We start from the raw sequence: 115,343 nt of genomic DNA, 5'->3' as shown, positions 1-115,343 counted from the left end.
ATGGAAAAATGAATAATTTGTTATTTGAAAAAATATGGTAAGATATCGCATTTATATCTATTTAATCAGACCGTTGTATATAAAAATCTGAATGTTCACGAAAAACAGAAAAGCAAATTACTTCACATTGTTTCATTGTGCAATGTACCATATCTGTTGTTTATTCCGAACATAATATAGTGAAATTTAAGCATAGAAAAAGCCATCGTTTTCTGATGGCTTTTTCTCATTTGATTTTAAAATATTCAGACAGTTCAACGGATGAGTCTACGGTGTCAAATCTTGAATTGGTTTTGCCGCCTTTTTTGATACCAAAACCGTAGATGACACCAAGAAAATCAACTCTGGCAATTTCTGCACCGTTTTTGTCATACACAGAATCTCCGACAAGCACAGCATTTTTTGAAAGACATTTTTGTTCAAACAATACTTTTATTTACTTTACATAATCATGGGTGAATACTGCTAAAAACAAGCCGAAATATTTGTCATATTTTCCGAAAATAATGACAAGACAATAACCTATATTGCTTTTGCAGATTGTTATATTTATACTTAAGTAAGTATTTATAGAATTGAGGTTCAGACTATGGAAGGAATAATGGTTGAGTTCATTCTTTGGACAGATAATCCCAAAACCGATATTGATAAAATTAGTCATTATATTGGTATCCAACCAATTGAAAAAAAGAGAATTGGCGAGATAAGATATATAGGTCCGAATAAAAATATAGAAAAAATTAATGAAGAATCAAGTTTATTGTATTCAACTGACTACATAAAAACAGTTGAGGTTGAGCATGCAATGCCCAAGATGATTGATATGCTCAAACCAAATTTGAAAAATATTATCAGCGTAATAAACCAATATAAACTGCATGCTAAATTTTGTGTTGTTGTAGATTTACCCGAAAAACCGATTATATATTTTTCATCGGATGTTATTAAAGCAATGGCACAATTATCGGCTGAAATTGAATTTGATATGTACATAGGGTGAGATGAGATATTTATTATGATAGATTACAGCAAGTTTAATTTGAAAAAGCTTAACGGCAACAAGCTGAAATGACATAGAAATTAAAAATGCGTAAGGTGATTAGATGAATAAAAAGAAATATGCTGTTCTTACTATGATAGTTGTAGGCATTTTTGATTTGATAATGCTTATCATAACTTTGGTTAATAGAAATTCCGGAAAGATATCTGAAAATACAGTAACATTAGATTCTTCTCTTAAAATAATTGTTTTAGCTTTATTAGTAGTATTTACTCCAATTTATTTTGTGATTAAACATATATTTGAAAACAAAGAAAAATTCCTGTATTTTAATAACATTGGTGAAGAAACATTTTATTCTCAAAACAATAAGTTTGTTAGAAATCATTATGTCTATGGTACTTTATTAGATTTAGCAAATAGCAAATTTGTTCTAGTGCTTGACGAAAATTCAAAAATAATCTCTCCTGCAGTTTATACAAAACGAAAAGATAAAATTTCTATAATTAACAGGGATACCGAATATATATTATTTGAACATATAGAATTTTCTGATGATGCTGAATATGATTACGCTTTTATCAGAACTTGTACACTGAAAAATAAAAAGACAGGAGAACAGGTTCTTTTGGTGGCAGTACCAAATCGTGAAACAGATATTCTCGCATATTCCGATTCTGCACATAAAGCCGACAAAACCGTAACTTTCGGCAAATTCAGAATATTCTGTTTTATTGAAACTGACAATAGCACATACACTGATTTGCTCGTAGATTACGAAAAGATTCATCTTGAAAAATCTAAAAGAAAAGGTATGTATTTTATCGGTTTGGATGAAGTTACAAAAGAAAAGTAATGCGTTATAAGCGATTCGAGGTGATTGTATGGAAATGCTGTATTTGATGCTTTTTTTATTGCATTGTTGGCAGTAAGCTTTATTCGTCTGCTCATTACAAACTCTGCCATATTATGCAGTCAAAGTGCGAAAATTCACCGATAAAAAACGATTTATATTAAAAGCAAGCGTGATGCTAAATTTTGTGTTAAGGATAACCACTATGAGAATAGCTTTGCTGCATCTTTTCAGTGGCTTCACGCCACGCATTTGAAATATACTGGCTGCCACGATCTGAATGGATAACTAGATTGTTATATTTATACTTAAGTAAGTATTTATAGAATTGAGGTTCAGACTATGGAAGGAATAATGGTTGAGTTCATTCTTTGGACAGATAATCCCAAAACCGATATTGATAAAATTAGTCATTATATTGGTATCCAACCAACTGAAAAAAAGAGAATGGGCGAGATGAGGTGTTTGACATGACGGAAAACAATAAAATAGACTTTGAAACTATAGATTACAGTAAAGTCAATCCGAAAAAGTTAAATGGCAACAAACGTATTGTAAAGTCATATTTGATATATTTTGCTTTTGATGTTGTACTGACAGTTGCTATATTCTTGCTCACATTATTTAAACTGATTGATAGTTCTGATAACACGGTAAATACTGTGATATTTATATTAAGCGGAATATTGTGTTTGTGCCTTTATGCTAATAATTATTATAAATCGAAAGATTGGCGATTCTATGAGAGCCTTCGTTCTGATACGCTTACAAAACTGATTGCACTATTCTTTGTCATAAATGGTGTGTTGCTGCTTTTGACATTTAATTTAGCGGGTGTACATATTTCAATAGTAGCATCATGGGGCGGCGCATCATTATCTATTCTAATTAATAATATAGTTGCTTATTTAGATGACTTAAACAAAATGTACACAACATCGAAATATGATACGGCTATAAAATTTTTGAAATTTTGGTCAGTATTTATATTGTTTGCTATGTTTGCATATGGTTATTCAAGCATTGGCAGATATGAATATATGACTTTTAGATAAAGAAAATATTAATAAGTATTGCTTTTAGAACGCTTATGTTCATTGTATTAGAAGGACAGGAGGCAATAGTTATGAAAAAAGATGCGACTAAAAAATAAAAACGAATCAAAATTACAATCGTTATTGCAATCGTGTTATTGTTTTTTGCATTGCTTATTTCTGCTTTTATCATTCAGTATCATTTCATAAAATTACTCTCAAATCTACCAAAGTGAATTACAGCTATCAGAATTAAAAGGTGAATATAGCTTCAAAATTAGTTCAAATAGGCGACAGATAGTATTACAATTACATTGATAATGGAAACCATCCTTGGGAGATTTTTAAAATAAATTGCAGAAAAGGAATAAAATTGGCTGTTTTTTTAATATTTTTAAAAAAATTTGCAGGAATCTCACAAAAGATATTGCAAATTCGTTCAAAGTATAGTATTATTAGTATGTTGATTGCAGCACTTTACTGTGCTACAGCATAATCGGAACTAATTTCCGTATAATTTATGCGAATTTTATTAAGGAGGACTTACTTATGTCATATGTAAGTGAACAGCTTGAAAAGCTGAAAGCAAAAAATGCAAACGAGCCTGAATTTATTCAGGCTGCTACCGAAGTTCTTACTTCACTTGAACCTGTTTTCGAACAGAACCCAAAGTATGAGGAGAATGGCATTCTTGAGAGAATTACAGAGCCTGAAAGAGTTATTATGTTCAGAGTACCTTGGGTTGATGACAACGGCAAGGTTCAGGTAAACCGCGGTTTCCGTGTTCAGTTCAACAGTGCTATCGGACCTTACAAGGGTGGTTTAAGACTTCATCCGTCAGTAAACCTCGGTGTTATTAAGTTCCTTGGTTTTGAGCAGATTTTTAAGAACTCACTTACAGGTCTTCCTATCGGCGGCGGTAAGGGCGGCTCTGACTTTGACCCTAAGGGCAAGAGCGACAGAGAAGTTATGGCATTCTGCCAGAGCTTTATGACAGAGCTTTGCAAGCACATCGGTGCTGACACAGATGTTCCTGCCGGTGATATCGGTACAGGTGCTCGTGAGATCGGTTATATGTTCGGTCAGTATAAGAGAATCAGAAATGTATATGAAGGCGTTCTTACAGGTAAGGGTCTCAACTGGGGCGGTTCACTCGCAAGAACAGAGGCTACAGGTTACGGTCTTCTTTATCTTACAGAGGCTATGCTTAAGGATAACGGCAAGGACATCAAGGGTGCTACTGTTTGCGTATCAGGTGCAGGTAATGTTGCTATCTACGCTACAGAAAAGGCTACAGAGCTTGGTGCTAAGGTAGTTACAATGGCTGATTCAACAGGTTGGATTTATGATGCTGAAGGTATCGACCTTGATGCTATTAAGGAAATCAAGGAAGTTAAAAGACAGCGTCTTACAGAGTATAAGAACTATCGTCCTAACTCAGAGTATCACGAAGGCAAATTCGATTGGTCAGTTAAGTGTGATGTTGCACTTCCGTGTGCTACACAGAACGAGCTTAACGAGGAAGATGCTAAAAGACTTATCGCTAACGGTTGCTATGCTGTTGCCGAAGGCGCTAACATGCCTACAACTCTTGAGGCTACAAAGCTTCTCCAGAAATCCGGCATTCTCTTTGCACCGGGTAAGGCTGCTAATGCAGGCGGTGTTGCTACATCAGCTCTTGAGATGAGCCAGAACTCACAGCGTCTTTCATGGACATTTGAAGAAGTTGACGCTAAGCTCAAGAACATTATGGTTAACATCTATAAGAACATTTCTGCTGCAGCTAAGAAGTATGGTCATGAAGGTGACTATGTAGTAGGTGCTAATATTGCAGGTTTTGAGAAGGTTGCTGATTCAATGATTCAGCAGGGCGTTTGCTAATTTAAAAGTTAAATTCCTTTAAAATTTACAGCCGTACAGATTCGTTTGGGTCTGTACGGCTGTTGTAATTTAAATGCTGTAAATTAGCATTAGCAATATGTTTCGGATTTATCTTATTTTACCTGTTCCCCGAATTATACAAAATAATCATTTTGTATAATTTTCGTAATTGGAATATACACCGCCCTTTTTTGCGTTATAATAGCATTGTAATTCTTTTAATACAGATTTTAGTTCAACTTTTCTGAGTTATCCATTATAAGAAATAAATTTACGGTGGTGTGTTTATGGCAGTTGATTTTCGTGATGAAGCTCCTGCAATTTTAAAGGACTATTTAATTTACAAGCAGACAATCAAAAATATGTCGAAGAAAACCGTTGACGAATATTTTATTGATCTCAGAACTTTTTTTAGATTTTTAAAAGTAATGCGTGGTCTTGTGCCTGACGGTACTGAGTTTGATGAAATTAAAATTGACGATGTTGACCTTGATTTAATTAAAACTGTTAAGCTTGAACTTGCATATGATTATATGAATTTTCTTTATCGTGACCGCAACAATAAGAGTGCGTCCCGTGCAAGAAAATGTTCCAGTCTGAAAGGCTTTTTTAAGTACATAACCAATAATAAACATTTGCTTGATACAAATCCCGTGGAACAGCTTGAATCACCAAAAAATAAAAAAACTTTGCCAAAGTATCTTACTCTTGAACAAAGCATTGAACTTCTTAATGCAGTTGACGGAAATAACAAACAGCGTGATTATTGTATTTTGACTCTCTTCCTCAATTGCGGACTGCGTGTGTCTGAAATGGCAGGTCTTAACTATAATGATATTCATAGTGACGGTACAATGCGTGTTGTCGGTAAAGGCAATAAAGAACGCATTGTTTATCTAAACTCTGCTTGCATTGACGCTTATAATGAGTATATGAAGGTGCGTCCGATTGAAGAAGTTAAGGATAAAAAAGCGTTGTTTATTAGCCGTAATCACCGCAGAATGTCTGTGAAAACAATTCAGGCTATGGTATATAAATATCTTGAGAAAATCGGACTTGATTCTCAGGGATATTCCTGTCATAAGCTTAGGCATACCGCCGCTACGCTTATGTATCAGCAAGGCGGAGTTGATGTCAGAGTGCTTAAAGAGGTTCTCGGACACGAAAATCTCGGTACGACTGAGATTTATACGCATTTGAGTTCGGAACAAATGAAAAATGCCGCTGATTCAAATCCGCTTGCAAAAATAAAACCTAAGAAGAAAGATTAGACAATTCTTACTATGCCGCCCACATCTGTGAGTGGCATATTTTTGCATAATATTTTAATTTCAATTTTATTTTTAGAACATAATTCTCTTATAGAAGAATAGTAGGGATGCATTTCAGCATTTCCAAAAAACACTACGGTATTATCAGAGATTTTTCCGCTTGCACCGCCTATAAATCCATAGTCATATCCTTCAAGTTTTATATCACCCGAGGATATTAATAACACCTCTGCACCATCTTTTTCAAGAGCATTTTTTATGGAAATATCAGCTGTTACGGCAGTGCGATTATTGAGTATTAGAGTTGAGCATCTTGCGTATCCTTGATTTATGTTTACGATTTCAATGTCGTTTTTTACACAATATTTGTAAAGAGTCGGATCTATTGCAGATGCTTTACCGTAAAGCTTATTATTAAAGAAAAGAAAATTCAGCAATATATTTTCGGGATACTTCTTCCCTGCTTTATTTTTACATATAATCAAATTTTCTTTATATGGTAAAGTTTTTAGCTTTTCGCACTCTTTAAGTACAAAAACAGTATTATTTATCGTCAAAATCTGCATATCGGCATGAGCTTGTTCAGGTTGCGGAAATGCTTTGACAGTGTCCGAAAATATAACATTATGCCCCATTTTTGAAAGCTCATCGGCAAAACATGGATATTTGTTTGATATTACAAAACTGCTCATTGTCCTACCGCTTCAAATGCCTGACGAATGTTTTTTACTCCGATCAATTCAGCATCATCACATGAAACACCTTTTAGATTATGATACGGCAGAATGATTTTTGTAAAGCCGAGTCTTACCGCCTCGTTAATTCTCATCTGAGCGTTTGATACAGCACGAATTTCACCTGCAAGACCGATTTCACCGAATACAACAGCGTTTTCGTCAATCGGAGTATCTTTCAGACTGCTTATAAGAGCCATGGCAATTGAAAGGTCAATCGCAGGTTCGTCAACTCGCAATCCGCCTACGATATTTATGTAAGTGTCGCAGTTTGAAAAATAGTATCCTGCTCTTTTTTCAAGAACGGCAAGTACCATTGACAGTCTGTTATAGTCATATCCTGTAACCATTCTGCGAGCGTTGCCGTATCCGCTTTGTGTGGCAAGTCCCTGTGTTTCGGCAAGAATTGGTCTTGATCCTTCAATTGTACAGGTGACGCAAGTTCCCGAAACATTTTTCGGACGCCCTGAAAGCAACATAACAGACGGATTTGCAACTTCGTTAAGCCCTTTATCAGTCATTTCAAAAACGCCGATTTCATTTGTTGAGCCGTACCTGTTTTTTACGGCACGAAGAATACGGCAGCTCATCTGTTTGTCACCTTCAAAATGCAGTACGGTGTCAACAATATGTTCAAGTACCTTTGGTCCTGCAATTGAACCCTCTTTATTGACATGACCTACGATAAACATAGGAATATCAAGTCCTTTTGCGGTTCTCATCAGCATATTGGCAGATTCTCGTACCTGTGTAATGCTGCCAGGGGACGAGCTTAATTCTGAAAGATTCATCGTCTGAATTGAGTCAATCATAACAAGGTCAGGCTTGAGATTTTTTATCTGTTCGCAAATAACCTCAACATCGGTTTCGGTCATTACATACAGATTCGGCGAAGTTACACCCAGCCTTATTGCTCGGAGCTTGAGCTGTCTTTTTGACTCCTCTCCCGATATGTAGAGAATTTTCAGAGTATCACCGAGGTACTGACAAATCTGCATAAGAACGGTCGATTTGCCTATGCCCGGATCACCGCCCAGAAGTATAAGACTGCCCTTTACAATTCCTCCGCCGAGTACACGGTTGAGTTCTCCGCAGCCTGTGTCATATCTGTGCTCATCCTCGGTTGAAATATCCGATATGGCGTATGGTTTTGAGTAGGTTGCAAAAGAGCGTGTTTTTGCAGTTGCTGACTGTTTTGATGTATCTTTAATTTCTTCATTCATTGTGTTCCATTCGCCGCATGATGGGCATTTTCCGTACCATTTAGGCGATTCGTATCCACATTCCGAACATATGTAAACACTTTTGATTTTTGAAGCCATTTATTTCACTTCCTGTATTTATTGATGAGTATAATCTAAAAATCCTGTTATGATTGCAGTTGCCATTTCTTTTTGATATTCGTCACTTTGCAGCTTAGCAAGTTCATCCGGATTTGAAATAAATCCGCATTCCACAATAACGGACGGGTTTTCAGCCTTTTTTAAAAGATAGATTGAGCCGTCTGCCTTTTTGCATTGCCGTTCGTTATCAGGCTGTAAGCATTTTTTTACGGAATTTCTGATGCATTCCGCAAGATTTTGACTTTGACTGTTATTCGGGGAATAAAAAATTTGAGTTCCGTAATATTTGCTTTGAGAAAATTTGTTTTGATGAATACTGATTACAATATTGTTTTTGTCTGAATTGAAAATTTCGAGCCGTTTTTTTAAATCGGCAACTTTCCTTGAATGAACCGAATCTTCTCCGTTATCAAGGGATACATCATCTGTTCTTGTTTGAACAACCTTATATCCGAAAATTTTTAATAAATCAGCTGAATTATTTGCTATAGAAAGATTGATGTCCTTTTCAAGCACACCGCTTTCGCTTACTGCTCCCCCGTCTTCGCCACCGTGACCTGCGTCAATTACGATTATCGGCTCTGTTTTGTTTTCGGTTATAACAGATTTTGTCGGATTAAGTCTGAAAAAAACAGATACCATAATAATGCAGAATATTGCAAACAGTATAAAGCAGAGAGCATAAAATGTAGGGATTTTTTTATTCATACAAACACCTCTGCATAAAAATATGCCGAGTGTGAGATTATATATTACTTATTCAGTATATACTACAAAACTTTTTCTGACAAGATTTTTCTTTTGGATTTTTGCATATGACAAAGATGTTGTAATAAAATTTGTTTGGTGGTATAATTATCAAAGATTATGAATTGGAAAAATGAAAGGAAGTTAGTAAAATGGAAAAACCTGGCAGAAATGATCCTTGCTGGTGTGGCAGCGGAAAAAAGTATAAAAAATGTCATATAGATTTTGATGAAAAAATTGAGGAATTTGAGGTTGCGGGTCACATTGTTCCCTCCCATGAAATCTTGAAAAATGCTGAGCAGATTGAAAAAATCAAGGAGAGTGCGAAGATTAATATTGCTGTTCTTGATTATGTTGCAGAACATATTAAGGCGGGTATCAGCACAGCTGAAATTGATAAGTGGGTGTATGATATCACAACCAAAATGGGCGGTGTTCCGGCTCCCCTTAATTTTGAGGGATTCCCCAAGAGCGTATGTACTTCAATAAACAACGAAGTTTGTCACGGTATTCCGTCGGAAGATGTAATAATCAAAGATGGCGATATAATCAATGTTGATGTTTCAACTAATTTGAACGGATATTTCTCCGATTCTTCAAGAATGTTTTGTATCGGTAATGTAAGCGAGGAAAACAGAAAGCTTGTTGAAGAAACAAAAAATGCAGTTTATGAAGGACTCAAACAGGTTAAGCCTTGGGGCTTTCTCGGAGATATGGGTCAGGCTGTCAATGATTATGTAAAGAGTAAAGGTTACTCTGTTGTTCGTGAAGTAGGAGGTCATGGAATCGGTCTTGAATTTCACGAAGATCCATGGGTAAGTTACATTTCTAAAAAAGGTACGGAAATGCTTATGGTACCCGGTATGATTTTTACTATTGAACCTATGGTAAACGCAGGAAAACCTGATATTTTCGTTGATGAGGATAACGGCTGGACTATCTATACAGAAGATAACTCAATGTCTGCTCAGTGGGAAATTCAGGTTCTTGTAACTGAGGATGGCTACGAAATTATTGCATACTAAGTAAAAACAAAAGGCATTTGCTTTGAGAACTCTCATTGCAAATGCCTTATTTTTATAAATAAAATTTAATTATTCCTTACCGTCCCAACAATAAGTACAGAGTTTGCATTTGTCAATTCCGCAGGAATCAAGCATATCGTCAAGCCTGTTAAAACGCAAGGATGTGAACTTGAGTTCTTTACAGATTTCATCAACCATCTGCTCGTATTTTTCAGAATCGGGATTTGTGTATTCCTGAAGAATTTCGTCTGTAACATTGCCGTTCTCAAGTCTTTCAATAACTCGTCTTGTGATGAGATCCATTTCAGAAGATGATCTTGAGAAGTTAAGATACTTACAGCCGTATACAAGCGGAGGACACGCAGGTCTGATATGAACCTCTTTTGCACCGCTTTCAAAAAGATATTCCGTTGTTTCACGAAGCTGTGTGCCTCTTACAATTGAGTCATCAATAAGGAGAAGGCTCTTTCCTCTGATTAAATCCTCAACTGCGAGAAGCTTCATTTTTGCAATAAGATTACGCTGACTCTGTATTGTCGGCATAAATGATCTCGGCCAAGTAGGTGTATATTTAATAAACGGTCTTGAGAACGGGATTCCCGATGCATTTGCATAGCCTACTGCGTGAGCAATGCCTGAATCGGGTACACCTGCAACGATATCGGGCTTTACGGAATCTCTTTCAGCCATTTTTGCACCGCAGTTGTAACGCATTTGCTCAACACTTGTACCCTCATATGAGCTTGCAGGATAGCCGTAGTAAACCCACAGAAAAGTACAGATTTTCATTTTATCGCCGGGCTTTTTGAGTGTAATGCAGTTTTGGTCTGTAATTACCGTAATCTCACCCGGTCCGAGTTCTTTATAATCATTGTAGCCGAGGTTTTTGTATGAGAAACATTCAAACGCCACACAAAATGCATCTTCTTTTTTGCCGATAACAACAGGAGTTCTGCCGTACTTATCTCTTGCGCAATAGATGCCGTTTTTATTCATCAACAGGAGCGAAACAGAGCCGTCAACTTTTTCAAGAGCATAGCTTATGCCGTCAACAAGGTTTTCTTTTTGATTGATTAGAGTTGCAATAAGCTCGGTTGCGTTGATTTCACCGCCGCTCATTTCAAGAAAATGCGAACCGCCTCTTTCAAAAATTTCTTCAACAAGTTCATCTGTATTATTGATTTTGCTTACGGTGGTAATTGCGTATGTACCGTGATGTGAACGAACAATAAGAGGCTGAGGTTCGTAGTCGGAAATACAGCCGATACCGAATTTGCCTTTCATACTCTGCATATCTTTATCAAATTTAGTTCTGAAAGGTGCATTTTCAATATTGTGGATTGATCTGTCAAATCCTTTTTCTTTGTCATAAACAACCATACCGCCTCTTCTTGTACCAAGGTGTGAATGATAGTCAATTCCAAAGTATAAGTCGAATACGCAGTCCTGTTTTGCTGCAACACCCATAAATCCGCCCATGTTTTTTCTCCTTTAACCTTTTTAATTCTGAATTAAAAGTATTTACAGTTTGCCGTTTTAGATTGTAAATACTGTTTGATTAAAATCAGACACACCAAAATTATAATATTATTTTCGGATTATGTCCATACTTTTGCCGAAAATTTTTGAATTACAGCACAAAAAAACAGCAGAAATTTTATCTGCTGTTTAGGTTTATTCGATAAGTCCGTACTTAACTTTAATTCTGTCAAGCTTTTCAAGCATAGGTTCTGCTCCGAAAAACAGAAATATAACAGTCGAAACTGCGTGAACAATATCCATCGGAAAGCCCTGAACATAAAAAGTTATGAGCATATTTAGATTAAATGCGGAATGTGATGTGAGTGCCGAATAAAGGTTCATAAGTCCGCCGTAAATGACCATTGTGGCAATGAAACCGTATATACAGAGCGAAGTCCTTGTTCTGCCCAAAAGACCTTTCTTAAAGAGAATACCGCCAATGAAGCCTATTATCCCTGCCGCAAACATTTGCCACGGCGTCCAAGGTCCTTGACCGAACATAAGATTTGAAACAAGCATACTTACAGCACCGACAAGAAATCCCGATTCACCGCCGAATGCTACTCCCGAAATTATCACAATTGCCACAACGGGCTTGAACTGAGGCAACATTGTAAATGCAAGTCGTCCTGCAACTGCTATTGCACATAGAACGGAAATTATGACAAGCTCTCTCGCTTTTGGGTGCCTGCCTTCAAAAACAAGAAAAAACGGAACCATACATTCAATCATAACAAGAAGTGAAATAAAAAGATATTTCTGATCCTGAAGATATGTCATTCCTACAAAAATTGTAACAGGAATCGCAAGCAAAACCATAATTGCCATACTGACGGTTCTTTTACTCAGTTTTGAACTTTTTCTCGGCAGGTCAATCGGTCGTTTTGATTTTGTTCCGAAAGCAATCATAAGCAACGCAACAGATACTCCGATAATTCCCCAGTTGAACCAGGTAGGCAAAGTTTTGGCTGAAAAACTCGGAATATATTCCAGATTTACAATCAGACCGAGTATGAACAGTACTGCACCAAAAAATCCGCAGATTTTTTTTAAAAAAGAAAGCTTTTTATTTTCAGCTTTGTTTTTTGGGCGAGGAATATTTTCCGTGTCGTTTTTAAAAAGGTCAATATCAGGCGTGTTCCTGTCAATTTGAATATCTCTGTTTTGACCTGTGCATGCATATATGACATCATTTGATGATACTGCGTTATCTATTATGCCTTTTGACATCCGGCTTGCAGAGGTGGAATAAAAGCTGTTTGACGAAAAGAAAGTTCTCGGTGTACCTTCCGACACAACTTCACCGTTAAAAAACATCAGACAGCGGCTTGGATATACAGCGCAGAACTCTACATCGTGACTTACCATGAGAACGGTTATGCCGGCTTTATTGAGGTCGTATATAATCTGAGCAAACTCAATCTTGAATTCGGCATCAAGTCCCTTTGTAGGTTCATCAAGCAAAAGAATTTGAGGTCTTATGAGAAGAATTTTTGCAAGAGCCGCTCTCTGCTGTTCACCGCCGGATAAATCATAAGGATGGCGATTGCAGAGACTTTCAAGTCTGCACAGCTTTACCGCTGCGGTAACCCGTTTTTCTTTTTCCTCCTTGCTGATTTTTCTGCCGTCAAATACTTCGTATAAATCTTCAAGTACAGTTTTTTTCAAAAACAGTGTCTGCGGATTTTGGGGTAATGCTGCTACGAGCGTGTCAAAAGAATTTTTGTTAAGCGGAGAGATTTCAACTTTGCCTCTGTATGGCTTGTTAAGTGAACAGATAATTGACAAAGCGGTTGATTTTCCCATTCCGTTACCGCCGAGTATAGCCGCAAATTCCCCCTGATATATTTTTAGCGAAAGACCTTTTAGTACATCTGCACCCGACTTTTCGTACCTGAACCAAATATCATTAAGACTTACTGCTTCTTTATCAGAATGTTTCTGAATGTTTTCGGGCGTGAGCTCATACATTTTATGATTTTGGGCATATTCCGAAAGCCACTTTTTGCCGCTTGGAACAGTTACGGGACAGTCGGTATTGTCATTTTCTGTAACAGCCTGCCATATCTGCATCGGAGCAGGCATAGAAAGAAATGTTTTACTGTCTTTTTCTTTAAGAATTTTTCCGACCTTTTGAGGAGAGTCAAAAGCTGAAATTCCGTTGTTTTCGATGACAAGCACCCTGTCTGAAAGCGGAAGTACCTCATCAAGTCTGTGTTCCGTTATTATTACCGTTGTCCCCAGTTCGTGATTTATGCGTGAAACGCAGTGCAAAAATTCGCTTGCCGCAATCGGATCGAGTTGGCTTGTCGGTTCATCCAAAATGAGAACGGACGGTTGCATTGCCATAATTGAAGCAAGGTTTAAAATTTGCTTTTGTCCGCCCGAAAGTTCGAGAACACTTTTTTCAAAATAATTTTGGATTCCGAAAAATGAAGCTGTTTCGGCAACTCTTTTTCGGATTGTATTGTTGTCATAACCAAGACTTTCAAGTCCGAAAGCAAGTTCGTGCCATACCTTATCGGTAACAATCTGATTTTCAGGTGATTGCATAACAAAGCCGATTTTACTGCTTTGCTCCCTGTGAGAAAGGTCTGATATAGGTTTTTCTTCAAAGAATATTTCTCCCGAAAGAACACCGTGCGGTGAAAGATCGGGTTTCAGATGTCTGAGAAGTGTGCTTTTTCCGCAGCCTGACGGACCGCAGACTGTGATAAACTCGCCCTCATTTACGCTGAAAGTAATATCTTTAAGTACATCAATACCGGTTTCGGGGTATCGAAAACTCAGATTTTTGATTGCATATGTTTCCATTTTAACCCCTCCCCAACATTTACAGATAACGGAATCAGCATTAAAAATGTGTAGAATATATAAAAAATAATACTTTGCACCGTAAACAAATCGCCCTTGATTGACGGATAGTATCTGAATTTTATTGCGTTTGTAAAAAGCAAAATCATAAGTACCAATCCGGTAAAAAGGATTGTGCAAAGCATAAATGCGTCTCTTTTGTCAAATTTATAAAGTGAATAGGATGTTCTGCCTTTAAGACCGTGGCCTCTGCTTTTCATTGAATCGGCTGTTTCAATTGCGTTTTCAAGTGACCATGTTATCATAATCGAAAGAATTTTTACCGCATTTCTTATTCTTTGAAACAATGTTCCTTCGTCTATATCTCTCCCGATTGTGTGTTGTGCATTACGCACAAGTTTCATTTGTGCCGAAAACCTTGGAACAAAACGCAATGCCATTGAAATCACCAGACTCAATGACGGCATTATTCTGCCAAACAGGAAAACTACCTTGTCGGAAGTGATTACTGCATTGAATGAAGAAAACCACAAAACTGTGGATGACAGCAAAAATGCACTTGCAATACCGTAAACGATTGATTCGAGGGTTAGTGGGTTATCCCACGGAAAATATGTGAGTATAGTCATTCCTTCATGATTAAAAACAGGATTTATGAGAACTATCAAGAGTATCATAGGCAAAAGAAAAACAAGTGACAATCTCACAGCTTTTTTGCCGTTAAGGTATAAAGCGGTTACAAGCGCGCATGAAAAACTGACAGCAAGACAAACAGGGTTCATGATGAACATCGTGAACCCTATTGTAAGTGCAAAAAATATAAAATTGATAAAGGGATGCATATTTGAAAAGGTATCCTTCATCGTTACTCTCCTGTTGCGTATCCTCCGCCTACATCATAACCCAAATCACATGTATAACACCAGACTACATCATCGCCGTTTTTTAGCTCATATCGTGAACAGCCGTAGTTTGGAAACCATTCGTTGACCTTGTACATCCAACCCGAAAGAGAACCGCAGTCAAATTCGTAGAGGTTGTTAATTCCTTCAATATAAGCGGAATTATACATAGGAGTCCAGCTTGATTCCATATGAATATTGTTATCCATACAAACCCTTTTGAGAACATCAAAAACTGATTCGCCCTCTTTGAATTGAATCTTCTGTTTTTTGAAGATTATACCGTCCTTTGGAACGAGTTCAATTTTTTCGGGATCAAGGTCATCTATATTGTTAAGAATTGTTGAACAGGTTATTGTAAAGGTACAATAAAGGTTTGTATCCTTTGTTTCCTGCTCCTGCGGCTCAACCGGCTTTGGTTTTCCCGACGGCACGGGATCGGTTTTGTACTTATCCTGTGTCGTAGGCTGAACATCATTCTTTTTGTTCGGTTTTGAAGAACTGTTTGATGAAGAAGACGGCTTTTTCTTATCCGAAGTACTGTTGCCTGAAACCTGCTCGGTTTTTTCACTTTTTTCAACAGAAGAACTGCTGCTGTTCTGCGAACTGACCTTGCTGTTCTTTTTGTCTTCGGAATTTTTATTGTCTTTTTTATCCTTTTTATTTTTGTTGTCTTTGTTCGATTTTGTAGAATCGGTGGGGCTTTGAGTGATTTTCTCTGTTGCAGACACAGAAGTTGTTTCTGTGTCTGCACTTGTTGTCGATATTGAGGAAGCTGTTGACGCTGTTTGAACTTTACTGTCAGAAAGGTTGCCGCCTGCAAAAAATGTTGCAGTAAGTGCGGCAATACAAACGCAAACAGCAATTAAGAGTACTTGATTTTTCTTAACGAATTTTTTCAGCTTTTCCATATTTACAATTAAGCTAATCAAGCATTTACAACAATTTTCTGAATAAGTGTTGCGTCAACTATATTGATAACGCCGTCACCGTTTACATCAGCTTTTATGTTAGAAACCTTTGAAAGTATCTCCAGACTGAGAACTGCCTTCTGAACAAGTGTTGCATCAACAACCGAAACTGTACCGTCAAGGTTAACATCGCCTACGGTATAATTTTCTGCAAGTCGGTCTGTCATATCATAGAGTGAAGTTTTGCCGTTTACAAGACGGTCAAATGAAACAAAAGCATAGAAACCCTGTTCAGTTGCCATCTGATTGTATGTTGTATCTGTATGACCGAATCCGTTTTCAGCGGAGAAATTCATCATAGCGTCAATGAGTGTGTTGCCGTTTTTGATGAATCTTTCATCATTTGTAGGATCAATTCCAAGGCTTGTAAGTGCAACGAGTACCTGTGCACAGCTTTCGCTGTTTACAGAACCCCATGATGCAAATCCACCGTTTTCATTCTGTGCGTTTGACATTACTGTGAGTGCTTTATCAATTGCTTCTTTAACATCACTGTTTGATGAATAGTAAGGAGCAAGTGCCTGAATTGCCATACCTGTCATATCAGGATCTGCAGTTGTACCGAAGAATGTCCAGCCACCGTTTGCTACCTGTGCGTCAAGAATTGTCTGTACGAGTTTTTCTCTTGTTGTGGGATTTGCGGCGTCAGTCTGCGGAATTTCATAATCGCCCGTATCAAGTGCGATGAGTGCAAAGACAGGACCGTTGATACCCTGCTTCTTAACATAATCCATATCTGCAAGCGGTTCAAGAAGGTTATATGATGCAACATCCGTAACATCCTTACCGATTGCCGTAAGTGCAAGGATTACTCTTGAATTGTCTGTTGATTTAGTATTGTGAAGCTTTGCAGAACCCTTTTCTTCAACATACTTAACTGCATTCTGATAGTAACTGTCTGCAATTTCGTCTGTGATTTTACCTGCTCTTGCAAGACCGAGGACTGTCCACTCGCCGCCTACCGAAGAAACTGTGGGGGCATCCTGTGATGCGAGATATTTTGCAACCTCGTCAATCTTGTTTGAAACTGTGTCAGCTGCGGAAGGAGCATATTTCACTGTGAATGTATATACAGTACCGCCTTCACTTGTGTTCATTGACGGCCATGCAGTATCACCGCAGCCGATGATAATTTTGTCACCGTCAGAAACATTAACCGTCTGACTTCTCTTGTAAAACGCACTGTCGTCAGAAGGAAGATATTCATTCTTATATTTTCTTGTCTGGAAGTTTTTGTTAGTTGCAGTAGGAACTACATTTACATCAGCTGACGGTGTGCCGATTGTGAGTGTGTAGTCTGTAACTGACGGATCAAATTCGCCTGTAAGCTCAGCACCTGTGATTTCAACCGATTTAACAGTTGTATCGTTATTTGCCCATGTACCGCCGATATCCTCGCCGTAACCGTTTGAAGTATACATAATAGCGATTTCGTCACCGCTCTCAAGGTTGCCGCTTGCAACGGTAATATCAGCGAAACCGTAGTTTGTAAACCAATCGTTGAGTGTTCCCATCCAACCGCTCATTGCACCACCGTCAGATGCAGCAAGACCGTTTATTGATGAGAAGTAATTACTCTCAGCACCCTCCTGTGTGTAACCGTGATTGTTGAGTGCGTCAACAACCGCTGACATCATAGTAGAGTCATTATCAATGCTTACCCACTCGTCAACGAGAACACCGTCCCACGGAGCACCGTTTTCTACTGAGTATGTATCATTTCTGACAATTACTCTTACTTTTCCGTCTTCAACTGCGCTTACTGAAAGTGAAACCGTCATAAGTGACGAAATCATCATTACAGAAAGTACAATTGAGAGGATTTTTTTAAAAGATTTGTTCATAGTGTTTTCCTCCATATTGTATTATGTATATCGAAAGGCAAAATAAAAAGCCTTCCGTTTTGGAAGGCACAACAAACAAAACCATACAGGCCAAAAGTCTGTATAGATATGGTCGGCTGCACCTCTTCCCTGTCCAAGATTTGCAAAATCCGAGGCATACGGACAGCGACCTGACTTATGGCAATGCCAAATACAGTAATGACTGTTGCTTCGGATTCTCACCGAATTCTCTGTTATCTACTCTGCAAGATGCATTTTGAACCGTAAACCCATATTAAGTTATATACATTTGAAATCTGCATTTAATTATAACACCTGTTTATAGTCGTGTCAATTCCTTAAAATTTTTCTGATATCAGAGTTTATTCAGGTACGATATAAGTTTAGTTTATGGCCGGCTTTTTGTGTAACTCAGTTGTATGAATTGAATATCCTGTTAATAAAAAGTTGAAATCGGTGAATCAGATGAAAGAAAAATGTTCGCTTGACAAGTTACCGCTTGGAGTTACGGGGATTGTCTATCGTGTGAACTGTAATGAAAATATCAAAAACAGAATATTTGATTTTGGTATTATGGAGAACAGTCCTGTTATCCCCTTGTTTACAAGTCCGTTCGGTGATCCGTCTGCGTATCTTGTTAAAAATGCCGTTGTGGCACTGAGAAATAACGATTGCAAAGATATCATTGTTACTCCTGAATAAAAGGAGGCTTTTTTATTGTTTTCTACGGATAAATCATCTTTTAATAAAAAGGATGTATCGGATTGTGATTACAAAATTTCACTTGCCGGTAATCCTAATGTAGGCAAGAGTACAATTTTTAACGAACTGACGGGATTAAGACAGCACACGGGAAACTGGACGGGTAAAACAGTTGAGTTTGCCAGAGGTTGTTGCAAAATCAAAGACGCAAGATTTTGTATTACGGACTTACCGGGATGCTATTCCCTGCTTTCATTTTCGGGCGAAGAGGCGGTAACAAGGGATTGTCTTATACAAAATCAAAATGACTGTGTTGTAATAGTAGTTGACTGCGGAGTTATTGAAAGAAATCTTTCGTTTGCATTGCAGGTATTATCTGTCACAAAGAATGCTGTTCTTTGTCTTAATCTTTGTGATGAGGCTGAAAAGAACGGCATAAAAATCGACTGCGACGAGTTATCGCTAAACCTTGGAATACCTGTTGTGAAAACCTGTGCAACAGACAAAAAAGGTCTGGATGAATTAAAAGAAGCAATCTATAATGTATGCAGCGGAAAGACAAAATGTTTTAGGGTAAAAAGGAATTTTGAAGGTGTTGATATACTATCCGAAAAAAACTACAAACAGAATATTGAAAAGCTTTCGCAGACCGGCAGCAAAATTTCAAATAACTGTGTAAAATATGAAAAATCAGAGTTAAATGCTTGTACAAGAAAGCTTGATAAAATACTTACAAGCAAAACCGCAGGAATACCGATTATGCTTGCAATGCTTGGCATATTGTTCTGGATAACGGTTGTCGGTGCAAATTATCCGAGCGAATGGTTAAGCAATTTGTTTGGCTTTATAAAAGAGAAACTGTATATTCTCTTTAATTTTTTACACGCTCCCGATGTTGTAACGGGACTTTTGATTGACGGAGTTTATACAACTCTGTCATGGGTGGTATCTGTAATGCTGCCGCCTATGGCTATATTCTTTCCGCTATTTTCGCTTGTTGAGGATTCGGGATATCTGCCGAGAATTGCATTTAATCTTGACAGGCATTTTTCAAAGTGCGGTGCTCACGGAAAGCAGAGCCTTACAATGGCAATGGGTCTTGGCTGTAATGCCTGTGGAGTTACGGGATGCAGAATTATTGAGTCGCCCAAGGAACGGCTGATTGCAATTCTTACAAATAATTTTATGCCGTGTAACGGACGGTTTCCCACAATTATTGCATTACTGCTAATGTTCTTTGCAGGTACGGCATTTACGCTGAGCAGTTCGATTGAGGTAGCGGCATTGTTGATTGGAATAATAGTTTTCTGCGTTTTTATAACACTTGTTATATCTAAGGTGCTTTCAGTCACAATATTGAAAGGCGAACAGTCCGGATTTGTGCTTGAACTTCCGCCGTACAGAAAGCCGCAGATTTTAAAAACTATTGTCCGTTCGCTGTTGGACAGAACTTTATTTGTTTTAGGAAGGGCTGTTGCGGTTGCCGCTCCGGCAGGTGCGATAATTTGGATTCTTGCAAATGTGCATATAAGCGATGTTTCACTCTTGAAATATTGTACTGACTTTTTAGATCCGTTCGGAAGATTTATCGGGGTTGACGGTGTTATAATAATGGCATTTATACTTGGATTTCCTGCGAATGAAACCGTTATTCCGATTATAATTATGTCATATATGGCAAGCGGTACTCTTGTTGATTATTCAAGCTACGATCAGCTGTTTCAGCTACTCAGTATGAACGGCTGGACGATTACAACGGCTGTATGCACGATTATTCTTTGCATTCTTCATTATCCGTGTTCAACAACCTGTCTGACAATAAAAAAAGAAACAGGCAGCCTTAAATGGACGCTTGTTTCTATGGCTTTGCCTACTGCAATGGGAATTGTGCTTTGTATGATTACAGCAGGTGTTATGAGATTATTTTAAGTCAATAACTTCAAAATCATCGGGAACAAATATATTTCCGTTAAAAACTGTTCTTGCCTCTGAAGTATATGTTCTTTTGCGTGTTTGAAGTGTTTCGTCCTCGGTGTGATACAGGATAAGATTTTTTGCCAAAAGACTCTCTGCAAGTTTTCCGGCATCAAGCGCTGTGCTGTGGAATTTTTCGTAAGGCTTAAAAATATCTTTTTGACTGTAAAGACAAAAAGCTTCACACATAAGATAATCACAGTTTTGAACAAAATTTCTGCATTTTTCATTGAACGGTTCATCACCGAGACAGGCGAGAACTTTTCCTGACGGAAAAACAGCCTTGAATCCGAATTGCTTTGTTTTGTCTGAAAATATATCAAAGAAAGTGAGTCGGATACTGCCGGCATTTTGTTTTTCGCTGTCTTTTACTTCATTGATGAAAATTTTTGTATTGATATTTTTGAGAAATTTCGGTGCAAGTGTGTGGTTGCAAATTGCCGTGATTGAATCAACACATTCATCATGACAGTAAATATTAAAATTACCGTCATATTTGCCTGAATTCATAAGAGCGCTTATTTGCCTTATTACCCACACGGCACCTAAAATATGATCGGTGTGAGAATGAGTAATAAACATTGTCTTTATGCTGTTCCAAGCTACTCCGGATTTCTTAATTGCGGATAAAATTCCGTTTCCGCCGCCTGCGTCAACAAGAAGACAGTCGTTTTCGGATTTCAGAAGAAAACAGGTATTATAACAGTCGGTAACCATCGCACTTCCTGTGCCGAGCATAATAATTTTTTCGTTCATACAGCACCTCGAAAATACAGGCAGATACAAGAAAAAATGTATCTGCCTGAAAATTTTACCGTAATTTTATTCTTCCGCTTCTGCAACCTTCATCATAATGGCACATTCCATTCTTTTCCTGAAAAGCTCACAGCCGTATTCGTAAATACCTGTGATTGAGCCTGTTGCATGATAAGCGTTTGCGGCACAACCGCCGCTGCAATAAAGTCTTGCCCAGCAGTCTTTGCAGTCAGGACGGGCGTATGCGTTACAAAGCTTAAATTCGTCCTGAATTTTCGTGTTTGAAACACCGTTAAAGATATCGCCGAGCTTGTACCTTTCATCGCCTACAAATTGATGACAGGGATAGAGGTCGCCCCAAGGTGTTACAGCCATATATTCTGTACCCGAACCGCAACCCGAGATTCTCTTATAAATGCACGGACCGCCTGTAAGGTCAATCATATAATGATAGAAGGTGAGCGGTCTGCCCTCTTTTTCACGCTTGAGCATTTCCTTTGCAAGAATTTCGTATTGCTCAAAAAGAACAGGCAAATCGTCATATGTAAGTGCATATGGGTCATCGGGAGCACATACAACCGGTTCCATAGAAAGCTCCGTAAATCCCAAATCCGCCATATGGAAAATATCGTTTGTGAAGTCTGTGTTATTATGTGTATAAGTGCCTCTTACATAGTAACCCTTGTTGCCTCTTTTTTTGACAAATTCCTGAAATTTCGGTACGATAATATCATAACTGCCTTTGCCGTTTACAGTTTTGCGAAGATGGTCATGCACTTCTTTTCTGCCGTCAAGGCTGAGAACTACATTATGACATTCTTTGTTTGCAAATTCAATTACATCGTCATCAACAAGCATACCGTTTGTTGTAAGTGTAAAACGAAAGTTTTTGTTGTGTTCCTTTTCAATGCTTCTTGCATAGGCAACAATCTGCTTTACAACATCAAAGTTCATAAGAGGTTCTCCGCCAAAGAAGTCAACCTCAAGGTTTACTCTGCTGCCTGAATTTTCAATGAGAAAGTCAATTGCTCTCTTGCCCACTTCAAAGCTCATAAGCGCTCTTTCACCGTGGTATTTGCCCTGACTTGCAAAGCAGTATTCGCAGTTAAGGTTACAGGTGTGAGCAATGTGCAGACAAAGCGCTTTGATTACTGTGTTTCTCTTTTTAAAGTCAAATGCAAGGTTTTCGTATTTGTCGTCTGTAAAGAGCTTTCCCTGTTCCTCAAGCTCTTTTACATCATCAATGCAGTCGGAGATTTCTTCTTTTGTAATCTCAGGATTGTCTGCATATTTTGAAAGCATTTCGTCGATTATCTGTTCTTTTGTTGCGTTTTTGTACATTGCAATAACATCATAAGCAAGGTCATCGACTGCGTGTACACTGCCGCTGTAAACATCAAGAACTATGTTGTATCCGTTAAGTTTATACTGATGAATCATAATATCTCCGTTAGACAAAAGGAAAGCCGTTAACCCTTTGGGAAAACGGCGATAATCCTTAATAATCAAATTAAAATAGAATTATTTCTCGCTCATGCACTTTTCGCACTGCTGGTTAGCAACACCGCAAGATGTCTTACAAGCTGACTGGCATGAAGTCTGGCACTCGCCGCAACCGCCTGTCTTAACGCTCTTCTTAAGGTCACGAGTTTCGATAGTTTTAATTCTCTTCATAATAAATCAAACTCCTTGTTAGATTTTGTTAGTTTAATATTATCACACAGTCATTGATTTGTCAATCTTTTTTAACTACGCTTATGTAGTTCGTCATACCGCCTTTTGTTGACATAATCTCAACCTTGCAGGCTGAAAGATATTCAATGTAATTTATAAGTTCCTTGCTTATAATTTCACCGGGTACGATGAGGGGGATTCCGGGTGGATATACCCAGATATATTCGGCAGAAGTTCTGAATTCCGAATTTTGAAACGGAATAGTTTCTTTGTTGAATTTGTACAACTCGCAGGCGTTGAAATTTTTGCCTGTGTAGAGATTTTTTAACGGAACACGCTCGGTGTCGGCTCCTTTTGAAAGTTTGCTGTCAATTGAAATCAGAGCATCTGAAAACATTTCAAAGCCTTTTTCGGTGTCACAAACAGATGTCATGGCAATTACATAGTCCGAATATGCCATTTCGGTTTCAATCTGATAGTTATTTCGCAGTATTTCGGCAAGCTTTGTTCCCGAAATATTTGCGTTCGCTGTTGAAATTACAATTTTGCCGATATCATAATCAAAATCAGTATCGCTTTTATCATAAATTTTCAGATATTTCAGATTTTCAAGTTTTTCTCTGACCGTTTTAAGATTGCAACAATATTCCTTGAATTTATCTTTGCTGTTTTCGCAGAAATCAAGACATTTTTCGATTGAACTCATTAAAATATATGACGGACTGCTTGTTTCAAATACAGCCAAATTTTCGGCAATAATTTCAGAAAGCTCGCTGTCATTTGTTATGAGCAATGCAGTTTGAGTTAATGACGGCAAAGTTTTGTGCAGACTCAATACTGCTGCGTCTGCACCGCAGTTAAGTGCTTCGTCGGGAAAACTGTCCGAAAACGGAAAATGCGCTCCGTGAGCTTCGTCAACAAGTAATTTTGCTCCGTGTTTGTGACAGATTTCGGAAATTGACTTTATATCCGAAACAACTCCTTCATATGTAGGCGAAGTTATGATCACAAGTCTGATTTCATCATTGTGTTTTGTAAGTTTATCTTCTATATCGTAAGGTGAAACCGATGTAAGAATATTGTATCTGCTGTCTGTATCGGGAAAAATGTAATCAACATTGAGATTAAACAGTTCTGCTGAATTATATACAGATTTGTGGCAGTTACGAGCCATTAAGATCTTGTCGCCTTGATTTGTCATTGAGCGAATTGCTGAAAGTATTCCGCCTGTTGAACCGTTAATCAGAATGAAAGCATTTTTTGCATTGTAAAGTTTTGCAGCCTTTTTCTGAATTTCATCAATAACTCCGTTTGGCGAATGGAGATTGTCAAAATCATGAATTTCGGTTATGTCGATATTATACGGTATTATACCCTCTTCTGTAATGTCCTTTCTTTTGTGTCCGGGCATATGAAAAGGATATATGCCGCTTTTTGAATAATTTTTAAGCTTGTCGTACAGCATATATCCTCCGATATTTTAAATATTTAGTTTGTACCGAACTCAGCGAGTTCAAGTCCCTTGTTGTGTTCAAGCGCCCAGTTTATGCTCCAGTAGCTTGTAAAGAGCAAAAGATGATTGCCTTTAAGATCCTGAATTTTCTTAGTATCCGATGCAAGGTCGAGAGTTTTCGGATCAATGTCATCGTTTACAATCCAACGGATAAATTCATATGGGAGTGTTTCCATAATGATATCACAGTTGTACTCGTTTTGAAGTCTGTATTTAAGAACATCAAACTGAAGTACGCCTACAACGCCAACGATAACTTCCTCCATACCTGCGTCAAGCTCCTGGAAAATCTGAATAGCACCTTCCTGTGCAATCTGACTTGTACCCTTGATGAACTGTTTGCGCTTCATTGTGTCTTTCTGACGGACAAGTGCAAAGTGTTCGGGAGCGAATGTAGGAATTCCCCTGAACTGTACCTTGTGTCCCGGTGAACAGATTGTGTCACCAATTGAGAAAATGCCCGGATCAAACACACCGATGATGTCGCCCGCATATGCCTCGTCAACAATTTCTCTTTCCTGAGCCATAATCTGCTGTGGCTGTGAAAGACGCATTTTTTTGTTGCCCTGAACATGGAACACTTCCATATTCTTTTCAAACTTGCCGCTGCAGATGCGCATAAATGCAACTCTGTCACGGTGAGCCTTATTCATGTTTGCCTGAATTTTGAAAACAAATGCAGAGAAAAAGTCTGACATAGGCTCAACCTTTTCATCAACTGTTTCTCTTGGCAGAGGTGGAGTTGTGAGCTGTAAGAACTGTTCAAGGAATGGTTCAACACCAAAGTTTGTAAGAGCCGAACCGAAGAATACAGGAGTAAGCTGACCGTTGCGGACTGCTTCAAGGTCAAATTCATCGCCTGCACCGTCAAGAAGTTCTATTTCATCAAACAAATCCTGCTTATGATAGTAGCCTATTGTATCTTCAAGGGCAGGATCGTCAAGCGTAAGTTCTTTCTTTTCAACTTCTTTCTGACCGTTATTAGCGGTGAAAGCAAGGATTTTCTTAGAATTTCTGTCATACACACCCTTGAATTCCTTACCTGAACCGATTGGCCAGTTTACGGGATAGGTGTGAATTCCGAGAACATTTTCAATGTCTTCAAGAAGGTCAAAAGAATTTTTTGCATCTCTGTCCATCTTGTTGATGAATGTAATGATAGGAATATTACGCATTACACAGACCTTGAAAAGTTTGATGGTCTGTTTCTCAACACCCTTTGAACCGTCAATTACCATTACGGCAGAGTCTGCCGCCATAAGTGTACGGTAGGTATCTTCAGAGAAGTCCTCATGTCCCGGTGTGTCAAGAATATTTATGCAATAACCGTTATATTTAAACTGCAAAACCGATGATGTAACAGAAATACCACGCTGTTTTTCAATTTCCATCCAGTCGGACACAGCATGCTTTGCGGTTCTTTTGCCTTTTACCGAACCTGCAAGGTTAATTGCTCCGCCGTAGAGCAAGAGCTTTTCCGTAAGTGTTGTTTTACCCGCATCAGGATGCGAAATAATCGCAAAGGTTCTGCGCTTGCTGATTTCTTCTTTAAATGAACTCATATCTTTCTTCCCTTCGGAGGTTAAGTATATCCACAATTCTATATTTTACTATTTTTGGATGGTATATGTCAATAAAGAATGAAGAAAATGTGAGAAAAATAATTGCTACAAAAACTTGACAAATTTGTAAATATATTGTAATATATTGGTACAGAAGGACTTAATGTGATTTTTCCTATTTTTTCATATACCTTCCAAATCGAGGCAGAAACTTGTGTTTCTGCCTCAAAATCATTTATGAGGTTTTTTATGAGTAATTCTATCGGTCTTTACATTCACATACCGTTTTGTAAGCACAAATGTCCGTATTGCGATTTTTTCAGCGGCAATGCAGATGAAAACGCTTTCGATAATTATGTGATTGAATTAAAAGATAAAATAAAATACTGGTCTGAAAAAGCCAAAAGAGATGTTGCAACCGTATATTTCGGCGGCGGTACGCCGAGTGTTTTGGGTGCAGACAGACTTTGTGATATTCTTGATTTTATCAAGTTTAATTTTAATATTCAAAATAATGCCGAGATTACGGTTGAAGTCAATCCCGACTCCGCCAAAACTATTGATTTTGAAAAAATGTATGCCTGCGGATTCAATCGCATTTCAATGGGAATGCAGACTGCTGTTGAAGATGAATTAAGGCTGCTTGGGAGAATTCACAGCATAGATGATGCAAAAACTTCTGTTGAAAGGGCTAAAAGTGCGGGATTTAATAATATTTCACTTGATTTGATGATGGGAATTCCTAATCAGACAATTGAAAGCCTTGAAAAATCAATCAGTTTCTGTGCCGATTGCAAAGTTACTCATATTTCATCATACATTTTGAAAATCGAGGAGAATACTCCGTTTTATAAGGTGCAAAATAAACTTAAGCTTGCTGATGATGATATGCAGGCCGAAATGTATCTGAGAGCTGTTGAAATGCTTGATTCTCTCGGATACAAGCAATATGAAATTTCTAATTTTGCAAAACAGGGTTATGAAAGCCGACATAATACCAATTACTGGAGATGCGGTGAATATATCGGCATAGGTCCGTCTGCACACTCATTTTTTGAGGGCAAAAGGTTCTTTTATTCGAGAAGCATGGATGATTTTAATAACAATAAGCTGTCTTTTGAAGGTACGGGCGGAGATGAGGAAGAATTTATTATGCTCTCTCTCAGGCTGAAAAGCGGTCTTAATTATTCTGAATTTGAGGAAAAATTCGGATACACCCTCCCCTCTTACATTATCAAAAAAGCTAAAGAGTATGAAAAATACGGCTATACAAATGTTACGGACAAGTCAATCAGCTTTACACCGAAAGGTTTTCTTGTTTCAAATTCAATAATCAGTGAACTGATATAAAAAACGCTCCGAGAATAAATTCGGAGCGTTAATTTTATGTTATGAATTTGTATGTCAGATTAATACAATGAAGAGTATGAACCGCCGCCGATAAGCGATGTAAGAACACTTGTTGCAAATGTACTTGTGTTAAATGACCACATAGTAAGTTTTGCGCCGATGAAGAATACAATCATAAATGCAACGGCAACGATGAGTGTGAGAATTAAAGTGAATAATGCAGAGTTCTTTTCTTCGGGAACATTAGCTTTTACCTGATTTACAAGTGAAATAACAAGGTAAAGCATAACGATTATGAAGAAGAACAGGAACATATATACGCTGATTAATGCGCAAAGACCTGCCAAAATCCAACCGATTGATGCCGGAATAGATTCAATTGAAAATGTGATGAATGAATCAATAAATGCTTTGGCTGTGTTTTCTTCGGTTTTGTATTTCTTTACATATGCAAAGAGAATAACAGAATAGAAGCCGCCGATAAGGACAGTAGTAACAAGACTTACAAGAAGCGTTTTCGGAAAATCAAGTGCGCTCATAGAAAGCATAAGAAACATATTGCCAAGAATGAGTGCAATAAAGAAAATTGCCGAGAAAAGAGCGCCGAGAATGATGTCTTTTTCAGCCTTTGCTGTTTTGATAACAGTTTTGGAATCCTTAAAGAATGAAGTGAACACAACAGGAATGTTCTTTAAAGCCTTAACAAAAGCATTTTCACCAATGGGTGCTGTGTTATTTACGGCATAAGGCGACTGCTGTGTCTGTGGGCTTTGCGGCTGTGCATACTGTTGCTGAACAGGGTTCTGATACTGTGGCTGTTGTGGCTGAACAGGCTGCTGATACTGAGGCTGTGGCGGCTGTGCATTTGCCTGCTGAGCCTGTGCTTGAGCGGCTCTTGATTTTTCGCAGTTGCAAACAGCATTGTCTTCAAGCTGTGCTCCGCAATATTTACAGAATTTCATGGTGATTCCTCCAAGATAAAATAATATGTAACAGGTCTTATAGCTACCTGTTGTTTGTTTATTGAGAAGTGATAACATCAACGCTCACATTATATCACAAATTACAGCAATAATTCAATATTTCTTACAATTTTTTAATTTTTTACACTACAGAAAATTATATGTTAAAATAATGAAATGATGTACACATAGCAAATAATGACAATAAAACAGCGGCAAAAACTATAAACTTTAGATTTTGCCGCTGTGGTTTAGTAATAATACCTTATAAATTTTATATTGTAGTAATCACAGGTTGTGATGTCGTTGGTGTCAATCTCATTTATAAGGATATAATCCTGAGCAACACCTAAAAGATAGCCTGTTTTCTGAACAATTGTGTTTGCTCCCATGAGAAAATCAACGGTGATTCTTCTTCCGATTTGTGTTCGCATAAAACCGTTGTGATATCTCAGATTTTCGGCTGTTACAGGAAACGGATATTGATAATCACTCATCGACATTCCGATATTCTGCCTTATCGGCGTTGCAACGGTGGCACCGGGGCTCGCCGTTGTAGCAGGGGTTGCAGGCAAAACAGGTATAGATGCATCTATTTTTTTTAAGTCCTTAATGAACGGTATATTTTGAAGACTTCCGTTGTATTTATTTATATTTTCAGGTTGTTCTTCTGATGTACTTCCGCCCTCTTCATATGCTATTTCTGCCTGTTCAAGCGAGGGATTGTCATTTGATTTTTGAACTTTTTCTGTCATATTGGGGTGTGCAACAGACGGTGCGCCCTGATTGTGTCGCATAATTTCGTCAATCGCAGGAATATAACATCCGATATCCGCTGTGTTTGACGGACATGAATTGTTGAGGCAGGCTTTGTTTTTGTCAAGTCCGTAATGATGTTCGGGATTAATCTGATTTGCCGTAGGAGTTGTATTAACTGCAATATTTGAAGAATTATCCATTAAGCTATGCTCCTTTATGTTTTGGAATAAGCCTCGGTAGGCGAATAAAAGCAATGATCCCCTACCCTGTTGTAAATTACTCCGTTGTTTGACGGAAAAAATGTTGGGCAGGTATCTGAAAATGGATTAAAATAGAAAATTGAATTTCCGACAGATGAATCGGTATTGCCCGCCAATGCCCAATCGGCAATGTTATAGTGAATTTCGTCAGGGCGTATATTGTAAACATTCTGAGGATTATATTGTCCACCGACAGTTGTTTTAAGACAGGTAAATTGATTTGGTTGTTCCATTATGGCACGGAAATCTCCGCCCTTGCTGACTCTTGCAAATTCCCCGTTTGGAACACGGGTTCGGTTTACAATTACCGACGCAACGGCACGCATTCCGTTTTCACCTTCCCCACCTGCCTCACATTTTAAAAGCCTTGCAAGCAATTCTCTTGTACTCAATGCCACCTTTTTTCACCAACCGTTATTTTATTCAATGATATTTTATGCATAAAATAACTTGTTGTTACAAAGAAAAAGCTTGTGATAAATGTGTTATTCACGCAGACAGGAAATTCTGTTTTATAGAAGCAACTCAGACGGTGTTCGATAATCTTTTGAGATGCCAACTACAACATTTATTCAGATTAGCTGTTGCTGTCTACCACTTTACTTGCTTTTGCAGGGCTATTTTGCCAATCACCGAACCATCAGATAAATTGTTTGCTTTGAGTAATATTATTGATTTTTTATTGACACTATCATCAATAGTGCGTATAATGATATTGGAACCCGAATTTTTAAGTTGGCTGGGTAATTGGTACCCTGACTTCTTAAAAATATTCTGGGTTCTTTTTTTGTCTAAATAATAAAATCCTATTTTTCCTGTTGTTTCTAAAACAACAGCTTCTTTGATTAAATCGTTAATGTTATTTTTGCCGTCATCGTTCACAAGCCATTCGCTTTTGTTTTCGTCAATTGAAAATTTCAGCGTATCGTGTATTACACCGGCTTTTTCATCTGTAAAATCATAATCTTCATCAAGCGAGAATTTTTCTTTTACTCCTGCGGAAAGTTCTTGTCCAACCTCTTGATAAACTCCTGCTCCGTTGGATTGTCCTTCATTAACTCTTCCATTTTTAACAGAGTTTCGTCCTATGTCATTGAATCGCTTACTCTTAATGTTGTATTGTCCGAGTATATGTTCAAACTGTTTAGTATAATCTCTGAGTAATTGTCTAAATACTTTCTTGCTATCATAATTGTTTTCCTCTAATTTAATTATAAAATTTGCGATTTTGTTGCCAACGGTTTTATTATAATCTATATTTCCGATTGCATAAACCTTTTCTAAAGGATTATCGTCAAAAGTATTGTCGTAGATGACTAATTTGTATTGATACTTTGAGTTTTCTTCACACTCAACAAGAATTGAGTCATCATTTATTCTTAATCCCGAATCAAGTCCTGTTGACATAGCGTGCGTGAATTTCCGCCATTCTTCTGCCGTTAAGGCTTCAGAGAACTTTCCACCGTGTTTAGGATTTATTACAAATCAGAATATTACCAAGTTAGAATGCAATGAATATCAAAAAGAAATGGTACTGCAATCATAACAGGATTTTTAGATTATACTTATCAATAAATACAGGGCGTGAAAATAATTAGCCACTTATAAATATCATATACTCGAATTTTTCGGATTTTCCCCCCGACTATTGATATTGAGCAAAAAAACACCGTAATTCTAACAGAACTACGGTGTTTTTTATGGCGGAGACGGAGGGATTCGAACCCTCGTCCCTCAAGGGGCATCATGATTTCGAGTCATGTCCGTTATGACCACTTCGATACGTCTCCGAATATTGGTGATTTACCTCGTTTATTGTACTTGTTTTTTGTGTGATTGTCAAGCAAAATTACACAAATTTGTAAATTTTAAATTTAATCCGTAAAAGCATAAATAAGTGACTGCGAATATTATATGAAAACTTATACCTGATTTTGCGGACAGTTTTTCCTTGAAAATTATGTATAAAAAGATTATTGAAACAACCATACTCAATTTATCAATCGGCACAACTGCACCTGCGGAATCGTCTTGCAAGACTTTGTATCAGCAGAGTCTTGAACAGCCTGTTGCAGCACAAGAAAGGCAGATATAGGCAAATTTAGTTTTGGTATTTATTTATAGCAGAATGTTTTCCTTTTGCAAAAATAAGCAACCTAGCAATTATAAGCAACGCTTATGCGGATTGTCGTTCCGAAATTTGATTAAGTTCCGTCTATGCTTTTAGGGTGTATTTTCCGTTTTTGATTATAACAAAATCCTTTGCCATAAGTTTGTGAAGAAGTTGCTTCGACTTTTTATGACTTATTCCGAGAAGTTCGGAAATTTCTTTTGAAGTTACCGTAATGTTGTCAGTAATGTATGAAATTACGGCATCCTGTCTGTCTGTTTCAATATCGGGACGATTTTGTAAAATTTGAGTATTAGTTGATTTACTTTCGGGAACAAACGAAAGCTTTAAGGTGATGCTTTCGGGTTTGAAACTTTCTTCAATGACCGGCAGAACAAATCCGTGGCTTTTCCAAACGGAGAAGATATTAGAAATACCGAAGCCGTCGTTACTGCCGATTCCTATCAGATTAAACATACGCATAATTGCCGTGTTTCTGGGGTCGGATATACCGCCTGCTCTTGCAGCGTCGAGTTCAACTCTAAATCCGCCGGGATTGGACATTGTAATGCTTTCATCGTCTTTTATAACAGCAACACCGTTTGACCCATAATAGTCGGCATTTATAAGGCAGTTTGCAAGAGCTTCCTGTAAGGCAGTTGTAATCAGTGTAATGTCTGATTTTATATTTACTGTCTGTTTTATATCGGATGATATTTTTTCAAAGACCTTTGTAAAGAAATCATAAAGATTTTCACAGTCAGAATTTAAATCTGATGAAATAATTGTGTGTTTGTCATCTTGTGTTGTTTCCTTATATTCAAGACAATAGGACGGGTATTCTTTTTTGATAAATTCTGACTTGCCGAACATAAGAAGTCCTGCGGCTGTGGGGTGAAATAGAAGGTCGTCCCCTACTCCGATTGCTCCTATTGCCTGCAAGAAATCTTTATCCGACAAATTTTGAAGCCGATTGTTTGGCTTAACAGTTGACATTTTTATTCGGTAGCTATGGAGTGAATCGGTATTAAATACGGAAACAGTCAAACTTTGGATAATACTCATATCCTGTGTTTTAATCTCGGAATCACGCACCATAGCGTTAATTTGATCGGGTGTACAACGGTAGTCACCCTCGCCGTTTCTTCTGTATGAATTATGAATACTGCCGTCAAGATACACGGGACGGTCAAATCTTTTTGCTTTTGGCACTGTAATAACGATAATATGCTTATTTTCAATTTTTTGCACATAAACATCATCATATGAAAGAATGTTTGTGCTTACTTTTTGAATATCGTTTGCTATCTCCCAAAATTCCTCAATAAGTTCATCAGGATCGGGAAGATTTACGGGATGAAGTGATTTGTCCCTGTATTCTTCTACACCTAAAAGTATAATTCCTCCGAGCGTATTTGCAAAGGATGAATATGTTTCCCACAAGCTTTTAGGTAATCCGCCTGTTGCCTTTTTTGCCTCTATTCGATTGTTTTCTCTGTATTTTTCAATGTTGTTAAGGTCAATCACATTCATCTCCCCTATTACTGCTGCGGTTATTCTTTTTATATCAACGGTTTTGTCTGCTAATAAAAGCACCGCAGAAAAATTCTACGGTGCAATTTAAAGATTCGGTTGAAAACAATCAGTTTTCTCTTCCGAGAAGGTAGTCAACAGACACTTCAAGGATATCGGCAAGTGCAACAAGCTCAACATCTGTCACGAAACGAATCTGACCTTCAAGCTTTGAAAGTCCTGACGCATTCATATCAACGCCGTTGACCTGTAATTGGGCAAGAAGCTCCTTTTGCTTCATACCTTTCTGCTTTCTTACAGCCTCAACCCTGCTTCCTACGAGGTTTCTGTCTCCAAGTTCCTGTTTTCTTAATCTCATTTTTACTCTCTCCCAAATCGTTTTAATTCTTTTTTAAAATTCTTTAAAAACATTGTGATGTTATTATAATACTAAAAAGGAAAAAAAACAAGGGGTTTTTGTAAATAAATTTAAAAAAATGAAATTTTTTTGGAAATTTGGTTACAAATTGAAATATAATAGTTACAATGTACCTAATGAGCGGTAATACTGTAAGGATAGTTATGCAAAATTAACAACACTTAATTCTCAATAAGAACGAATAATTTGCGTAAAGCTTTGGCTCTGAATACAATTTCGCAAATTAGTTCCTTGGCAGAAATAACAATTACAAAATATTACAAATGAGAAATCTAAATTTCAAAAAGAAAAACGCCCTCACTTAAAAGAGCGTTTATACCTATTATTGATTTATTTATGCTTTGAAATTACCGTTTTCGATGTCTGTAATCATTGACACACGGTTTTCGTGTCTGCCGCCTTCATAAGGTGTGTTAAGGAAGATATCGGCAAATTTAACAGCATCTTCCTCGCTTGTAACTCTGCCGCCCATACAAAGGATATTTGCGTTATTGTGTCTGCGAGTCATTTCAGCGCAAAATTCGTTTGAAACAACTGCGGCTCTGATTCCCTTTACCTTGTTTGCGGCAATCGAGATACCGATGCCTGTACCGCAACAGAGAATGCCTATTGAGCATTCGCCGGAAGTGATTGCAGTTGCTACCTTGTAGGCATAAACAGGATAGTCAACGCTTTCTTCGCTAAAAGTGCCGTACTCTTTGTATTCAAGTCCTTTTTCATCCAGATATTTTTTGATTGCGCAGATAAGGTTATATCCGCCGTGGTCGCATCCGAGTGCTATCATTTTGTTCTACCTCCAAGTTTTTTATTAAGCTCACGCTGTGCCTGAGGCAAGCGGAGATATACCGGCATAAGTTCTTGCGCCGAAACGGTTTGTCCGTTATTTATCATTTCAAATGCAACAAGTGCAGTTGAAGATGCTCTCTGATATTTAAGGTTTACGGGAGCAGGCTCTGCATTTTGTATTTCATCCCCGATATGTTTAAAGGTAATGTCGGTACCGTCACCTGCAATGATGATTCTTCCGTCAACAGACAGCAGTTCGCTTTTTAAATCATCAAGTGATAATGCTCTGTCATCACAAAGTCGGGTAACAACTCCGCTTTTAATTTCAAACAGTGCATTGTATACCTGTGAACAGCGCGCGTCCATTACGGCACATACAATACAGTCGGTTGAAAGAAAATTATAAGCCATACTCTCAAGTGTTGAAACCGAAACACACGGTATATTATTTGCAAAAGCAAGACCTTTTACTGCCGCAACACCGATTCTTACACCTGTGAATGAACCCGGACCTGCGTTGACTGCAATTGCATCAATGTCGGCTATTTGCGTTTTTGTATTGCTCAAAAGCTGTTCAACCATAGGGATAAGCGTCTGACTGTGGGTAAGACTTGTGTTTATGAAAGTTTCACCGATCAGCTTGCCCTCTTCTGAAAGTGCAACAGATGCGGCTGTTGCAGATGTGTCAACAGACAGAATTTTCAAATTTCAACACCTTCAATTTCAAAGATTCTTTCGTCATCGCTCTCCCCTTTTTCAATCGTTATTCTGATTGCATTTTCGGGAAGTGCGCCTTCTATATTTTCACTCCACTCAATTACGAGAATACCGTTGTCAATGTAGTCAAAAAATCCCGTTGAGTACAAGTCGTCCCACGAATTAACTCTGTACATATCAAAATGATAGATATTGTACTTTCCGCTGTATTCGTTTACAAGGGCGAAAGTAGGGCTTGATACTCCGTCATCAACACCGAGGGCTCTTGCCAGACCTCTTGTAAAGGCGGTTTTGCCCATACCGAGTCCGCCGAAAAGAGCTATTACCTCTGTGCCGTGGAGCTGTTTTGCAATTTTTTCGCCGATTTGCTCAGTTTCATCGGCGCTGTGAGAAATCAATTTTATCATATCAGAAAAGTCCGCTGATTTTACCGTTTTCGTCAACATCAATTTTTTCTGCGGTGGGAACCTTCGGAAGTCCCGGCATTGTCATAATGTTGCCTGTATAGATTACTGCAAAACCTGCACCGTTTGAAATTGTTACATCTCTTACTGTGATTTCAAAATCCTTTGGAGCACCAAGCTTTGCAGGATCGTCTGAAAGCGAATACTGTGTTTTAGCCACACATACAGGAAGCTTGTTGCCGCCGAGTGCCGCAACTTCCTTGATTGCTTTTTCTGCGGCCGTTGTGTAGATTACCTTTGACGCACCGTAGATTTCCTTTGCAATCTTCTCAACCTTTTCCTTGAGCGTTAGATCGAGTGAATAGAGAGGCTCAAATGCAGACGGCTTTTCGCAAGCCTCTACTACCTTATTGGCAAGCTCTATGCCGCCTTCTCCGCCATTGCAGAATACATCTGAAAGGGCAAAATCCGCACCCTTTGAAATACAGTATTCTTCAATGTACTTTAGCTCTTCTTCTGTATCTGTGCCAAATCGGTTGATTGCTACGACAACGGGAACATTGTACTTTCTCATATTGTCAATGTGAACTCCGAGGTTTACAATGCCCTTTTTGAGTGCCTCAATGTTTTCGTTTGAGGTTTCTGACTTTGGAACGCCGCCGTTGTATTTTAATGCACGGCAGGTAGCCACAATTACAATTGCCGACGGAGCAATTCCGGCATATCTGCACTTGATGTCAAGAAACTTCTCTGCACCGAGATCCGAGCCGAAACCTGCTTCTGTAATACAGTAATCGGCAAGCTTTAATGCAAGCTTTGTTGCTCTTATGCTGTTACAGCCGTGAGCGATATTTGCAAAAGGTCCGCCGTGCATAATTGCAGGAGTACCCTCGAGCGTCTGAACAAGGTTAGGTTTGATTGCATCCTTGAGAAGTGCAGTCATTGCACCCGCAGCCTTCAAATCCTTAGCGTAAACTGGTTCGCCGCTGTATGTGTATGCAACAAGAATGTTGCCGAGTCTTTCTTTGAGATCGGAAATATCATTTGCAAGACAGAGAATTGCCATAACTTCCGATGCAACCGTGATAATGAAATGATCTTCCCTCGGAACACCGTTCACCTTACCGCCAAGACCGATTGTGATATTTCTTAATGCACGGTCATTCATATCAAGACAACGCTTGAAGAGAATTCTTCTCGGATCAATGCCGAGTGTGTTGCCCTGCTGAATATGGTTGTCAAGCATTGCGCAGCAGAGGTTGTTGGCCGCTGTAATTGCGTGCATATCACCTGTGAAATGAAGGTTGATGTCCTCCATCGGAAGAACCTGTGCATAACCGCCGCCTGCGGCACCGCCCTTAATTCCGAATACAGGACCGAGCGACGGCTCACGAAGTGCTATGATTGCCTTTTTACCGATTTTAGCCATAGCCTGACCAAGACCCACCGATGTTGTCGTTTTTCCCTCTCCTGCAGGAGTTGGATTGATAGCAGTCACAAGGATAAGTTTACCGTCCGAATTATCCTTTACACGGTCAGCAAGCTCATCAGAAAGCTTTGCCTTGTACTTTCCGTAAAAATCAAGCTCATCGGCAGAAATCTCAAGCTGATTTGCAATTTCTGCAATAGGCTTTAATTCTGCACTCTGAGCAATTTCGATATCAGATAACATAATATTCCTCCGTATCAAATTCATATCTCCCTTATTATAACAAAATGCGAAACTTGTATTATTCTGTATTGAAATTATACTTGATATTGAAGGCATTATTTAATATAATTATAAGGAAAAAGTAATTCAAAAAGGTTGTTTAAGGTGAAAAGAGTTTTAGCAAATATATATGAGTACTTTCGACAATGTGACACTGTGCTGTGGCTTTTGACGCTTACGGCAATTGCATACAGCTTTCTTTTGATTGCCAGTATGCAGAGGTCGGGTAATTACAGTTACCTAAGAACACAGATTGCTGCCGTATCTGTCGGACTTGTTGCAGCGGTGTTTATCTCAATTGCCGATTATAGATTTCTCATACGAAAATGGTACATTGCCGCAATAGTGGGAATTGTTCTTGCCGGACTTGTGTTTGTGTTCGGTGTCCGTGTGAGCGGCACTGATGACACGGCGTGGATAAATCTCCCGGGAGGTTTTTCAATACAGCCGTCCGAGTTTATCAAAATCTGTTTTATAATCACATTTTCTAAGCATTTGTCATGGCTTAAAGAAAAGAATATGACGGAAAAGTTTTCAGGGGTACTTTCACTCGCAGTACACGCAATGATACCTATGGCTATTATTCATATTCAGGGTGATGACGGTACGGTTCTTATATTTGCCCTTATGTTTTTAATAATGGCATTTACCGCAGGCGTTCAATTAAGATATTTTGCAATTTTAGGCGGATTACTCGTGTGCGCAATTCCGATTATATGGAATGTGTTTATGAATGAAGAGCATCGCAACAGAGTTCTTGCGCTGTTTGACCTTGACGGAAATGCACTTACAAATTACGGCTGGCAACAGTATCAAGGCAAGGTTTCAATTGCGAGCGGAGAAGCTTTCGGAAGCGGTCTTTTTAATGGGCAAAGAGTTGAACATTCAATAGTGCCGGAACAGGAAAATGATTTTATTTTTACCGTTGCCGGTGAAGAACTTGGCTTTGTCGGCTGTATAGCACTTTTGCTCTTGCTGTTTTTTATAGTTTTTAAGGTAATTTTAAATGCAAAGCTATCGACTGAATTTGAAGGAAAATATATCTGCTGCGGTGTGTTTGCAATGATAACCTCTCAAACGGTTGTAAATATCGGTATGGTTTTGGGTTTTCTGCCTGTCGTAGGAATAACGCTTCCGCTTTTCAGCTCAGGCGGAACTTCTGCGTTAAGCACGCTTATAAGTCTTGGGCTTGTTCAAAGCGTCAGATACCACAACACCGACGATATGAATAAAGCATTTGTAAGGCGAGGCAGTACAAACCGCATCAGAATGTAATTATACTCCCTCATCACGAAAAATACGGAAAAAGTTAAAACGCAGGCATTTTTAAAATGTCTGCGTTTCTTTGCGTTATTTTTCGCTGATTGTAATGTTTGCTTTATAGCTTCCGCTTACCCAACAGGTTGATGTTCCTTTCAACTTGAAAGTTACCGGCATCTGAACAGAACCAACCGTTCCGCTCTGATCCGAGGTATCTATTATACATTCAATATCGGAGCTCTTAAGATTTTCAAGTTCTTTCTTACTGCCGATTACCGTAACACTCATATTGGTTTGGGTTACATCGGCTTTATATTCTGAAGATAAACCGCTGACCTTAAATGAATCAACCGTGTATGTTTTCTTCGATAAGCTGCTTAGATCCAATACAACCTTAGCGGCGGTTGAATTACTGATATTTTTGCAATCCGTCGGAATATTGATGCCCTGATCATTGTATTCATACCGCTTATTTGAGAGAGTTGCAAAGTCAATGGATTCAAGCTTTATGCTTTTAGTATTGTCAAGAACTTTTTTAGGACCTGCGAGAAGAATTTCAGATGGCTCGACTGACAACATATCGTCGCCGAGGTTGAGTCCTTCAGGCTTGTTCATAAACTCGGGAACAACCTTTACTGTCTTTTCGGGAAGAACAGAAATTGACGCCTCTACCGTGCCAAATTCCATCTTCAAAAGATCGGTGGAAATTCTATTGCCGGACTTATCGTAAAGAAGTATATCGGCTGTTGCAGATGTTGAGTCATCAAGGATTCCGTCAAGTTCTGCTGAAGCTGAAACCTTGGCAATTTTTGCAATCTCTGTCTGCGGACCCGAAACGGTTATATTTTTTGACGCAAGCGAGGTTGACGCATAGTAGCCGTCAGCAACCTTATACACGACATTCTCCTGAATCGGAAAACTTGTTTCTCTGAGATAATCAACAATTACATTCACATTTGACGGCGTAACAGTTGAAATTATCTGGAAATTTGCACTTGGATTAGTCTTTACTGCGGAAAGCGAAATCTGATAAGTTCCTGCGGAATCAATACCGTTTGTCGCAGCGGTTACGGTGATATCCTTTGTGCTGATTGAACCCAGAACAGCCCTGCTGCCTGTTACGGTAACGGTTGCTGTTTGTTCGGTATCGCTGAACACCTGCAGACCGTTGTTAACAAGCTGATCCGGCAATTCAATTTGAATAGGAATGTTACTGATTGTAACGGAAGTATCATTCGTAGTTCCCATACTCATATAAACCCATGTTATTGTTGAAATTACAAGGGAGAGTATAATCAGAAATTTGTTATTCTGAAACAGTTTGTTGAGAGAGAGTTTTTTCTTTTTCATTCGTCATCCTTCTCTCTGTTTGAACTTTTCGGGTTTTTCTGGAAGAATTTTCTTGACTGTTCTTCATCATCATAACCGCGGTCATAGATAAGAAACTGTTCAAGCTTTTTAATAAGCGCTTCTCTTGTAAACTCACGGAGAAGGATTCCGTTGACGGCAAGAGAAATCACTCCTGTTTCTTCACTGACAATGAGGACAACGGCGTCGCTTTGTTCACTAATGCCGAGTCCGGCTCTGTGTCTTGTTCCGAGATTTATATCTACATTTTGATTTGTTGTAAGCGGTAAAATACATCCTGCTGCAAAAAGTTTTCCGTCACGGATAATGCTTGCACCGTCATGCAAAGGAGCTTTGTTAAAAAATATATTGCCAAACAGAGCTACCGATGTTTCAGCGTCGATAATTGTGCCTGTAGCGGCTATATCAGACAGCATAGTTTCGCGTTCAAATACGAGCAAAGCGCCTGTTTTTGAGCGTGAAAAAAGAACGGCTGTATCGGCAGCGTCAACAATTGACTTTTCAACTGCCTTTTTCCAATCATCGCTTTTGCGGTGCTTTGTAAATATCCTTATATATTTTTTATAGGTGTTGTTGCGTCCCATCTGTTCAAGAGCTTTTCTGATTTCAGGCTGGAATATGATGGCGATAACAACGACAGCTGCCTCAAAAAAGGTTCGCAACAAGGATGAAAGCATAACAAGACCGAACAAAGATGAAAGAAAATACACTATAATAAGAATAATTACACCTTTGAGAAGCTGAACCGCTCTTGTTTCCTGAACAAGCTTGAACAGTCCGAAAATCAGCAGTGCAATTGCAAGAATATCTACAACATCTCTGAATTGGATAGTCTTGATAATGGAAAAAATGCTGTTAAAAATTTCCAATCTGCTTTCCCCTTCCTTTATTTATTTCTTGTTATTATTCTAACATACTTTTATTACTGATTGCAACCTTTTTAAATTGTTTTTTTAAGTTTGTTGTTCTTTGAAATACTACGAACAGCGTTTGCAAAATATATTACATCATTTTTGTCTGTAAAAGCTGAAACAACTGCCCTTACGGTTCCCGTATCCTGAGTTCCGAAGCTCTTGTGTGCAAGGGGCGCACAATGGAGTCCTGCACGCACAGCAATATTGTAATTATCATTGAGAATTTTTGCAACAGTTTCACTTTCTGTGTCTTTGATATTAAAGGATATTACGGGAACGCTGTGATTTTTCTCAGGCATTTTGGTGTATAATATTACATTTTCCGCTTTTTCAAGCCTTTTGTAGAGCATTTGTGCAAGACTTAATTCGGAGTTGTATATTTTATTAGGTTTTCTGTTCAAAACAAATTTTATTCCTGCGTTAAGCCCTGCAATTCCCGGAAGATTCGGTGTGCCGCTTTCATATTTGTCGGGAAGAATTTCAGGCTGATTGAGATTTGCAGAATCACTCCCCGTTCCGCCTTGGATAAGACTGTCGGGAGTTGTTTCGCTGTTTATGATTAGCAGACCTGTTCCCATCGGTCCGTAAAGCCCTTTGTGTCCTGCTGTACAAAGATAATCAATTGAACTGTCAGAAAGATTTATATCTGCAATACCTGCACTTTGCGCGGCGTCAACGCAAAATAATATACCGTTGATTCTGCACAGAGCAGCTATTCTTTCAATCGGCAGTTTCACTCCGAAAACATTTGACGCATGAGTACATATTACAAGCTTTGTATTTGCTTTAAATTCATTCCTGAAATTTTCTATTGTTTGTTCTTCGTCATAAGGAACACATTTTGCAACAGAATATTCAATTTTATTCTTTTTGAGTGCCTCAAGCGGTCTTACAACCGCATTGTGTTCAAGAGAAGAGATGACAGCATGATCTCCGGACTTTAATATCCCTTTAATTACTGTATTAAGTGCCGATGTGCAGTTGAGCGTGAATATTACATTTTCGGGATTGGCAGAGCCAAAAAGCTTTGCGGCATTTTCACGACAGGAAAACATAATTTCCGATGATTTTACCGACATTATGTGTCCGCTTCTTCCCGGATTTGCTCCGTAATTCGACATTGCATCATTAACTGCTTTTCTTACCGAAAACGGTTTTGGAAAAGTTGTTGCTCCGTTATCAAAGTATATCATAAGTTATCAACGGCAGCCGTACCGTTTACGGTAATGCCGTTACTCCTGATGATTTTCAATGCTTTTTCAAAATTTCCCGGGACATAAAGACTGTAGCCGCAGGATTTTTTGTTTAGGTGTATAGGAGTTCTTACAAGTCCTGATTTAATATTATTTTTTAAAAGTAGGTTACGGCTCTTCATGGCAAGAGTTACCGAGCCGAACATAATTAAATTATTTTCCATAACTTCCACCCTTTGCTAAATCTTTGTGATACTTACAAACAAAATATCACACTACATATTATGTTTATCGGCAAAGTTTGGACATAAAAGAAAAAGCACGGCTTCGAAAACCGTGCTTTAAAATCTTATTTATCAGTTCATCTTTTGAGAAAGAAGGTTGCCCATGTTGTACATACCTGCTTTCTGATCTTTAAGAAATACTGCCGCATTAACAGCACCGACAGCGAAAACTTCTTTTGACTGAGCCTGATGAGAAATCGTTACAACCTCATCGTGACCTGCAAAGATAACTTCGTGTTCGCCTACAATTGTGCCGCCTCTTACGGAATGAATACCGATTTCGTTCTTTGAACGCTTTCTGCGGTAGCTGTGTCTGTCATAAACATACTGCGGATCTTCGTCAAGCTGTTCCGAAATTCCGTCTGCAATCATAAGAGCTGTTCCGCTCGGAGCGTCGAGCTTGAGATTATGATGCTTTTCAACGATTTCAATATCGAACTGGTTTCCGAGAATTTTTGCAGCCTCTTTTGAAAGCTCAATAAGAAGATTGATGCCGAGTGACATATTACCTGAATAGAAAACAGGAATTGTCTTTGCCGCATCTTCGATTTTTGCAATCTGATCTTTAGAAAAGCCTGTTGTGCAGATAACACAAGGTACTTTGTTATCAACTGCATACGAAAGCATACCGTCAAGAGCTGCAGGATTTGAAAAATCAATGATTACATCAGGTGTTTCGGTTGCCTCGTCAAAAGTCTTGAAAACATCAAAATTATAATTACTTTCACCGAATGCGTCAACACCGAACAAAACATTGCAATCCTCACGGCTCTGAACAGCCTGTGCCACAAAGCAGCCCATTTTACCGTTACAACCGACTATTGCTGTATTTACCATTTTTATTCCCCTTTAAACTTCTTGAATTTGAAACGAATCAAAGGTTGATTATTTAACCTTCTTGCTTAAAAGGTCATACTTCTCCATGCAATCCTTGAGGTCATGGTAACCCTGAACGCTCATGGGAACGAGCGGAAGTCTGCATTCACCTGCTTCATAGCCGAAGAGGTTCATGGCAGTTTTTACGGGGATCGGGTTAACATCGCTGAAGAGTATATGCATAAGCTCAAGATAGTGGAAGTTAAGCTTCTGTGCCTCTGCAAAGTCATTGTCAAGACAAAGCTGACAGATGTCATGCATTTCCTTGGGGCAGATGTTTGCAAATACAGAGATAACACCGAGAGCACCGAGTGACATGAAAGGAACAGTCTGGTCATCGTTACCTGAGTAGATATCAAGATTGTCACCGCAAAGTGAACGAATGAGAGCAACCTGAGAGATGTCGCCGCTTGCCTCTTTTGCGGCAACGATGTTAGGATGCTTGCAAAGTTCCTGATAAGTCTTTGGCTTGATGTTACAGCCGGTTCTTGAAGGAACATTGTAAAGAATAATCGGAATATCAACCGAATCTGCAACAACGTTGAAGTGTCTTACAAGACCCTGCTGAGATGTTTTATTGTAGTAAGGAGTTACGCAGAGAAGTGCGTCAACGCCTGTGCTTGCGGCAGATTTTGAGAGCATAACGGCTGTTGAGGTATCGTTACTGCCTGTACCTGCAATAACAGGAATTCTGCCGTTTGTCTTTTCTGCAACGAAAGAAATTGTTTCGCAATGCTCTTTTTCCGAAAGAGTTGCAGCCTCACCTGTTGTACCGCATACAATAATTGCATCGGTACCGTTTTGAACATGAAATTCTACGAGATCGCCGAGAACATCGTAGTTTACGCTTCCGTCAGACTTCATAGGGGTGATAAGTGCAACACCTGAGCCTGTAAAAATGTGGTTAGACATAATTTACCTCCGTAAGTAATCAGTCCATGTAGCCCTCAGCACAAAGGAGCTCTGCAAGAAGAACTGCACCGCCTGCTGCGCCTCTTAATGTGTTGTGTGACATACAAACGAACTTGTAATCATATTGAGTATCAGGTCTTAATCTGCCAACCGATACTGCCATACCGTTTTCAAGATTTCTTTCAGATTTAATCTGCGGACGGTCGGGTTCTGTGAAATAATGGAGAAAATGCTTTGGCGCACTCGGAAGATTGAGTTCCTGTGCTCTGCCGCTGTAGTTTGACCAAATGTCAATAATTTCTTCAACAGTAGGTTTCTTTACGCCGTCCTTAAATGACATAAATACAGCTGCTGTGTGACCGTCTGATACAGGAACACGGATGCACTGTGATGTGATTGAAATATCGTCTGTTTTAACAATCTTGTCGCCTTCAATCTTACCCCAGATTTTAAGCGGCTCCTGCTCTGACTTCTCTTCTTCACCGCCGATGTAAGGAATAACATTATCTACCATTTCAGGCCATGTCTTGAATGTTTTGCCTGCGCCTGAAATTGCCTGATATGTGCAGGCGAGAACCTTGTCAACGCCGAGTGTCTTTAAAGGATGAATTGCAGGAACATAGCTCTGAAGTGAGCAATTGGACTTAACTGCAACAAAGCCTCTTTTTGTGCCGAGACGCTTTCTCTGAGCGTCAATAATCTTAATGTGATCGGCGTTAATTTCAGGAATAACCATAGGAACATCATCTGTAAAACGATGAGCACTGTTGTTTGATACGATAGGACATTCAGCCTTTGCATATCTGTCTTCGAGATCACGGATTTCATCCTTCTTCATATTAACTGCGCAGAAACAGAAATCAACCTGTGATGCAACCTCTTCAACATTTTCAGCGTCAACAATAACCATATCCTTGTACTTCTCCGGAAGAGGAGTAGTCATATGCCATCTGCCTTCAACTGTTTCACCGTATGTTTTGCCTGCACTTCTCTTACTTGCGGCAAGAACAGTAACCTCAAACCACGGGTGATTCTCAAGAAGAAGTGTAAAACGCTGACCTACCATACCGGTAGCGCCGATAATACCGACTTTATACTTTTTCATAATAATTCCTCCGAATTAAACAAATTTTAAAAAAGCGGTTGCCTTATTCAAACAAATATTATATTATATGAAGAGATGTCTGAAAACACGACTGTTTGTCGATTGTGCAATCTGCTCATAATAAAATAATATATCATTTAAAAAGGGTAATGTCAATTATTTTGAGAATTTTACAGGGCAAATACTTGTGTTTTACAAGGATTTTTATAAGAACAGCTTTTAAAAAGCAATTTTAGTTCTTGAAAGGAAATAAAATGAAAACGAGTGATTTTTATTACGATTTGCCGAAAGAGCTTATCGCACAGACTCCGCTTGAACCGAGAGACAGTTCAAGACTGCTTGTGCTTGACAGAGAAAAACAAACTCTGGAGCATAAACATTTTTATGACATTATTGATTATCTTAACGAGGGTGACCTTCTTGTTGCCAACGATTCAAGAGTTTTGCCTGCAAGAATTTACGGTATCAAAGACGAAACAGGTGCAAAAGTTGAATTTCTGCTTTTGAAGCAGGTTGCGAACAACCGTTGGGAAACACTTTGCAAGCCGGGTAAAAAAGCAAAAGTCGGCACAAAATTTTCGTTTGGCAACGGAATTTTGCGTGCAACAGTTGTTGATGTTAAGGATGACGGCAACAGAATAGTTGATTTTGATTGCGAAGAGAATTTCTTTACAACTCTTGATAAAATCGGTCAGATGCCTCTTCCGCCTTATATTACTGCCGAGCTTAAGGATAAGGAACGCTATCAGACGGTTTACAGCCATGAACTCGGTTCTGCGGCAGCTCCGACGGCAGGACTTCACTTTACAACCGAGCTTATGGACAGAATCAAGGCTAAGGGTGTAAAGATTGCGTATGTTACACTTCATGTGGGACTCGGTACATTCAGACCCGTTAAGGTTGACGATGTTACAAAGCATAAAATGCACAGCGAGCATTACGAAGTCCCCGAAGAAACCGCAAAGCTCATAAATGAAACCAAGAAAAACGGCGGACGGGTTATTGCAGTCGGCACGACATCCTGCAGAACGCTTGAAAGTGTTGCGGCAATGTACGGAGAAATTAAGCCGTGCGAGGGATTTACGGATATTTTTATTTATCCCGGATTTGAATTTAAAGTGCTTGACGGACTTATTACTAACTTTCATCTTCCGGAAAGTACACTTATTATGCTTGTATCCGCTTTTGCGGGATATGATTTTATTATGAATGCATATAAAGAAGCTGTAAAGGAAAAGTACAGATTCTTCTCTTTCGGTGACGCTATGTTCATATCATAGGAGGATTTTACGGATTTATGTTTAAGGTAATTAAAAAGGAAGGCAGCGCAAGACGGGGCGAGTTCGTTACGGTTCACGGTACGGTTCAGACTCCTGCCTTTATGAATGTTGCAACATGCGGTGCAATCAAGGGTGCTGTTTCTGCGCTTGATTTAAAGAATATAAAATGTCAGGTTCAGCTTTGCAACACCTATCATCTGCATCTTCGTCCGGGTGATGAAAAGGTTAAGCAAATGGGCGGACTTCACAAATTTACAAGGTGGAACGGTCCTATCCTTACCGACAGCGGCGGATTTCAGGTGTTCTCTCTTGCAAAGTTGAGAAATATTAAAGAAGAAGGCGTTTACTTCAATTCTCACATTGACGGCCGCAAAATTTTTATGGGACCTGAGGAGAGTATGAGAATTCAGTCAAATCTTGCTTCTACAATTGCGATGGCATTTGATGAATGCGTTGAAAACCCTTCTCCATATGAATATACAAAAAACAGCGTTGAAAGAACCACAAGATGGCTTAAAAGATGTGTTGCAGAGATGAAAAGGCTCAACAGTCTTGATGATACCATAAATAAAAACCAGATGCTGTTCGGCATAAATCAGGGCGGTATCTATGACGATTTGCGCGTCAATCATATGAAAGAAATTGCGGAGCTTAATCTTGACGGCTATGCAATCGGAGGTCTTGCCGTGGGTGAGCCTGCCGAAACGATGTACCATATCATTGAAGAGGTTGAGCCGTTTGCTCCGAAAGATAAAATCAGATATCTTATGGGAGTCGGAACTCCCGTGAATATTCTTGAAAGTGTTGCAAGAGGCGTTGATCTTTTTGACTGTGTTATGCCGAGCAGAAACGCAAGACACGGTCAGCTCTTCACTTGGGACGGAGTGCGTAACATCAATAATGCAAAATATGAAACAGACGAATCCCCGATTGACGAGCATTGTGACTGCCCTGTTTGCCGAAACTTTTCAAGGGCATACATAAGACATCTTCTCAAGAGCGGTGAGATGCTCGGAATGCGGCTTGCTGTTTTGCACAACCTCTATTTTTACAATAATCTTATGGAAGTTATCAGAACTCAGCTTGACAACGGCACATATATGGAATTTTACGAGAAATATCGCAATATTTTAGGCGTGCGTATCTAATATTTTTTCAAAACAGAAAAAACACTTGCAAGATGTGATTAAAACTGATATAATCAGTACATTGTATGAAAGGAATGACGAAAATGACAAACTTTTTACCTGTAGTTGCTGAAGCAAGCGCAAGCGGCGGAAATCAGTCATCAAGTATGATTTTTATGATTCTCTTCTATGTTGCTATTTTTGCGGCTCTCTATTTCTTCCTCATCAGACCTAACTCAAAGAAGAAAAAAGAAGAAGCTCAGCTTCGTAACTCTCTTGAGATCGGTGATGAAATTACAACAATCGGCGGAATTATGGGCAGAGTAGTTGCTATTAAGGACGACGAAGACGCTATCATCATTGAAACAGGCTCTGACAGAGTTAAGATGAAGTTTAAAAAGTGGTGTATTTCTACTGTTGACACAGTTAAGGAACAGCCACAGCAGGCAGGTCAGCCTGAAAAGAAAGGCTTCTTCGGTTTTGGCAAGAAGAAAGATTCCGATGAAACTAAAGCTACAAAAGAATAACTTTTTGAATGAATGTTCTTTCCCCCGAATATATTTGTAACAGAATATATTCGGGGGTTGTTTTATGTCTGATAAAAAATTACTTGCAAAGGCCGTTCTGTTTTCATCAGTATGCGGAATACTCATACTTGTAATTTTGATGTGTTTGCTTGCGGCCGTGATGATGTCAGCGGGAGTAATTTCGGCAGATATACTTGATTACTGCGCAGTAGGAATGGTCGGTGTTGCTGCGCTGATGTCGGGAATAATATCATCAAGAATTACAGGAAGTGCAGGACTTGCGGTTGGTTCGCTGACAGGATTTTTTATTTTTCTTGTCATAACCTCTATTGCGTTGATTTTTAACGGTGAACCTATAACAATATTAACCCTGCTAAAACTGATATCATCTGTTTTGGGAGGATGTATAGGCGGAATTATCGGAGTAAACAAAAAGGAAAAAATAAAAATCAAATAGGTTCAGGTAAGATATTTTACTGCAGCTATGTTTTCGGCAGTTCGTTTAGGCGGACTGCTGTTTTTATGTCGGATTTAATTACAAATTAGAATTATTTTTTAAAAAATTGAAATATCTATGGTAAAACAGCTTGTAATATGGTACAATAATTCGGAGAATGAGATAATAAGGGTAGATTAACTTAATTTAGATAAATATGAAAAAATAAGGAAACATTTAAGGAGTGTTAATATGGCAAAAATGATAAAATTGCCGGCAGATTTAAGGGATTGGAAGGTTACTTCATTTGTCGGGGAAGACAACGGCTGTGAAGTTTACAAGGTATCAAGAAAGATTGATAAAAATACTGCTCAGAATGCGATTCTCAGACACGCATTTATCGGCAAAAATAATTATAATGATGAGCGTGCCGAATATTTCGCCGAAGAGGCTGATTTTATTGAATCCGTAAAGAATCTTGACGGCGTTTCAAACTATCTGGATGTTTATGTTCAGGATAATCAGAACAAAGAAACCTGTGATTTGTACATATTTACGGAAGAACTCACAAGCCTTGATGAACTTATGAAAACCAAAACTTTCGCTGAGGATGAAGTTGTTGATTTTGGTATTCAGATGAGCAGTCTGCTTGAAACTTTGGAAACAAAGAATATTTTTCACGGTAATATTTCGCCAAAAAATATTTTTGTAACAGCAGACGGAAAGTATAAAATCGGCGGATTTACCGAATTTGAGGGCAAAATTGACGACAAGTCTTATATTGCACCCGAAGTGTTCAGACAGGAAAATGTTGACTATACAACCGATATTTATTCTGTCGGTATAATTATGTATGCAATGTGCAACGGCGGTAAAATTCCGTTTGAAAATGATTCCTGTGACAGAGATTCTGCGTGTAAGGAGAGATTCTCGGGCAAGGCTGTTACCGCACCGTCCGAGGGCAACGAAAAGCTCAAGAGTGTTATTGTGATTGCGTGTCAGCCCGATAATGCAAACCGCTGGAAGAATGCAGGAAACATTAAAAACGCTCTTACATCTATCAAAGATGAAATTGCAACTTCCTCCCCTGCTCCAAATCCCGAAGTTGTTGTTCCCGAAAGCACCGACTTTGACGGTAATGTATTTGAAGAGTACGATTACGATGAATTTGAGGATACAGAGCCGACTGAACCTCAGGATAATTTTGACGCAAAAGATGAAGTTCAGACAGTTGAAGATACTGTTCTCGATAATGAATTTGGTGAGGCTGAACAGCTTAGTATTGACGGTGTTCTGAATCAGGAGGAACCTTTGCCTGTTGCTGAAAACGCTTCTGTGGAAGCAGAAGATACTGCTGAATCAGACGAAAATGATAATGAGGGCGGTTTTGAAGTCGTTGATGTTACTGATGCAGTTGATGAGCCTGAAAATACAGAATTAAAGACAGATGACAATACAACTGAATATGAGGATATAAGTTCTTTCTCTTCTGATTCAGAAACTGATGACAATAAGAATGTTGTTGATGATAAAAAGCCTGAAGAATACAAAAACATTTCAAGCAACAGCGGCGAAAATGAGGTTGTACCTGAGGTTCTCCCTACTGTTACAAGTACTGATGTGTTTGAAAATTACTCGGCAGCTGACCACAAAAATAATCTTACTTCAAGTGATTCTGTTAAAGATTACGGTGATTTCTTCGATGATGAGCCGAGTGCTGTTCCTGCAGAAAATAAGGTTGAAGATACAAAAACTGTTGATGATAAGACAAGTTTTGATGACAACAGTTTTGAAAACGATAATAAAGATGAATTCGGATATGAGAATGAAGATGATAACAAAGAGAATGTAAAGAAAAAGAAGAATAAATTTATTATTGTTCTTTGTGCGGTTGTAATTGCCGCTGCACTCGGATTTATCGGTTTCTGCGTTTATAACGGTTTGTCAAATTCATCTACTGACAATAAAACTACTACAGCCGAAACTGCAACATCTGCCGAAGTAACCACACAGGCACCGAGTACGGCAGTACCTACTACTGTTCCTGCTACAACAGAACAGGTTACAACATCTTCTTCATATAACAATGTTGTTCCTGTTGTCGGTTACGGTTACAGTTACGGTAAGAAGCTTCTTGAACAGGCAGGCTTTACCGTTGAAATTTCTGACTATGAATACAGTTATGATTATCCGGAAGGATATATTATCTCCCAGACTCCGGAAGGTGACACAAGCGCAAGTACGGGTACAGTTGTTAAACTTGTTATCTCAAGCGGACAGATTCAGAGAGAAACAGAAGCTCCTGCAACACAGGCTCAGCAGTCATCAAATAGTCAGAACAGCTCATCGGGCAATTCAAATTCACAGAGTTCAAATGCACAGTCATCAAGCAATACAAACACTAATAATAACGGCGGATTTATCTTCCCTAACAGCGATTCTTCATATCTCAGCAACGCACAGGTAAGCGCTTTGAGTGATAACGACTTACAGCTTGCAATTAATGAGATTTATGCAAGACGAGGCAGAATTTTTAAGGACGCAAGCCTTAATGCATACTTTAACTCGCAGTCATGGTATGAGGGCAAATATACAGCCGAAGAATTTGAGAAGAATGTTAAATTTAATACTTACGAACAGAAGAATCTTCAGCTTTTGATTAACGAAAGAAGATCAAGAAAGTGATTTTTAAACAAGAAAGATAATGCAGAGGAGTTATTATGAAAGATAAAATATTAAACGCACTAAAAAGCAAGACCTTCTTTGCTTTGGCAATTAATATTGTTATTATGGCTTTGATTATAGGTGTTACTGCATTTTCCTATGACAGTGCTGACGATTTTTACAATTCTTTATATATCTGTCAGTATCATAACTATTACAATAATGATATTAACTACATTTTTGCGACAATTACCGGTTCATTGCAGTACATTCTTTTGAATTTCAACTGTTTTGTACTTTTTCAAATTCTTCTCTCCTGTGCCGCTTTTTCTTCTGTTACATTTGTTTTTGCCGATAAATTTGGAAAGCACAAGGCTTTCATATTCACTCTTGTGCTGAATATTTTGTTTTCATTTGACCATTATTCAAACATTTTAAGCAGTAAAACTGCAGCTTTGCTGCTTACGGCAGGGTTTCTGATGGCACTTAATGCAATCAGAAATAAAAGGTACTCTCTCCCGTTTTGGATTGGTGTACTTGAAGTTATATTCGGAACATTTTTATGTTTCAAATATTTCTTTGTGGGACTTGCATTTTTCATTGCATTCTTCATCGGTGATATGATTGCAAAAAGGAAGTACAAGTTGCCGTTCAGAAAATTTTTCTGGTACTTCAGACCTTTTGTGCTTGTATTTGTCTTTATTGTTCTTGTCGGCTGCGGTCTTGAATATTATTCATATTCGGTCAATAATGCAAATGCAGAAACTTCGGGGCTGTACAGATACAGCGTCCTTGCCGATAAGACCGATGATAATGCTTTTCCAAACTATTCCGATTACTGTGAGGAGCTTAATTCGGTCGGAATAAATTCGGCAAATGAGTATGAACTTTTTGTTGACGGATATTATGATGAAAACAACGGACTGAATACTGCTGCCCTTAAAAAGGTTGCAGATATTCAAAAACGGGAAAATCCGTATAATTTTTTTGATAATGCGGGTGCATTGTTTTCAGATGCATGGGGACATATTATAAATTTTGATTCATATCTTATTGCTTTTGCGGTAATACTTGCCATTATGGTTGTTTTTGTTACCGTTCAGAAAAAAAGATTTGCCTTCTTCCCTGCTTTGTATTTTGCGGTGGGATTTGCGGCTTGTATGTATGTTCGTTATGCAATGGATTCTTCGGCATACACAATGTACGGAATTTTGCTGATGATTTTTTCGTTTACAATGTATTCGTTTGATTTCGGTCATCTCAGAAAAGATGAATACAGCAATATTACAGATAAAAGCAGAAAAACTGTCCTTATTTCGGTTATTGTACTTGTGATATTAGGTGTGGCAAGCTGTGTATCATATTTCTTCCATATCACTCCTGTTTCATATGACAAAAAGCCGAGTGACCTTTACACTGAGGTTGAACGCCATCCTGAAAATTACTATGTTCTCGACCCTGTAACAGCTAAAGAATATATTTCATATACCGATAACTATATTCATCCGCTTTGGGGATTTTCTTCAGATTTTCTCAGTAATGTTGACGGTTTCGGCTATCTTCATCGGACAAATCAGCTTGTGAACCGCAACCTCTCAACAAATATTTATGAGGCGGTCGTTGACGGAAGAAATGTATATGTTATCGATAAGAACATTACTTTTATCAAAGAAAATTATCTTAACCAATATTACGGCAAAAAAGATTCCATCATTGTTTACAAGGATGAAAAGGAATTCAACGGATTTACAATTTACAGCGTAGACAGAGTTAAATAACACTAAAAGAGGATTGAACAATTAAAAGTTCAATCCTCTTTGTTGTTTATTACAGACTGCATATCTTCGGGAATTTCGGCAGTAACAGTAATGTATTCATTTTTTATCGGATGATAAAATTCAAGTCTTGCACAATGAAGTGCCTGCCTTGAAATTTTATCAAGTTTTCCGCCGTACAAGTCATCGCCCATAAGCGGATGCCCTAAATAAGCCATATGACAGCGAATCTGATGTGTTCTGCCGGTTTCAAGCCACAATTCAAGCAATGTAAAATCTTTTGTTGCAATAAGCGGTTTGTAGTGTGTAACTGCTTTCATTCCGTCATCACGGACAATTCGCACCATTTTGGAATCATCACGCAAATCCATTGGCTTATCAACTACACCTTCAATATTTATTTCACCCTCGCATAAAGCGTAATAGACTTTATGCGTTTTATTTTTTACGGCATTGGCTGTAAAACGGTTTTTGGCTATGAGAACAAGCCCTGAGGTATCCTTGTCCAGTCGATTAATTGCCCGAAATACAAACGGCTTGCCGTTTTGACTGCAATAGTACGAAACAATATTTGCAAGCGTATCGCTTTGGTGCTGCTTTACAGGATGAACAGGCATGGAATGCGGTTTGTTTACCACAAGAAAATGTTCATCCTCATATCTTATATCAAGCGTCCCCTTTGTCGGTTCAATTTCACATTTTTCATCGGGAATTGCAATTGAAACGGTTTTTCCGCTTTGCACACAGTCAATTGTTCTTAAAATTTTCCCGTCCATCAAAATACCGTCTTTTTCTCTTTTAAGCCGTGTTATTATTCTTGCAGAAAGACCGCATTTATCACGCAGAAATCTTTGAGCAAGCATATTGTCACATTCGTCATGTACGGGAAAATACAGTCTGTCAGACATAAATCATCCTCCAAACAAAAAACAGAATTATCAGCTGAATAATAAATATTATCGGTATGCCGAGCATAAATTTAATGTGTCTTGTTTTGTGTCTGATTAATTGCATTGTAATGTACATTGCAACACTTCCTCCGAGTGCGGAGAGAATCAGCAATGTGCTTTCTCTTACTCTCCATTTGCGGTGAATTGCAAAGTATTTGTCACAGACTGTTACGATAATTGATATCAGGCTGATGATGCAAATGTATATGATGAAAATTTCCATGAGAACTCCAAAGGATGATTTGATTGAAAAACAAAAAGATTGTTCCGATTATTGTATCTGTAATAGCTATGTTAACCGTTATCTGCATAAGCTCATTTACAAGAGAAAAACCGCCTAAAAAGCAGAATGATATCGACAACATTGCAGCTTTATCATCAAAGGCAACTACCGACACACCCGAAAGTGATGAAGAAATGCGTGGTGTGTGGGTATCATATATGGAGCTTTCTATGGAAAATGAAAGCTCAAAAGCACAAAAAGCGTTTGAAGATAAATTTACCGAAATAGCACAAAAATGCCGTGAAAGCGGTTTCAACACACTTATTGTACAGGTACGCCCCTTTTGTGACGCATTATATAAGTCAAGCTATTTTCCGTGGTCACATATTCTCACGGGTACGCAGGGTGAAAATCCTCAATATGACGCACTGCAAATTATGTGTGATATATGCAAAGAAAACAATTTGAAAATTCACGCATGGATAAATCCGTACAGAGTCAGTTCAAATGAAACTCCGAGTAAACTTTCAGACAACAATCCTTACATAAAAAATCCCGAAATTGCCATAAAAACCGACAACGGAATTTTTCTTGATCCGTCAAATGAAACTGCACAACAGCTTATTTGCGATGGTGTAAAGGAAATTGCGGAAAAATATGATGTTGACGGGATACAATTTGACGACTACTTCTACCCTACTGAGGATGAAAGTTTTGATGAAAAGCAGTATGAGGCTTATATTGAAAAATACGGTAAAGAAAACTGTATGAGTCTTGATAATTGGCGAATGCAAAATGTAAATACGCTGATTTGTAAGGTTTACAGAACAATAAAAAGTGTGGATTCGTCAGTTGAGTTTGGCATATCACCGCAAGGCAATATAGGTAACAATGACGGATTGTATGCCGATGTAAAATCGTGGTGTACCTGTAAAGGCTTTGCAGATTACATCTGTCCGCAAATTTACTTTAGCCTTGAAAACCCAGCTCTGACTTTTGAAGACTGCCTTGACAGCTGGACATCTCTTGATTTTGACGAAAATGTAAAATTGTATGTCGGTCTTGGCGGTTATAAGGCAGGTAACGGCGAATATGACGAAGAAACATGGCTTTTAAGCGACAGTATTCTTGCCGATGAATACGATATTTTGCGTAACAACAAATCTGTCAGGGGCTTTATGCTTTACAGCTATAATAGCCTTGAGGATGATACTGCAAAAAAAGAGATTAATAATCTGATTAACGCTTTAAACTAATTCAGCATCGCAGTAGTCATCAAATGATTTTGTAATTTTCACATCAATAATTTTACCGCAGAGATTTGTATCTTCGGAATTAATATGAACAGGCGTGTAGTTCTTTGTGTAACCCTCAAGATAACCGTGACGGAGCCTTTCAACGAGAACAGATTCACAAAGGCCAACCTGCTCTTTAAGAAATTCCCTTCTGGTTTCATCGCAGACCTGCTCCATAATTTTGGCTCTCTGCTCTTTAATTTGGGGATCAATTTGATTTGGTGCTTTATCGGCAACAGTGCCTTTGCGGCGTGAATACGGGAAGATATGCACCTTTGCAAAGCCGATTGACTTTACAAATTTAAGAGATGCGTTGAAGTCTTCCTCTGTTTCACCGGCAAATCCAACCATTACATCGGTTGTCATAGAACTGTTTTCAAAAGCGTTTCTGAGATTTGTAACAATTTCAGCGTATTCGGCGCAATTGTAGTGACGGTTCATTGCTTTGAGTGTGTTATCGCAACCGCTTTGTAGTGAAAGATGAAACTGCGGACAGAACTTTGGCTGTGCGGCAAGACGGGCAATCATTTCTTTATCCATTCTTTCGGGTTCGATTGAACCGAGTCTTACACGGTCGATTCCGTCAACTGAACAAGCACATTCTACAGCATCAGCAAGGTCAAAATCTTCGTCAAGACCGTAGGCGGAAAGGTTAATACCAACGAGAACAACCTCACGGTAACCGTTTGCGGCAACCTGAATAAGCTCTGCCTTTAAATCTTCAAGAGATTTTGAACGCACTCTGCCCCTTGCATACGGAATAATGCAGTAAGAACAGAATCTGTTGCAACCGTCCTCAATTTTAATGAAAGCCCTTGTATGCTCGCCGAGTGACGATACGGAAAGGTTTTCGTATTTTTCGCCTTTTCCGATATGCTCTGTTATATGAACAAACTTCTGTTTTTCTTCGAGAAACTTGTAAATTGAAGGAACGAGTTCGGCTCTCTTTGCATTGCCGAGAACGATATCGCAATTTGAAAAGTTCTCGCTTACTTCGGGGAAAGCCTGTGGCATACAGCCGGTTAAAATAACAATTCCGTCAGGATTTTCACGGCGGACACGGTTTAGAATCTTGCGGTTTTTTGCATCACTTACGGATGTTACCGTACAGCTGTTTACGATTGTTATGTCAGCCCTGTCCCTGTCATCCGAGAGAAGAAAACCGTTTTTCAGCATATCTTCACGCATTGCCTGTGACTCATACTGATTAACCTTGCAACCGAGTGTTATTATATTAAAATTCATTTAATAATCATCCTTTTTTAGGTAAATAGTTGAAATTGCAAAAATTCATCAATTTATTGTTGATTTTAACAAATATCAATGATAAAATATAGACAAGTTAAACAATGGAGGTGAGATCTTGTTTTCTGTACCGGTTTCAATAAAAGATAAAAAAGAAATGATCGATATGTTTGAAACTCTTGCTCACTTTCCGGATACAGTAATGATGCTTAGAAACGGCGATAATACCGTTGACGCTCATTCTTTGATGGGTTTTTTTACAATTGATGAAAAAATGCCGATTGAGCTTCTTCTTGAATCTGAGCCTGACGATAATCTCAAACAGGCCATTTCAAAATTCGCATTTGTTAACGCATAAATAATATAATATTACATATTGTTAAGCCCTATGACCAAAGTCATAGGGCCTTTTTGTTCGTCTTTATTAAGAATTTTTATCGACAACATGGAACTTTTTAAGGTTTCCTGTCTTCTCACTTCTCTTGTCAAGCTCGGCAAGAACATCCTCGAGCGGAATACCAAGCTTTACCATCATAACTGTGAGATGATAGATGAGGTCAGCAATTTCATAAACAGTTTCGCTGTTGTCATCGTTCTTTGCCGCAATGATTGTTTCACTGCACTCCTCGCCTACTTTTTTAAGAATCTTGTCAATTCCTTTATCAAGAAGGTAGCAAGTGTATGAACCCTCTTTTGGATTATCTCGTCTGTTTTCTACTGTAGCATAAAGTGCTTCAAGAACTTCTCTGTCGTTCATATTAAAATTCTCCTCATTTTAATTTTTTAAAAAAGCAGGAATGATTTCCCGTGTGGCAGGCCGCACCTGTCTGTTCAACTGTGATGAGCAATGTATCGTCGTCGCAGTCGGCATATATATCAATTACCTTTTGTAAATGACCTGATGTTGCACCCTTGTTCCAAAGCTCCTGACGGCTTCTTGACCAGAACCATGTGTAACCGGTTTCAAAAGTTTTTTGCATACTTTCACGGTTCATATATGCAAGCATAAGTACCTCACCCGTTGACTTTTCCTGAATAATTGCGGGAATAAGTTCGGATTTTACAAAATATTTATCAAGATCCATAATTACCTCAGATTTTATTTGTTACTTCAATCGCCTGTTTCAAATCGAGCGAACCTGTGTAAATAGCCTTGCCGCAGATTGCACCGTAGACATCGAGTTCTGCAAGATTTATGATATCCTTGAGAACTGCAACACCGCCGCTTGCGATAATATTACAGCTGACTTCGTGAGCAAGGTTATCAAGCTGTTTAAGGTTAGGACCTGCAAGAGTACCGTCCTGATCAATGTCTGTGAACACAATAGTCTTTACTCCGACATCTTCCATACGCTTTGCAAGCTCAATGTAGTTGATTTCCGAATTGTCAATCCAACCTTCTGCACGAACCATGCCTTCCTTTGCATCAATGCCAACTACAATTCTCTCGCCGTATTCTTTTACGGCATCAATAACAAGCTGCTGGTTTTTAACTGCGGCTGAACCGAGAATAACACGGTTTATTCCTCTTGAAAGATAGTATTCAACCGCCTTCATATCACGGATTCCTCCGCCGACCTCAACAGAAAGTCCCGAGACTTTTGCAACATCTGCAATAAGATCGGCATTAACAAGCTTTGCATCTTTTGCACCGTCAAGGTCAACCATATGCATCCACTCTGCACCTGCGTCAGCAAAGCCCTGAGCGGCAATATATGGGGACTCTGCTACCTTCTGAACGGTTGCATAATCACCCTTGAAAAGACGGACACAATTGCCGTCTTTTATGTCAATAGCGGGTAAAATAATCATTATAACACTCCTTTAGTAGAAAGAAGTACATTTGAAGAATTTTGCTTTACTGCAAGACGGAGTGCGTGTGCGCAAGCCTTGTACAAAGCCTCTGTGATATGGTGAGAGTTGTCACCGTAAACAGATTTGAGGTGAAGTGTGATTTGTGCGTTAAATGCAAATGCACGCATAAATTCTACTGTCATTGAACAGTCATAGCCGCCGCATCTTTCCTGCGGAAAATCAGCGTCGAATACAAGATAAGGTCTGCCGCTGATGTCAACCGATGCAAACGCAAGCGCTTCGTCCATAGGAACATAAAAACTGCCGAATCTTTCAATTGACTCTTTTGTTGAAAGAGCCTCTGCAAATGCTTTGCCGAGAACTATACCTGTGTCTTCAACGGTGTGGTGTTCGTCAACATAGAGATCGCCTTTTACCGAAACCTCAAGTCCGAATCTGCCGTGAGTGGCAAACGAATTGAGCATATGGTCAAAAAAGCCTATGCCTGTATCAATTTTAATATCGCCGCCGTCAAGATTAAGTTTTAGCTTTATGTCGGTTTCCTTCGTTTTACGCTCAACATATGCACTGCGCATATAATCACCTCGATAAATAAGTTTTAATGCAACTTATCAGTTCTTCATTTTCTTCTTCTGTGCCAACGGAAATTCTGATGTAATCGCCCATAAAACGGATTACAATTGAATTGTCCTTGAGATAGTTCCACAAGTCTTTGCCGAATGATGTTTTAACAAAAACAAAGTTTGCACAACTGTTGTAAACCTTAAAATCATCGGAAAGAGCGGACAACTCCAATAAGTCATTATACAGCTTTTCTCTGTTTCTGACAATTGTTTTTTGTCTGTTTTTGAGATAATCTTTATTTTTATATATTATACTGCCGACAACCTGAGAAAATGTGTTCACATTGTACGGAGATTTTACCGCTTTTACAGCTCTTGAAATTGTTTCATTTGCAACGGCAAAACCGAGTCTGAGTGCCGCTGAGCCTACTGCCTTTGATGCGGTTCTGAAAATAATGAGATTTGAATACTTTTCGACCTCATTTATAAGACTCTGATCCCAGAAATCCATATATGCTTCGTCAAGAATTACAAGTGCATTTACGCTTGTAACAAGCCTGCGTGCATCTTCGTCGGTCATACCCTGTCCTGTCGGATTGCATGGGTTTGAAAAAAGCAGAAGTTTGATATTGTCACGATTTACCTTTTCAATAAGTGCATCCGTATCAATTGAAAGGTCGTCAGATTTGATAAATGTGTCACATTCGACCTCACAGATTGATGAATAGAATTTGTACATTGAAAAATCGGGAGCAACGCAAAGCATCCTGTCCCCTTTTTCCATAAATGCGGCTTCAACCAAAAAGATAAGTTCATCTGAGCCGTTGCCTGCGGTTACATATTTTGGATTGATTCCGTAATAATCCGCAAAAGCCGTAACAACCTTTTCCGCAAGCGGATCGGGATAGCGGTTGAAATCAATTGTATCAATTGCATTTTTGATTTCTTCTTTGATGAAATCAGGATAATTTTCGGGACATTCGTTTGCATCAAGTCGAATTTTATATGTACCGCTGATTGGTTCATACGGTTCAAGTTCACGGATTTTTTTGTTTAATTCATAAGACATTGCATAACTTCCATTCTTATTTCATATCAAAACGCACTTTAATTGAATTTGCGTGTGCTGTAAGTCCTTCTGTTTCTGCAAAGCGAACTACATCTTCGGCATCTTTTCTCAAAGCGTCTTCCGTATAGTAAATAAAGCTTGATTTCTTTACAAAGCTGTCTACCGAAAGAGGTGAGAAAAATCTTGCCGTGCCACTTGTCGGAAGAACATGGTTAGGACCGGCAAAATAGTCGCCCAGAGGCTCGGGACTGTAGTTGCCGAGAAATACAGAGCCGGCATTATCAAGCTTGCCGACATACTCCATTGGGTTTTCACAACAAACCTCAAGATGTTCGGGAGCAAGCTCGTTAGCAAATTCAATCGCCTGTGACATATCACTGCATACAATAATTGCGCCGAAATTGTCAACCGATGAGCGGATAATATCTTTTCTTGAAAGAGCGGTCATCTGCTTTTCAAGCTCTGTTTCAGTTTCTTTTGCAAGCTCTTCGCAGTCGGTAAGAAGAATTGCAGATGCAAGCCTGTCATGCTCTGCCTGACTCATAAGGTCTGCGGCAAGGAATTTGGGATTTGCAGACTTATCGGCAATGATGAGTATTTCACTCGGACCGGCAATCATATCAATGTCAACTGTTCCGTAAAGAAGTTTTTTTGCTGTTGCAACAAAGATATTGCCGGGTCCTACGATTTTATCAACCTTCGGTACAGTTTCTGTACCGTATGCAAGTGCGGCTACTGCCTGTGCACCGCCCATAAGGAAGATTCTGTCAACACCTGCTACCTTTGCGGCGGCGATGATATTCGGATTCGGTGTACCGTCCTTCTGCGGAGGTGTACACATAATAATCTCCTCAACACCTGCAATTTTGGCGGGAACTGCGTTCATAAGAACTGATGAGGGATATGCGGCTGTGCCGCCCGGAACATAGATACCTACTCTTTTAAGACCTCTGATTCTCTGTCCCATCATTACACCGTTATTCTTTGTTGTGAGCCAGCTCTGCTGAACCTGTCTTTTATGGAAATCCGCAATATTTGCGGCTGCTTTTTTGATTGTTTCAAGATAATCCTTATCACATTTTTCAATAAGGCTGTCGATTTCATCGGAAGTAATTTCTACCTTTTCAGGTGCTTTTCCGTCAAATTTAACGGTATATTCCTTTACGGCTTTATCACCGTTTTCTGCAACATTTTCGATGATTTCCGAAACAATCGGAACTACATTTTTATCTGAATTCTGCGCTCTCTTTTTGAGCAAATCAATAAATTCATATTCGTTTTTTCCGTCTGCTACAACAGTTGTAATCATTTTGTGACAGCCTCCAGTTTCTTCTGCAATTCTTCAATTTCAGCCTTGCGCAGTTTAAGACTTGCCGTATTGGCAATAAGTCTTGCTGAAATATCACATACCCATTCAATTACTTCAAGTCCGTTAGCCTTGAGCGTTGAACCTGTTTCTACTATATCTACAATACCGTCTGCAAGACCTACAAGAGGGGCAAGTTCAACGGAACCCTCAATCTTAATAATTCTTACATCCATATCTTTATCGTCAAAAAAAGCTCTGGTTACATTCGGATACTTTGTTGCGATAGTTTTTGTATTGTAACCGCTGTAAAAATCAGTATCTTTTTTTGTTGCAAGGGCAAAACGGCATTTGCCGAAGCCCAAATCGAGCAGTTCATAAAAAGATGAACCGTTTTCAAGAATTGTGTCCTTGCCGACAACACCAAGGTCACACACACCGTGCTCAACATATGTAATAACATCTGCGGCTTTAGCAAGCACAACTTCGAAATCATTGTTACCGATCGGAAGAATAAGCCTTCTTCCCTTGTTTTTTACCTCATCACAATTATATCCGATTTTTTCAAGAAGTTCGATTGTAGTCTTTTCAAGTCTGCCCTTTGTCAGAGCAATTCTTAATGGTTTCATATTTAATCCTTTCCGACAGCTTGATTATACTATTTCTACTTTAGCTATTCCTCTTGATTTTGCAAACTGTTCTGTTTCTTCAAGAGTTTCAAGTACGCTGAACTGTGCCTTTATTCCCTTTTCATTAAGCTCGTCAACATATCTGAGAGCCTTCATTTCATGTCCGTTTTCTGCAAAAACGAGAACATCGGGATTATCTGAATAATTTACATCATCATCGGAAAGATGTTTCATTGTAATTGCGTCTGTATCAATCGCAAAGCCTGCCGCACCCATAGGAGCGTCAAATTCGCTGAGAAGATCGTCATATCTTCCTCCCGAAATAACAGCGTCACCGATTCCGTTAATATACCCTGAAAATACGATTCCCGTATAGTAATCGTTTCTCTGAACAAGTCCGAGGTCGATGATAAGCTTGTTGCCGAGTTCAAGCACGGAAAGTTCTTTATAGATTGTGTGGAGATAATCAAGAGCGTTTTCGGCGCCTGTACCTTTGCAGATGTCATATGCCTCATCAAACACTTCTTCACCGCCGAAAAGTGACGGGAGCGAACGGATTGCGGAAACTGTCTTGCAAGGCTTGAGTTTGTCAAGAAGATTGTTAAGCGCCGAGTAGTTTTTACTTTCGATTGATACTCTGATTTTTTCTTTGTAATCGTTATCAATATCGAGTTCTTTTGACAGAGCATTGAATACTTCGGCGTGTCCGAGTTCAATTCTGAAATCATCGGCAACGGCTGAAATGCTCTTTATTGCCGAGGTGAGAATTTCAAGGTCGGCTCTTTTTCCTTTTGCCCCGAGAAGCTCAACACCCATTTGGAGAAATTCGTTTCTTCTTCCTGCAAGTGACGGATTATTGCGATATACTGCCTGCTTGTAATAAAGACGAACAGGAAGTGTATTGTTTTTCAGTCTTGTAGAAACCATTCTTGCAATCGGCAGAGTGGAGTCAGGACGAGCAACAAGAAGTCTGCCCTTGTTGTCGGTTGTCTTAAACATTGATTCCTGCGAGATTCCGCTTGACGGAATTGAAAAGACATCATAAAATTCAAGGGCAGGAGTTATTACCCTTTTAAAACCGCCTTTTACAAATACCTTTTCAATGCTTGTGCAGATATAATCCATAGCGGAACATTCGGCAAAAAGAAAATCTTTTGTTCCCTCGGGAGTAATTTTCAAATTTTTCTTCATAATTACCTCTCAAAACGCTTTAGTGTGTTAATACGGTAATATATTAACACACTAAACTTGATTTGTCAACACCAATAAGATAAAACGGGAAATTTTCAGTTATTCATCTGAATTTTCCAAAGAATCGTCTTCGCCGTTTGTTTTGGTTCGGTTGATGAATTTCATAATTTTTTCTCTATGCTGCATTTCTTTTTCTTCACGAAGCTTTTTCTGCTCTGCGGCAATTTTGGTGTAGTTAAGCACCTCGAAATCAAGTGCTTCCTGAGCAATTTTGCCCTTTGATTCAATTCTGTTTTTAACTCTCTTGCCGACAAGAGCATAGATTACGGCATAAATCGGCGTTCCGAGAATAAGTCCGAGCACACCGAACATTCCTCCGCCAACGATAACGCTGAACAGTACCCAGAAGCTTGAAAGACCGACCTGACTGCCGATAATCTTCGGCTTGAAAAGGTTGCCGTCAAGCTGTTGGATAATTACGATAATGATTACAAAAATAATCATATCAATAGGATCAATCAGGAAAAGGATAAACGCACTCGGAATTGCGCCGATAAACGGACCGAAGAACGGAATGATATTTGTTACACCTATAAGCACAGCTATAAGCGGAGCATAAGGTAATTGAAAAATTGACATTGTGATGAATGTAAGGATTCCGAGAAAAGCGGCGTCAATAATATCGCCAACGAGAAAACGACCGCATTTTGTATCTGTAATATCAATTATTTCATAGATTTTCGGGAGATACTTTATCGGAATAAAAGCAACCGCAAGTTTTTTTATTTGATAACAAAGGGTTTCCTTTGCTGCAAGAAAGTAAACGGAAATAACGATTCCGAGCAGGAAGTTATACACACCGTTACACATTGACATAATGGCGTTGAACACAGCATTTGTTGAATTTCCGAGGAAGCTTGTGATATTACCTGCTGAAATAAAGTTAGTGATATACTTAAAAAAGTTATTTATTACTTCGCTTGCGTCAATTTCCATACTGAATGTATGGTTAATCCAATGAACAACTGTCTTTGTCATATCCGAAAGAACTCCGCCGTATTGCGGCAGGCTGTTGATAAGACTGAACAGGCTGGCTGCAATTTGAGGAACTACAATAGATATGATGATTACAAAAATTGCCACAACAATTGCGTATGTTATGATAAGTGCAAGGGGTTTTCTGAAGTTAGCAAGAAATTTACGCTTTCGCCCCATCCGACCGAAAACTTTTGTGTAGAAAAATTTGTAGGGGTAGTTGAGAATATAGGCAAAAAGAAATCCGATTGCAAACGGAGTAATTATGCCTGTTATCCAACCGAGAGCCGACCACAAAACATTCATATTGTCTTTTACAAGTAAAAGAAATACCGTAAATGAAATGCAAATCAGCAGAGTTTTTAGCGAAAGCAGTTTTTTCATTTAAACAACTCCTTAAAATAACGACATCTGTGAGCTTTCCGGCAAATCATTGAGGACTCCGACGTCTTTCAGCGTTTCAATAACAGCCTTTGTAACCTTTGTTTTTATCTGCATATCTTCAATAGAAAGATACTCTGTATGCTTGCCTGTTTCGGCAAGTGAATCTGCAGCGGCACCGCCTACACCCGGTAACGATGAAAACGGAAGCCTGATTTTACCGTCCTCCACCTTGAACATTTTTGCCTCGGATTTATAGATATCAACAGGAAGAAATTCAATTTTTCTTGCCATCATTTCGTTGACAATCTGCAAGGTCTGATACTCTGCTTCATCCTTGGCGGTTGCTTCATGAACACTTTGCTTTTGCTTTATGTTGTTCATCTTGTCACGGACAGCCTTGTGTCCCTGCATGGCAATTGCACCGTCAAGATTTTCACTTCGTACGGTAAAATATGCAGCATAGTACTCAACGGGCTTATGAACCTTGTACCAGCCGAGTCTGAGCGTAGCAATCATATAAGCCGCGGCATGAGCTTTCGGGAACATATACTTAATTTTCATACACGAATCAATGTACCATTCCGGAACATTGTGTTCACGCATAGCCTTGAAGTGTTCTTCTGTAAGAAGTTTTGTTGCGTTACCTTTACGGACAATCTCCATTATTTTGAATGCCATGCCGGGCTCAAGACCTTTGTGCATGAGATAGGTCATAATCGAGTCACGAGTACCGATTACTTCCGAAATTGTGCAGGTACCGTTATGAATAAGCTCCTGAGCGTTACCGAGCCATACATCGGTACCGTGCGAAAGACCGGCAATCTGCAAAAGGTCGGTAAAGGTTTTGGGCTGTGCCTCAACAAGCATTCCTCTTACGAAAGCCGTACCGCATTCAGGAAGGCTGAATGTACCGGTTTTTGAGTCGATATCCTCCTCAGTAACTCCGAGTGCTTTCGGGGAAGTAAACAGCGACATAACCTCGGGATCGCTCATTGAAACCTTCATTACGGGGATACCTGTGTAGAGTTCAAGATAATGATAGATTGTCGGAACATCGTGTCCAAGCTCATCAAGTTTTGTGATTGTATCATGAATTGAATGGAAGTCGAAGTGAGTTGTAATGTTATCTGAGTTCACATCGTTTGCAGGATGCTGAACAGGGCAGAAATCGTAAACATCGTTTGTTCTCGGCACAACAACCATACCGCCGGGGTGCTGACCTGTGGTTCTCTTAACACCCGTACAGCCGATTGCAAGACGCTTTTCCTCAGCCTTGTGCATTACAAGACCTCGTTCCTGTGCGTACTTTTTTACAAAACCAAGGGCTGTTTTTTCGGCTACGGTAGAAATTGTTCCCGCTTTGAACACATTGTTTTTGCCGAAGAGCTCTTCCGTGTAACGGTGGGATTTTGACTGATACTCACCGCTGAAATTAAGGTCGATATCAGGCACTTTGTCGCCTTTAAAGCCAAGGAATGTTTCAAACGGAATTTCGTGGCCGTCCTGATCCATAAGAGTACCGCATTCGGGACAGTTTTTTGGCGGCATATCAAAGCCTGAGCCGTAACTGCCGTCTGTGATAAACTCACTGTGTTTACAGTTTGGGCATACATAGTGCGGGCAAAGCGGATTAACCTCAGAAATACCCGACATAGTAGCCACGAACGATGAACCTACAGATCCTCTTGAACCGACAAGATAGCCGTGTGCTTCACTGTCTGCAACAAGCTTTTGAGCAGTCATATAAAGCACGGAGAATCCGTAGGTTGTTATTGAATTAAGCTCCTTGTCAAGTCTTGCCTTTACGATTTCAGGCAATGGATCACCGTATTTCTCTTTTGCTCTTTTCCATGTAATGTCAATAAGCTGTTCTTGCGCACCCTCAATGTTAGGCGGAAATGTTCCCTTTGGAATAGGTCTGATATATTCGCACATATCGGCAATTTTGTTTGGGTTCTCCACAACATACTCATATGCTTTATCTTTTCCGAGCCACTCAAATTCCTTTAGCATTTCGGCGGTTGTTCTGAAATAAAGCGGAGCTTGCTGATCAGCATCCTTATATCCCTGACCTGCCATAAGAATTTTTCTGAATTCAGAGTCAGTAGGATCCATAAAATGAACATCGCAGGTTGCGCATACCGGTTTGCCGAGTTCTTTAGCAAGCCTAATAATTGTGGAGTCGATTTTGTGAAGCTCGTCAACAGAATCAAATCTGCCGTCACGAATCATAAAGCTGTTGTTGCCTGCAGGCTGAATTTCAAGATAATCATAGAATGATGCAATCTGCTTGAGTTCGCCCCACGGCTTGCCATCAAGAATTGCCATGTAAAGCTGACCTGCACAACAAGCAGAACCGATAATGAGTCCATCTCGGTACTTTACAAGCTCGCTTTTGGGGATTCTCGGCTTTTTATAGAAATAATTAAGATGACTGTAAGAAATAAGTCTGTATAGATTTTTTAGACCGGTTTTATTCTTTACAAGAATAATTTGATGATAGGTTGGGAGCTTTTTAAAATCTCCGCCTGCTATCTTTGTGTTAATGTCATTGGTTTTTGTTATGCCGAAATCATCTGTAAGCCGTCGGCAAAGGGTTATAAAAATTTTTGCGAGCATTTCGGCATCGTCGGTTGCTCTGTGGTGATTGAACTCACCAAGTCTTAAAAATTTTGCAACGGTGTCAAGCTTGCAGTTCTTTATATCGGTGAGAATTGCTCTTGAAATTGCAACCGTATCAATTGAAGTGTAGTTATACTCCCTTCCCATATCTTCACAGGCTTTTGCAATGAATGATGTATCAAACGGTGCGTTGTGTGCAACAAGAACATTATCACCGGCAAACTCCAAAAATGCACTGACAGCCTCGCTCTGTGAAGGAGCGTCCTTTACCATTTCATCGGTAATTCCTGTAAGCTGAGTAATTTTCTGCGGAATCGGCATTTCGGGATTCACAAAAGTTGAGAATTTATCGGTAATTATACCGTTTTCAACCTTTACTGCGCCGATTTCGGTAATCTTGTCACGGGCGGCTGAAAGACCTGTTGTTTCTATATCAAAGCAGATGAATGTGCCGTCAAAACCTGTGTCGGCATCACCTTTTACGGACTCTACAAGGTCATCCATAAAGTATGCCTCAACACCGTAGATGACTTTTATTTTTTCTTCGTCCTTATTGATTTTGTCTGCGGCCTTCATTGCGTCGGGGAACGCCTGTGCGACACCGTGGTCTGTAATCGCAACTGCCTTGTGTCCCCACTGATAAGCACGGTTTACAAGGTCACCTGCCGATGTCACGGCGTCCATCTGTGACATATTTGTATGCATATGAAGCTCAACACGCTTTTTCTCGGCATTATCAACCACCTTGACTTTTTGGGCAGTGCCGACCGAGCGGGCGTTGACAACAAGCTCACCTGCGTATTTATCGTATTCAACATCGCCCTGAACAACAATTGTGTCGCCCTTTTTGATGTTGTCAATTACGGCTGATTCTTTAATTGAATTGAATATCTTAGCGGTTGTTGAACCTGTGTAATCGGTTATGTCGATAGTGAAAATATTTTTGTCACCGCTTTTAGTAACTTTCTTTTCAATATCAAATACATCGCCCCATACAACGATTCTTCCCGAATCACCTGAAATTGATGAAATGGGAATCATCTTTCCTCTAATCGACCTTCCGTATAAAGGACGGATTGAGGATTGAACAATCTGAGGAGTTGAGAATTTACCCTCACGAATTTCAATTTCGGCAGTAGTGTTTTCAGCGTGTATTTCTTCTCTTTGTTTTGCAGTTTCAGCCTCTTCCTGATAGAATTCAGCAGCTTTTTGAAGATTTTCCCGATTGATTTTCTCCTGAGCGTTCTGAATTGCCGCTTTGTATTCTTCGTTGTTTTCTTCAACCTCAAATGTACCTGTATAAATTACGGAAATGTGAAGGTTAAACTCTTCGTAAATCTGCTTTACAAGTGCCTTATCAAAACCTTTACTGTCAAGAAGTGTTTTTCCGCCGTTGAGAAGATTGATTGTCAGAGTATTGTTTTCAAACTTAACCTCGGCATTGTTGAGAGTTCCGTTAATGCTTGGAATATCTCGCCTTACAGCTGCGTAGAGCTGGGGAAAATAATCGGCAGAAAACAACTCTGTCGGAAAATGCGGCTTGATTACGGCGTGGTATGCAAGAACCTTTGTGATGCTTTTTTCGGCTTCAAAAAGCAAATCACGACCGATAAGTTCGCTGAAATTAACTGACAAAATTATTAAACGGGATTGTTTATTGATGTCAAGTTGTGTCAATTCTCCCTTTGAAGCCTGTTGCGGCAGATTTATGCCAAACTGGGAGGAAAAGACTTCTCCTAATGTTTTCATATATTTCCTTCTGCTTTTATCGTAGCAAAGCCCTATCCGTCCGTCTGACGGATTATAATTTTTCTACCTCTTCCATAAGTGCGTCAACGAGTTTTTCTTCGGGGACTTTACGGATGATTTCACCTTTTTTAAATACAAGACCGCAGCCTTCACCGCCTGCGATGCCGATATCAGCTTCTCTTGCTTCTCCCGGACCGTTTACAACGCAGCCCATTACCGCTACTTTGATATTCTTTTTACAGGTTCTGAGCTTATCTTCAACCTCGTTTGCAATCTTCACAAGGTCAATTCTTGTTCTTCCGCAAGTCGGACATGAAACGAATTGAACTCCGTCTTTCTCAATGTCAAGAGCCCTGAGAATATCATGAGCGGCATAAACTTCCTTTACAGGATCGGCTGTGAGGGAAACCCTGATTGTATCGCCTATACCGTGAAGAAGCAATGCACCGATTCCGGCAGAAGATTTGATAATACCCATTCTTTCCGTTCCTGCCTCTGTAACCCCGAGGTGGAGCGGATAGTCACACCTTTCTGCGGCAAGCTCATAGGCTTTAATCATAGTAGAAACGGTTGAACTTTTCATTGAAAGAACAATATCGTTGAAATCAAATTTTTCAAGAAGTGATGCATGGTACAAGGCACTGTCGCACAGAGCCTCGGGTGTGGGATGACCGTATTTTGCAAGTATTTCTTTTTCGAGCGAACCTGAATTAACGCCGATTCTTATCGGAATGCCACGCTGTTTGCAGGCATCGGCAACTGCTTTTACTCTGTCATCGGAACCGATGTTGCCCGGGTTTATTCGTATTTTATCAACTCCCGCAGCACAAGCCTCAAGAGCCAGCCTGTAGTCAAAATGGATATCGGCTACAATTGGGACGCTTACAGCCTCTTTGAGGGCAGGAATAAGCTTTACTGCATCTTTATTAGGAATGGCGGCACGAATGATTTCGCAGCCTGCCGCTTCAAGCTGTTTTGCCTGTCTTACAGAACCCTCAATATCGGTTGAGGGAATATTGAGCATTGACTGAACGCTTACTTTAGCACCGCCGCCGATTTTTACATTGCCGGCAGTTACCTGAATTTTACTTCCCATAAGGTTTTCCTCCGTTTATCTACATACCGGGAAAAGTTCCCGTTACAAGTTGGAATACATCTTTTACCGAAATAATAAGCATAAATGCAAGCAGCAGTACAAGTCCTGCCGTATTTACAACCTGCTCTGCTTTTCTCGGAATCGGCTTTTTGAATATCCATTCAATCAGCAAAAACAGGAATCTTCCGCCGTCAAGAGCAGGAAACGGAAGCATATTAACAATTCCGAGGTTTACCGTTATGAGTATCATTACAAACAAAATGTTATTAACCGCGTCTGCAAAACCTGTTTCAAGACCCATGGATGCAACCTGAGTTACCGCAGTTGCGATACCGACAGGACCTGACATATCATTGAAGCCGAATTTTCCCTGTACAAGCCATACAAGCGAAGTCCACACAGTTTTTGCCATTGAGCAGGTTTCTGTAAATGTTTCAGTAAGAACCGTGCCGACATTTTTTTCAATAGGCTCAACCGCAAAGTCAAAAGCAACGGTTGGTTTGTTCTTCTTTTCGGCATCGTCATCGGCATAATAGGTGAAGAACTGTACATTTTCAAGCGTTATTTCTTTGCCGTCACGGACAACCTTTACATCAGCCATAAATCTCGGTCTTGATGTAGTTGTGTCTATTTCGGGTGTTTTATACTTTGACATATCATATGATTTGTCAAGCGCATAAATTGACTTACAAGCTTCGTCAAGAAGCTTTTCAGCCTCTTCTTTGCTTGCAGCCTTATTTATCCTTGAACAACCCTCTGAGAGAGCGTTGTAGTATTTTTGAAGTTCATCTTGTGAAAGGGATTTGTCATTGGCGTATTTATTGTACACTCCGCAGGCGGCAGATGTCGCTCTTTCTTTGTACACTTCAAGTGTGCTGCCTTCTACAGTTTCATACGGAAGTGTTGAGATTGCAAACTGCAAATCTCTTGAATTCCAAATTGAATAACCGTTCACTTCGACAATCTTATCCCCCGTCTGCAAGCCTGTATTGGCTGTGAACGCATTAGGCTGAAACTGAGATACGGTTGTAGAGCTGAAGCTGTCAGCCTGAACGGTAAAGGCAAACATCATAACAAAACCGAGAAGAATATTCATAACCGCACCTGCGATTATGATAATCATTCTCTTCCATACTTTTGCATTATTAAACGCGGCTTTTTCTTCGCTGTCCTCATCCTCGCCCTCCATGGCACAGTAACCGCCTATCGGAAAAAGACGAAGCGAGTACCTTGTTTCACCTTTTACAAAACTGATTATTTTCGGTCCCATACCGAGTGCAAACTCATTTACCTTTACACCCGAAAGCTTTGCGGTAATAAAATGACCAAATTCATGAGAAAAAATTATAAGCTCAAAAAGTAATATTCCTATTACAATGAGAGCCGCAACTGTTAAAATTTGCATTAAAATAAATCAACTCCAAAATATTCATTGCTGCCGCAAAGACAGCAATGAAAAATATTACCGCAAATTATAGCATAGAGAGTACATACTCTCTTGCAAGTTTATCCGCCTTCAATACATCATCAACGCATGTAGGCTCAAAATTGTCTATGTTATCAATTGCACCCATAACAAGGTCGCCGATTTCAAGAAAAGTGATTTTACCCTCTCTGAAAAGTCGGTTAGCCTCCTCATTAGCACCGTTTGCAACAGCTGTTGCAACACCTCCGAGCGAAAGAGCCTTTTTGCAGGCTCTAAGGCACTTGAAGGTTTCATAATCGGGTTCAAAAAAAGTCATTTTGCCGATTTGAGCAAGACTTAATTCGCCGACAGGTGATTCATATCTTTCGGGATATGTAATTGCGTACTGAATCGGGATTCTCATATCGGGAAGTCCCAGCTGTGCAATTACGGAATTATCTACATACTCAATAAGAGAATGTATTATGCTTTCACGGTGTACAACAACATCAATGTTTTCCGGCTGTACATCAAAAAGCCACCTTGCCTCAATTATTTCAAGTCCCTTGTTCATCATTGTAGCAGAGTCGATGGTTATTTTTGCACCCATACTCCAATTTGGATGATTAAGAGCTTCTTTAACTTTTACATTCTTTAACTCTTCGGTTGTTTTTCCGAAGAAAGGACCGCCTGAAGCTGTAAGAATGAGCTTTTTAAGCATTTTTTTCTCAGGCATACCCTGTAAGCACTGAAAAATGGCTGAATGTTCGCTGTCAACGGGAAGAAGCTTTACACCGTTCTTCTTTACCGCATCACATACAAGCTTACCGCCTGTTACAAGCGTTTCTTTGTTTGCAAAAGCAATATCTTTTTTAGCATTTGCCGCTGCAAGTGTGGGCTTTAAGCCTACCATTCCGACAACCGAATTTACAACAAGGTCGGCATTCTCAAGCGTTGCCGCCTCAATAAGTCCGTTCATACCGCTTAAAACACGGGTGCTTGTATCTTTTATATTGTCTTTTAATTCTTTGGCTTTTTCTTCATCAAAAACTACTGCAAGTTCAGGCTTATACTTTCGTACCTGATCTTCAAGAAGTTTTATGTTTGTTGACGCAGTAAGTGCAGAAACCTTTAAATTGAGTTTATCTGCAACATCAAGCGTTTGTGTTCCGATTGAGCCTGTTGATCCAAGGATGGAAAGTGAATTTATCATTTTAGTTTACCCCACTGTTATGAAAGGTATGAATTGATTGATTGCAACAAGAACGGGTGCAGTAAATATTATGCTGTCGAACCTGTCGAGCATTCCGCCGTGACCGGGAAAAATTGAGCCGTAGTCCTTAATCCCGTAGCTTCTTTTGATAAGAGAAAAACTCAAATCGCCGAGAATTGATACAGGAGCGTCAATTACACCGAGAAGAATCAATGCCCAGAAGTTGATGTTGGCGTCAGGCATAACCCAAAAACTAAATATAAGACCGATGATTACAGCTGTAAGGTCACAAAAAAGTATTCCGCCGATTGCACCCTCAACAGTCTTTTTAGGACTGATTTTCGGGCAAAGCTTGTGCTTGCCGAACGATGCTCCGATAAAGAAGCCGCCTGCGTCTGCCATCCACGGTAATGCGAAAATACATATATAGCAGAAAGTAATTGATACAGATGATGCACAGGCAATCGGGATGGCACTCATTCCAAAAGAAATTAAAAAAGTTCCGAACACTGAATATGCAACATCGGCATAGTTTGTCTTTTCGTGTTTGAAAATCATTACTGCAAAGGCTGTTAATATGAATACAAAAATCAAAATATACAGAAACTTTGTTGTAACCAAAATCGAAAGCAGGAAAGAAAAAACTATACAAGGTATGGAAAGGTGAAACTTATAAAGCATCTTCCTTGCGTGCAGATACTCACCTGTCATAAATGCCGAAAATGCTCCTATGACTATGCCTGTAAACGGGAGCCAAAGTTCCGATACAAACAGAACAATCAGCAGTAGTGGTATTCCTATTACGGCTGTCAGCAGCCGAGGCTTGAGGGATTTCATTTTATATCAACTCTCATCAAACTCCGCCATATCTTCTGTTTCTGGAGGAGTATATTTTTAATGCTTCGTCAAGGTCTGATTTCTGAAAATCAGGCCATAATTTGTTCATTATTACAAATTCCGTATAAGCAGACTGCCACAAAAGGAAATTTGAAATTCTGTATTCACCGCTCGGTCTGATAATAAGATCCGGATCGGGCTGACCTGCGGTGTAAAGATAATTTGAAAAGAGATTTTCTGTTATGTCGTCGGAAGAAATTTTGCCGATTTTGACATCCTCAGAAATATTTTTAACAGCTCTGACAATTTCGTCACGACTGCCGTAATTCATAGCAATATTAAGAACCATACCGTCACGGTCTTTTGAACTCTCTTCGTTTTCAATCATAAGCTCACGAAGTTCATCGTTAAATCCTGACTTATCACCGATGAATTTTACCACAATACTGTCGTCTTTAAAATCTTCAAGTGCTTCATTGAGGTATGATTTAAAAAGCGACATAAGTGACTCAACCTCATCCTGCGGTCTTTTCCAGTTTTCGGTTGAAAAAGCATATACGGTAAGGTACTTTATTCCGATATCGGAACAGTATCTTGTTATGGTTCTGAAAGTTTTTGCACCCTGACGGTGACCTGCCTTTCTCGGAAGTCCTCTTTTTTTTGCCCAACGGCCGTTGCCGTCCATAATAATTCCGATATGTGAAGGCAGATTGAGGTCTGTAACCCCAATCTGCTCATCTTTTTTCTTTGAGAAAAAAGCCATATTACATCTCCAAAATTTCTTTCTGCTTTACTGCAGAAACGCTCTCAACTTCTTTGACATACTTATCTGTAAGATCCTGAGCTTTCTTTTCGCCCTGCTTGAGATCGTCCTCTGTAAGCTCGCCGTCCTTCTTCATAGCTTTAAGCTTGTCGATAAGTTCACGGCGTACATTACGAATTTGAACCTTGGTTTCTTCGGCAATTTTCTGAACATCTTTTACAATTTCTTTTCTTCTGTCCTCTGTGAGCGGTGGAAAGATAAGACGGATAATCTTACCGTCATTTTGCGGATTGATACCGATGTCTGAAGTCTGTATAGCCTTTTCAATCTGTCTTAATACAGACGCATCCCATGGCTGAATTGTAAGAGTTCTTGCCTCTGTAACAGATACTGCGGCAAGCTGATTTACGGGTGTGGGTGCGCCGTAGTAGTCAACCTTTACTTTATCAAGAACAGCGGGATTTGCTCTGCCTGCTCTGATTTCCGAAAATTCCCTGCGCATATGTTCAAGGCGTCTGTCCATGGTTTCGCCGGCTTTTTTTAACTGTGTCTGCATATTTATGCCTCCTGTATAATAATTATTGTTAAAAAGTCAGTAAAATAATCAATTGAATTAGTCGTTAGCTGTTACGATAGTACCGATATTTTCACCGCAAACAGCTTTGTATATGTTTTCAGGGTCATCAATGCTGAATACAAGGATAGGCAGATTGTTGTCCTTACAAAGAGATGCAGCTGTGCTATCCATAACAGCAAGATCCTTATTGAGAACCTCATGAAATGAAATTGTGTCATATTTCTTAGCGTTTGGATTTTTCTTAGGATCGCTGTCATAAACGCCGTCAACCATAGTAGCTTTCATAACAATGTCTGCCTCAATTTCAGCTGCACGGAGAGCCGCTGCTGTGTCTGTGCTGAAGAACGGGTTGCCTGTTCCGCAGCCGAACACTACTACTCTTCCCTTTTGAAGGTGAAGAACAGCCTTGTTTCTGATATACGGCTCAGCAATCTGATGCATAGCGATAGCTGTCTGAACACGAACATTAACACCAAGCTGTTCAAGTGCGTCACAAACACCGAGCGCATTGATTGTTGTTGCAAGCATACCCATATGGTCGGCTCTTGTTCTGTCCATTTCACCTGAGCTTCTGCCACGCCAGAAGTTGCCTCCGCCTACTACTATGCCGACTTCTACTCCTGCGTCAACACATTCTTTGATTGGCTTACAGATTTTGAGAACAGTTTCAAAATCAATGCCATGTTTCATTTCACCTGCAAGCGATTCGCCTGAAAGTTTTAATAATACTCTTTTATATTTCGGCTTCATACATAACACCCCACGATAAATTATAATTACTAATATAATACAATATCTTGTGGGGTTTGTAAAGGTTTAGTGGCTGTTTTTTGAATAAAGTTAATTTTCAAAGTAAGTTCCGCCTCTTTTTGCTGCGGAACTTACTTTGGGGATTAAGTATATTTTTTAAACATTCGGCTAACAAGGGCATTCCTTGCAGGAGAGGTTGCAAAAATTACGCTCTCATACTATAATGGTAGAGGTTCACAACAAAGAATTTAATTTTAAGGATGGCATAACAAAGGAATTTATATATTATGAATGCATATGATTTTGACAAAACCGTTTATTACGGTGACTCAACAGCCGACTTCTATTTATTCTGCCTTAAAAGGCATAAAAAAATTATCACCCTCGCCCCATCGCTTTTTGGGGCATTTTTGAAATTTTATGTGTTTAAAAAAGGTACAAAAACTGAATTTAAAGAAAAAATGTACAGATTTCTTGCATTTTGTGATACCGAAAAAGATGTAAAAGACTTTTGGAAGGAATACATTGGAAATATAAAGCCGTTTTATCTTGAACAAAAGAAAGATGACGATGTAATTATTTCGGCATCACCCGAGTTTTTGCTAAAACCCGTTTGTGAAAGGCTTAAAATCAAAAATCTTATTGCATCAAAGGTTAATATGCAAAGCGGAAAATACACCGGAGTTAACTGCCACGGCAAGGAAAAGGTGAAACGGTTTTACGAGGCTTTTCCCAACGGTAAAATTGACAGCTTTTATTCGGACAGTTACAGCGATTCGCCGCTTGCTGAAATTGCTGACAAAGCCTTTATGGTTGACGGTGACAAGATTGAAAGCTGGATATTCATTAAATGATTGTACGGAGCAGATTTCTGTTCCGTATTTTTATTGTCAATTTTAATTTCAGGCAAACAAAAAGAGCAGAGAATTTAATCTCTGCTCCGAATATTATGCTTTGGATGTCAAAACAATTATTTAACCATGCTTGCAACTTCTGCAGCAAAGTCGTCCTGACGCTTTTCAATGCCTTCGCCCTTTTCAAAACGAACGAACTTCTTGATTTCGATAGAACCGCCAAGCTCCTTAGCAGTATTCTGTGTGTACTGCTTGATGTTGATCTTATTGTCCTTAACGAACTCCTGGTCAAGAAGACAGTTCTCCTTGTAGAACTTACCAATCTTACCCATAACAATCTTGTCGGCAATCTGCTCGGGCTTACCTTCGTTGATTACCTGCTGACGCATAACTTCCTTCTCATGCTCAATGATTTCTGCAGGAACTTCACTCTCGTTGAGGTAAGGAGTGTTAAGAGCTGCAATCTGCATTGCAACATCCTTGCCGTATGCAACAAACTCAGGCTTTGCAGCGAGGTCTGTATCAAAGTTAACGAGAACGCCAATCTTGCCGCCTGCGTGTACATAAGCAACACAAGCGCCTTCCATACGCTCAAAACGACGAATTTGAATATTCTCACCGATTGTGAGAACCTTTTCCTGAAGCATTTCAGCGATTGTCTGATCTGAACCTGATGCCTTAAGTGTGAGGAGAGCCTCAACATCAGCAGGGTTCTGCTCGATAATTGTGTTAGCACAAGCCTTAACGAAATCCATAAATGAATCGTTCTTGGCAACGAAGTCTGTTTCAGCGTTAACTTCTACAACAACGCCTACTGAAAGGTCATCGTTTGTGCAGGCATATGCAACACCCTCTGCTGCAACTCTGCTTGCCTTCTTAGCCTGCTTAGCAAGGCCCTGTTCTCTTAAAAAGTCAACTGCTTTATCCATATCGCCATCAGCATTAGTGAGTGCCTTCTTGCAATCCATCATGCCGCAGCCTGTTTTTTCTCTTAATGCTTTTACATCCTGAGCTGTAAATGCTGCCATTATGAAAACATCCTTTCAAATTAATATAATTAATATATATAAATGAGGTTATAATCACAAATGATTATTCAGCTGTTTCTTCCTCTTCAACAGCTGCTGCACCCATCTGACCTTCTCTGCCTTCGATGATAGCGTTAGCCATTGCACCTGCAATAAGCTTTACTGCACGAATAGCGTCGTCGTTGCCGGGGATAACATAATCAATCTCATCAGGATCGCAGTTTGTATCTACGATAGCAACGATAGGAATATTGAGCTTCTTTGCCTCTGAAACGGCAATTCTTTCTTTTCTCGGGTCAACAATAAAGAGTGCGCCCGGCATTTCTGTCATATCCTTGATGCCGCCCATAAATTTCTCAAGCTTTTCAATCTCAAGATTGAGCTTGATAACTTCCTTCTTAGGGAGAAGATCGAAAGTGCCGTCTTCCTGCATAGCACGGAGCTGCTTTAAACGAGCAATTCTTCTTCTGATTGTTGCAAAGTTTGTGAGCATACCGCCGAGCCATCTTGCGTTTACATAATAAGCGCCTGCACGCTCTGCCTCTTCCTTAACAGAATCCTGAGCCTGCTTCTTTGTACCTACAAAGAGAACGCTCTTGCCTTCTGCCGAAAGCTCACGAACAAAGTTGTAAGCCTCTTCAAGCTTCTTTACACTCTTCTGAAGGTCGATAATGTAAATACCGTTACGCTCAGTAAAAATGTACTCAGCCATCTTAGGGTTCCATCTTCTTGTCTGGTGACCAAAATGTACACCTGCTTCAAGAAGCTGTTTCATTGAAACTACTGCCATAATAAAAATCCTCCTTAGGTTAAAACCTCCGCTGTGCCTTTGTTTTTATCAGCCATCAAGCAAATCCTTTGAATTTGCCACCCTGCCGACAGACATCAGCGTGCGAATTGCTCGTATATTATACCATAAAAATAAAAAAAATCAAGTGTTTTCGAAGACTTTTTTCAAAAACACCTGATTTTTTTATTGATAATTAAATTGTATTCCGTAAACCGGTCTTAATACCATAAATCAAAAAATTTCACAGAACCTATGCTTGTGATGTAATTCTGTGACTCATGCCAGCTGCTTGAGCCGGTGTAGAAGCAAAGAACTCTGTGCTGAACCGCCGAGCCGTTCTGATCAAAAATAAAAGAAACAGCGTTTTTAACTTCCTGACTGGGTGCATAAGCTGTAGAACCGTAATACCGGTATTCCGAAATAACTCTGTCAATTGATGTTGTGTTTGAACGGTTCATTGCGTCACGAATCGACTGAGCAATAAGAGCGCAGCCTACGTAGCCCATTGAACCACCTTCGCCCATTACAAGTCTTTCTAATTTTTCTCTGTCATAGCTTGAGAGAGAAACAGGAGAAGGACTGTATGACGGATCGGGATTGCTGATGCTTACAAGATAACCGCTCTGATCGTTTGATGAATCTGATATGTTATCTGTGTAGCTGTAATCCGAAGAATTAGATGCTGAACTGCTGTCGTCTGAAGAAGATGCACTGCTGCTTGCAGAGCTTTGTGTGATCTGCTGTGATACCTCGGACTCTGAAGGCTCTGACTTTGAGCTTTCAGTCTTTTTAGAGGTCTGTGAAGCTTCAGACTTTTTTGCAGTTTTAGCAGTTTTTGCAGATTTAGTTTTCTTTTCGGTTGTCTTCTGTGTAGCAGCTGCGGATGTTGTAATCTCTTGGGTTACGGGAACAGTTGTTTCTTCAACGCAGTTATCAGTGATAACAAGTGAGAAGTCGTTGATGCTACCGACTGCAAGTGAAGCAGCACGGCTGTCTTCAAAGGCGTCTACATCCGGAGCAAGAGTTGTTGTCGGAACAACAAGAGCAACTGCCGCCAGAGATACCGCAATGGCATAGGATAAAACCTTAAAGCCCTTGCGTTTTGACTTCTTTTCGGTTTTGCGGGTTCTTTTCGGACTCACCGAATTGTTGTCACATCCGTAGTGTTTATAGTTTGTCGCTCTCAAAAATTTATCCTCCCTGTGATTTTTGCACATTAAGATAACTACAATAACTGCTGTCAAAAGCAGATACAAATACAAGATGTAGTTGTCTGTTTGAAAATGTGCCAAGTCCTTTAGTCGTAAAATTTTATCAAACACACAATTGCAATTGTATTAAAGCACAAACTTTTGAAAAATGCAAGTTTGATACAGGAAGATAAATTGTAACAATTGTAACCAAAATGTTACTTACTCAATTTTAATTTCTTAAAAAAATAATTATTTGTGCAGTATGCATAAATAATAGATAATTTCTTAGGTTATTTTGCCTTAATGCGAAAATTTGCAAAAATTCAAAATTTAGCCCCAAAATGAGGTTTTTTCGGCTTTTTTACTGGCTTTGGAGTCTGACAGCTGATGATTACGGTATCCTCTCCGATGAGTTCAATTTTCTCCCACGGAATTATGTAATCCTGACATTTTCCTATCAAGCCGCACAATCCCGGTCTTCCGAAAATAACAATTGACACAACAGTTGCACACTTGGTGTCAACAATAACATCGTCAATAAAGCCAATCCTCGTACCGTCACAGGCGCTTATAACTTCCTTATGTCTTAAATCTGTAAATCTGCAATTCATTTATAACCCCTCCGAAAGCTGTGCTTGATACATATATATGAAAAAGGAGGGGTGTATATTCATTGACATTTATATCATAATTTGTTAGAATTGATTTATAATATTTTCGCAGAAAAGGAGCGATAATTATGAATTATGTATTTATGACAGATGCCTCCTGCGACCTCACACAGGAGCTTATCAATGAAATCGGAGTTGAAGTTCTTCCTATGGAATTTCATATGGAGGACAAGTCTTATCTTCACTATCCCGATTGCAGAATGATGAGTCTTTCGGAATTTTACGATAAGCTTAAAGGCGGTGTTGATTCAAAAACAACGCAGATTAACTATGACAGCTTTTACAAAAGCTTTGAAAACTACCTTAAAGCAGGCAAGGACATTATCTACACCGGCATTTCAACAGGCTTGAGCGGAACTTATAACACTTGTATGATGGCAGTTAAGGATTTACAGAATGTTTATCCTGACAGAAAAATCATTGTAATCGACTCACTTTGTGACTCTGCCGGTCTTGGACTTCTTATCTACCTTGCCGGCAAAAAATACAGCGAAGGTGCCGGAATCGACGAACTCAGGGAATACATTGAAGAAACCCGAGTTAAGGTATGTCATTGGTTCGTTGTTGAAGACCTTGACCACCTTAAGAGAGGCGGAAGAATTTCAGCTGTTTCCGCTACATTCGGCAAAGCCTTGCAGATTAAGCCGCTTCTCAGTGTTGACGATGAAGGCCGCCTTGTCAATGTTGCAAAAATCAGAGGTAAAAGCAATGTTGTTCCTTCTCTCGTAAAACATCTTGAGAGGGACGCCGAGGATTTAAAAAACAGCGTTGTTATGATTGCACATGCAGATAATCCCGAAGGTGCGGAGGAGCTTAAAAAGGCAATAAAGGGCAAGTGTAAAGAAATCATTGTCACAAACATCGGTCCTGTTATAGGAAGTCATGTTGGTTCGGGTATGCTTGCAGTACTCTTCCTTGGAGCAAGAAATCTTAAATCATAATCAAAATACAATAAAATATGCAAAAAGCGTGCAGTTTATTTCAGACTGCACGCTTTTCTTTTGTCAATCCCTCGTGTAATACAAAAGACACATTACACTTACTCCGATAATTCCTCCGACAAATAAGCCGATTATAAAACCTGCAAGCAATATTTTTCCTCCTGACCATATTTTGACAATAATTATTTTCTGCTTATGAGATAATATCACTAAACGAAACACTCTCAGGGGGTGCAAAATGAAATCCGTTTACATAGATGTACTTTTTACGGTGAATATTTTCATTGATTTCATACTCATTTTATGCACCAAAAAAGCACTTTGCATCAATACTTCATTTAAAAGAATGCTTTTTGCCTCACTTTTCGGGGGAGTGCAAAGCTTGATTGCACTTCTTCCCCCTCTGCCGTTCATTCTGAACATACCTATTGATATTTTATGTGCTGCTGCGATTGTATTTTTTGCATTTGGCAAAGCTCCGCCTAAAAAGTTTATTAAGAGAACCGCCGTTTTTCTTTCTCTGTCGTTTTCTTTTTGCGGGATTATGTTATTTCTATACAACGCCTTCAAACCAAAAGGCATGGAAGTATATAATGACATAGTGTATTTTAACATTTCGCCCGTCCTCCTGATTATTTTAACTCTTGTCTGTTATTATATTCTCAGATTGGTGAAAATATTGACGAAGAGCGGTAACAGCTCAGATATTTGCAAAGTTGAAATCAAGGTGAATGAAAAAGTCTTTTTCTTTTCGGCAAAAGCTGATACGGGATGTAATCTTACTGAACCGTTTTCGGGAAATTATGTTATTGTTGCAGAAAGAAAACTCTTTGACGGATTCGTTCCGAGTGAAACTAAAACAAGGGTTATTCCCTTTGAAAGCCTTGGCGGAAACGGAATTGTAAAGGGATTTCCTCCCGATGAGGTTAAAATTGACGGCAGGAAAATTGATAACAATATTTACATAGGCATATGTGATAATGTTTTGAAAGGAGATGTTGAGGCAATTATCCCATACGAGCTTTTAAAATTGACAGAATAGGAGTAGTGCTATGTTTCTTATGAAGGTAATTCAAAAAATCCGCTTTGCATTGGTTGTTGAAAATGAAATTTTTTACATTAACGGCAGTGAAACTCTTCCTCCGCCGTTGTCAAAGGAGGAAGAACAGCTGATTATGCAGAAAATTGCAAACGGTGACAACAAGGCGAGAGAACCGCTGATAGTTCACAATTTAAGACTTGTGGTTTATATTGCAAAAAAATTTGAAACTCCGAACGCAAATGCAGAAGACTTAATTTCAATAGGCACAATTGGACTTATTAAGGCTGTAAACACATTTTCTCCGGAGAAGAATATTAAACTGGCAACCTACGCATCAAGATGTATTGAAAATGAAATCCTTATGTTTTTACGAAAATCATCGCAGTTAAGGAACGAGGTTTCAATTGATGAACCGCTGAACACCGACTGGGACGGCAACGAACTGCTTTTATGTGATGTTCTGGGGAGCGATCCGGATACGGTAAACAGAAATATTGAATGTGAGCTTGAAAAAAGTTTGGTTTTACAGGCGGTTTCAAAGCTTCGCGACCGTGAATGTCTTATTATGGAATTGCGGTTCGGACTGAACGGACGAAAAGAGCACACGCAAAAACAGGTTGCCGACAAGCTTGGAATTTCACAATCCTACATATCAAGACTTGAAAAGAAGATTATCCGTCAATTAAAGAATGATCTTGACAAGGCAGTATGATTTTTTGTCGAAAGCCCGAACCAACAAAATATTTTGCATTAAAAACGGGAGCAGCAGGCAGTTTGTCCTGCTGCTCCCGTTTTTTTATAAAACAGTATCTGAGGGATTGGTGACAGTATCAGAGTTATTATTATCTCCGTCACCCATAATATCGTCAATTCCGTCCTCAATATCGTCCATAATATCCGAACCCGAATTTCCTGTTTCATTTTCTTCGTTACCGATGAAACCGTCCGAATCTGAAACTTCTCCGCTTTCAGTCATACTTTTGGAAGCTTCCTGCGTATTTGATGTTTGTGAAGTCTGACTTGTTGTGTCAGCCATACTGTCGTTTTTATCATTGCCGCAACCTGTAATAAGAGATGCTGAAATTAAAGCTACGGCAACTAAGCCTAAAATTTTTTTCACACTAATCAATCCTTATAAAAAATAAAATGGCACTGAATTAACAGTACCATTATTATTTACGGAATTTTTCGTAATATTTAATTTGAAATTTAATAATTTTAATCTTTGGCAATAACAAGATGAGGGTACGGAATTGTGATGCCGTTTTTATCAAACTCTTTCTTGACATTTTCTTGCAGGAAGAAATAAACCTCGTAGTAATCATCAGGGCTTGCCCACGCAAAAACTTTAATCTGCACTCCGCTGTCAAGATGCTCACCGACTCTCACGGTAGGTTCGGGGTCTTTTAAAATCATCTCATTAGTTGATATAAGGTTGAGAATTATCTCTCGCACCTTGTCAATATCGTCATCATAGCTTATTGAGAAAGTGCAGTCAACCCTTCTCTGCTCAACCATTGTGCAGTTTACAACATTGTTTGATGTAAGTCTTGAATTAGGAATCGTCACAAGCTTATTATCAAGTGTATGTACAGTTGTTGAGAAAATATTGATTTCCTCAACCGTTCCTTTAACTCCCTCAAAATCAAGAATATTTCCCGAAACAAAGGGTTTGTTAATCAAAATCACAAGTCCGCTGACAACATTTTTCAGCAAATCCTGCAATGCAAGACCTGCCGTAAGGGCTGCAGCACCGAGTGCCGTAATAAGTGAAGCAACATTTACACCGATTGTACCAAGTGCCGTTACCGCAACGATAAAATAAAATATTACCTTTAAAACCGACAGTACAAAGCCTTCGGCTGTACCGTCCATTCGTGACCTGTCAAGAATTTTTCTGAGCAAAGCCAAAATCAGCCTTGAAATCACATAGCCGATTACAAGAACAGCTACGACTACAAGTGCTTTCGACAGATATTCAAGCATCTTATCCTCTGTTATATTCATAATTACACCTCTGTATCAATAAGAAATTCGGAAACCTTTTCCCCATTCTCATAGACAGAAACCACTATGTTGCCGTTGTTATCAAACGAAACGCTCTTACCTGTACGCACACCGTTTTTATAATTGCACACATCAATAAGATTGCCGTCTTTATCAAATCTTGCACCGTAGCCGTCAGGAGTATTATTGTTCCACTTGCCCGCATGCATTGTACCGTCACTCAATCTGTAGCCGACACCGCCGCCGTTGCGTGAATTATCAGTCCAGCTGCCTACATAATTTATGCTGCCGTTGTTATAATAGCAGATTCCAAAACCTTCTCGCTTATCCTCACGATAATAACCCTCATAGGATGTGAAGCCGTCAGGCGATACCGTTCTGCCTCTGCCTGTTCTGCAATTATTTTCATCAAGATTACCGAAATAGGTATATCTTCCCGATTTAGTAAGAATCACCACATCACAATGTGGTTCATCCTCACTTACAATTTCGGCATTTTCATCACAATTCTCTTTGGCAGATTCATCATCTCCGAAAGGCACACAGATATGAACCTTTTCCTGTTCGCCAACAGACATTTCATCCGAGCTTTCTGCCGGCTCGTCAGCAGTTCGGCATTCAAGCTCTTTGTCAACATCATCAGGCTCATTCTCTGTATTCTCCGAGTCTTTCGGCAGTTCAACAGCTTTGGCGTCAACAGATGTATCAGCCAAAATATCAGAATCAGCAGATTTTTCCTCGGCAGACTCAATTTTGCCGTCCGACGCTTCATTGTTGATAATCTTAATATCTGCAGATTCAAAATTTTCCTCCGAAGTATGACTGATAATTTCACCGAACAAATCTTTATTTGTTTTGTGTGCTTCAACAAGAATCTTTTCAATTATATCGTAAGCAGAGTAATCTTTTTTGCCGTCTTTTTTCTCAGTATCAATATCTGTCAAAATGTCAGCGTCGGAAAGATATGAGCAGGCAATCAAATCATAAGGATTATCCGTTGAGAAATCACCTTTGAATAAGGAATCATTGAACACAAATCCGCTGTTGCCATATGATTTTTTCTCTGTAAACTGCATATCTGACGGCAAAAAGCTCGCATCATACCACAGCATACCGACATTTGAATAAATCAAAACTCTTGAACCGTTTTCAGACTGCTTTTCGGAGGGAAAAAGGGTTTTAACTGTCGTTAAACCGTTATCGTCAATATCTTCGGTTACAAGCGTTACAATGCCGCTGACTTTATGGGGATAAATTCTTGTAATCAACTTATCGGCAATATTTTTGTCAAAATATTCTGTACGCAGCCAAGAATGATTGCGATCAAAGAACTGTCTTTTAAATACAATACCCCTGTCATTGTAGGTAATGACAGAATAGACTCCGCCTGTCGCCCTTTTTACGGACTGATAAGGGAGGCTGTCCTTCGTCACCTTCCAAGAAAGCGGTTCATCCTTTTGCATAAGGCAAGACATCTTATATTCCATACCGTGAAGCTCAATTTCAGTAATCTCTTTTTGCTCCTTGCAGCCTGAATTAAAGTAATTGGCACGAACACCGGCAAGCGCGTCATTTTTGAAATCCGGCTTTTCATAGTCAGAAACAAGTACAGAATAGATAATTAAGCCGTCAGTCAGCTTTTGAGATTGTTCAAGCATCGTGAATTATTCCCTTCGAAAAATTAAAAAATGAAAGGGCGAACAATGTCCGCCCTGAAATAATTTGAGATATTTAAATCAGATAGAAATTGTCATTGCAATCTTGTAAAGCTCTTCATCAAATACACGAGGCATATCAAGTGCTTCGTTAATGTCAAGGTCAACAATCTTTCCACCCTGCATGGCAACAACTCTGTTGCCGATATTCTGCTCAAGAAGTTCTACGGCCTTAAAGCCCATTTCACTTGCAACAACTCTGTCACGAAGTGTCGGGGAACCGCCACGCTGAACATGACCGAGGATTGTAGCTCTTGACTCAATGCCAAGACGCTGTTCAACATACTTTGCAAGATCTCTTACACCGCCGACACCCTCGGCAACAACAACGATAAAGTGTTTTTTGCCTGTTTTCTGAGTGTTGATAATTCTTGCAATTACATCTCTTTCAATGTTGTACTGAACCTCCGGAACAAGAATAGCCGTTGCACCTGTTGCAATACCTGTTTGAAGAGCAATATCACCGCAGCGTCTGCCCATAACCTCAACAATAGAGCAACGGTCATGCGACTGTGCTGTATCACGGATACGGTCAACCATCTGAATAGCTGTGTTCATAGCGGTGTCAAAGCCAACTGTGTACTCTGAACAAGCAATGTCGTTATCTATAGTACCCGGAACGCCGATACAGTTAATGCCTGCGTTTGTAAGACAACGGGCACCTCTGAACGAACCGTCGCCGCCGATTACAACTACGCCGCTGACACCGATGCTTCTGCAAAAATCAGCAGCTCTCTGAATACCCTGAGGAGTTGCGTACTCTTCGCTTCTTGCCGTGTAAAGCATTGTGCCACCGTTTCCGATGATATCGGAAACACTTCTGAGGTTCATTTCCTCAACATCACCGTTGAGCAAGCCGTTATATCCACGGTAAACACCGTAAACCTTCATTCCTTTATTTATACCGGCACGAACAACAGCTCTAACAGCTGCATTCATACCGGGGGCATCGCCGCCGCTTGTTAATACTGCAATTGATTTCTGTGTCTGTGACATTATAATCTACCTCCATAGGTTACTAACTTCTAACATTATAATACAATTATTTTTTCTTTACAAGTGGATTTTCACATTTTTAAAAAAATAAAAGTTTTTATTACAAAACCGTTACAATATTATTCAATCATTTTTCAGCATTGTTACAAAAATCTGTGATTTTGTTCATAAATATACTGTTTTCACCTCTCTATTTCGATAAAATAACAATATTTTGTAACAAAGCAATCAAGTTTGTTGACTTTTAAAATATATGGTCTTATAATTAACCTCGGATAGAAGGCAGATTTTTTCGTCTGTCTTGTGACAAGCTACATAAGTGACAATTTTTCGGGAGGATATTTTATATGACTAAGTTATATCTGGCTATACCCTGCTATAACGAAGAAGAGGTTTTAAGAGATTCGGCAGGAAAGCTGTTGAACAAATACAGCACAATGATGTCAGAGGGTAAGATTTCTGCTGACAGCCGCATTGTGTTTATTGATGACGGTTCAAAGGACAGAACATGGGAGATTATTTCGGAGCTGCATACGGAAAATCCTGTTTTTCAGGGTATCAAGCTTTCAAGAAACAGAGGTCATCAGAACGCGCTTCTCTGCGGTCTTATGACTCTTAAAGACAAGGCTGATGCTGTTATTTCAATTGACGCAGACCTTCAGGATGATATCAATACATTTGATGAAATGGTTGCAAAGTACGAAGACGGCTGCGATGTGGTTTACGGTGTTCGTTCCAAGAGAGAAACAGACACATTTTTCAAGAGATTTACCGCAGAAGGATTCTACAAAATTCTTAACCATATGGGTGCAAAGGTTATTTTTAACCACGCTGATTTCAGACTTATGAGCAAAAGGGCGCTGAATGCTTTTTCGTTATACAAGGAAACGAATATCTTCCTTCGCGGTATGGTTCCGATGATTGGCTTCAAATCTGATATCGTAACATATGAGCGTTCCGAAAGACTTGCGGGAGAAAGCAAATATCCGCTCAAGAAGATGCTCGCTCTTGCTTGGGAGGGCATTACATCGCTAAGCATTCAGCCTATCAGAATGATTACATGGCTCGGTGGAATCGTGTTCGGCATCAGTCTTATTATGATTATCTACTCGCTTGTAAGCTTCTTCTGCGGCTGGACTGTAAGCGGCTGGTCAAGCCTTTTGTGCTCAATCTGGGCAATCGGCGGTCTTCAGCTTCTTGCTATCGGTGTAATCGGCGAATACATCGGAAAGATTTATATGGAAACAAAGCGCAGACCGCGATTTATTGTTGACAAAGTGCTTGATGACAATGAACAGTAATAAATTTGCAAAAGTCCTGACGAGAATTTTCGGCGGATTGTTTTCGGTATGTTTCATTTTTCTTTTTATCAACATTATTGTTATAGGCTTTGACGGAAAAGTTGACAGAAGATTTGATTCGTTTTCAAAAATGTTCATTCTTTTGATTTTCGCAGTCCTGACAGTCGGTATATGTGCATTCTATTTTTATTACACCGCCGATAAAAGCAATAAAAGGTGCAAAAGAATTAAAACAAAAGCAAAATTTGAATTGACCGATATAAACACTAAGAGGATTATTTTTATCGGTTGCGGCATTCTTCTGATAGCTGAATTTATTTTTGCTATGCTTACCGATTTTGAACCTGTTGCCGACCTGCATAACATCAGAAGATATGCTATGTATTTTTCAAGTCATGGCAATTTCGACCTCATTGAACAGGATTATGCACGCAATTATCAATACCTTATAAGATATCCGAATAATATGGCGTTACTTTTGATTGTATCGCTTGTCGGAAGATTAAGTTACCTTATATCCGGTCATTTTGTTGAATTTGCACCTGTTGTTGTAAATATTTTTGCAATTAACATTTCCGTAATACTGACAGCATTTACAGCAAAAAGACTTTTCGGCAACAGAAAGGCTGTATTTGTACTTGCTTTTTGCGCATTGTTTTTGCCCTATCTCACATATCTGCCCTACTATTACAGTGATTCGATGTCGATGCCGTTTCTTATCGGAGCGGTATATCTCATGGTTTCCGCATTTCAGGGTGACCACAGAAAAAGTATGTGTGCAAAGCTTTGTGCTGCGGGTGCGTTGGTTTTCCTCGGATACAAAGTAAAGGGCAGTATTATTATTCTGTTTGCGGTTGGGGTTGTACTGCTTTTCTTGAAATTCAGATTAAAAAGAGCGATTTGTCTTATACTTGTGTTTACGGCAGGATTCGGTGCGATTGGATTTGCTTACAATACCGCCGTTGACGCTGTCAATCCGATTACAAAGCAGCAATATGAAGAGTATGAGTACCCCGTAACTCACTGGATTATGATGGGGCTTAAGGGTCTTGGCAAATACGATGAACACGATGACTATTACACCCGTTCATTCCACTCAAAGCAAGAAAAGCAGGACGCTAATGTTAAGGTTATCAAGGAAAGAGTAAAGAAATATAAAATTGACGGTCTGTATAATCATATGGTAAAGAAAGCGGTATGGACATGGCAGGACGGCACATATTACATTTCGTATCATAACCAAAAACCGAAAAATGATAATATTCTTATGGATTTTCTGCATATCAACGGAAAGTATAACAAGGCCTTCCAAAATTACAGCTCAGCCTTGCAGATGTTCATTCTGCTGATGATTTGTATTTCGGCACTTAAAACTCTTGTCAGACCCGAAGTTGACGAAATGCTGTTACTCAAAGGAATTGTATTTTCGGCATTTTTATTCTTCCTGTTATGGGAAACAAGGTCAAGATATCTGTTTAATATGACGCCGCTGTTTATACTGCTTATGGTTGACGGTATGGATACCGCAAAGGCTTTTCTCGATTCATTGAAAAAGCCCGGGAAACACATAGCTGAACAGACAACGGTATAAAATTTTTTCAAGTGGCAGTTTCGGCTGTCACTTGTTTTTTTATAATAAAATCTCTGTTACACCGTTACAAACTTTTTTATTTAAAATCAATATTTTCGTTTGCAATTTATTGTAATAATGCCAAAATTGTGCTATCATTGTTGTATATGCAATGATTTGCAAATTTCAAGTTTGAAAGGTAAGGATTATGGATTACGAAAAATTGAAAAAGAGGGATTCCTCGCTGGACATTCTGCGGATAATTGCAGTATTTACCGTTTTGTCGGTTCATTTCTTTCTGCATAACGGATTTTACAGTCAGACTGTTGAAGACAAACCGATGTACATTGCAGTTGTGATGAGAACACTGTTTTCCGTTTGCGTTCCGCTTTTTATGCTGCTGACGGGTTATCTTATGAGCAAAAAAGAGTTGAGCAAAAAATATTATTCAGGCATAACCAAAACACTTGTTGTATTTGTCATCTCAACTCTTGCATGCATGATTTACAAAAACATTGCACAGGGCGATATATTCAACCTAAAATCATTTATTCTCGGAACGCTTGATTTTACCGGTTCCAACTACTCTTGGTACATTGAAATGTACATAGGTTTGTTTCTGCTTGCACCGTTTCTTAATCTTGCTTACGGAAAGCTTAAAAACAAAAAACAAAAGCAAGTGCTTTTGATTACAGTTGTATTTTTGACAATAGTTCCGTCACTGTTTAATATTTTCAATTTCGGTTCGCTTGATTGGTGGACCAACCCGACATCATCCGATGAATTTCAAAAGCTTGTGCCGAGCTGGTGGCAGGGGTTCTATCCCGTTGCGTACTACTTTGTAGGCTGCTACATAAGAGAATACGGATTGAAAATGAAAACAAGAACAATGCTTATTCTTTTTGTTTTCTCACTCTTCTTATTCAGCACATTTAACTTTTTCAGAAGTTACGGAACGACCTTCAAATCCGGTACATATATTTACTGGTATGGCTTTGAACCGTTTGTCCTGTCGGTGCTTCTGTTCCTTTTAATTAAAAGAATCAAAACCGAAAATATGCCAAAGACAGCTAAAGTTGTACTCTGGAAGGTTTCGGATTTAGCTCTCGGAATTTATCTTATTTCATTTATTTTTGACAGCATTGTATATCCGATACTTTGCGAAAAGGTTATTTTAATGCCGGACAGACTTCCGTTCTACTTTGTAACAGTCCCGATTGTATTTGTCCTTTCCGCTGCTGCGTCTTTCATTATGAATCTTGTTGCCAAGATTCTTATCGACGGTTTCAAGTCGGCTGTTAAAATGGTCAGGGATTTGCGTTCAAAGCCCGACAAAGGCAAATATCAGCACATAATTTTTGCTGTACTTATGGCTTTGGCAATAGGATTTTCACTTTGGAAATGCTATTACGGCTTTGGCGGCAATGACGAATCATTTTACCTTACAATTCCGCACAGATTAACTCTCGGCGATTCATTACTCGGTGACGAGTGGCATCTTACTCAGCTTTCGGGGTTCCTGCTTTTGCCGTTTGTGTGGCTCTACACAACAATTACGCAGTCAACCGTCGGAATAATTCTTGCGGCAAGAATTTTCTATGTCATCTGTCACGCTGTTGTTGTGTGCATTATATATTCAAGACTTAAGAAATACGGCTATTTCACGGTATTCGGCTGTGTGCTTTATTTCCTCTTTACGCCTTTCGACATTATGGCATTGAGCTATAACACAATGGGACTTGACCTCATTGCTCTCACGGGTGTGTTAATGGCAACAGCCGATTATTCAAAAAAATTGCCGCTCATAATCAGCGGACTTGCATTTGCAGGTGCGGTTCTCTGCTGCCCGTATCTTGCGGCAGCTTATGTACTGTATCTTATCGCAGTCGGAGCTCACTGTTTAATAAAGAAAACCCCACTCAACAAAAATGTATTTAATTCAGACTTGTTTTCAATTAAAACTTTTCTGTGGTTCACTTTGGGTGCGGGAATCCTTGCGGTAATTTTCATTGTATTTGTGCTTTCAAGAGTAAGCATAAATGAAATTTTCACCAATCTCCCCTATCTTATGGCTGACCCCGATCATCCTCAGATGGGATTTATGATGAAGATGAATTACTACTTTAAAACCATTGTTGATTGTCACAGCCACTTTAAATATGTGCTTATGGCATACGGTGCTACGGCAATTGTTATGATACTTGACAGAAAGAGAAAACAGCACCGTTCAATTTATCTTATACTGACGAGTGCAATTGTTATTTTGGCACTTGTGATGTTTATGCCGACAATAACAAGCGTTTACTACAACGCAATTATGTTCCCGATGATTTTTATGAGCATCACGGCATATGTTCTCTCGGAAAACAAAAACAGAGAACTTTTCGCGTCACTCTTTATTCTCGGAATACTTTATTCAGTGGCACTTTGTTTCTCTTCAAACCAATATTTCTTTGTTACCGCAATGGCTTGTTCAGCGTCAAATATAGCCGGCTTTGTTTTTGTCGGCAATCTGATTAAAGAAATGAAAGCGAGTCCGGATAATCTTGATTATGCAGTCCCCTGCAAATATTTTGCATTCGGAATTACTGCATTTTTGATTGTTTTGCAGGCTTGTTTTCAAATCACAGTCAAAGCCGAGCATTGCTTTTGGGAAAGTTCTCCGAGTCAGCTGTCACAGACAATTCAGGACGGTCCTGCAAAAGGAATAAAAACTACTTCCGCAAATGCAGAAAACTACGGGCAGCTTTATAATGATATAAACGAATATCAAAATCTTGAAAAGGGCAATATTTTGTTTTTGACACAAAAAACCTGGACTTATCTTGCGGCAAAAGATTTTCCTTACGGAACACTCTCTGCGTATGTAACCGGAGAAAATCAAAACAGTCTTGACAGACTCCGTTCCTATTATTCTGTAAACAGCAAAAAAATTCCAAAGTATATTTATATACCTAAGGATTCCCAGTGGGAAAATATTCAGCAAATTGTTCTTGAAGCACAGCAAAACGGTTACACATTAAGTGAAAACACGGTTTCATATAAGCTGCAAAGATAGATATATTTTACTTTGCAATTTTATGTCAATGCTTGATGTAATTTGAAATAACAGAATATAAAACAAAACAAGCGACAGCTAATTAAACTGCCGCTTGTTTTATTGCAAAATTGATATGTTCTTGAGAAAATAAATGTAATATGCGGTTAAATATTATAACACTTCAATATCATTCATCTCAATACTGCCCCATGATTTTTGCCAGGTGTTTTGATATTTGTCCGGTTTTCTTCTTCTGAAGGTCAAACCGTCAGCAACTTCGAGTGTTTCAAAGGGGGCGGCATCGTTTTTTCTGCTGTAAAAAACATAGCGTGTATAGTATCCGCCACGGACAATTTTTGATACATCTATTTTTAATTTTGCCGTGTGGGTTTCGCCCTTTTTCCCCGAATAGAAATTTTCAATCACAAATGCGGTAACCGGATATCTTCGGTAATCGCTTACTTCAACACGCAGACAAAGGTTTTCTATATCAGCCTTGTTTTCCCACATAAGTTCAAGCTGAATCTGCTCGTCATCATAGAAAATGTTATTCTCTTTGCCGTCATATCTTACAAATTTCAAACAAAGGTCGTTTCTGTCGGCATAATGCTTATGCTCATTCCCGACATATTCAAGAGCACAGAAATTTTCGTTTGCACTTCCGAGATAGATTTTTATGCCCTCTTCAACATCACCGTCAAAAACAATTTTGCCGTGGTCAAGAACTATGCATCTGTTGCAGAGGTCACGGACAGTGTTCATATTGTGCGAAACATAAAGAACCGTTCTGTCCTCTTCGGCTGCAAGGGCACGCATTTTAGTTATACATTTTTTCTGAAAACGCATATCGCCTACCGCAAGCACCTCGTCCATAATCATTATTTCAGCATCAAGATGTGCCGCAACGGCGAAGGCGAGCTTTACAAACATACCAGAAGAATAGCGTTTTACAGGCGTATCAATAAATTTTGCACACTCTGAAAAATCTATAATACTGTCTATTTTTGAAGTAACCTCTTCCTTTGTCATTCCGAGAATTGCACCGTTTAAGTAGATGTTCTCTCTTCCGGTAAGCTCTGCGTGAAAGCCTGTTCCGACTTCAAGCATACTTGCAATTCGTCCCCTAAAACGCACTCTGCCGTCTGTCGGAGAAGTGATTCTTGAAAGAATTTTCAAAAGAGTTGACTTACCTGCACCGTTAGCGCCTATAATTCCTATGCGTTCTCCACGGTTTACCTCAAGATTCACACCGTCAAGGGCAAGGAAGCTGTCACCTTTTTCGTAGTGCATTGCACCGATTCGCTGATTCGGGTCTTCCTCGCCTCTTCTTTTTGCATACCAGCTTTGCAAATCATGGCGGAGAGTTCCGGAACCTATTGCGCCGAGTCGGTATTCTTTTGAAAGATTTTCAATTTTAATTACACATTTTTCATTCATTTCTGTCATAATATCAGACCGTATCTATAAAATTTTTTTCTACTTTATTAAAGATAATCATACCGAACACAAGCACACCTGCCGTAACAAGAAAACTAAGCATCAAGTATTTCCATGGAAATGTTCCGCTGCCTAAAAATCCGTAACGAAAAGTTTCAACAAGCGGAGCAACCGGATTTAAAAGAGCAAGCGAACGGAATGATTCTGCCACCTGAGAAACAGGATAAACAACAGGGGTGATGTACATCCACAATGTTACTCCAAATGAAACAAGCACGCCGAGGTCACGATATTTTGTTGTGACTGACGAAACAATCAGTCCGCAGCCTGTACCTAAAAGTGCCGATGAAAGCAATACAAGCGGCATAAGCAACGCACAAAAATTCGGGTGAACATTTGACCCGGCAAACATATATATAAGTACAAGAATAAAAAACATCACAAAATTAATCAAAAAGCCGATTGCGTTGTAAATTATGTTTGCACAGGGCATTACAAGCCTTGGAAAATACACCTTACCGAAAAGCCTTGCATTACCGATAAAGGTTGATGAACTGCCGTTAAGACAGCTTGAAAAGAACGACCACAAAATGTTGCCTGCCATAAAAAACAGGAACTGAGGCATTCCGTCAGTTGAGATATTGGCTATCATACCGAAAATCACGGTAAAAACAAATGTTGAAAGGAACGGCTTTATAATTATCCACAGCGGTCCAAGCACAGTCTGCTTATAGGAGTTTTTAAAATCACGCTTTACGAACAGCATTACAAGGTCACGGTACTTCCAAACCTCACCAAGATTAAACTCAAAAAATTTTCGTTTTGGCGTAATTTCCGTTATCTCGTTATTTTTCAAGCTTTTTCACCCTTTTGTAGATATTTCACATACAAAAATTTTATCACATTTATATTTTTGTGTCAATTCAGGTTGATTTGCAGACATAATAATGCTAAAATAAAAGTGAATTTATTTATGAAAGGAATTTAAAAAATGGCAAAAATTAAAAAGATTTCGGCAATTATGGTTGCCGCAGTTATTCTCTGCACCTGCTTTTTAATCAGCGGTTGCGGCGGTGACACAGAGAGCAGTTCTTCGGCAAAAGCTACTTCCGCAGTTTCAAACGAAGAAACAACATCCGCAAGCACAGACACAACCGACTACAAGTCAAGCTACACAGCAATTATTGATGTTAAAGACTACGGTAAAATTGAAGTTGAGCTTTATGAGGAGCTTGCTCCGATTACAGTCAAGAACTTTGTTGGCCTTGCAAAAGACGGCTTTTATGACGGTCTTACTTTCCACAGAATCATTACAGGCTTTATGATTCAGGGCGGTGACCCAAAGGGTGACGGCACAGGCGGCAGTGAAAAAACAATCAAGGGCGAATTTGCTCAGAACGGTGTTGAAAACAACCTTTCACATACAAGAGGCGTTATCTCAATGGCTCGTTCAAATGATCCCGACAGCGCAAGCTCACAGTTCTTTATTGTTCAGTCTGACAGCACATATCTTGACGGTCAGTACGCTGCATTCGGCAAGGTAACAAAGGGTATGGATATTGTTGATAAAATCTGCGAGGACACACCTGTTACAGATTCAAACGGTACTGTTGAAAAGAAAAATCAGCCTGTTATCAACTCAATTAAGATTGAGGAAAAATAATGAACGGTATAACTGTTCTTGTTGATGCGGATGCCTGCCCTGTTGTAAAATCGGTTGAAAGGATTGCAAAAAATCATAATGTTCCCGTTGTGCTGTTATGCGATACAAACCATGTTCTCAAATCGGATTACAGCAAGATAAAAATTATCGGTGCAGGCGCAGACGCAGTTGATTTGGCACTTGTCAACCTTTGTAAAAAGGGCGACATTGCGGTAACTCAGGATTACGGAGTCGCGGCACTTGTGCTTGGAAAGGGTGCGTACTGTATTCATCAGTCGGGGAAAATTTTCTCGGATGATAACATAGGCGGTCTGCTTATGGACAGACACCTTGCCAAAAAGGCGAGAATGTCAAACGGCAAGCATCACATTAAAGGACCGAAAAAGCGTACAAAACAAGATGACGAAAACTTTGAAAAAAGCTTTGAATCTTTGCTTGTAAAAGTGTTAAATAATTCCAATCAGGAATAATAATTTTTCGGCATATACTTGAAATGCACAGAAATGTGTATTACGATAATCATAGGCAAAATGATGTAAATAGTCCATTGGGCAAAACGAAACCCTCGAAGTTGGTAGCTTTGAGGGTTTCTTCATAGGTTGGCTGTTGAAGTTACTATCTATCCAACCACTTGCAAATATATTAGGCAACTACACTTTCTCCAACAGATAGGAAAAAGGATATAAGCAACTCCAAAAAAGTCGCCTTCTTCCTGACGGAAAGAGTCAACCGCACAATCAGCATATCACATCTGTTGAGATATATTTCAGCCAACCTTTACAAACAGAACACCCCGAAGAACTTAATCTTCGGGGTGCTTTATGTTTTACCGTAAGAATTTTTGCAGTCGCATACTCGGGCAAAATATGATATAAACGATTCAAACTATCTTCCCAACCGCACCTAACAGCTATTAACTTTTCACTCCTCACTTCCAACGGTATCCGTTGTTTCGGTTGATTTGACTTTTTTCTGATAGGTGTCAATATTAAAAATGCCGAGATTTTGTTTCCATTTCAGGATTCGCTTTACGGATGCGTCAACCTGAGCTTCGGGAATTTTACCGCTTTGAACAGCCTCAAGAACTGCGGGATATTGGGTATCGACAGATGAACAGCAGAGCAAATCATTACCGCATTTTGCCGCCGTGACAGCCGCCGCTTCATCTCCCGTAAAATCCGTGATTGCGTCCATAATAAGGTCATCGGTCATAATTACACCGTCAAATCTAAAGTCATTTCTGAGAATATCATGCACCTTTTGTGAAAGTGACGCAGGATATTCGCTGTCCATACAATTCACGATATTGTGTGAAACAAGAATGCAGTCGGCACCGGACTCAATTCCCTGATAAAACGGCTTAAAATCTGTATTTTCAAACTCCGAATAGTCACGGTCATCGTATGCAATTCCCGTGTGTGTGTCGCTGTTATTGCCGTAGCCAGGGAAATGTTTCAGAACCGTACCGAGTTTTTTTGATTTGCTCGTTTCAACAACAGTTCGCACAAATCTGTTTTCCATATCAACATCCGAGCTGAAAGAACGGTCATACATAAAGCCGTATTCATCTGAGGTCATATCGCACACGGGTGCAAGATTCACATTGATTCCGAGTGAAAGGAGTAAATCCGCTTTTTCTTCTGCATCCTGCTTAATTGCATCCCAACCGCCGCTTGAGTATGTATCCCTCGGAGAAAGGAACGGGGCTTCTCTAAGATTAGGATTACTGCTGACACGCACAACCGTTCCGCCCTCTTCGTCAACGCCGATTAAAAGCGGAATATCTGCCTCATCCTGATAGCTTTGAATACAGTTAATAACTTCATCTTTGGTTTTTCCGTCAAAATCTCTGCCAAACAGGATATAACCGCCGATATTGTACTCGCTGACCTGTTGCACGGCGTCTTCATCGGGACAGCGTACAAAGAACATCTGCCCCACCTTTTCTTCGAGCTTCATATTTGAAATGAACCTGTCAAGCTTTTGATCATTGATTTCTTCTTCCGACATTGTAGTCGGCTGAACTGTAGTCTGCTCTGTTGCTTGGAATTGTTCGGGCTCACTGTCACCGTTTGCACAAGCCGACATTAAAAACAATATGCATAATGCAAGCAAAGCAGATAAAGTTAATTTTATGGTTTTCTTGAATTTTTTCATAAATGCCTTACGCCTTCTGGATTTTTGACTGCACTCCCTTTGTGACATAAACAAGACATCTTACCGTAACACCGTTTGCCGTGGTACATGATACTGTGGTTTTGCCCGTTTTGTTAGCGGTAATTTTTCCGCTGTATTCATCAACGGACGCAACAGTCGGATCTGTTGACGAATAGGTTGTTGAACAGGTCGCCTCACCGTCTGCAACAGAAAGATTCAGCAAACTTGAATTACCCTCTGAAAGTGAAATTTTATTTTTGCCAAAGCTAACCGCCATTGCAAGAAACTTTACATTCACATTCACATTTTTTGTTTTACCGTCAGATGTCGAAATCGTGATAACGGTATCGCCTATGCCTGTTGCGGAAATTTTGCCGTTTTCATCAACAGAGGCAATAGACGGATTACTGCTGTAGTAACTCATTTCAATATCTCCCCTCAACTCGGTAATTTTACTGTTGAGAGAATATGTTTCAAAAAGGCCCATCGAAAGCTCAGTTATCGGAACAACAAGTTCAGATTTGTTCTGAGCAACCTCATTGAGCTTTTCGGCAACGGCAGGACCGTATATCTTCATATTAGTATACGCAAGAGGGTGGATTCCATCGCCTTTTTTAGTTGTTGTATTATATTTAAAATACTGTGTTGTAATTTCCTCGTTGTCATCGGTAAGCTCTGTTTCTTCCGAAAGATCAACATAAGGGATTTCCCACTTGTCGAGGATATTTTTAATCAAAGTCCAGTATTGCGACTGTTTTGTCTTCTTTGAACAATCGTGACAAAGAACGAACAGTTTGATTGAACTTTTATAATTCATATTAAGAAAATAGCAAATACTTTCCAACGCACCTGCGGTTGTATATTCATCATACTTTCCCGACTTATTGCTTTTGTCAGTCATAGAACCGATTTTTACATTTTTGAATAGGTCATTAAAGCCGCCGTCAAGCAAAATAACATCGTAGTCATCTTTCATTTCTCGGACACGCTCAAGTATACTTTTGTGATTTGTACCTATAAAATTCTTGCGTATTGCAAGAGTTGTGCCGGGTACAGCCTTGTTGGTCATTGTCATATTATACTTTTCGGCAACATAATTACAGAATGAATAAGTTGAATTACCCATTGTGTCCGTACCCGAACCGTAGGCAACGCTGTCGCCGTCACAATACATTGTTCTGCCGGAAAGATAGTCAGGGGCGGTATATAGTGCCTTTGCACAGGGAAAAAGGTCTTTGCAAAATTCATTTTCGACAGCCTGCAAAATCAAATTAACATCGTTTTCGGTTATTTTTCCGTCATCGTCAACATCAGCCTTTGTGAGCTGTTCTTCTGTAGGAATACTGCCTATAAGACTTTTTGCAAGCTTCGCGTCATGAGCATCAACCTCACCGCTGCCGTCAACATCGCCGTAGGTTACCTCACCTGCCGAAACAAAGTTAAGAGAACTGGTCATTGCAATATTTTTCTGCGACGGTGCCTGAATAGCCTTTAAGCGTAAATGCCGAATCAACTTCATACTGCTGAGTACTGATTGTCTGCTTGCTGTAGGAGTCAAAAACACCTGTCTTAGTGGTACAGTCTACCGCAAAAGAATCGTCACAAATCTGTGTCACGGACATAGGAATGCTCACTGATTTAAGCCTTTTGCAATTCATAAAAGCGCCGTAACCAACTGTTTTTAAGCCAAAATTAAGATTGACTTTTTCCAAGCTTGAGCAACCGTAAAACGCCCACCACTTAATGCTTCTGACCGTATTTGGAATTGTAACTTCCTTAATTTTGCAGGAAGAAAAAGCCGTTCTGCCTATTGAGGTGACAGGTACGGAATTTATGCTTTCAGGAATTGTCACAACGGTGTCTTTACCTGTATATCCGCAAATTTCAGCGGTATCATTGTCAAGCATTTTATATTTGAATTTTCTATATGTAAGTTCATCGGATGCGGCAAAAACAGTTGTACTGACGCCTGCAACCGAAGAAAAAACAATCATCGTTGAAAGTAAAAGGGAAAGAGTCTTTTTTATTTTTTTCATCAAATTGCTCCATAAATGTATATTTGTTTTATTTTACTACAAAATTCAACATTTTGTAAATAGGCAAACAACTTAGAATTACCAAAAAATAAAAAAAGAGGAATAACATTGAAAGCAATCAAAAAGACTGCCTTCAATAAACCTCTGCAATCATTGTAAAATATTAAAAACAAGTCAGCCTGCAAGCACAAGCGGAAGAACCTCTCCTCTGTCAATGTTAAGAACAATGGAAACCTCATCGCAAACCATTTTTTCAGCTTCTTTCAGAAAACGCTCATCACTCATATGAAGCCTTCTTCCTTTTTGAAGCTGAATCTTGCTGTGAAAATGCATTCTTCTGATCAATTCAACCAGCTTTTTGCAATCACCGCCTGCAATAATTTCCTTAAATCTTTCACATCTTTCAGACTTGTTATCAATCCAAATTTCATTGTCGGTTTTCTGCGATAAAATATTTTTAATTTCATCGGAACTCAGCACATCACGCATTTTTGAAACAAGCTGTTCATTATGCGTAGGAACAAAAAGTGTTGAAGAGTCCGAACAAACAGGCTTCAAAACATAATATTCAACAGAAATTTTCCCGATCGTTTTTGTTGTTATTTCAGTAATTTCACAAACACCGTTCGCACCGTAAAGAACAACCTCGCCTACCTTGTACATATTCTCACCATCCGTATATTTATTTCTCGTATTTATTCGATAAACACTAATGCCTACATTATTATTTTAACACTTTTTCCAAAAATATGTTATAGGCAAAATTACCGAATTTGACAAATTTTTCACCGTAAGAAATTAGTTGAATTACAACTTTATACAATTATGCGGGAATGGAAACTTGCCGAAAAAAAGTGAAATGACCGACAAAAAATGCCGGTCATTTTCGGGGTATATTGGGTTATAGAAGGAATATATCAAATTTAACGAAATAAGCATTGAATACAGAAAAAACAAGAAAAACTTTTCATAACTAATTTCAAAACTCCAAAACAAATTACCTAAAAACGAATCTGTTTCAATGCTTATTCCGTGAGCATCAACTGTGCTTATATTGTACTATAAATCCGCTCAATAATTCAATTGCATTTGCAACGAAATTAAATTTCAAGTGTAAAAGATATCTTAACTTTTTTATCTAATTGTTACAAAAATAACAATCTCTACCTTTACAAAACAAAATTTGCAAAAGCTTCAGAGTACAATGATTTATGTATACAAGCTGCAAGCCGTTTACCTGTGTTTTACGCAAGAATTTCATCGGCAAGCTGTTCAAGCTGAGAAATGTTTTCTTCTTTCACAGCCGAACGAATTGTTACAACTGTAGGACAAATTTCAACATTTTTCATTTCTTCAAGATACGCTCTCATTGTCTTTGCCGCCGAAGGAGCCCAAGAGCCGTTTTCAACCATGGCAACCTTTCTGTTCTTATAGCCCTTGATTTTGAGGTGATGCAGAAAATCGTTCATTATCGGGAACACACCGCCGTCATAGCTTGGTGCGATAACAACCATTCTGCTGAAACGGAATGCATCCTCAATATCCTCGGCAAGGTCTGTGCGTGAAAGGTCGGCAATCGAAACCTTTTTGTCTGTTTTTGACTTTACAATCTCACAAAGCTTTTCGGCAGCCTTGGCTGTGTTGCCGTGAACCGAACAATATGCAATGAACACACCGTCGGTTTCAGGCTCATACTTGCTCCATATATCGTAAAGACCGATGTACCAACCAAGGTTCTCGTCAAGTACAGGACCGTGAAGCGGACAGATTTTCCGAATATCAAGCTTTGCGGCTTTTTTGAGAAGATTCTGAACCTGAACACCGTACTTACCGCAGATATTGAAGTAATATCTTCTTGCCTCGCAAGCCCAATCGTCCTCCTGAGCGTCAAGTGTGCCGAATGTGCCGAATCCGTCCGCAGAGAAAAGAACCTTTTCTGCGTTTTCATATGAAACCATAACCTCAGGCCAATGAACCATAGGCGCCATTATGAATGTAAGCTTGTGTGAACCGAGTTCAAGCTCGTCCCCCTCTTTGACTGTAACGGTTTTATCGGCGAAATCAAAATCAGGGAAAAACTGTGGGAGCATCGAAAAAGTCTTTGCATTGCCGACAAGCTTCATTGACGGATATTTCTCGGAAACAACCTTAATATTTGAAGCGTGGTCTGGTTCAAGGTGACTTATTACTAGGTAATCAGGAGTTCTGCCGTTAAGCTCTCTGTCAAGATTTTCAAGCCATTCGTCAGTTTTTCTCTTGTCAACCGTATCCATAATCGCAACCTTTTCATCAATAATAAGATATGAGTTGTAAGAAATTCCGTTGGGAACAAGATACTGACTTTCAAAAAGGTCGATTGTCTTGTCGTCAACACCAATGTATTTTATAGAATCGGAAATTTTAACCTGCATTGTATTCTCTCCTTTATAAACCTGTGTCCGTATTTGTCGGAAATTTTTGTTAAGTCAATTATACTATGTTATCAAGTTGAAATCAAGATGATTAAGATAATTTAAACAATATGCAAATTTCGTTCATGTGTCTGATTGTATATGAAATTATTTTGCTATTGATTTAAAAGAAAGCAGTAATTTTGGAGCTGTGAAGAAACGAAGTTTAAGACTTCATTCTTCACAGCTCCTTTAATCTTTGTAAAAAATAAGGCAATTGTTTAAAAAGGGGCATACTTTCCCTTCCCAAAAACAGCGTAATGTTGAAAACTCAAGCAGCTTTTTGCATTCTGATTTGTTTTGTGTAAAATTTGTGGAGATTAAAACCGATTGAAAGCAAATAAATCTCTAATTTGACCCATTCACACTAACCTTTTGTATCAAATGTAGTCAAAAACTAATATCAGATTAGAAGTATTTATTATTTCTGAAATAAACACCGGCCCGATCGTTGTTGCTTGACGCTCAGGCTGATTTTTTTTACTTATTATGTTTTAATGCGTATCCTCAATGCAGTACACAAAGTTTGTTAGGTTCATATTATCGTCAAATGTGAAAGTTACATATCCGTCTTTCCGCTTATAGGTAACATCGCCGTGGGTTATGTTATTGTACATTGGCTCGCCGAGTTCGGCATAGACATCGTCATAGGTGCTGTTGCCGTTTATTTCGCCAAAACTGATATTTGAATTAGCAAGGTTTCCTGACGAGTAATCAACCGTAATGCTGTAAATTTTATTTGTTTCGGCGGTGGCCATAACATTCATACCGCTGTAGTAATGAATATACCACTTGTCCGACGCTAAAAAAGGATCTGAAATTTCTTCGCCAAAGGCATTTTTTACATTGTCAAAATCAGCGTTCAAAAAATTATTGCTCTCTACATTAAGCATTGAACTTTCGGATTTTTTAAGATAAAACTTTCCGCCTATATCCCACATTGACCCGCTGTTTTGATTTGTGATCGTGTTTTCAATATAGATTTCACCGTCGGAAAACTTGATTTTACCCGTACCGCTGTTCTGCCAGCCATCATCATCAAACGAAAAAGTTCCTATTCCGTCAATTACCTTTGTTGTAACATTGCTTATTCTCGCAATTCGGTTTTGCGGTGCAGACGAGGTCTTTGTAAAAGTAAATCTCACAACATCATCCTTGACGGAAATTATCTCAAGAATATTGCCGCCGTTTTGAGTTGCGGTTGAAATATCGCTGTCCTTATCGCACCATATTCCGACATACTTTGAATAATCTGAGGTTTTATTTTCAGCCGTTGTCGTGACCGCAGTTGTCGGAACAGTTGTTGCATGTGTGGTAACATTATCCGATTTGCCGCCAAAAATCGTGCTGTTCAAAATTATAATCACCGCAATTACAATGAGCAAAACGATTGCCGCTGAAACGGCAATAATAATCGGCTTTTTCTTTTTCACCTTAATTTCTCCGCCTGTTGTAACATCAATCAGCTTTGTCATACAGTACGGACAAAATGTTGATTCAATCGGAAGTTCCTTACCGCAATTCCTGCAAAACTTCGTATCCTTACCCATAATGCCTCACCTCTTTTATTACATTATAAATAACATTAGGCAAAAATACAAGAAAAAAGATAATCTCCTATACCGTCAGGAAATTATCTTTTTCGCATAATTAATAACTCACTAAATCGTTATATACATCTGTCGCATAAAAATCTTGATCTAACAACCAGTCATACGAAGCGCTATCATAATACACTGTTTTGTTTTCAATATTTACTATATATGTAATATATTCTCCCTCACCAAAAACAGTATGCATTCCCGTGTATTTCATAGTTATTGACCCATCTTCGTTTCTTTGAGCATCAAGAGTCACATCACTTAAATAATAATGAATAGCATCATACACATTCAGCCTATTATGATATTCATCAACATCAACACCATTTTCTTCTAAATAAGTGTCACTATGATCGTCTATACCGTAAGGCTCTTCTTTGAGCAACTCTTCTGCTTTCTCAATTTCCGAGTCGTTCACTTTATCAGGCTTAGCATCTGATGATTCCTCTGTAGTTGTAACATCTGTGGTAGGCTCAGTTGTTGTAGATTCGGTAACAGCTTGAAAAATTGAAGATGTACCTTTATCTATGCCGTGTCTTTCGATAAAATCAGAATCAGTAACAAAAAAATTCAATGCAATTTGATTAGCATTACCATTACAAAGCATCGTATATCCATTATAGTATAAGCAAGGAATTAATTTATTATCTTCATCTAACATTTCAGAAATAAAATATTTGGCAACTTTTTCACAGGAATTATAACTTTTATAATCAGATAAGGCATACAACCATGATGCCAATCTTCCTACTGTCTGTTTCTTCTTATAAACATCATCGGTTGTTATATCATTAAGCAAAGAGGAAACAAAAGTTAATGAATATGCAACAACATTATTTTCATCATCCAAGAACAAAATTGTTCCTGTTTTACCATTGAAATCAACTTGCATATATTGAGAAACTTTTTTGCCAAGCAACAAATAATCCTGTTGGTACTTAAAATCGTCAAATTCTACACCTATGCCCAAATCGCCCATAGAACCTACATCATCAAAGGCACTCATAAACTTATCTACTGTTTCTTCATTAAATTTATTATCGAAGTAATAGTATCCTTTGCCGTCGATACTGTTATCAACAGTTGTCGGTTCGGTCAAACTGCTTTTTGTTTTTGTATTCGTATTTGAAGAACTGCTGCTATGCGGCACAAACAAAACCAACGCAAGTATTGCAGCAAAAACAAGTGCAACAACACCAAATACTATACCGCCGATTTTCCACTGCCTTTTCAGCTTTTCCTTTTCTTCATCAGGGCTGACAACCTCATTAACTTCAGAATCTTCAACAGCCGAGCAATCTTCTCCGCAATTCTCGCAGTATTTATCTTTTTCATTAAGTGGGAATCCACATTTTGGGCAACGTCTCATTTTTAATCCTCCTTATCACTTGAATAATCACCTATTTTATCAAAGTTGCTGTTATTCAGTTATGTTATATTTACAATGCTAATTTTAATAAAATCCTGTAACTTCAAAAGCATAGTATTCAGCAGCTGATTTATAATCATGGTCACCTGTAAGAGTACAAGTGTCATTTGTCAAATTTATAACTATGTATGCGTTACCGCTGTTATTATAATATCCATCAGGAGTATTTCTATAATTTCCGGAAACAGTTACCTGATACCCCAACAAAGTTCCCGTGTCTCGTGTTTTTGTCGGAGTGATATCAAGTTGAGGATTTTCAAACATTGAAGCCACTAATTGCCCAAAAGTTATATCTGAACATAATCCGTTTTGAACATATGATGGATCAATTGAGTCCATAAAACTTGTCGAATTTAATATATCTACAACATCATCCTCATATTCATTATTTTCTTCTGTAGTTTCTTCAACTGTCGTCTCTTCAACCGTAGTTGAATCAAAATTAGTTTGTGCGGCTGAAGATTCAGAACTCGGTTGTTTCGAACATCCGCTTAATACTGTTGATATCAATAAAATCACAGTTAATGCAACAAGCGATTTTTTCATAAATTTCACTCCTTTTCTTTATAATGAAAACGCTCAGGTTTACCGTTGGTTATCAATATTTTCTGACCGCAGACATCACAATCGCAACTCTGTGCGTCACATGGAATCACTGTTGTTTTTTGGCAATAAGGACATTTGACATATTTACATTTGATACGAAGTTTTTTAATTGAAACAACAAGTATAATCAAAGCAAGAATTGCTAATATTACAAAAAATGTTATTGACCCCGGATTGTAGCCGGGAGTAATATATGTACCATCACTTGGATCCCAAAATTTGTGCTGCGATGCATTTCCTTGTGTAATAATCGTACTAACGGATACAGCCAAAGTACCGCAAGCAACAATTATTCCACCGATTGACGCAGAATTGTATTTAAAAACAACACCGCTTTCATCATCCTGATATATACTTTCATCAGTAACACAGCCATTGTTACCATTGATTTCATCAGGTATCTTTGCGCCACATGAAGGGCAAAAACTCGCATTTTCACTTATCTGTGAACCGCATTTTTCACAATACGGCATAAAATCCCCTCCTTAATCATTCATAAACTACTCATCAAATAAGGCTGATAATCTTTTTTATATACTCTGAATTTGTTTCAACGAAAACACTTCCTTTTCTTGCGTTCAGATTACCGTCATCAACATCAATCAACTTGTTTATGTCTGAATTAAGCCATTTTACACCGATTTCATTTTCACATTCTTCGTAACCGTGATGTGTGTTTGTGTTTTTAGGTTCAGCCGTCACAATTCCGACCGCTTTGATTTTCATAGATTTAGAATTGAACGGAAGAGCCTTGATATAAATTATATCACCGACTTTTATACTGTTTAAAATCTCATACAACTCAGGCTTTTCCTTTTTCTTCCAACCGATACATACAAACCCCTCGTTAACAAAATTATCCAATTGCTCTTCTGTTCCGCAGAACAGTGAACCCATTCCATAAACCGACATAATCTTCCTCCTAAAAATTTATTTATTACAGACGGCTGAACTGCGGTCTGTCAAAGTTCATAAAAAATTTATCTGTTGTAAAATAAGTTTATCACAAATAATGCTACAAGTCAATAATAACTGCTTACAGTAAATTTATTTTTTTGTTCAAAAAGTTTAAAATAAATTATATATAGGATTCTGAGGTTTTACTTATGAACAAAAACATTGATTATACGGCACTCGGCAAAAGGATAAAAAATAAGCGGATTGAAAAAGGCTTTACGCAGGAACAGCTCGGCGAATTGTGCGAACTTTCTGCGGCACACATCGGTCACATTGAGCGTGGAACAAGAATACTTTCCGTTGATGTTCTTTTTCGCATTTCTCAGGCACTTGACACAAGCATTGACTGGCTTGTATTTGATTCAGTCGAAAACAAACATATGTTTAACGAAATTAACAGCGTGCTTAAAAACACCGACAAAACCAAAGTAACCACATTTCTAAACACGGTAAGAGTTCTTGCCGATAACATTGACAAGTTGTAAACCGTTTGTTAAAAATCTACAAAATAATTACCGCCATTGATTAAACTCTAATTAAAGTATAATCAATGACGGTATTTTTGTCCTGTGCTGTCAGCACAGTTTTATTCTGTTTTAAAGATTTCTTTTCAGTTCTTTCACATTTTGATAGCGGTTGTCGGGAATTGTCTGGGTGCATTTTACAATCACCCTTTTCAGCCTGCCGTTATAAAGGCGAATTTCAGGTGGCTGACCTGTGAGCATAACATTCATCAAAACACCTATTGCGTAAATGTCAGTCCGTTCATCGGTTTGATTTATTCCGTACTGTTCGGGGGCGGCATATCCCATTGTGCCAATAGTCTGTGTGTCTTTCGACTGATAGGGCTTGTACAGCCTTGCCGCATCAAAATCAATCAGCTTAACATTACCGTTGCTGTCAATCATCACATTTTCAGGCTTAATATCCTTGTGTATAATTTGGTGCGAATGCAACAAATCAAGTGCGTCACAAAGAGATGCAACCACTTTTCTTACACCTGACGGAGAATACAATCCAGTTTGCAGATAATCTGCCACGGTCTGACCGTCAACATATTCTTCAAGAACGGTGACTCCCGTTTCGGTTTTGACAACATCGTAAACATTTGCAATATTTGGGTGTGAAAGCGTTCTAAGTGCAAAGTAAACCTCTCCCAAACTTTTTAATGTGCGTTTTACAATCAGTTTGCCGAGTTCCTTATGCCTGAAAACACAGATTTCCGTTTTATCTGTTCGTTTAAGCAATCGCACAAACTGATATTGTTCATTAATCACCGTATCAATCCAATTATTTCCCATAACATTTCCTCACAATATTTACAGGCACATAACAAAAATATTAGTATAATTATACTTGCCGTGCTTCCCATCGAGAATTTTGCAGGGCAAAATTTGAGGGGAATATAAATTGATATAATAAGCACTTTGCAAAATTATAAGTCTAATCGTACTTGCTGTGCTTATTCTATCATAAATCATGAAATGAGTTATGATAGAATCACCCATCGAAAATTTTGCAGGGCAAAATTTGAGGGGAATATAAATTGATATAATAAGCACTTTGCAAAATTATAAGTCTAATCGTACTTGCCGTGCTTATTATATCATGTTAAAATAGTTTTGGAAACTTACAAAACTTTAATTTAAGGGGGTTTTGATTATGATAGGCAAAACCACAACTCAACTTTTAAAAGAACTTGAAAATTTCAACACATTTGAAGAATACGAAAACGCAAACAGGGATTCAATGATAAGCAAAAATCTCTCGGAATACCTTACCGACCTTTTAAACGAAAGGAATCTTACAAAAGCGGAGGTCATTCGTAAAGCCGAACTCAGCGACGGCTATGCCTATCAGATTTTTTCAGGCTTGAAAACTGCCCCGAAAAGGGATAAACTAATTTGCCTTTCAATAGGAATGGGTCTGTCGGTAAATGAAACCAACAGCGTCCTTAAAATTGCAGGGCTCTCTCCTCTCTATCCAAAAATCAAGCGTGACAGCATTATAATCATCAATATGAATAATAACAAAAGCGTTGTAGAAATCAACGAGGCTCTCTATAACGAGGGCGAAGATACTTTGAATTAACAATGGAGGTACATTCAAAATTGTCTATATAGGATGCGAAAACAAAATATGGCGGGATATTCAGATTTCTTCAAATTCGACAATGGCTGTGTTGGGCTATGCTGTGCTTTCGTCATTCAGCACCTGTGCATATCACCTTTTCATGATGACATACAAAGGCACAGATTACGAGTTGGATGACGAAGAATTTCAGACAAAACCAAAGCTTATGTCAGAAACGAAACTCGGCAAATTAAAACTTGAAATTGGCGATAAGATTCATATGATTGATGATTTTGGCGAGGAACAGGAGTTTGAAATAACTCTGCTGTCTGATGAAGAAATGCCAAAAGGCAGCGGACGATCCTATCCAAAGGTTTCCGACGGAGCAGGCAGAGGAATCATTGACGATATGTCGGCAGATGAGTTGCTCAAACTTATCAAGAAAATTGACAAAACCGGCAAGAGCGATTTCACCTACGCTCATAGAGGAGAAGATCTCCCATGGGATTACCATGACTATCAAATCGACATTGACAATGCCCTACTCAAAGGCGAAATAGCAAGAATCAAATACGCCTACGAAAATCCCGAAGATTATTAAAAGGCAATACACACAGCTCTTTTCAATTTTTGTAAAGAAATAAGGCAATTGTTTAAAAAAGGGTACACTTTCCTTTGTCCATAAAGCCAGATAAGATTGTTTTTAGCATGTTGTATTGTTCACAAATTTATTATACCGCAAAAGGCACATAACCGAAAATAATAACGGTTATGTGCCTTCTTATTTATTTAACATTTATCTTGTGATGTTGTCATTATACAACACCACTGTCATTATTTGTATGCACAATTTTAAGAATTTTATAAGTACAGTTCACATTTGCAAAATAACGGCTGTGCAAAAATAAGCACAGCCGTCTTTGTTTATCTCATATGATATTTAAAATTCAGTAATCCCCTTAACAACGAATTTCTGAATAAGTGTCGCATCAACAACGGTAATTGCACCGTCTTTGTTTACATCTGCTACATTTAATGTTTCGTCATCAAGTGTTGTCTGACCAACAATATATTTTTGAAGAATGGTAGAGTCAACAATAGTAATTTCACCATCACCATTAACATCACCAAGTAAAGTTTCTTTGTTTGGTTCAAAATTAAAAGTAACATTGAATCCTTCATCAGATGAATCAAATGCACCAATTTGAAGTACATATGTTTCTCTTGCATTTACATTATAGCTGATACGGAAATTTCTATCTTCCTCATTATCATCATTGTATGCAAGTTCCGTCATATCAGAATCATATAATCCTCCACAAGTATCTCTTGAACCAGTCGAATAAAATGTGAGAGAACCACTCTGACTCGGTGTGAATTTAAAATATTTGCGTACACCAGTATCTTCAATTATCACATTTTGGGTCTCATTACCGCTAATACTCGGTAAATTTTCAAGACTAATTGCACCACAGATTTTACATACACCATCAATATATTCATGGTTACCAGTTGGTTCAATATAATCATCCGTATAACTGTAACCGCAATTTTTGCAAGTATAATCGGTATAACCCCTCTCACCGCAGGTCGGTGGATATACAGTCATTTCTAAATCATGTTTGCCCGTTGCAGGAATTATATCACCCTTTTTCAAAAAAGCCTCACAATTATTGCAAATCAGGTCACCTGCGTAACCTTCTTCTCCGCATGTGGGAGACTTTTCATTTTCAAATCTTGTTGATGAATGTAAACATTCGTCATAATACGGAACAATATTAGAAAGAGAAAATCCGAACCATTTAGAATCTACATACGAAACCAGTCGAATTTTAACAGTGTCGCCAAGTACTGTAATTTTTTTGCCTGCAAGCTCTGTTCCGCTGTATTTACCTATTTCTTCGCCATTTTTATCGTAAAGATATATGTAATCACAATTTGCTTCTGTTTCTGTAGAATCCGAAAAAACAACTGCAATTCTTGTAGCATTCTTCTTATAAATTGTCCAAGATTCATCAGAATCACCATTATATGGATGTGCTGATTCAACACAATCCTCCTCAGACTTGCCACATCTTTCACAAATACCGCTTACAACATTATGACCCAAAGGATCTGTATAATTTATTTTAACTCCATCGCTGCATTCAGAACAAGAATATAAATCATAACCTTTATCAACACAAGTCGGTGCTTTTTTTTCAACTAATTTAACATCATAATGTATTACAGATTCGACCAAACTAGTATTGCCATCAGTAAAATTAATCGAATCCCACTGACTTTTACTACCTTTAAATAAAACATTTGATAAGTTATAGTCACCGTCAAAAGCTAAGTTACCAATTTCTTTAACGCTTTGAGGTATAATTATAGTGGTGAGATTTTCACAATAAGCAAATGTATAGTCTTTAATAAATTTAATACCATCCGGAATTTCCACTTTTTCTAGGTTTGAACAACCTAAAAATGCTTCTACGCCTATATTCACAACACTATTTGGTATGCTAATATTTTTAAGATTAAAACAACTTCTAAATGCACTGTCGCCAATACTTATAACACTGTTAGGAATAACCACATTTGTAATTGTGTCACAATTCTCAAAAGCATAATCACAAATTTTAGTAATACCTTTTGGAATAGTAATATCTGTAGCTAATTCTCCACCAATGTAAATTTTTCTGGCATAAAATATGGGATTGGAAAATTCATCTTCAAATTTAATCTTGCACCAATCTTCAATATTGGTTGCATATACTTCATCAAGATTAGTACAATCAGAAAAAGCATCCTCGCCAATACTTCTGATACTGCTTGGGAAAGATATGCTTTTAAGACTTGAATAACCATAAAAGGCATACTTTCCTATACTTTTTACACCATCAGGAATAGTAACATCCGTTACCAATTTGTTGTCAACATATAAGTCTGCACCTCTTCTTAACGGATTTGCATCAGGATAAGAAAAATCAATTTTACACCAATCTTCAATACTGCTCACATAAACCTTTTTTAAACCATCACACTCCAAAAAAGCATCTTCACCAATGCTCTGAATAGTACTTGGAATTGTGATGCTTGCCAAGTCGGAGCGCCCTGAAAATGCATACATACTAATAGCTGTAACAACAAAACCATCAATAGAGTTTGGAATTACAACATCACTGTCAGAGCCACGATACCCTTGAATAACAGCCTCAGTGCGGTTATTTTCTTCATTGAAATAAGTATAATAAGTAAAATCATTATACTCTTTTTCTTCACTGTCAGATTGTGTGTCATCAGCCGACTGTACTGCTGCACTTGTTGTGGTTTCGTTGGTATCAGCTGTTCCGGCTGCATTAACAGCAAGAGGCATAGCTGTAAACATACCTGATACCATCAACACAGACAACATTGCTGATATAACCTTGTTTGATTTTCTCATGGATATTCCTCCTAAAATAAATTTTTGCAATTATCCGTACTGTGTTAAGTTAAACATTTGTTTACACCTTACTATATAAAAATCGAAAGCCTAATACATAAAACATATATAGATAAATTACAATTTAATACTACCATATTTTACAGCATTATGCAACATTTGATTAAAGTTTTTCATTTAATTTTGCAGAGAAATAACAAAAAATATATCTGATACATCAAAAATTAACTCACTTGCTAATACTGAAGATTTTTATATAGTTAATTACCTGTCAAACAGCTTAAATCCCATAATAACTACACCAAGCACTACGAGGACGATACCTGTGGCACGGTTCAGGGTTTTGGGATTGGCTTTATTGGCAAAGACGGCGGCAATTCTCGCCCATATAAGGGTGAACACTATGCAGAGAATGAACACAAACCAATCGGGTGTGCCACCAATCATAAAGTGCGAAGCTGCACCTGTCAGGGCGGTGAATGTCATAATGAATACGCTTGTGCCAACAGCGGTTTTCAATTCATAATTCAGCACGGTCGTCAAAATCAAAAGCATCATCATTCCTCCGCCCGCACCTATAAATCCGCAGATAAAGCCGATTAACATTCCGCAGATTACAGACTGGATTGCCCTCTTTTTTGCCGACACACCGAGCATAGCTTCTTTAGTTGTCATAACGGGACGGATGATAAATTTTATGCCGAGCAAAAATGTCATAAACACGGAAAATCCGCCCATTGTAGCTGATGGAACAATGCTTGCAACATAACTGCCGACAATCGTAAACGCAAGCACACTCGCCATCATAATCAAACCGTTTCTGACATCGAGATTTTTATTTTTATGGTATGTATAAGCCGAAACTGCACTCGCCAAAACATCGGACGAAAGTGCGATTCCGACTGCCATATACGGATCCATATTAAGAAAAGTTATGAGCATCGGACTTATTACAGCCGCCGCACTCATTCCTGCAAAACCTGTTCCGAGACCTGCGCCCATTCCTGCAAAAAATGTAACTAAAATTGTAATAAATATATCCATTTAATTTCCTCTATAGAATAATATAACTAAATTAAGATTATTTTAATTTTGCCGTTTCACAAACAAAAGCCGTGAAATCAGCATTATTACCGCAGTTCCGACAAGTATCTGCAACGGGTACAAAAGTACGCTTTCACTCGGAATAATCATACTCAAAATTGTCAATGCTCCGGCAGGCGGAATATACATTTTTGTGCAGTAAACAATTACAAGCATTATCGCCGTGGCTGTCAATGCGGCAACTGTCAACGGCAATCCAAGCGTCATATTCAGCACATATCTTGAAACCGCCCCGACAAATGCACAGACTGTTATCAGCAAAACCGTCTTTACCGGCTTGTTGCGAGCCTTATTTTTCGGACGGGAAAATTCCGTAAACGCCACAAGCAACGGCGGTGCAATTGCAAATTTAAAGCCCGACCAAATTGCGAAGAATCCCACAACGGCAACACAGATTGTTCTTACGGCTGTGTCAATCACATCGCTCTTTGTATGCAGGTTTACCGGCTGAAAATCCTCTTTATCTCTTATTTTAACTTTCAAAAGAAATCTGCGAAATAATACAACCGCAACCGTCAGCAAAAATGCGGCAATCGGGTATATAAAGCTCTCGGTCTGCATCATAACGGGCAACACAATTGCCGAAATCATCGGTGCAAATGTTGTTCCCGAAAGCATAAAGAGAATTTGTGCAAATACAAATGCAATCAATATTTCAAGATAAAGCCCGACTTTTATGTATCGGACTGTCAGCACACCCGCAACAGCGCAAATCGCAATTAACGCAATCATTCGGCTGTCATTGACTTTCCAACCTTGCTTTTGTGTAACCATATAGCCAATTGCAAGTGCCGTTATTTCAGGAAAGATTATCTCCCCCTCATCCAATATTTCCGCAACAAAAGTCATTATACCGACAAGTATAAGCGTTAATACGTACGGTAATGCGTTTTTAAATGCTTTTGTCGAATTCAGTTTACTCATTTTTTATATTTCTGCCCACTTTTCATTTCAAACTAACAGCACTATTATATCATAAATCTGTCAACATTAACAGAAAATTTATTCACAGAATTTTAGCTTTCTGAGTTGTAAATAGATGTGAACCAAACAGTTATTCTGATTGATTCAAATCCGATAGCAAAACCGTTTTTTTTGTTGAAGCATACTTACCGTTTTTATTCTTTATCCAGCCGTCAAAGCTGTTTGTCATCAAAATAAAAAATACGGCACAGAGGATTTCCTGCCTACTGTGCCGTATTTGATGCGGTTTTATTACGGATTGTTAATTATTACTTATCTTTAATTTTTGCGGAATGCTTTTTGAGCTTATCAAATGCCGTTACTCCTTTCATAACGCCGCCGCTGATGAACAGCAATGCAATCCACAACATAAGGCTGCCGTTGTTGCCTGTCTGAGGGGATTTTGAACTGTCAGGCAGCTTAGCCGTTACGGTATCAGTCTTTTTGATTTCTTTGGTCGCTGCTTCGTCGCTGTAATACTTGTTACAGGCCTCGCAATACCAATATTCAACATTACCCTCGGCATCCTTAGTCGCAGTCTTTGCTTCTATGTGTCTGAGGTCGGCATGACTTGCTCCGTCAATCTCGCCGTACGGCTCATTGCATATCTCGCATACAGCTTTTTCGGTGCAGGTAGCTTTTCCGCCGGAGTGGTTGGTAATCTCCTTGCCACAGTAGTCACAGATATGGTTTTTGTCCTTATCTTCATGCTCAGAGATT

General features: G+C 38.9%; 106 protein-coding genes, 1 tRNA gene and 1 pseudogene. 31 read left to right on the top strand and 77 right to left on the bottom strand.

From position 1 onward, the window contains the following. Positions 1–226: 226 nt before the first annotated feature. On the bottom strand, positions 227–427 hold the full coding sequence (locus tag RBATCC27255_RS10380) for a hypothetical protein (protein ID WP_101028505.1): 201 nt from the start codon (positions 425–427) through the stop codon (positions 227–229). A 162-nt stretch (positions 428–589) separates the two neighbouring features. Here RBATCC27255_RS10380 and RBATCC27255_RS02020 point away from each other — a divergent pair, with 162 nt between their 5' ends. The 5 genes from RBATCC27255_RS02020 (at position 590) to RBATCC27255_RS02000 (ending at position 6,039) form a co-directional block, all read left to right on the top strand. Next, positions 590–1,000 carry a DUF4279 domain-containing protein gene (locus RBATCC27255_RS02020; RefSeq protein ID WP_101028504.1) on the top strand — a complete coding sequence of 137 codons (411 nt, stop codon included), beginning with the start codon at positions 590–592 and terminating at the stop codon, positions 998–1,000. Between the two features lie 103 nt (positions 1,001–1,103). Then, a complete protein-coding gene (locus RBATCC27255_RS02015; protein ID WP_101028503.1) occupies positions 1,104–1,856 on the top strand; it encodes a hypothetical protein in 753 nt (250 codons plus the stop codon). 467 nt (positions 1,857–2,323) lie between these two features. Beyond that, positions 2,324–2,908 carry a hypothetical protein gene (locus RBATCC27255_RS02010; RefSeq protein WP_101028502.1) on the top strand — a complete coding sequence of 195 codons (585 nt, stop codon included), beginning with the start codon at positions 2,324–2,326 and terminating at the stop codon, positions 2,906–2,908. A gap of 528 nt (positions 2,909–3,436) precedes the next feature. Beyond that, positions 3,437–4,768 (top strand): NADP-specific glutamate dehydrogenase, encoded by a 1,332-nt coding sequence (gene gdhA / locus RBATCC27255_RS02005; RefSeq protein ID WP_015523831.1) that lies wholly within the window; start codon positions 3,437–3,439, stop codon positions 4,766–4,768. 287 nt (positions 4,769–5,055) lie between these two features. Next, positions 5,056–6,039 (top strand): tyrosine recombinase XerC, encoded by a 984-nt coding sequence (locus tag RBATCC27255_RS02000; RefSeq protein WP_101028501.1) that lies wholly within the window; start codon positions 5,056–5,058, stop codon positions 6,037–6,039. Here RBATCC27255_RS02000 and RBATCC27255_RS01995 read toward each other — a convergent pair. Genes RBATCC27255_RS01995 through RBATCC27255_RS01985 form a run of 3 tightly spaced genes read right to left on the bottom strand, consistent with a single transcriptional unit; the run spans position 6,036 to position 8,824 of the window. Then, on the bottom strand, positions 6,036–6,731 hold the full coding sequence (locus RBATCC27255_RS01995) for a DUF6873 family GME fold protein (RefSeq protein WP_101028500.1): 696 nt from the start codon (positions 6,729–6,731) through the stop codon (positions 6,036–6,038). The genes RBATCC27255_RS02000 and RBATCC27255_RS01995 overlap by 4 nt on opposite strands. Further along, the gene (radA, locus tag RBATCC27255_RS01990) at positions 6,728–8,095 is read right to left on the bottom strand and encodes a DNA repair protein RadA (RefSeq protein WP_101028499.1); all 1,368 of its coding nucleotides are present in this window, start codon (positions 8,093–8,095) and stop codon (positions 6,728–6,730) included. Before radA ends, RBATCC27255_RS01995 begins: the two co-directional genes overlap by 4 nt. A gap of 18 nt (positions 8,096–8,113) precedes the next feature. Then, on the bottom strand, positions 8,114–8,824 hold the full coding sequence (locus tag RBATCC27255_RS01985; RefSeq protein WP_101028498.1) for an N-acetylmuramoyl-L-alanine amidase: 711 nt from the start codon (positions 8,822–8,824) through the stop codon (positions 8,114–8,116). Between the two features lie 191 nt (positions 8,825–9,015). Between RBATCC27255_RS01985 and RBATCC27255_RS01980 the strand changes: the two genes are divergently transcribed. Beyond that, positions 9,016–9,888: a methionyl aminopeptidase gene (locus RBATCC27255_RS01980; RefSeq protein WP_101028497.1), complete on the top strand. Its 873-nt coding sequence runs from the start codon at positions 9,016–9,018 to the stop codon at positions 9,886–9,888. A gap of 69 nt (positions 9,889–9,957) precedes the next feature. Here the strand turns inward: RBATCC27255_RS01980 and RBATCC27255_RS01975 are convergent, their stop codons facing one another. The 5 genes from RBATCC27255_RS01975 to RBATCC27255_RS01955 form a co-directional block, all read right to left on the bottom strand. After that, entirely contained in the window at positions 9,958–11,367 is a 1,410-nt protein-coding gene (locus tag RBATCC27255_RS01975) for an amidophosphoribosyltransferase (protein WP_101028496.1), read from the bottom strand. Positions 11,368–11,562: 195 nt separating this feature from the next. Then, positions 11,563–14,223, bottom strand: a complete 2,661-nt coding sequence (locus RBATCC27255_RS01970) for an ATP-binding cassette domain-containing protein (protein WP_101028495.1) — start codon at positions 14,221–14,223, stop codon at positions 11,563–11,565. Continuing rightward, entirely contained in the window at positions 14,196–15,086 is an 891-nt protein-coding gene (locus RBATCC27255_RS01965; protein ID WP_101028494.1) for an energy-coupling factor transporter transmembrane component T, read from the bottom strand. The genes RBATCC27255_RS01970 and RBATCC27255_RS01965 overlap by 28 nt, the downstream gene beginning before the upstream one ends. A 2-nt stretch (positions 15,087–15,088) precedes the next feature. After that, on the bottom strand, positions 15,089–16,057 hold the full coding sequence (locus RBATCC27255_RS01960) for a DUF4430 domain-containing protein (RefSeq protein WP_242958533.1): 969 nt from the start codon (positions 16,055–16,057) through the stop codon (positions 15,089–15,091). Beyond that, complete coding sequence (locus RBATCC27255_RS01955; RefSeq protein ID WP_169923204.1) at positions 16,054–17,940, bottom strand: dockerin type I domain-containing protein; 1,887 nt, start codon at positions 17,938–17,940, stop codon at positions 16,054–16,056. The genes RBATCC27255_RS01960 and RBATCC27255_RS01955 overlap by 4 nt, the downstream gene beginning before the upstream one ends. 465 nt (positions 17,941–18,405) lie before the next feature. Here RBATCC27255_RS01955 and RBATCC27255_RS01950 point away from each other — a divergent pair, with 465 nt between their 5' ends. Together RBATCC27255_RS01950 and feoB are read left to right on the top strand one after the other, a co-directional pair. After that, on the top strand, positions 18,406–18,642 hold the full coding sequence (locus RBATCC27255_RS01950; RefSeq protein ID WP_046432725.1) for a FeoA family protein: 237 nt from the start codon (positions 18,406–18,408) through the stop codon (positions 18,640–18,642). 15 nt (positions 18,643–18,657) lie between these two features. Beyond that, positions 18,658–20,571 (top strand): ferrous iron transport protein B, encoded by a 1,914-nt coding sequence (gene feoB / locus RBATCC27255_RS01945; protein ID WP_101028491.1) that lies wholly within the window; start codon positions 18,658–18,660, stop codon positions 20,569–20,571. Here feoB and RBATCC27255_RS01940 read toward each other — a convergent pair. From RBATCC27255_RS01940 to RBATCC27255_RS01920, 5 genes are all read right to left on the bottom strand, one after another. Next, complete coding sequence (locus RBATCC27255_RS01940; protein ID WP_101028490.1) at positions 20,563–21,372, bottom strand: MBL fold metallo-hydrolase; 810 nt, start codon at positions 21,370–21,372, stop codon at positions 20,563–20,565. The genes feoB and RBATCC27255_RS01940 overlap by 9 nt on opposite strands. Before the next feature lie 66 nt (positions 21,373–21,438). After that, positions 21,439–22,812, bottom strand: coding sequence for a thioether cross-link-forming SCIFF peptide maturase (gene scfB, locus RBATCC27255_RS01935; protein WP_101028489.1), 1,374 nt, complete (start codon positions 22,810–22,812; stop codon positions 21,439–21,441). A gap of 81 nt (positions 22,813–22,893) precedes the next feature. Further along, positions 22,894–23,046 carry a six-cysteine ranthipeptide SCIFF gene (gene scfA / locus RBATCC27255_RS01930; protein WP_015523845.1) on the bottom strand — a complete coding sequence of 51 codons (153 nt, stop codon included), beginning with the start codon at positions 23,044–23,046 and terminating at the stop codon, positions 22,894–22,896. A 61-nt stretch (positions 23,047–23,107) separates the two neighbouring features. Beyond that, a complete protein-coding gene (locus RBATCC27255_RS01925) occupies positions 23,108–24,511 on the bottom strand; it encodes an aminotransferase class I/II-fold pyridoxal phosphate-dependent enzyme (RefSeq protein ID WP_101028488.1) in 1,404 nt (467 codons plus the stop codon). 23 nt (positions 24,512–24,534) lie between these two features. Further along, positions 24,535–26,121, bottom strand: a complete 1,587-nt coding sequence (locus RBATCC27255_RS01920) for a peptide chain release factor 3 (protein ID WP_021883920.1) — start codon at positions 26,119–26,121, stop codon at positions 24,535–24,537. A 249-nt stretch (positions 26,122–26,370) separates the two neighbouring features. On the opposite strand from RBATCC27255_RS01920, the gene hemW reads away from it, so the two are divergent. Further along, positions 26,371–27,471 (top strand): radical SAM family heme chaperone HemW, encoded by a 1,101-nt coding sequence (gene hemW, locus RBATCC27255_RS01915; RefSeq protein ID WP_169923203.1) that lies wholly within the window; start codon positions 26,371–26,373, stop codon positions 27,469–27,471. A 59-nt stretch (positions 27,472–27,530) separates the two neighbouring features. On the opposite strand, the gene RBATCC27255_RS01910 is transcribed toward hemW, so the two are convergent. The 5 genes from RBATCC27255_RS01910 to RBATCC27255_RS01890 form a co-directional block, all read right to left on the bottom strand. After that, the gene (locus RBATCC27255_RS01910) at positions 27,531–28,433 is read right to left on the bottom strand and encodes a hypothetical protein (protein WP_101028486.1); all 903 of its coding nucleotides are present in this window, start codon (positions 28,431–28,433) and stop codon (positions 27,531–27,533) included. Between the two features lie 251 nt (positions 28,434–28,684). Beyond that, the gene (locus RBATCC27255_RS01905) at positions 28,685–29,392 is read right to left on the bottom strand and encodes a hypothetical protein (protein WP_101028485.1); all 708 of its coding nucleotides are present in this window, start codon (positions 29,390–29,392) and stop codon (positions 28,685–28,687) included. Between the two features lie 14 nt (positions 29,393–29,406). Further along, positions 29,407–29,850 (bottom strand): cell wall hydrolase, encoded by a 444-nt coding sequence (locus RBATCC27255_RS01900; RefSeq protein WP_046432708.1) that lies wholly within the window; start codon positions 29,848–29,850, stop codon positions 29,407–29,409. Between the two features lie 193 nt (positions 29,851–30,043). Then, positions 30,044–30,859, bottom strand: a complete 816-nt coding sequence (locus RBATCC27255_RS01895) for a hypothetical protein (RefSeq protein WP_101028484.1) — start codon at positions 30,857–30,859, stop codon at positions 30,044–30,046. 294 nt (positions 30,860–31,153) lie between these two features. After that, positions 31,154–31,242, bottom strand: a tRNA-Ser gene (locus RBATCC27255_RS01890). 170 nt (positions 31,243–31,412) lie between these two features. Here RBATCC27255_RS01890 and RBATCC27255_RS10620 point away from each other — a divergent pair. Then, on the top strand, positions 31,413–31,547 hold the full coding sequence (locus RBATCC27255_RS10620; protein ID WP_278292147.1) for a hypothetical protein: 135 nt from the start codon (positions 31,413–31,415) through the stop codon (positions 31,545–31,547). A 120-nt stretch (positions 31,548–31,667) separates the two neighbouring features. Here the strand turns inward: RBATCC27255_RS10620 and RBATCC27255_RS01885 are convergent, their stop codons facing one another. The 6 genes from RBATCC27255_RS01885 to RBATCC27255_RS01860 all read right to left on the bottom strand — a co-directional run bounded on the left by RBATCC27255_RS01885 (position 31,668) and on the right by RBATCC27255_RS01860 (position 37,092). Beyond that, on the bottom strand, positions 31,668–33,158 hold the full coding sequence (locus tag RBATCC27255_RS01885) for an RNA-binding domain-containing protein (RefSeq protein WP_147639945.1): 1,491 nt from the start codon (positions 33,156–33,158) through the stop codon (positions 31,668–31,670). A 46-nt stretch (positions 33,159–33,204) separates the two neighbouring features. Continuing rightward, positions 33,205–33,453 (bottom strand): helix-turn-helix domain-containing protein, encoded by a 249-nt coding sequence (locus RBATCC27255_RS01880; RefSeq protein WP_015523855.1) that lies wholly within the window; start codon positions 33,451–33,453, stop codon positions 33,205–33,207. A gap of 394 nt (positions 33,454–33,847) precedes the next feature. Further along, complete coding sequence (rpiB, locus tag RBATCC27255_RS01875; protein ID WP_101028482.1) at positions 33,848–34,297, bottom strand: ribose 5-phosphate isomerase B; 450 nt, start codon at positions 34,295–34,297, stop codon at positions 33,848–33,850. Continuing rightward, positions 34,294–35,004 carry a tRNA (adenosine(37)-N6)-threonylcarbamoyltransferase complex dimerization subunit type 1 TsaB gene (gene tsaB / locus RBATCC27255_RS01870; RefSeq protein WP_101028481.1) on the bottom strand — a complete coding sequence of 237 codons (711 nt, stop codon included), beginning with the start codon at positions 35,002–35,004 and terminating at the stop codon, positions 34,294–34,296. The genes rpiB and tsaB overlap by 4 nt, the downstream gene beginning before the upstream one ends. Then, on the bottom strand, positions 35,001–35,423 hold the full coding sequence (gene tsaE / locus RBATCC27255_RS01865) for a tRNA (adenosine(37)-N6)-threonylcarbamoyltransferase complex ATPase subunit type 1 TsaE (RefSeq protein ID WP_187128348.1): 423 nt from the start codon (positions 35,421–35,423) through the stop codon (positions 35,001–35,003). The genes tsaB and tsaE overlap by 4 nt, the downstream gene beginning before the upstream one ends. Position 35,424: 1 nt before the next feature. Beyond that, entirely contained in the window at positions 35,425–37,092 is a 1,668-nt protein-coding gene (locus RBATCC27255_RS01860) for a formate--tetrahydrofolate ligase (protein WP_101028480.1), read from the bottom strand. A 144-nt stretch (positions 37,093–37,236) separates the two neighbouring features. Here RBATCC27255_RS01860 and RBATCC27255_RS01855 point away from each other — a divergent pair, with 144 nt between their 5' ends. Next, positions 37,237–38,406, top strand: a complete 1,170-nt coding sequence (locus RBATCC27255_RS01855) for an FtsW/RodA/SpoVE family cell cycle protein (RefSeq protein WP_101028479.1) — start codon at positions 37,237–37,239, stop codon at positions 38,404–38,406. A 75-nt stretch (positions 38,407–38,481) separates the two neighbouring features. On the opposite strand, the gene RBATCC27255_RS01850 is transcribed toward RBATCC27255_RS01855, so the two are convergent. The 7 genes from RBATCC27255_RS01850 to asd form a co-directional block, all read right to left on the bottom strand. Then, entirely contained in the window at positions 38,482–39,741 is a 1,260-nt protein-coding gene (locus RBATCC27255_RS01850; RefSeq protein ID WP_101028478.1) for a CdaR family protein, read from the bottom strand. Beyond that, positions 39,738–40,628, bottom strand: a complete 891-nt coding sequence (gene cdaA, locus RBATCC27255_RS01845) for a diadenylate cyclase CdaA (RefSeq protein WP_169923202.1) — start codon at positions 40,626–40,628, stop codon at positions 39,738–39,740. The genes RBATCC27255_RS01850 and cdaA overlap by 4 nt, the downstream gene beginning before the upstream one ends. A gap of 71 nt (positions 40,629–40,699) precedes the next feature. Next, a complete protein-coding gene (locus tag RBATCC27255_RS01840) occupies positions 40,700–41,866 on the bottom strand; it encodes an aminotransferase class V-fold PLP-dependent enzyme (protein ID WP_101028476.1) in 1,167 nt (388 codons plus the stop codon). Next, positions 41,863–42,090, bottom strand: a complete 228-nt coding sequence (locus RBATCC27255_RS01835) for a putative Se/S carrier protein (RefSeq protein ID WP_101028475.1) — start codon at positions 42,088–42,090, stop codon at positions 41,863–41,865. The genes RBATCC27255_RS01840 and RBATCC27255_RS01835 overlap by 4 nt, the downstream gene beginning before the upstream one ends. A gap of 132 nt (positions 42,091–42,222) precedes the next feature. After that, positions 42,223–42,987, bottom strand: coding sequence for a 4-hydroxy-tetrahydrodipicolinate reductase (gene dapB / locus RBATCC27255_RS01830; RefSeq protein WP_101028474.1), 765 nt, complete (start codon positions 42,985–42,987; stop codon positions 42,223–42,225). A gap of 48 nt (positions 42,988–43,035) precedes the next feature. After that, entirely contained in the window at positions 43,036–43,938 is a 903-nt protein-coding gene (gene dapA, locus RBATCC27255_RS01825) for a 4-hydroxy-tetrahydrodipicolinate synthase (RefSeq protein ID WP_015523863.1), read from the bottom strand. 19 nt (positions 43,939–43,957) lie between these two features. Next, complete coding sequence (asd, locus tag RBATCC27255_RS01820; RefSeq protein ID WP_101028473.1) at positions 43,958–45,043, bottom strand: aspartate-semialdehyde dehydrogenase; 1,086 nt, start codon at positions 45,041–45,043, stop codon at positions 43,958–43,960. Positions 45,044–45,297: 254 nt separating this feature from the next. Here asd and queA point away from each other — a divergent pair, with 254 nt between their 5' ends. The 6 genes from queA to RBATCC27255_RS01790 all read left to right on the top strand — a co-directional run bounded on the left by queA (position 45,298) and on the right by RBATCC27255_RS01790 (position 52,855). Continuing rightward, positions 45,298–46,323: a tRNA preQ1(34) S-adenosylmethionine ribosyltransferase-isomerase QueA gene (gene queA, locus RBATCC27255_RS01815; protein ID WP_046433253.1), complete on the top strand. Its 1,026-nt coding sequence runs from the start codon at positions 45,298–45,300 to the stop codon at positions 46,321–46,323. Positions 46,324–46,340: 17 nt separating this feature from the next. Continuing rightward, positions 46,341–47,471 (top strand): tRNA guanosine(34) transglycosylase Tgt, encoded by a 1,131-nt coding sequence (gene tgt / locus RBATCC27255_RS01810; RefSeq protein WP_101028472.1) that lies wholly within the window; start codon positions 46,341–46,343, stop codon positions 47,469–47,471. An 83-nt stretch (positions 47,472–47,554) separates the two neighbouring features. Next, the gene (yajC, locus tag RBATCC27255_RS01805) at positions 47,555–47,977 is read left to right on the top strand and encodes a preprotein translocase subunit YajC (RefSeq protein ID WP_015523867.1); all 423 of its coding nucleotides are present in this window, start codon (positions 47,555–47,557) and stop codon (positions 47,975–47,977) included. 64 nt (positions 47,978–48,041) lie between these two features. Continuing rightward, positions 48,042–48,434 (top strand): TIGR04086 family membrane protein, encoded by a 393-nt coding sequence (locus RBATCC27255_RS01800; RefSeq protein WP_101028471.1) that lies wholly within the window; start codon positions 48,042–48,044, stop codon positions 48,432–48,434. Between the two features lie 231 nt (positions 48,435–48,665). Then, positions 48,666–51,098, top strand: a complete 2,433-nt coding sequence (locus tag RBATCC27255_RS01795; RefSeq protein WP_101028470.1) for a YARHG domain-containing protein — start codon at positions 48,666–48,668, stop codon at positions 51,096–51,098. 35 nt (positions 51,099–51,133) lie between these two features. Then, positions 51,134–52,855: a hypothetical protein gene (locus RBATCC27255_RS01790; protein ID WP_101028469.1), complete on the top strand. Its 1,722-nt coding sequence runs from the start codon at positions 51,134–51,136 to the stop codon at positions 52,853–52,855. A 29-nt stretch (positions 52,856–52,884) separates the two neighbouring features. Here RBATCC27255_RS01790 and RBATCC27255_RS01785 read toward each other — a convergent pair whose 3' ends face one another. Continuing rightward, entirely contained in the window at positions 52,885–53,760 is an 876-nt protein-coding gene (locus RBATCC27255_RS01785; protein ID WP_101028468.1) for an RluA family pseudouridine synthase, read from the bottom strand. After that, positions 53,753–54,025 (bottom strand): DUF1294 domain-containing protein, encoded by a 273-nt coding sequence (locus tag RBATCC27255_RS01780; RefSeq protein WP_015523875.1) that lies wholly within the window; start codon positions 54,023–54,025, stop codon positions 53,753–53,755. Before RBATCC27255_RS01780 ends, RBATCC27255_RS01785 begins: the two co-directional genes overlap by 8 nt. A gap of 23 nt (positions 54,026–54,048) precedes the next feature. Between RBATCC27255_RS01780 and RBATCC27255_RS01775 the strand changes: the two genes are divergently transcribed. Next, positions 54,049–55,281, top strand: coding sequence for a glycoside hydrolase family 10-like protein (locus RBATCC27255_RS01775; protein ID WP_101028467.1), 1,233 nt, complete (start codon positions 54,049–54,051; stop codon positions 55,279–55,281). Here the strand turns inward: RBATCC27255_RS01775 and mtaB are convergent. Then, positions 55,273–56,565: a tRNA (N(6)-L-threonylcarbamoyladenosine(37)-C(2))-methylthiotransferase MtaB gene (gene mtaB / locus RBATCC27255_RS01770; RefSeq protein WP_101028466.1), complete on the bottom strand. Its 1,293-nt coding sequence runs from the start codon at positions 56,563–56,565 to the stop codon at positions 55,273–55,275. The two genes, RBATCC27255_RS01775 and mtaB, sit on opposite strands and share 9 nt — an antisense overlap. Positions 56,566–56,683: 118 nt before the next feature. On the opposite strand from mtaB, the gene RBATCC27255_RS01765 reads away from it, so the two are divergent. Continuing rightward, the gene (locus RBATCC27255_RS01765; protein ID WP_101028465.1) at positions 56,684–56,923 is read left to right on the top strand and encodes a hypothetical protein; all 240 of its coding nucleotides are present in this window, start codon (positions 56,684–56,686) and stop codon (positions 56,921–56,923) included. A gap of 66 nt (positions 56,924–56,989) precedes the next feature. On the opposite strand, the gene hisE is transcribed toward RBATCC27255_RS01765, so the two are convergent. The 17 genes from hisE to pyrH all read right to left on the bottom strand — a co-directional run bounded on the left by hisE (position 56,990) and on the right by pyrH (position 75,569). After that, positions 56,990–57,322, bottom strand: coding sequence for a phosphoribosyl-ATP diphosphatase (gene hisE / locus RBATCC27255_RS01760; protein WP_046432104.1), 333 nt, complete (start codon positions 57,320–57,322; stop codon positions 56,990–56,992). 13 nt (positions 57,323–57,335) lie between these two features. After that, entirely contained in the window at positions 57,336–57,650 is a 315-nt protein-coding gene (gene hisI, locus RBATCC27255_RS01755; RefSeq protein ID WP_015523877.1) for a phosphoribosyl-AMP cyclohydrolase, read from the bottom strand. A gap of 7 nt (positions 57,651–57,657) precedes the next feature. Then, complete coding sequence (gene hisA / locus RBATCC27255_RS01750; RefSeq protein WP_101028464.1) at positions 57,658–58,377, bottom strand: 1-(5-phosphoribosyl)-5-[(5-phosphoribosylamino)methylideneamino]imidazole-4-carboxamide isomerase; 720 nt, start codon at positions 58,375–58,377, stop codon at positions 57,658–57,660. After that, the gene (hisB, locus tag RBATCC27255_RS01745; protein ID WP_021883055.1) at positions 58,377–58,955 is read right to left on the bottom strand and encodes an imidazoleglycerol-phosphate dehydratase HisB; all 579 of its coding nucleotides are present in this window, start codon (positions 58,953–58,955) and stop codon (positions 58,377–58,379) included. Before hisB ends, hisA begins: the two co-directional genes overlap by 1 nt. A gap of 4 nt (positions 58,956–58,959) precedes the next feature. After that, entirely contained in the window at positions 58,960–60,012 is a 1,053-nt protein-coding gene (hisC, locus tag RBATCC27255_RS01740; RefSeq protein ID WP_101028463.1) for a histidinol-phosphate transaminase, read from the bottom strand. Between the two features lie 16 nt (positions 60,013–60,028). Next, positions 60,029–61,321, bottom strand: coding sequence for a histidinol dehydrogenase (hisD, locus tag RBATCC27255_RS01735; RefSeq protein ID WP_101028462.1), 1,293 nt, complete (start codon positions 61,319–61,321; stop codon positions 60,029–60,031). After that, entirely contained in the window at positions 61,318–61,947 is a 630-nt protein-coding gene (hisG, locus tag RBATCC27255_RS01730; protein ID WP_015523882.1) for an ATP phosphoribosyltransferase, read from the bottom strand. The genes hisD and hisG overlap by 4 nt, the downstream gene beginning before the upstream one ends. A 24-nt stretch (positions 61,948–61,971) precedes the next feature. After that, a complete protein-coding gene (gene hisZ, locus RBATCC27255_RS01725) occupies positions 61,972–63,138 on the bottom strand; it encodes an ATP phosphoribosyltransferase regulatory subunit (protein ID WP_101028461.1) in 1,167 nt (388 codons plus the stop codon). Positions 63,139–63,237: 99 nt separating this feature from the next. After that, the gene (locus tag RBATCC27255_RS01720) at positions 63,238–64,557 is read right to left on the bottom strand and encodes an AI-2E family transporter (RefSeq protein ID WP_101028460.1); all 1,320 of its coding nucleotides are present in this window, start codon (positions 64,555–64,557) and stop codon (positions 63,238–63,240) included. Between the two features lie 12 nt (positions 64,558–64,569). After that, entirely contained in the window at positions 64,570–68,928 is a 4,359-nt protein-coding gene (locus tag RBATCC27255_RS01715) for a PolC-type DNA polymerase III (protein WP_101028459.1), read from the bottom strand. Between the two features lie 52 nt (positions 68,929–68,980). Then, positions 68,981–70,024, bottom strand: coding sequence for a flavodoxin-dependent (E)-4-hydroxy-3-methylbut-2-enyl-diphosphate synthase (gene ispG, locus RBATCC27255_RS01710; RefSeq protein ID WP_101028458.1), 1,044 nt, complete (start codon positions 70,022–70,024; stop codon positions 68,981–68,983). A gap of 19 nt (positions 70,025–70,043) precedes the next feature. Beyond that, complete coding sequence (gene rseP, locus RBATCC27255_RS01705) at positions 70,044–71,429, bottom strand: RIP metalloprotease RseP (protein WP_101028457.1); 1,386 nt, start codon at positions 71,427–71,429, stop codon at positions 70,044–70,046. Between the two features lie 67 nt (positions 71,430–71,496). After that, positions 71,497–72,642: a 1-deoxy-D-xylulose-5-phosphate reductoisomerase gene (locus tag RBATCC27255_RS01700; RefSeq protein WP_101028456.1), complete on the bottom strand. Its 1,146-nt coding sequence runs from the start codon at positions 72,640–72,642 to the stop codon at positions 71,497–71,499. Positions 72,643–72,648: 6 nt separating this feature from the next. Beyond that, positions 72,649–73,479 carry a phosphatidate cytidylyltransferase gene (locus tag RBATCC27255_RS01695; protein WP_101028455.1) on the bottom strand — a complete coding sequence of 277 codons (831 nt, stop codon included), beginning with the start codon at positions 73,477–73,479 and terminating at the stop codon, positions 72,649–72,651. Positions 73,480–73,495: 16 nt separating this feature from the next. Continuing rightward, entirely contained in the window at positions 73,496–74,242 is a 747-nt protein-coding gene (locus RBATCC27255_RS01690) for an isoprenyl transferase (protein ID WP_101028454.1), read from the bottom strand. Between the two features lies 1 nt (position 74,243). After that, positions 74,244–74,798 carry a ribosome recycling factor gene (gene frr, locus RBATCC27255_RS01685; RefSeq protein WP_101028453.1) on the bottom strand — a complete coding sequence of 185 codons (555 nt, stop codon included), beginning with the start codon at positions 74,796–74,798 and terminating at the stop codon, positions 74,244–74,246. A gap of 57 nt (positions 74,799–74,855) precedes the next feature. After that, a complete protein-coding gene (pyrH, locus tag RBATCC27255_RS01680; protein WP_101028452.1) occupies positions 74,856–75,569 on the bottom strand; it encodes a UMP kinase in 714 nt (237 codons plus the stop codon). Between the two features lie 287 nt (positions 75,570–75,856). Here pyrH and RBATCC27255_RS01675 point away from each other — a divergent pair, with 287 nt between their 5' ends. Then, on the top strand, positions 75,857–76,423 hold the full coding sequence (locus RBATCC27255_RS01675; RefSeq protein WP_101028451.1) for an HAD-IB family phosphatase: 567 nt from the start codon (positions 75,857–75,859) through the stop codon (positions 76,421–76,423). Between the two features lie 116 nt (positions 76,424–76,539). Here RBATCC27255_RS01675 and tsf read toward each other — a convergent pair whose 3' ends face one another. From tsf to RBATCC27255_RS01655, 4 genes are all read right to left on the bottom strand, one after another. Continuing rightward, positions 76,540–77,451 (bottom strand): translation elongation factor Ts, encoded by a 912-nt coding sequence (gene tsf / locus RBATCC27255_RS01670; protein ID WP_101028450.1) that lies wholly within the window; start codon positions 77,449–77,451, stop codon positions 76,540–76,542. A gap of 64 nt (positions 77,452–77,515) precedes the next feature. Beyond that, positions 77,516–78,241, bottom strand: a complete 726-nt coding sequence (gene rpsB, locus RBATCC27255_RS01665; RefSeq protein WP_101028449.1) for a 30S ribosomal protein S2 — start codon at positions 78,239–78,241, stop codon at positions 77,516–77,518. A gap of 218 nt (positions 78,242–78,459) precedes the next feature. Further along, positions 78,460–79,428 carry a hypothetical protein gene (locus RBATCC27255_RS01660; protein ID WP_101028448.1) on the bottom strand — a complete coding sequence of 323 codons (969 nt, stop codon included), beginning with the start codon at positions 79,426–79,428 and terminating at the stop codon, positions 78,460–78,462. A 329-nt stretch (positions 79,429–79,757) separates the two neighbouring features. Beyond that, entirely contained in the window at positions 79,758–80,045 is a 288-nt protein-coding gene (locus RBATCC27255_RS01655; protein ID WP_101028447.1) for a PRC-barrel domain-containing protein, read from the bottom strand. A gap of 128 nt (positions 80,046–80,173) precedes the next feature. Here RBATCC27255_RS01655 and RBATCC27255_RS01650 point away from each other — a divergent pair, with 128 nt between their 5' ends. The 3 genes from RBATCC27255_RS01650 to sigE all read left to right on the top strand — a co-directional run bounded on the left by RBATCC27255_RS01650 (position 80,174) and on the right by sigE (position 82,800). Beyond that, positions 80,174–81,046 (top strand): DegV family protein, encoded by an 873-nt coding sequence (locus RBATCC27255_RS01650; protein ID WP_101028446.1) that lies wholly within the window; start codon positions 80,174–80,176, stop codon positions 81,044–81,046. A 238-nt stretch (positions 81,047–81,284) separates the two neighbouring features. Further along, a complete protein-coding gene (locus RBATCC27255_RS01645; protein WP_101028445.1) occupies positions 81,285–82,088 on the top strand; it encodes a sigma-E processing peptidase SpoIIGA in 804 nt (267 codons plus the stop codon). Positions 82,089–82,098: 10 nt separating this feature from the next. Next, entirely contained in the window at positions 82,099–82,800 is a 702-nt protein-coding gene (sigE, locus tag RBATCC27255_RS01640; protein WP_101028444.1) for an RNA polymerase sporulation sigma factor SigE, read from the top strand. An 84-nt stretch (positions 82,801–82,884) separates the two neighbouring features. On the opposite strand, the gene RBATCC27255_RS01635 is transcribed toward sigE, so the two are convergent. The 4 genes from RBATCC27255_RS01635 to pfkA form a co-directional block, all read right to left on the bottom strand. Continuing rightward, complete coding sequence (locus tag RBATCC27255_RS01635) at positions 82,885–83,208, bottom strand: hypothetical protein (protein WP_101028443.1); 324 nt, start codon at positions 83,206–83,208, stop codon at positions 82,885–82,887. Between the two features lie 98 nt (positions 83,209–83,306). Next, positions 83,307–84,095 carry a mechanosensitive ion channel family protein gene (locus RBATCC27255_RS01630; protein ID WP_101028442.1) on the bottom strand — a complete coding sequence of 263 codons (789 nt, stop codon included), beginning with the start codon at positions 84,093–84,095 and terminating at the stop codon, positions 83,307–83,309. Positions 84,096–84,097: 2 nt separating this feature from the next. After that, a complete protein-coding gene (locus RBATCC27255_RS01625; RefSeq protein ID WP_101028441.1) occupies positions 84,098–85,753 on the bottom strand; it encodes an MORN repeat-containing protein in 1,656 nt (551 codons plus the stop codon). A 78-nt stretch (positions 85,754–85,831) separates the two neighbouring features. Then, positions 85,832–86,806: a 6-phosphofructokinase gene (pfkA, locus tag RBATCC27255_RS01620; RefSeq protein WP_101028440.1), complete on the bottom strand. Its 975-nt coding sequence runs from the start codon at positions 86,804–86,806 to the stop codon at positions 85,832–85,834. Positions 86,807–87,153: 347 nt separating this feature from the next. Between pfkA and RBATCC27255_RS01615 the strand changes: the two genes are divergently transcribed. The 3 genes from RBATCC27255_RS01615 (at position 87,154) to RBATCC27255_RS01605 (ending at position 92,735) form a co-directional block, all read left to right on the top strand. Further along, complete coding sequence (locus RBATCC27255_RS01615; protein ID WP_101028439.1) at positions 87,154–88,107, top strand: glycosyltransferase family 2 protein; 954 nt, start codon at positions 87,154–87,156, stop codon at positions 88,105–88,107. Beyond that, positions 88,097–89,698, top strand: a complete 1,602-nt coding sequence (locus tag RBATCC27255_RS01610; RefSeq protein ID WP_101028438.1) for a glycosyltransferase family 39 protein — start codon at positions 88,097–88,099, stop codon at positions 89,696–89,698. Before RBATCC27255_RS01615 ends, RBATCC27255_RS01610 begins: the two co-directional genes overlap by 11 nt. Before the next feature lie 187 nt (positions 89,699–89,885). After that, on the top strand, positions 89,886–92,735 hold the full coding sequence (locus RBATCC27255_RS01605; protein ID WP_101028437.1) for an acyltransferase: 2,850 nt from the start codon (positions 89,886–89,888) through the stop codon (positions 92,733–92,735). Between the two features lie 153 nt (positions 92,736–92,888). On the opposite strand, the gene RBATCC27255_RS01600 is transcribed toward RBATCC27255_RS01605, so the two are convergent. Together RBATCC27255_RS01600 and RBATCC27255_RS01595 are read right to left on the bottom strand one after the other, a co-directional pair. Then, on the bottom strand, positions 92,889–94,163 hold the full coding sequence (locus tag RBATCC27255_RS01600) for an ABC transporter ATP-binding protein (RefSeq protein ID WP_101028436.1): 1,275 nt from the start codon (positions 94,161–94,163) through the stop codon (positions 92,889–92,891). A 4-nt stretch (positions 94,164–94,167) separates the two neighbouring features. Then, positions 94,168–95,010 (bottom strand): ABC transporter permease, encoded by an 843-nt coding sequence (locus tag RBATCC27255_RS01595; RefSeq protein ID WP_242958532.1) that lies wholly within the window; start codon positions 95,008–95,010, stop codon positions 94,168–94,170. Between the two features lie 135 nt (positions 95,011–95,145). On the opposite strand from RBATCC27255_RS01595, the gene RBATCC27255_RS01590 reads away from it, so the two are divergent. Together RBATCC27255_RS01590 and RBATCC27255_RS01585 are read left to right on the top strand one after the other, a co-directional pair. Beyond that, on the top strand, positions 95,146–95,817 hold the full coding sequence (locus tag RBATCC27255_RS01590) for a peptidylprolyl isomerase (RefSeq protein WP_187128347.1): 672 nt from the start codon (positions 95,146–95,148) through the stop codon (positions 95,815–95,817). Between the two features lie 8 nt (positions 95,818–95,825). After that, positions 95,826–96,287 carry a YaiI/YqxD family protein gene (locus RBATCC27255_RS01585; RefSeq protein ID WP_169923211.1) on the top strand — a complete coding sequence of 154 codons (462 nt, stop codon included), beginning with the start codon at positions 95,826–95,828 and terminating at the stop codon, positions 96,285–96,287. A gap of 451 nt (positions 96,288–96,738) precedes the next feature. On the opposite strand, the gene RBATCC27255_RS01580 is transcribed toward RBATCC27255_RS01585, so the two are convergent. The 10 genes from RBATCC27255_RS01580 to RBATCC27255_RS01530 all read right to left on the bottom strand — a co-directional run bounded on the left by RBATCC27255_RS01580 (position 96,739) and on the right by RBATCC27255_RS01530 (position 107,008). Further along, positions 96,739–97,974: a glycoside hydrolase family 3 protein gene (locus tag RBATCC27255_RS01580; protein WP_242958531.1), complete on the bottom strand. Its 1,236-nt coding sequence runs from the start codon at positions 97,972–97,974 to the stop codon at positions 96,739–96,741. Between the two features lie 7 nt (positions 97,975–97,981). Next, positions 97,982–99,430 (bottom strand): Ig-like domain-containing protein, encoded by a 1,449-nt coding sequence (locus RBATCC27255_RS01575; protein ID WP_187128346.1) that lies wholly within the window; start codon positions 99,428–99,430, stop codon positions 97,982–97,984. Beyond that, a complete protein-coding gene (locus RBATCC27255_RS01570) occupies positions 99,414–100,010 on the bottom strand; it encodes a leucine-rich repeat domain-containing protein (RefSeq protein WP_101028432.1) in 597 nt (198 codons plus the stop codon). The genes RBATCC27255_RS01575 and RBATCC27255_RS01570 overlap by 17 nt, the downstream gene beginning before the upstream one ends. Positions 100,011–100,184: 174 nt before the next feature. Next, positions 100,185–100,673, bottom strand: a complete 489-nt coding sequence (locus tag RBATCC27255_RS01560) for a CarD family transcriptional regulator (RefSeq protein WP_101028430.1) — start codon at positions 100,671–100,673, stop codon at positions 100,185–100,187. 581 nt (positions 100,674–101,254) lie between these two features. After that, entirely contained in the window at positions 101,255–102,421 is a 1,167-nt protein-coding gene (locus tag RBATCC27255_RS01555; RefSeq protein WP_101028429.1) for an FprA family A-type flavoprotein, read from the bottom strand. 533 nt (positions 102,422–102,954) lie between these two features. After that, on the bottom strand, positions 102,955–104,010 hold the full coding sequence (locus RBATCC27255_RS01550) for a zinc ribbon domain-containing protein (RefSeq protein ID WP_101028428.1): 1,056 nt from the start codon (positions 104,008–104,010) through the stop codon (positions 102,955–102,957). Between the two features lie 100 nt (positions 104,011–104,110). Further along, a complete protein-coding gene (locus RBATCC27255_RS01545) occupies positions 104,111–105,430 on the bottom strand; it encodes a zinc ribbon domain-containing protein (RefSeq protein WP_101028427.1) in 1,320 nt (439 codons plus the stop codon). 84 nt (positions 105,431–105,514) lie between these two features. After that, entirely contained in the window at positions 105,515–106,036 is a 522-nt protein-coding gene (locus RBATCC27255_RS01540) for a hypothetical protein (protein ID WP_101028426.1), read from the bottom strand. 5 nt (positions 106,037–106,041) lie between these two features. Further along, positions 106,042–106,569, bottom strand: a complete 528-nt coding sequence (locus RBATCC27255_RS01535; RefSeq protein WP_101028425.1) for a zinc-ribbon domain-containing protein — start codon at positions 106,567–106,569, stop codon at positions 106,042–106,044. A gap of 34 nt (positions 106,570–106,603) precedes the next feature. Continuing rightward, complete coding sequence (locus tag RBATCC27255_RS01530) at positions 106,604–107,008, bottom strand: hypothetical protein (protein ID WP_101028424.1); 405 nt, start codon at positions 107,006–107,008, stop codon at positions 106,604–106,606. A 194-nt stretch (positions 107,009–107,202) separates the two neighbouring features. Here RBATCC27255_RS01530 and RBATCC27255_RS01525 point away from each other — a divergent pair, with 194 nt between their 5' ends. Next, on the top strand, positions 107,203–107,538 hold the full coding sequence (locus tag RBATCC27255_RS01525) for a helix-turn-helix domain-containing protein (RefSeq protein ID WP_101028423.1): 336 nt from the start codon (positions 107,203–107,205) through the stop codon (positions 107,536–107,538). 111 nt (positions 107,539–107,649) lie between these two features. Here RBATCC27255_RS01525 and RBATCC27255_RS01520 read toward each other — a convergent pair whose 3' ends face one another. Next, the gene (locus tag RBATCC27255_RS01520; protein ID WP_101028422.1) at positions 107,650–108,354 is read right to left on the bottom strand and encodes a serine/threonine protein kinase; all 705 of its coding nucleotides are present in this window, start codon (positions 108,352–108,354) and stop codon (positions 107,650–107,652) included. 361 nt (positions 108,355–108,715) lie between these two features. Between RBATCC27255_RS01520 and RBATCC27255_RS01515 the strand changes: the two genes are divergently transcribed. Further along, entirely contained in the window at positions 108,716–109,144 is a 429-nt protein-coding gene (locus RBATCC27255_RS01515; protein WP_101028421.1) for a hypothetical protein, read from the top strand. Continuing rightward, positions 109,140–109,727 (top strand): IS1096 element passenger TnpR family protein, encoded by a 588-nt coding sequence (locus tag RBATCC27255_RS01510; protein ID WP_101028420.1) that lies wholly within the window; start codon positions 109,140–109,142, stop codon positions 109,725–109,727. Before RBATCC27255_RS01515 ends, RBATCC27255_RS01510 begins: the two co-directional genes overlap by 5 nt. A gap of 339 nt (positions 109,728–110,066) precedes the next feature. Here RBATCC27255_RS01510 and RBATCC27255_RS01505 read toward each other — a convergent pair whose 3' ends face one another. The 4 genes and pseudogenes from RBATCC27255_RS01505 to RBATCC27255_RS10375 all read right to left on the bottom strand — a co-directional run. Beyond that, complete coding sequence (locus RBATCC27255_RS01505; RefSeq protein ID WP_101028419.1) at positions 110,067–112,556, bottom strand: leucine-rich repeat protein; 2,490 nt, start codon at positions 112,554–112,556, stop codon at positions 110,067–110,069. 264 nt (positions 112,557–112,820) lie between these two features. Next, positions 112,821–113,600 carry a sulfite exporter TauE/SafE family protein gene (locus RBATCC27255_RS01500; protein WP_101028418.1) on the bottom strand — a complete coding sequence of 260 codons (780 nt, stop codon included), beginning with the start codon at positions 113,598–113,600 and terminating at the stop codon, positions 112,821–112,823. A 42-nt stretch (positions 113,601–113,642) separates the two neighbouring features. Then, positions 113,643–114,509, bottom strand: coding sequence for a hypothetical protein (locus RBATCC27255_RS01495; protein ID WP_169923200.1), 867 nt, complete (start codon positions 114,507–114,509; stop codon positions 113,643–113,645). 383 nt (positions 114,510–114,892) lie between these two features. Next, positions 114,893–115,343 (bottom strand): annotated as a pseudogene (locus RBATCC27255_RS10375) (hypothetical protein); the annotation flags it as partial.

Source organism: Ruminococcus bromii, assembly GCF_002834225.1.
Classification (GTDB): domain Bacteria; phylum Bacillota; class Clostridia; order Oscillospirales; family Acutalibacteraceae; genus Ruminococcoides; species Ruminococcoides bromii.
Note: the sequence above shows the minus strand (reverse complement) of the source record. Positions and strands in the feature narration are given on the sequence as shown.

Coding starts and splice junctions, on each gene's coding strand:
- RBATCC27255_RS02020 (WP_101028504.1), top strand. CDS start 590: ATGGAAGGAATAATGGTTGAGTTCATTCTTTGGACAGATAATCCCAAA.
- RBATCC27255_RS02015 (WP_101028503.1), top strand. CDS start 1,104: ATGAATAAAAAGAAATATGCTGTTCTTACTATGATAGTTGTAGGCATT.
- RBATCC27255_RS02010 (WP_101028502.1), top strand. CDS start 2,324: ATGACGGAAAACAATAAAATAGACTTTGAAACTATAGATTACAGTAAA.
- gdhA (WP_015523831.1), top strand. CDS start 3,437: ATGTCATATGTAAGTGAACAGCTTGAAAAGCTGAAAGCAAAAAATGCA.
- RBATCC27255_RS02000 (WP_101028501.1), top strand. CDS start 5,056: ATGGCAGTTGATTTTCGTGATGAAGCTCCTGCAATTTTAAAGGACTAT.
- RBATCC27255_RS01995 (WP_101028500.1), bottom strand. CDS start 6,731: ATGAGCAGTTTTGTAATATCAAACAAATATCCATGTTTTGCCGATGAG.
- radA (WP_101028499.1), bottom strand. CDS start 8,095: ATGGCTTCAAAAATCAAAAGTGTTTACATATGTTCGGAATGTGGATAC.
- RBATCC27255_RS01985 (WP_101028498.1), bottom strand. CDS start 8,824: ATGAATAAAAAAATCCCTACATTTTATGCTCTCTGCTTTATACTGTTT.
- RBATCC27255_RS01980 (WP_101028497.1), top strand. CDS start 9,016: ATGGAAAAACCTGGCAGAAATGATCCTTGCTGGTGTGGCAGCGGAAAA.
- RBATCC27255_RS01975 (WP_101028496.1), bottom strand. CDS start 11,367: ATGGGCGGATTTATGGGTGTTGCAGCAAAACAGGACTGCGTATTCGAC.
- RBATCC27255_RS01970 (WP_101028495.1), bottom strand. CDS start 14,223: ATGGAAACATATGCAATCAAAAATCTGAGTTTTCGATACCCCGAAACC.
- RBATCC27255_RS01965 (WP_101028494.1), bottom strand. CDS start 15,086: ATGAAGGATACCTTTTCAAATATGCATCCCTTTATCAATTTTATATTT.
- RBATCC27255_RS01955 (WP_169923204.1), bottom strand. CDS start 17,940: ATGAACAAATCTTTTAAAAAAATCCTCTCAATTGTACTTTCTGTAATG.
- RBATCC27255_RS01950 (WP_046432725.1), top strand. CDS start 18,406: ATGAAAGAAAAATGTTCGCTTGACAAGTTACCGCTTGGAGTTACGGGG.
- RBATCC27255_RS01940 (WP_101028490.1), bottom strand. CDS start 21,372: ATGAACGAAAAAATTATTATGCTCGGCACAGGAAGTGCGATGGTTACC.
- scfB (WP_101028489.1), bottom strand. CDS start 22,812: ATGATTCATCAGTATAAACTTAACGGATACAACATAGTTCTTGATGTT.
- scfA (WP_015523845.1), bottom strand. CDS start 23,046: ATGAAGAGAATTAAAACTATCGAAACTCGTGACCTTAAGAAGAGCGTT.
- RBATCC27255_RS01925 (WP_101028488.1), bottom strand. CDS start 24,511: ATGCTGTACGACAAGCTTAAAAATTATTCAAAAAGCGGCATATATCCT.
- RBATCC27255_RS01920 (WP_021883920.1), bottom strand. CDS start 26,121: ATGAGTTCATTTAAAGAAGAAATCAGCAAGCGCAGAACCTTTGCGATT.
- hemW (WP_169923203.1), top strand. CDS start 26,371: ATGAGTAATTCTATCGGTCTTTACATTCACATACCGTTTTGTAAGCAC.
- RBATCC27255_RS01910 (WP_101028486.1), bottom strand. CDS start 28,433: ATGAAATTCTGTAAATATTGCGGAGCACAGCTTGAAGACAATGCTGTT.
- RBATCC27255_RS01905 (WP_101028485.1), bottom strand. CDS start 29,392: ATGGATAATTCTTCAAATATTGCAGTTAATACAACTCCTACGGCAAAT.
- RBATCC27255_RS01895 (WP_101028484.1), bottom strand. CDS start 30,859: ATGTCAACAGGACTTGATTCGGGATTAAGAATAAATGATGACTCAATT.
- RBATCC27255_RS10620 (WP_278292147.1), top strand. CDS start 31,413: ATGTATAAAAAGATTATTGAAACAACCATACTCAATTTATCAATCGGC.
- RBATCC27255_RS01880 (WP_015523855.1), bottom strand. CDS start 33,453: ATGAGATTAAGAAAACAGGAACTTGGAGACAGAAACCTCGTAGGAAGC.
- rpiB (WP_101028482.1), bottom strand. CDS start 34,297: ATGATAGCACTCGGATGCGACCACGGCGGATATAACCTTATCTGCGCA.
- tsaE (WP_187128348.1), bottom strand. CDS start 35,423: ATGATAAAATTGATTTCTCACAGCGCCGATGAAACTGAGCAAATCGGC.
- RBATCC27255_RS01860 (WP_101028480.1), bottom strand. CDS start 37,092: ATGTTATCTGATATCGAAATTGCTCAGAGTGCAGAATTAAAGCCTATT.
- RBATCC27255_RS01850 (WP_101028478.1), bottom strand. CDS start 39,741: ATGAAAAAGAAAAAACTCTCTCTCAACAAACTGTTTCAGAATAACAAA.
- RBATCC27255_RS01840 (WP_101028476.1), bottom strand. CDS start 41,866: ATGATATACTTTGATAACGGAGCAACAACTTTTCCAAAACCGTTTTCG.
- RBATCC27255_RS01835 (WP_101028475.1), bottom strand. CDS start 42,090: ATGGAAAATAATTTAATTATGTTCGGCTCGGTAACTCTTGCCATGAAG.
- dapB (WP_101028474.1), bottom strand. CDS start 42,987: ATGGTAAATACAGCAATAGTCGGTTGTAACGGTAAAATGGGCTGCTTT.
- dapA (WP_015523863.1), bottom strand. CDS start 43,938: ATGTCTAACCACATTTTTACAGGCTCAGGTGTTGCACTTATCACCCCT.
- asd (WP_101028473.1), bottom strand. CDS start 45,043: ATGAAAAAGTATAAAGTCGGTATTATCGGCGCTACCGGTATGGTAGGT.
- queA (WP_046433253.1), top strand. CDS start 45,298: ATGAAAACGAGTGATTTTTATTACGATTTGCCGAAAGAGCTTATCGCA.
- tgt (WP_101028472.1), top strand. CDS start 46,341: ATGTTTAAGGTAATTAAAAAGGAAGGCAGCGCAAGACGGGGCGAGTTC.
- yajC (WP_015523867.1), top strand. CDS start 47,555: ATGACAAACTTTTTACCTGTAGTTGCTGAAGCAAGCGCAAGCGGCGGA.
- RBATCC27255_RS01800 (WP_101028471.1), top strand. CDS start 48,042: ATGTCTGATAAAAAATTACTTGCAAAGGCCGTTCTGTTTTCATCAGTA.
- RBATCC27255_RS01795 (WP_101028470.1), top strand. CDS start 48,666: ATGGCAAAAATGATAAAATTGCCGGCAGATTTAAGGGATTGGAAGGTT.
- RBATCC27255_RS01790 (WP_101028469.1), top strand. CDS start 51,134: ATGAAAGATAAAATATTAAACGCACTAAAAAGCAAGACCTTCTTTGCT.
- RBATCC27255_RS01785 (WP_101028468.1), bottom strand. CDS start 53,760: ATGTCTGACAGACTGTATTTTCCCGTACATGACGAATGTGACAATATG.
- RBATCC27255_RS01780 (WP_015523875.1), bottom strand. CDS start 54,025: ATGGAAATTTTCATCATATACATTTGCATCATCAGCCTGATATCAATT.
- mtaB (WP_101028466.1), bottom strand. CDS start 56,565: ATGAATTTTAATATAATAACACTCGGTTGCAAGGTTAATCAGTATGAG.
- hisE (WP_046432104.1), bottom strand. CDS start 57,322: ATGAACGACAGAGAAGTTCTTGAAGCACTTTATGCTACAGTAGAAAAC.
- hisI (WP_015523877.1), bottom strand. CDS start 57,650: ATGGATCTTGATAAATATTTTGTAAAATCCGAACTTATTCCCGCAATT.
- hisA (WP_101028464.1), bottom strand. CDS start 58,377: ATGATTATTTTACCCGCTATTGACATAAAAGACGGCAATTGTGTCCGT.
- hisB (WP_021883055.1), bottom strand. CDS start 58,955: ATGCGCAGTGCATATGTTGAGCGTAAAACGAAGGAAACCGACATAAAG.
- hisC (WP_101028463.1), bottom strand. CDS start 60,012: ATGTCTTATGAATTAAACAAAAAAATCCGTGAACTTGAACCGTATGAA.
- hisD (WP_101028462.1), bottom strand. CDS start 61,321: ATGATTACAACTGTTGTAGCAGACGGAAAAAACGAATATGAATTTATT.
- hisG (WP_015523882.1), bottom strand. CDS start 61,947: ATGAAACCATTAAGAATTGCTCTGACAAAGGGCAGACTTGAAAAGACT.
- hisZ (WP_101028461.1), bottom strand. CDS start 63,138: ATGAAGAAAAATTTGAAAATTACTCCCGAGGGAACAAAAGATTTTCTT.
- RBATCC27255_RS01720 (WP_101028460.1), bottom strand. CDS start 64,557: ATGAAAAAACTGCTTTCGCTAAAAACTCTGCTGATTTGCATTTCATTT.
- RBATCC27255_RS01715 (WP_101028459.1), bottom strand. CDS start 68,928: ATGAAAACATTAGGAGAAGTCTTTTCCTCCCAGTTTGGCATAAATCTG.
- ispG (WP_101028458.1), bottom strand. CDS start 70,024: ATGGGAAGTAAAATTCAGGTAACTGCCGGCAATGTAAAAATCGGCGGC.
- rseP (WP_101028457.1), bottom strand. CDS start 71,429: ATGCAAATTTTAACAGTTGCGGCTCTCATTGTAATAGGAATATTACTT.
- RBATCC27255_RS01700 (WP_101028456.1), bottom strand. CDS start 72,642: ATGATAAATTCACTTTCCATCCTTGGATCAACAGGCTCAATCGGAACA.
- RBATCC27255_RS01695 (WP_101028455.1), bottom strand. CDS start 73,479: ATGAAATCCCTCAAGCCTCGGCTGCTGACAGCCGTAATAGGAATACCA.
- RBATCC27255_RS01690 (WP_101028454.1), bottom strand. CDS start 74,242: ATGGCTTTTTTCTCAAAGAAAAAAGATGAGCAGATTGGGGTTACAGAC.
- frr (WP_101028453.1), bottom strand. CDS start 74,798: ATGCAGACACAGTTAAAAAAAGCCGGCGAAACCATGGACAGACGCCTT.
- pyrH (WP_101028452.1), bottom strand. CDS start 75,569: ATGAAGCCGAAATATAAAAGAGTATTATTAAAACTTTCAGGCGAATCG.
- RBATCC27255_RS01675 (WP_101028451.1), top strand. CDS start 75,857: ATGAATGCATATGATTTTGACAAAACCGTTTATTACGGTGACTCAACA.
- tsf (WP_101028450.1), bottom strand. CDS start 77,451: ATGGCAGCATTTACAGCTCAGGATGTAAAAGCATTAAGAGAAAAAACA.
- rpsB (WP_101028449.1), bottom strand. CDS start 78,241: ATGGCAGTAGTTTCAATGAAACAGCTTCTTGAAGCAGGTGTACATTTT.
- RBATCC27255_RS01655 (WP_101028447.1), bottom strand. CDS start 80,045: ATGAATTGCAGATTTACAGATTTAAGACATAAGGAAGTTATAAGCGCC.
- RBATCC27255_RS01650 (WP_101028446.1), top strand. CDS start 80,174: ATGAATTATGTATTTATGACAGATGCCTCCTGCGACCTCACACAGGAG.
- RBATCC27255_RS01645 (WP_101028445.1), top strand. CDS start 81,285: ATGAAATCCGTTTACATAGATGTACTTTTTACGGTGAATATTTTCATT.
- sigE (WP_101028444.1), top strand. CDS start 82,099: ATGTTTCTTATGAAGGTAATTCAAAAAATCCGCTTTGCATTGGTTGTT.
- RBATCC27255_RS01630 (WP_101028442.1), bottom strand. CDS start 84,095: ATGAATATAACAGAGGATAAGATGCTTGAATATCTGTCGAAAGCACTT.
- RBATCC27255_RS01625 (WP_101028441.1), bottom strand. CDS start 85,753: ATGCTTGAACAATCTCAAAAGCTGACTGACGGCTTAATTATCTATTCT.
- pfkA (WP_101028440.1), bottom strand. CDS start 86,806: ATGTCACAGACACAGAAATCAATTGCAGTATTAACAAGCGGCGGCGAT.
- RBATCC27255_RS01615 (WP_101028439.1), top strand. CDS start 87,154: ATGACTAAGTTATATCTGGCTATACCCTGCTATAACGAAGAAGAGGTT.
- RBATCC27255_RS01610 (WP_101028438.1), top strand. CDS start 88,097: ATGAACAGTAATAAATTTGCAAAAGTCCTGACGAGAATTTTCGGCGGA.
- RBATCC27255_RS01605 (WP_101028437.1), top strand. CDS start 89,886: ATGGATTACGAAAAATTGAAAAAGAGGGATTCCTCGCTGGACATTCTG.
- RBATCC27255_RS01600 (WP_101028436.1), bottom strand. CDS start 94,163: ATGACAGAAATGAATGAAAAATGTGTAATTAAAATTGAAAATCTTTCA.
- RBATCC27255_RS01590 (WP_187128347.1), top strand. CDS start 95,146: ATGGCAAAAATTAAAAAGATTTCGGCAATTATGGTTGCCGCAGTTATT.
- RBATCC27255_RS01580 (WP_242958531.1), bottom strand. CDS start 97,974: ATGAAAAAATTCAAGAAAACCATAAAATTAACTTTATCTGCTTTGCTT.
- RBATCC27255_RS01575 (WP_187128346.1), bottom strand. CDS start 99,430: ATGACCAGTTCTCTTAACTTTGTTTCGGCAGGTGAGGTAACCTACGGC.
- RBATCC27255_RS01570 (WP_101028432.1), bottom strand. CDS start 100,010: ATGAAAAAAATAAAAAAGACTCTTTCCCTTTTACTTTCAACGATGATT.
- RBATCC27255_RS01560 (WP_101028430.1), bottom strand. CDS start 100,673: ATGTACAAGGTAGGCGAGGTTGTTCTTTACGGTGCGAACGGTGTTTGT.
- RBATCC27255_RS01555 (WP_101028429.1), bottom strand. CDS start 102,421: ATGCAGGTTAAAATTTCCGATTCTATAAAATACATTGGTGTTGACGAC.
- RBATCC27255_RS01550 (WP_101028428.1), bottom strand. CDS start 104,010: ATGGGTAAGGATACGAAGTTTTGCAGGAATTGCGGTAAGGAACTTCCG.
- RBATCC27255_RS01545 (WP_101028427.1), bottom strand. CDS start 105,430: ATGAGACGTTGCCCAAAATGTGGATTCCCACTTAATGAAAAAGATAAA.
- RBATCC27255_RS01540 (WP_101028426.1), bottom strand. CDS start 106,036: ATGAAAAAATCGCTTGTTGCATTAACTGTGATTTTATTGATATCAACA.
- RBATCC27255_RS01535 (WP_101028425.1), bottom strand. CDS start 106,569: ATGCCGTATTGTGAAAAATGCGGTTCACAGATAAGTGAAAATGCGAGT.
- RBATCC27255_RS01530 (WP_101028424.1), bottom strand. CDS start 107,008: ATGTCGGTTTATGGAATGGGTTCACTGTTCTGCGGAACAGAAGAGCAA.
- RBATCC27255_RS01525 (WP_101028423.1), top strand. CDS start 107,203: ATGAACAAAAACATTGATTATACGGCACTCGGCAAAAGGATAAAAAAT.
- RBATCC27255_RS01520 (WP_101028422.1), bottom strand. CDS start 108,354: ATGGGAAATAATTGGATTGATACGGTGATTAATGAACAATATCAGTTT.
- RBATCC27255_RS01515 (WP_101028421.1), top strand. CDS start 108,716: ATGATAGGCAAAACCACAACTCAACTTTTAAAAGAACTTGAAAATTTC.
- RBATCC27255_RS01505 (WP_101028419.1), bottom strand. CDS start 112,556: ATGAGAAAATCAAACAAGGTTATATCAGCAATGTTGTCTGTGTTGATG.
- RBATCC27255_RS01500 (WP_101028418.1), bottom strand. CDS start 113,600: ATGGATATATTTATTACAATTTTAGTTACATTTTTTGCAGGAATGGGC.
- RBATCC27255_RS01495 (WP_169923200.1), bottom strand. CDS start 114,509: ATGACTTTTGTTGCGGAAATATTGGATGAGGGGGAGATAATCTTTCCT.